This is a genomic window from Pseudomonas sp. RL_5y_Pfl2_73 (assembly GCF_963970515.1).
Classification (GTDB): domain Bacteria; phylum Pseudomonadota; class Gammaproteobacteria; order Pseudomonadales; family Pseudomonadaceae; genus Aquipseudomonas.
The window spans coordinates 1-95,880 of record NZ_CAXAPD010000025.1 but is presented as its reverse complement, the minus strand read 5'-3'; the positions used below and the strand labels follow the sequence as shown (position 1 = coordinate 95,880).

Genomic DNA, 95,880 nt, shown 5'->3' with positions numbered 1-95,880 from the left:
CCTTGCGGGCTTGCTCGCGGTCGTCTTTGGACTGAGCTTTTTCCGACTTCTGACCACTGATGAAGGCTTGTCGCCACGCCTTGATCTGCTCGGGGTAAAGGCCCTTTCGACGGCAGTACTCACCCAGCTCAATCTCGGATAAACCGCTGGCTTCAAGGACGACGGCAAACTTGGTTTCGGCGGTCCAGTTCTGGGCCGATGGGGTGTTTTCGGGCACTGCGTTTCCTTCAGAACTGACCTGCTTGCGCCAGTTGGACAAAGACATTTCGCTGACCCCTTCGCGCCGGGAAACCTCGGCCATCGATAGGTTGAGCGGGGGAAGCAGCATCTTGAGCAATGCGGCTTTGCGTTCCGGTGAATAGTACGGCACGAACAGTCTCTTTCCGCCCCCGATTAGTGTTTTTAGGAAAATTCGGAGAGGCGACAACTATCCTGACACCGGGGGCTAAACTCGTAAGTGTCGTCGCCGAAAAACATTACGTCGACACAGAGGTCTACACATTCCGTACGGGTGGAACAAATGGTCACTATTTTTCGGTGATGGTGACGCCTGGCGAGGTTTGGATCGACGTCAGTTTGGTTGATCCCGGTCGAGGAGGTAACGGTATCTACGCTGCGGTAGGCGCATTTGCAGCGAATACTAGGCGAGAATTTATTGGCGATCCTGAGGGGCTTTCAGACATTGCTGCGCGCCGACGGACTGACGCGATGCTTTCCTCAGCCCTAAAACAACGGACGACTAATCACATCAGGCCGCATCAACGCCAGATTGACGGTGATGAACGGCTAGGCATCCCGTCGATCAAATGGATAGACGATGATACTATCGGCAATATCCAACGTATGCTTGAGACAGCATATGAATCCTTAGCCTTCTACGTGCCGGAGGTACGAAATGCTTGCTACAACTTCGAAAGTAAAACCTTCCGCGACGTTGCGGGCGGACAGCTTCTGGATGAAGATTTGGCAGAGTGGAGTTTTGAGCATCCAGGAAGCCGAAAGGCGGGCGCTGGGCTCGCAACGTTTAAAAGAGGCTTACTCGTCGGTACCCTTCTACGCCAGGAAAGCGGCTCGAGATCCGCAATTTTGGAGCAAGTTTTACGCGAGCCGCGTGAATTCGTAGAGAACGGCAATCTCGCTGGGACTTTCTATTAGCGATACTGAAATCCCGCCCAATCCGTACGTATCCGTACCTAGTTGTGTTCGTCACCCCCATCCCACTTCCATGACATTTACCCATCGAAAGATGTAGGTGACGGCCTACGGCGTTGTAAGACGTACAGCTCGGATGCTTACGACGATGGCAACATCCTACATATGGTTGGGAATCCCCTTCCCTATCAATCCCTTGCGTATTTTTTGCTGAGGCGACTATAGTCTTGGCGTCGCCCAAATGGCGACCGGGTTTGGCGACCCGCAGTGGGATGCAAAAACGCTTGTTTTGTTGCAGGCGTTCTTGCATCTGTAAAGTTGTCGTTATGGCAGCTGTACGCGGGAGACCTCCGGGTCTGCCGGCTTCCACTCCGGTTCGCCAACCTGCGTACAGTTGCCACCTTTCGTTTGGCGACGATTAGGTGGTGAAACTTTCCCAGTGGAGCTTACTTATGAACCGATATATGGGCCTTACCAGCAACGCCGACGACCACCCCCTCTACGTCGATACCACCGCCCCGCTACACATCCTGCTCGACTCAGCCTCCTACCGAATCCGTGCCGCTACCCAGTTCCTGGAGAATTTGGCGATGCGCGATGGACAGACCATCGACCCCGCGACCTTGCAAGATCTGGCGCAGCTTTGCTGCATCCCACTGCGTGATGGGTGCGATGTGATGGATGTGATTGCGCGACGATTGGATGCGGCACCGGCAGGTTCCACTCTATAAGCCTGCCAACCGACAACCTGTGGCGAGGGAGCTTGCTCCCGCTGGGCTGCGCAGCAGCCCCTTTTGTGAGCGCTTCGCACTCAAGCGGGAGCAAGCTCCCTCGCCACGGTCCATCGTTTTTCTTGCGGGAGTAGCATTACGGTAGTCCCACTTTTGGTTTGCATACTAGCCTTCCAAAGGTCCGCACAAGGAAGTCAAAAAACCATGCCTGACCGCCAGCAACTCCACCAAGACGGCTACGCCCTGCTCCATCAAGCGATCCCGACCGAGTGGCTGGCCGACCTTCGTGCCGTGTTCGATGCAGGTGTGCGACCGTCGGACCAATGGCCAGTGCCACGCGGCATGGACTGGCGCTATTCGATGCTGGACGATGATTCGAAGATCCAGGCTGTATGTCGTCTACCCCAGCTACTGGCGGTGGCGGGAGAGTTGATCGGCGAGCGATTCTTCCTCTCCCAAGTGGAAGGACGCGAGCCTCTGGCCGGCAGCGGCCACCAACCATTACACCGCGACTTGTCGGCCCAACGGCCAGGCGACATCGCCATCGCCTTGGCGTTTTTCGACGATTACGGCCCCGAGAACGGCGCGACACGGATCGTCCCCGCCAGCCATCGCCTCGAGCCGGGCGCCCCACCCTTCGACTTCAATGACGAGTCACGCGCCGTACAGCTTTCAGGCTCTGCCGGTGACATCCTGGTGTTCGATGTCGATCTGGTACACGCCGGCAGCCTGAACGTGATCGGCGCACGCCGTCGTTCCATTCTGATCGGCTATTTCTCGGAGTCGCTCTACGCCTCACACCTGGAAACCGTGGCGCTGCGCAATATTCGTATGGACACCCGCGACCGATTCGCCCCCACGGACTTTGTTTTCAGGGGCTAGGATTTTTGCTCGATGAAAGTGATGCGCAGCGGTTCGAATCTGAGCTTTAATGCCCGTGCTTGTCGACAACCCCATTCGTCTGATCAAGGAAGAAACGACATTGAAAACAGCTTTCGGCGCCCTGTTGTTGGCTTGCCTGACGACCATCGCATTGGCTGACGAAAACCCCGTCGGTTTCCAATCCTCCACCCTGCCGGACTCACACAATGGCCGCGCACTGGAGATGGTTGTTTGGTACCCCAGCGCCACGACCGAAACCGCGCAACTGATCGCCGATAACGCGGTGTTTGTCGGCGCTTCGGCCGTTCGTAACGCGCCGCCCGCGGCCGGCGAACATCCATTGGTGGTGCTCTCCCACGGATACCGGGGCAACTGGAGCAACCAGATCTGGCTGGCCAGTTCTTTGGCCCAGAAGGGTTACATCGTCGCCGCCATCAACCATCCCGGCAGCACCACCCATGACCGCAGCCCGCAAGCAGCGGCGCGGCTATGGCAGCGGCCCGTTGACCTGCGCCGAGCCATCGATGCCGTCACGACCCAACCTGAAAAATTTGGCCGGGTCGCCAATGGCCGAATTGCCGCCGTGGGCCATTCACTCGGCGGCTGGACCGCCCTGGAGATCGCCGGCGCTCGCTTCGACCCAGAGCGCTTCGCCCAAGACTGTAAAACCCACCCGCAGCTAGCCAGCTGCACCGTTTACGAACAGATGAACCCTGCCAGCACCACTGAATCAAAGGCCGAACTGGCCGCCGATTGGCGCGATAAACGCGTTACTGCGGTGGTGACATTGGACCTGGGCCTTTCACGGGGCATGACCGATAAAAGCTTGGCCGCGCTGCCTGTCCCCGCCCTGGTGATCGCTGCCGGTGTACCGTCGCGAGAGCTTCCCGCCGAGTTGGAATCTGCCAACCTGGCCAAGCGCCTGCCCTCGGCGACAAGCCGCTATGTCGAGATCAAAGACGCAAGCCATTTCAGCTTCATGTCGATGTGCAAACCGGGAGCGGAGGGGATGCTCGAAGAGGACGTGCCGGGGGACGGGATCATTTGTCGAGATGGTGATGACGGTCGTGCTCGGGGGGTGATTCAGCAGCAAATAGCATCGCTGATAGCGGAGTTTCTCGCGCAAGCACCTGCAGACAAAAAAGGCAGTTTGTAACCGGTGGTACTGACTCGCTGCGGCTGAACGAAAATGCCGTGGCAGTCATTTGGCATTCATGGAGGATTCTGACTGATGGCACGCGTAGGATTGATACTGACACCCGGTTTTGCGGACTGGGAATATGCTTTCATCGCTGGAACTGCGTCCCCTTTTTACGGGATCGACGTCAGGTTTTTCGCACCTGCTACGGGGCAGTTCTGCTCACAGGGTGGATTGACCATAACGGTTGATAGCCGTTTGCAAGAATGCCTGGACTGGAAACCGGACGTTGTCGTCGTCATTGGTGGAATGGTCTGGGAACGTGCAGAAGCGCCCGATATTCGCGATTTTCTTCAGGCGAGTCGATCAAGTGGCGCGACTATTGCCGGGATCTGCGGAGGAACACTGGCACTGGCCAGGGCCGGGCTTCTCGACACGGTTCCTCATACCTCGAACAGCGCCGACTTCTTGCAAAAGAATGCCGTGGGTTATGAAGGCAATGAGTTTTATCGAAGCAGCCCAGTCGCGGTGGTCGCGGACCGCATCATCACTGCTCCAGGCCCTGCCCCCGTGAGCTTCACCTGCGCAGTGTTCGAAGCTGCCGGGTTATCTTCAGAGATCACTGCTCAGTTCAGGTCGATGTTGGCGGCGGAACATGGGTAAGCGCTTCGCCCTACGTGAGCGCCTGTCAAAGTCACGTGCCCGCCCAGGCCGGAAATGCGATGTTATCGACTTGATAAAGGAGGCTAGATGAGGGGCCCATCTGCCCAGCATTATCAGGATACTCAACAAGTAGGGGCTTGCGTGCAACGTGTCATGATTATCGGCCAGCCTGGATCAGGAAAAAGCACGTTGGCTCGGAAAATGGGCAAACACACCGGACTGCCAGTCATTCATATCGACACGATTCATTGGCAGCCTGGTTGGATCGAGCGAACCCCAGACGAAAAGACACGGCTTTGTCGCGAGGTCGAGGCGCGCGATCAATGGATTTTTGAAGGTGGTCATTCTGCCACTTGGAACAACCGTATTGCCCGAGCCGATCTTTTGGTATGGATTGATCGCTCATCGGCACTTCGGTTCTGGCGTGTGCTTCTCAGAACGTTGATCCAGCGAGGCCGCCCACGTCCCGATCTTCCAGAGGATTGCCCAGAGCAGCTAGGGAACCTCCCGCAGTTTTTCAGATTCATGTGGACTACCCGTAAATCAGCGCGTGCGAAGATGAAGCAGCTTGTAGCAACGGCCCCATCGACATGTCGCGTTATCTATCTGCGGTCCAACCGCCGGACCAAACTATTTCTGTCGAGTGTTGGAGAAGCGCCTAGCGTAGAACCGCCGCGAAAAATCGAAAAAGGGCACAGATTTGTTTTATGGAAGCAAAAGTAAATTTGTCCTCTTTCCCCTCTTCATTTTTTCATTTTGAAGCGCAGGAGAAACGATGACGAGTTCGCCAGAAGAGAACGGTCTATCCCCGGCCAGCACACACAGCGACCTAGACGCGGCGGATAACACGGGTTTCGCCGCCTGGGCTCGCGTCTGGGCGGAGCTTGGCGTTGTTTGCCCGTCACAAGAGGCGTACGAAGCACTCATTCGGCACTACTGCGAGCCGCACCGCGCCTACCACAACCTCCAGCATCTGAAGGAATGCCTTCACGTGCGCCGAGTCGTCAACACGGCCTGCCAGGCCTGCGCCGAAATCGACCTCGCGCTGTGGTTCCATGATGCGATCTACGACCCGCTTCGCAGCGACAACGAGCTACGCAGTGCGCAATGGTTGGACGACGTGGCACGTGATAGCGGCTTGGGCGATGAAACGCGACGCAGGCTTTACGACCTGGTGATGGTGACACGACACGACGGCGCCCCGGCGTCGGCAGACGAAGCGGTATTGGTGGACACGGATCTGGCGATCCTTGGAGCGTCGTTCGAACGGTTCGAGGAATACGACCAACAAATTCGCCGCGAGTACCCGTTTGTGCCTCTGCCGGTGTACCGCCAAAAGCGACGCCAGGTCCTTGAAGGCTTCCTGACGCGCGGGCGGATCTATACGACTGCAGCGTACTTCGACGCATTCGAGCAGCAGGCACGCGCAAATCTTGCACGCGCCATCGGCCGTCTCGACTGAGGACTGGATTCAAGCGGCGAAGGGATAACTTACTCCCCTGACTCCACTCGCTTCATGGCTTCGAGAAGCAGGCCCTCAAAGTACTCGCTCCTATCTCGTTCCTGCTCTTTTTAGCGGCCAATACAGTTACCGTCAGTTTGCCCGCGCCGAGAGTCGCATCGTGCAAGATCTACCCGGTTACCTGCACTTGAGCATCACGCTGCGTCAATGCCTGTTGCAACCGCCAAACCACCGCTACACCAGGACAATACGTTTGAGCTTGGCGTTCAGTGCGGCGAACGCCGCTTCGGTACTGGCCTTGTGGTTGGTGATGAGCACGTCGATGCGTTCTGGCGGGCAAAAAGCGACGCGGCTCTCCACGCCAATCTTGCTGTAATCGGCGAGGATGACTACGCCTTCGGCATTGTCGGCCATGGCGCGCGCCACTTCGGCTTCGCGGTGGTCGTAGTTGCTGGCACCGCGCTGGGCGTCGATGCCGACCGGCGACAACAGCGCCAGGTCGGCCCGATAGCGGGCAATTTCCGCCACCGTGGTGCTGCCGACCGTCGCCGGCGCACGATCGTCGAGTGAACCGCCCAGTACGAGCACCTCGTTGTGCCGACCGCCCGACGCGGCGGGGTTGCGCAGTTGCAGTGCCACGTTGAACGAGTTGGTAATCACGGTCAGCCCTCCCAGCTTGGCCAACTCTTCGGCAAGGATGACGGTGGTGGTGCCCGCGTCGATGAACACTGTCTGCCCATGTGACAGCAGACTGACCGCGGCGCGCGCGAGGTCACGCTTGAACTTGACGTTGCTTTGCGCCCGCTCGGCAATGGGTGCTTCGTCCTCAACGCGGATGGCGCCGCCGTGTATCCGCTTCAACTCTCCCTGTTCTTCCAGAGCGACCAGGTCGCGCCGCACTGTCTCGCGAGAAACATTCAGGTCCGTGACGATGCGGTCGGTGGTGACGCGCTGCAAGGTCGATAGCAGTGCGCGGATCCGCTGGTAACGCTCTTCTTGCCACATACCGTGTGTTCCTGCTGTTCGAGCACGCATTGTGGAGGGGCGTCAGTCGCTGTCAAGTTTGGCTCGGCCCCAGGATCATTGAGCTGACACGCTCTGCGCGGCATATTTGTGTAATATTGAGGCATTATTGTTTTTTTGTGCATTTGGAGCTAGCCTCGTGGCCGGACGGTCTCTTCCCCTCGTCCGTATTTCGAAACACGCTTTCGCCATCGCCTCGGTTGCAACCTCTCGTCTAGCAGTAGGAGCTATGCCATGCAGCGTCGCCAGTTTCTGAACACCCTCGCCATCGTTTCCATCGTCTCTCCGCTGTTGTTGTCATCCCGCATAACGCAAGCCGCCACGCCTGCGACCACACCGAGTGCACTGGACCCAGCGCGCTGGTCGCCGCTTAACCAAAAGCGTCTGCAAGCAGTGATCAATCAGCACGGCGTCAAAAGCGCGTCCTACCGTCCTGACCAGCGCCCATACGCGGTGTTCGACTGGGACAACACCTGCATCATGAACGACTGTGAAGAAGCGCTGCTGGTCTACCAGATCAATCATTTGCAGTACAAGCTGACGCCTGATGAGTTCGCTGCTGTGGTGCGTCAGGACGTGCCGAACGGCGCGTTCATGAAGGACTACACCACGGTGGACGGCAAGCCGGTCAAGATGGAAGACATCGCCAGCGATGTGGAAGCGGATTACCGCTGGTTGCACGCCAACTACAAGGGGCTCGCTGGCGACAAGAGCCTGGAGGAGATCCAGACCAGCGAGCAGTACAAGGATTTTCTCGCCAAGCTCTACTTCATGTACGACGCGATCTGCGAAAGTTACCCGGTGGAGATCGGCTACAAGTGGATTCTGTATTTCTACAAGAACATGACCACGGCTGAGTTGCAGGCGATGGCCGAGGCTTCCAACAACTACGCCATCGGCGACGCGCTGCGCAAGGTCAAGTACGAGAGTTCGCGCACATTACCGGGCAGGGCCGGGGTGGTGGCCGCTACCCACTTCCATGGCATTCGTATCCATGAGGAGATTCGTGGCCTGATGCACACGCTGCGCGCCAACGGCATCGACGTCTATATCAGCACCGCCTCGATCGACGATGTGGTACGCGTGTTCGCGGGCAATCCTCATTACGGATACGGCGTGCCGCCTGAGAACGTGATCGGCCTGCGCATGGCGATGGAAGGCGGCAAGTACACCACTCGTTATCAGCCTGACTGGCACTTCAATTACGGTCCGGGCAAGACCGTCGGCATCAAGAACGTGCTGGTTAAACAGAAGGGCTATGGCCCGGTGTTGGTGGCTGGCGACAGCGATGGCGATGCCTGGATGCTGCGCGACTTCAACGATACGGCGGTGGGGGTGATCGTCAACCGCATGAAGAAGGGCGAGATCGGCGCCGACAGCCAGCAGGCCGCTACCCAACTGGGCAAGCCGGACGCCCGCTTCGTCCTACAGGGGCGCGACGAGCACACCGGCCTGATGATTCCAGACGAGAAATCGCTCAAATACGGTAAAGACGAGCTTAAGCTGCTGGCTTGATGGCACGGGCTCGCGGGTGGCCGGCGGCCATCCGCGAGCAGCAGTGCAACTCACCTTGTATCTGCGGGGATGATGATTCTGCGTCGGAAAATCGCTACCACTGCCGGCCCGAGAGAGTCTGTAAGTAGTATCGAGTCAAAATGTGAGCTGCCCCGAGTTTTCGAGGCGCGCCCCACAGGCCGATTTCTGCCGATGCTGACCATCAGCTATAGATCGATAACGCCCCTTTACAGATGTCAGAAATCGATCAAAAAGCCGCTATCGATTTAAGGCCGCCCCCTCAGATAGCCGCTTTTTTATGTGGTTCAGTGCCCCGTAACCGCAGGCCTGCCAGCCGCACGCGGGCCCGATTTAAAGCCGTGAACCCGAGCGCTCCAGACAATTGCAAACCCCGCCCCCGCCAATAGCACCATTGCCCATGGAAAAGAGGCGACGCCCCACCTATCCAGCAACACCCCACCCACCACCCCACTCCCCGCAATCGCGCTATTCCAAGCCACCACATTCAACGACAACGCCACATCCGCCCCATCCCCCGCCGCATCCGCCAGTGCCGTTTGCAGCAACGTCGCCGCCCCACCGAAGCTCAACCCCCAAACCGCCACGCCGATGTAGATCACCTCAGGCACACGACCCAAAAAACCAAGCACCACGCAAACCGCCGCAAACGCTGCCAGGCTCACCAACACAGTCTTGCGCAACAAAGGCTCAACCAATTTGGCAGTCACCCAAATCCCCACCAACGCCGCAACACCAAACACCAACAGCACCAAATCCACTTGATCCTCCAAACCCGCCGGCGCCACGAACGGGGCGATGTAGGTGTAGAGAATGTTGTGTGCCAGCATCCAGCTGATCACCACCGCCAGTACAGGTCGCACGCCGGGCGTGGTCAGTACAGTGCATAACGACATGCGCTGGTGCGCGAGTTGGGGTGAGTAGTCAGGGACTTTCACCAGTACCCAGGCAATCAGCACCAAGGTCAGGCCCGACATGATGCCGAAGGCAGTGCGCCACCCCGCGAGGCCACCCAGCCAGGTGCCGAGAGGCACACCCAAAGACAGGGCAATCGGTGTGCCGACCATGGCCAGTGCCAGCGCCTTGCCCTGTTGATGGGGCGCGACCATGCGCCGGGCGTAGCCGGCCAGCAAGCTCCAGGCCAGCCCCGCCGCGACGCCGGCGAAGAAGCGCGCCACCAAGGTCAAGCCATAGTGGGATGACAGCGCGGTGATGGAGTTGAACAGCAAGAAACCGACTATGGTCAGCAGCAGCACGTTGCGACGGCGCCAGGCGCGGGTGGCAATGGTCATGGGGATGACCGCCAGCACCGAGCCCAGGGCGTAGGCAGTGACCATTTGCCCGGCCATGGAGGGGGAAATCGCCAGGCCTTGGCTGATCAGCGGCAACAAGCCGGCGGGCAGGGTTTCGGTGACGATGCAGATGAAGCCGGTCATGGCCAGGGCGAGCAAGGCGCCAATGGGCAAGCGCTCGGGCGCTGCCGATAAGGTAATTGAGGGTGTCACGGGAGATTCCTTGAGTGAGGACTTCGACTTAAATACTGATCGATATAAATGTTGAGGGCAGTCAGCGCACGTTGTCAACGACTTATGTATCGACTAGTATTTATCTCATCATCCACAGGAGCCGTGAAATGGCGCAAATGGGCCGCCCCCGCACCTTCGACCGCGACCACGCCGTGGAACAGGCCATGCACCTGTTCTGGCAACACGGTTACGACGCAACTTCCCTCGCTCAGTTGAAAGCCGGACTGGGTGGCGGGATTTCCGCACCGAGCTTTTACGCGGCGTTCGGCTCCAAGGAGGCCTTGTTTGATGAGTGTGTGCAGCGTTACCTGACGACCTTCGCTCAGGTCACCGAATGCCTGTGGGACGATAACCTGCCGCCACGCCAGGCCATCGAGACCGCGCTGCGCCAGTCGGCGCGCATGCAGTGTGAAGACGGCCATCCCAAGGGCTGCATGGTGGCCCTCGGGGTGATGAGCGCGCCCAACCCAGAGAGTGCGCGGGTGGTCGAAGCCCTGACCCAATCTCGCGCCCGCACTCGCGCGGGGATTTTGGCGTGTGTTGAGCGGGGGGTCAGCGCCGGTCAGTTGCCGGGCAATATTCACGCGCCCGCGATGGCTACGGTGTTCGACAGTTTCCTGCAGGGTATTTCCATCCTCGCTCGGGATAACACGCAACATGGGGTCATTGATGCCGCCATCACCCAGATAATGCTGACGTGGGACATTGCTACCTATACCGAGCCGAGCAGCTAAAAAGCAGACATCCTGTTACACCCCCTCTTGAGCAGCAGCTGCCTCTGCATGGAGCATCGAGGCAGCTATCCATACTTGCGACCTAAGCCTGGAACAGGTTGGAGATCTTGACGTCCGGATCTACCTCAGCCTCGTAGTCAACCCCTTCGATCCCGAAACCGAAGAGACGCAGAAACTCCGCTTTGTAACCGGCAAAGTCAGTCAGTTCGTAGAGGTTATCGTTGCTAACCTGATCCCAAAGTTGCTTGACGCGGTCCTGGACTTCGGGAGCCAGCTCCTTGTAGTCCGCGCGCAGGCGGCCCTCTTCATCCATCACTGGAGAATGGCTGTACAAGCTGTCTTTGTAGAGCGCATAGACCTGCTCGATACACCCCTCGTGTGTGCCCTGCGCTTTCATGACTTTGAACAACAATGACAGGTACAGCGGCATGATCGGGATAGCTGAACTTGCCTGAGTAACCACCGCTTTCAATACCGAGACCCGCGCATCGCCCCCCAGAACAGCCAACCGTTCACGGATACCAAGGACTTTCTGATCCAGGTCCTTCTTGGCCGCACCAATGGAGCCGTTCCAGTAGATGTCATGAGTCAGCTTTTCGCCCAGGTACGTGAACGCGGTCGTTTTCGCCCCATCCGCCAAAACACCCGCTTCGTGCAGGGCATCGATCCACATCTGCCAGTCTTCGCCGCCCATCACGGCCACCGTGCCATCGATTTCGCTTTGGGTCGCGGGTTGTAGCGTGGTGTCCTTGACCACTTCCTTATCAGTATCCAGGCCCCGCAACGTCACGGCCTTGTCGAGCGGCTTGAGGGTAGAACTGAACACTTCACCCGTCTTGGGGTGTGTCCGGCGCGGTGCGGCAAGACTGTAAACAACCAGGTCGACCTTGCCGAAGTCGCGTTTGATAACGTCGATAGTCTTCTGTTTGATCTCATCGGAAAAAGCATCGCCGTTGATGCTCTTGGCGTAGAGGCCGTCGGACTCGGCAAACGTATGAAAGGCCGCAGTGTTGTACCAGCCGGCAGTGCCGAGCTTACCCTCATCGCCTTCACGTTCGAAAAACACACCGAGAGTGCTGGCGCCACAACCAAAAGCTGCCGTTATCCGCGCAGCAAGTCCGTATCCAGTCGATGCACCGATCACGAGTACGTTCTTTGGCCCTCCGGTGATCAATCCTTTCGTAGTAACGTAATCGATCTGATTCTTGACGTTGGCTTCGCAACCAGTGGGATGGGTAGTCACACAGACAAAGCCGCGAACGCGCGGTTTAATGATCATAAAAGTTCTCCCTCTTCCAGAATGAGAGCCAACCTTGGCTACAACGTTATAGACGCCTGGAAAGCTGGAGCGTCACGATGAAAGATCGGCAGCGATTGATGCCTCGCCAAGCAATGCTTGAACAAATCCTTCCTGCTGGTCATATGGGCATTGGCCGACCTCGAGCCTGGCAAGAGACTGCGACGGTCTAACCTCGACCGTTGTAGTGGGTAGTCAGACGTCCGTCTGTTCCTCCCTTTCCAGGGCGTCATCGACCTCGATCCCCAGGTATCTGACGGTACATTCAAGCTTCGTACGGCCAAGCAGGAGTTGCACTGCTCTCAGGTTCTTCGTCCTGCGATAGGTTAGCGATACCTTGGTTCTCCGTAGCGTGTGGGTTACATGGTTGGTGTGTCCTGCATCGGCAACCTCTCTACGAAAGTCGTTAGGTTCAGCGGTTGTTACAGAGTGCCCATTGGTTCGCGCGAATGGACAGAATCCGTGTGTCAGTCCGCACTTGGCCGTTTCTGACTGTCGCATCGTTACAGCGAATGTCGCCTTAGGATCCGCGGAGCAGCCGCCTCTCCTGGATATCAGTCACGGCGCAAATGGCAGAGGGCCGGATATCTGCCAGGCATGGGATACTACGCACCCGATCGATCACGGTTCAATCAAGATGCTTCGTCTTCTTTCCCTGTCTGGCAGCCTACGCACTGCGTCGTCAAATACGCACACACTCATCGCGGCAGGCCTGTTGGTGCCGCCGGGCGTTGTAGTCGAACATTACGATGAGATTGGCGAACTACCCCACTTTAATCCGGACCTCGAAGTCAACCTTCCCCAGCGCATCGTTGATTTGCGCACTCGAGTGGGTCAGGCAGACGGCCTCCTGATTTCTTGCCCGGAATACGCTCGCGGGATACCAGGGTCCTTCAAGAACATGCTGGATTGGCTGGTAGGAAGCCTGGATTTTCCCGGAAAGCCAGTCGCACTTTTCAACACCTCGCCTAGAGCATCTGCTGCCCAAGCCGCTTTGAAGCTGGTCTTGGAAACGATGTCCGCAACGCTCGTCCACGATGCTTGCGTCACTCTGCAATTATTGGGCAAGCAGACCGATCCAGTCGCCATAGCGAATGATCCCGTTAGCGGCGAAATACTGCGGCAAGCGCTTCAGGCAATCGTCGAGCATCTCCATGTCGTGGCGGCACCCTCTTAAATCCTAGGGGCGGAGCAATGATGCACCACGTCATTTGTCACCTTTGATCGACGTCTTTGCATTTTCCATACCTACGAACGTCGGATAGAGCCTCGGTAGCGGGCTTCGCAAACCGGCCGCGAGGGACCGCTCCTGGCCGATTTTAGTCTGTCTCGAAGGGCAGCAGCCGACCCCTTACGGATTATCAGCGTCATCAATATCGTGATCTGTCCCCGATGGGCCTCCGATGGGCCTTATAAGTAGATCCCCTGTTTTTGTCCAATGTTCAAGTACTGCCTAGGTGCGTTCTTGATCCGGCGCCGAAATCAAAATGCCATCTCCAGCCTTCTTGCTTTCCTGGTTCTGAAACGCGTCACTAAAAGCCGCCGCTAATATGCCGGTTGGCATGGCGACCAACCCAATACCAGCCACCGCAGTAATACCGGCGAAAAAGCGACCGGCAGCAGTTATCGGAGTGACGTCTCCGTAACCAACCGTTGTCAGCGTGGCGACACTCCACCACAAGGCTCTCGGGATGCTGCCAAAGGCTTCCGGTTGCTCAGCAGCTTCAAGCACGTAGAGGAAGGTGCTGGAGACCAGAAGCAGCATCAATGCGGCCATGCCACTCAGCATCAATTCGTAACGGCGCTTGGAGATGGCTTGCCACAGAAGCGTCCAAGCTCTTGTGAAACGCCCAAGCTTCGACACCCTGAGAATTCGCAGCAGTCTGGCCAAGCGCAAGTAGAAGGTGGTGCCGTCGAATACAATCAGCAGCAAAGGTAGTAGAGCAATGAGGTCAATGATCGACCAGACACTGAAAATGTATTTGAGCCGGCCATATTTGCCCGAGAACAGGGGATTCATTGGAGCAACGTAGACCCTCAAGCAATACTCGATCAGAAAAATCCCAAACAACAACCACTCTACTGCCCTGAACATCTGATGGTAGGTTTCGGCTACAGACTGCTCGGTTTCCAATACCGCCACCAGCACCGCGCCGATAATCAATACGCAGATGAAGCGGTTGAAACCTGATATGCCATGGTTTCTGGCAGTTGCATCGACCTCAAGAAAAAGACGTTCCCTGATATTCATCGTGATGCTTCCCTGTGTTGGCGATATGCATGGCAATGGCTTCTGGCGGACTTTTCCCCAAATCCCCTAGCCACTCGACGCGACTATTTCGATGGATCATTGTGTGATTCCGTGCTCTATTGGCTTATCAGCAATGATGGCATTATGAGGTCTCCCCATGAAACGTTTGGCTATTGGTTTTACTCTGCTGTTTGCTTTCAACTTCCCTTCGCTGGCAGTCAGCTCCTCTAGCCACGGTATGTCACAGAACGGAGCGGAGATTCTCGAGCACGGAGGCGGATGCCGTAAAAGCTCACCGCCAGGGCAGTGTTGTCATATGGATAACAAGGTCGGGAGTGTTCACTGCCATTGAGACTGAAGGCCCAGCCGTCGGCTAATACTTGGAGCTCCTTTGAATGGCCGACTGCTGCCGGTCAGGACAGGACGGAGTCGACCCAAAGAAGCCTGCTGTATACATCCAGAAAAGCGGAATTCACCCACCCAATCAGCCTTCAAATCAACCGATCCACAACCCTCGCGTTCCACAATTCCCGATACCGCTCCCGCCAGCCCGGACTCCCCTTATCCAGCCACTCCAACGTCGCCTCGATACTCTCAGGGCTGATCATGAAGTGATTGATATGCTCCTCGATCCGCTCTTGCGATAAATGCAGCGAATCCAAGTAACCATTAAAAGAGTCCGCCAGCACCACGTACTCATCGCCCTGCTGACGACGCCCAGTCCAAGCGGGCAAGCCTGCCACCATCACCGCCACGTCCTGGCGCCCTTCCCGCAGGTCCAGCAGCAAGATACTCGCGCCGCCGTCGCGACCGATCGGCAGCAATCCCGTCTCGGGGAAGCCGGGCTGGGCCCGCAGTTGCTCCAGTTCGAAGGGGTTGGATTCATACGCTTTGTCCGGGTCCAGCCCGTACAGCGAAAAACTAAGCAGTTCCTCGTCGCCATTGGCCAGGGTCGCCAGCACATCGTATTCCACGTAGGCGCCGTTGCAGGTCTTGAGGAATTGGCGATAGTCGTCCGGCAAGCGAGCCCCCAGGCTGGCTTCCAGTTGCGTGATGGCACGCTCGGTGGCGCCTTCACGGGTGTCTTCGAGGATGAGGCCGCGGTAGTCAGTCATTGATGTCTCGAAAAGGTATTGGGTCCTGAAGGTCTTGAAACACGCCGCGCCGCACAATCAGTCCGACACGTCGATAACAAGTGCTCCGCTCACTTGCTGGCCAGATGTCTCTCGATCAGCCTCGCCGCCTCATCTGCGTGAGTAAAGCCCAGGCTGTGATCGGCACCAGAAAAAACGTGCAGTTCAGCGCGGGGCAACAGTTGGGCAAGGTACTGGCCGACGCGAACGGGGCTGATCGGATCAGCGTCGCCCCAGAGCAGCAGGACCGGCATGCGCAACTCGACCAAGCGGGACGTGAGGTCGGTGCGGTCGTCGAGAAACCAACTCGGCAGCGTCGAGTTGGCCGCCGCAAAATCCGGGCGCCAGTCCTGCGCGCCCAGCGCCGACATGTCCACCCCGCCCGAGGTGACGGTCAGCACCAAGTGGGTGATCAGTTCAGGACGTTCAAGCGCTGTAAGCACAGCGACGATACCGCCCATGGATTGCGCCACCAGCGCTGTGGGCCGGTCGATCTCGGCCAGCACACGCGCCACTAGGTCACTCATGCCGGTCACGCCAGGCACGGGCGGTGTGTCTCCAAAACCGGGCCAGCCGGTATGAACTTGCTGCGCCGGGTGGGCCAAGCGCTCAGCGACCGGATGCCAGAACTGGGTGTTGCCCGAGGCGCCGGGCAGGAAGATGAGTTTGACGGGGGATGCGGTCACGGGTTCGTCCTTGAGGGTGGATTTGAAAGGGTCAGCAAGAATGCAAAAGAGATACCGCCAGGTTCGATGAGCGCATCGAAACGAGAGCTGTCATCCATAGCTGCCCTTCGTGAAAGAGAGATCGTGGAAGACAGCAGCCATTGCGCCTTTCGTTTTGGTCAGTGAGGCCGAATCCTTCTATGCTCAGCCATTATGCGCAAGGAATTACCTTGATGGGTTACCTGATTCGAAACGCTATGGCTGCCGATGCCCCGGCCATCAGTCAAACGATCATCAATGCTCTGCGCCAGTCCAATGCCCAAGACTACTCATCCGAAATTATCGATCAAGTGGCGCAAAATTTTTCTCCCTTGGCAATTCTTCAATTGTTGGCTCAACGTCAGATACTCGTAGCAATAGTCGACAACCATATTGTTGCAACGGCGAGTCTTGATCAGGACGTTGTCCGAAGCGTGTTTGTCGAGCCGAGCTATCAAGGGCAGGGTCTCGGGAGACACCTGATGGAGAGGCTTCAATCGATCGCCATAAACGCAGGTCTGAACCTGCTACGGGTTCCCTCTTCAATCACCGCAGAAGGCTTTTATGCTTCGCTTGGCTTTATAAAAGTCAGGGATGAGTTTCACAAATCTGAGCGCACGATCATCATGACGAAAATCTTGGACCTGTAGCACTGCAGCGGCCTAGATATCGGTGTTAGGCCACTTCGGTGTGATGCTGATGCAATGATTACGCCCTTCTTTTTTGCACCACCACGAAAACTCCATGAAGAATTCGTCATCTGGGAAGAGCACCCCATTATCAACCGCACCGTATTACCCACACTGGGATCCACCCCCTATGCCCCTGATTTCAGCTACGGACGCCCTTAAGCAGAAGCTCAAGTGCCCCCAGGGCCTGCAACAGCCTGTCTGAACCTGGTTCAGCTTCTGCGATCCAGAATGCTGCTTCGCACAAGGCACCATGGATTAGCATCGCCAATGCTTCGGGATCGGTTTGTACAACCGTCTCTTGCAGCATCAGTTGCTCAAGCATCTTTTGTAGGGAGGCTGCACAGTGCCGATGCGCTTCTGGTGGGGAGCTACCCAGAACAGCGCGCGCATCCCGCAATACGATGCGCTGTATTTCAGGCTCCTGTGCCATTTCCAGGTACATGCGACAGCGATCCCGGAAAGCCTCCCATGCGTTGTCTGTACTGTCCGAAATCACTTGTAGCCGCGTGTCCATCTCCGCATCAATTTGAGCGACCACAGCCGTGAGTAAACCTTTCTTGTCGCCGAAATGATGGTAAAGCGCGCCCCGCGTCAGGCCAGCCATCGCTGTCAAATCATCCATGGACGTTTCGGCATAGCCATGTTCGCTGAAAACCTGGCGTGCGGTCTTCAGCAACGTGGTACGTGTTTCTTCCATATCAGCGCGTGTACGTCGAACCATGATAACTCCAGACCAATAAGCCATTTACATTCACTGCGTATGATTATAGGATTTTAATCATACGCATTGAATGTATATTTACAGTTCAGCGACGCCCCGACAAGCTGAACTCTTCGATAAGGAGTATCGAGCATGGCCAATCCGTACCGAATACTGTTCCAAGACCCTGGCACCAAGGGATTCTCCCTTGCAGGCCTCCTCGCCCGTCTACCACTCCCCATGACAGGTATCGGCATCATCACCATGCTTTCGCAGTTACGGGGCAGCTACGCACTGGCAGGCGCGATTTCTGCCACCTTCGTCCTGACGTATGCATTAATGTCACCGCAGGTTTCACGCATGGTGGATCGATACGGTCAGCGCAGGGTACTGCCCTTGTCTGCTGGCATCAGTGTTTTGGGTACTCTTCTACTGCTTGCCTGTACCTACTGGCATACACCCGATTGGACATTGTTCGTAGCCGCTGTGTTAGCGGGTTTCATGCCGAGCATGTCGGCCATGGTCCGCGCTCGCTGGACTGCGATCTATAGGGGCAAGCCGCACCTGCAAACAGCTTACTCACTCGAAACCGTGCTGGACGAAGTGACGTTTATCGCAGGCCCTCCGATTTCCGTTGGTTTGAGCGTGGCCGTCTTCCCCCAGGCAGGACCGTTAGCGGCAGTTGTACTGCTGGCGATTGGCGCACTTGCTTTGGCAGCGCAAGTATCCACCGAACCGCCTGTAGAATCGGCTGAAGAAATGAGCACGCGAACAGCCTCAATCTTTCGCTTGGCAGACGTCCGGCTATTAACATTGCTGATGGTCGCGATGGGCGTCATCGTCGGAACGGTCGATATCGTGAGTGTCGCGTTCGCGGAACAAATGGGCAGTCCGGCAGCGGCCAGTATCGTGTTGTCCTGTTACGCCATCGGCTCGTGCGCCACGGGCTTGTTGTTCGGTGCGCTAAAACTGAAAACGCCGCTGCACAAACTCTTGCTGGTGGGTGGCCTTGCAACTGCCGCAACGACACTGCCCTTGTTGATGGCTAGTAACATTACCAGCCTCTCAGGAGCAGTGTTGGTGGCAGGGTTATTCTTTGCGCCCACCATGATTGTGGCGATGTCCTTGGTGGAGCGAATTGTGCCGGAGCGACAATTGACCGAAGGCATGACCTGGTTACTGGCGGGCTTGAATGTGGGGGTGGCGATGGGGGCTGCAGCGTCGGGCCAACTGGTGGATATGGAAGGGGCTCGCTATGGGTTTAACGTTGCTCTGGCAGCCGGAGCAGCTGTATTACTGGTAACTATTTGGGGGTATCGACGGATGCGAGAGCACTCGCTTGCGACATCGTACTCGGTATGAAGGCCCTCTGTGACGCGCCCTGTTCAGAGTAATCTGCAAATAGAAAAAGCCGCTCCGGGATGATGTTCTTGCCCGCGGAAGATGTAGGTGGTGGCCCTGCTGATTTGTAAGACGTACAGCTCGGATGCTTACGATTATGGCAACGTCCTACATATGATTGGGAATCCCCTTCCCTATCAATCCCTTGCGTATTTTTTACGGTGGCGACTATAGTCTTGGCGTCGCCCAAATGGCGGCCGGGTTTGGCGACCCGATTGACACAATTCCAACAACACAGGCAATTGTCATGAACCAACACATGGGCCTGACCAGCAACGCCGACGACCAACCCCTCTACGTCGATACCACCGCGCCGCTACACATCCTGCTCGACTCAGCAGCCTACCGAATCCGTGCCGCTACCCAGTTCCTGGAAAATTTGGCGATGCGCGATGAACAGACGATCGACCCCGCGACCCTTCAGGATCTGGCACAACTTTGCTGCATCCCCCTGCGTGATGGGTGCGACGTGATGGATGTGATTGCACGACGATTGGATGCGGCCCCGGCAGGTTCCACTCTATAAGCCAGCCAGCCGACAACCTGTGGCGAGGGAGCTTGCTCCCGCTGGGCTGCGTAGCGGCCCTTTTTGTGAGCGCTTCGCACTCAAGCGGGAGCAAGCTCCTTCGCCACCCATTCATCGTTTCTTAAGTACGCGTTACAGAGCTGTAGGTAGAGAGCTTTCCAATGACCCAAACAGCTACTGATGGCGGCGCGACTCAAGTCCGAAAGCTTGCTAAAGCACGATGAAAGCTTCGTATCGGGGCGCTTTTGACAGCTCTTTCAATTTCTTTAATCGATTCCATGGGTGCTTCAACTCTCCTTGAATGCCCAATGCGACGATTACCACTAGAGCGAACAATGACACGCTTGAGCATCCGTTTCTAATCAATTACCGCGAAGCATCACACCACACTCGCCCGATGCAGACTGCTCATATGCCCAACGCCCGCCGCCTGCAAACGGCTCACCAGATCCTCCCGCGCCGCTCGCCCGCCCGAACGCACGTACTCCAGCTCCGGCGCGGTGATCAATACCACCGGCACCAATCTGACCGGGGACAAAGGCATGTCATCCAGTTGGGTAGGGAAATCCGGCTCCGGGGCGCCGAGCAGAACGCCGGTGGAGTCGTCATCGGTCACGAAGAGCTTGGGCAGTTGATCGCTCATGTGGTGCGATTGGCTGAGCCCGGGCAGTTCAAGGGATAGCGTCCCGTATTGGTCAAGTTGGTGGGTGATGCCGCCAGCGTCGGCCACCGTTTTGGCGACGTGCTCCAGCAGCTCGAAGGCCCAGCTGCCTTTGAAAGGATCGACCTCCCCCACTGGACCATAGGCGTGCTCGGGGATATCCGCGGTTTCGACGAACAATTCCATCTCGAAGCCGTTGCCCATTCCTTCCGTATCATCGAATGGATCGGACAGGCCTTCAGTGGCGAGGATGATCGTGTCGCCACGGCGAACCACGCGGTAGGCCTGGCGGGTCGAAGGCCAGTACGGGCCGCCGGAAAAGGTTGGGCTGATCAGGTAGGCCAGGACATCCCGCTCGACCGTGCCGACAGCGCTCCAATGACGATCCAGGCACGCTGCGCCGGCTTCCCGGACGGCCAGATTGGCGGCTTCAGCCTCGGTCAGGTCGCCAAGCTCGTGGGATTGCGGCGCAGGCTGGTCGTCTTGGGGTTCAGGGGCTTTCGATGAACCGAAGAGCTTCTTGAAGAAATTCATGGGCGTTCCTTGCTGGTTTTTCGCTCAACCTCGCCCGTGTCAGCACTCGCTGATCCGATGGCAGGCGTTGGGCGCATTGTGGCGTCTTGGCGTTGATATGAAAACGCGGGCAGGCACTTGCGGGCAGTTTCGACGAAAGGCGTGACAATCAGGCTATACACCGTCAGGTAACGTTGGTGGTCCTGTTCTCCGGTGCCGAAACGCAAGTGCTCAGGCTGCGTGCGGGTGACATAGAGCGTGCCGAACAGCCAGTCCCACAGCGACAGGTTGACGCCGAAATTGCGGTTGAAATGGCGCGGAGCATCGCTGTGGTGGATCTGGTGCTGAGCCGGACTGTTCAGCACATGTTCCAGCACCGGGCCAAAGGACAGCCAGACATGGGTGTGACGCAAGTTGGCCGCCAGGCTATTGAAAATGAACACCAGGTACGTCACGCCGAACAATGTGTAGCGGCTGATCTCACCACCACAGACATACCAGAAGCAGCCCGTGAAAAGGCCCAGGCAGGCGGTAATGCAGAGCTTCTCGACGATCTTCTCCACAAAATGCACCCGACTCGCGGTGGCCGGCACCAGCACGGGCGCCGAATGATGCACCTTGTGAAAAGCCCAGAGCCAGCGCGAATGAAACGCCCGGTGCGCCCAGTAGTGGACGAAATCCTTCACCAGAAACACCCCCAACCCATAGAGCAAGGCGAGCGAAAGGTTCTCCCCCAGACGCGGACGCGCGCCCCAGAGGTTGCTGAAAAAAGCCAGGTAATCCCCGGAGCGCAGGATGTACGGATCGACCAGATGAACAATGGGCAACACCAAGGCAATCTTGAGAATGGCCCGGACGAAGTAGTAGCGATAGTCCAGCAACGCCGAACGATGCAGGTACACCCCACGACCACCGATGAATTGCCAGAACGAACGAGCGTCAGTCAGGCCATGGTGCTTTCTGAAACGGAACAGGCCATAGGCGACACCGTAGGAGGCGCAGAGAAACAGGATGCCGAGGCGGCCGTTCAGGTTGAAAATGCCGAGGAACTGCTGGGTGACGGGTGCGATTACCCATGCGCTCAGGTGTTGATAGACAAGGGAAAACGCATCCACGAAAGGCCGGTCTCTGTCGAAGGAATGGCATTGTAAATCAGTCGCGTTGGGCTGGGCTTGGGTTTTCAGGCATTTTCTGGGGCGGTCGCTCAAAAGAATCTAGGGACGGCCCGATCTAACGCGACGCATATGGATAAGTGCGGTTCTACGCTTATCTGGAGAAACTCGCTCTTCGACAGCAAAGGGCAAAAAGCCCAGCTTTGGATAAAGCAGCAAGCCTGCCGTGTTTTCATTGAAACACGATACCTGCACCTCAGTGGCGTCATAGCGGTCGAACGCCAGGGCCGTCATCGTTTCCACGAGAAAACTGGCAACACCTTGACCTCGAGCCTCTCGGGCAACGATGACATTGCCGATACAGCAAACCCCACCGGTTTCAGCCCGATAGAAGTTAGCAAAACCAACGACACGGTTCCCAGCCTCGATGACCGTCGAATCGAATCGTTGAGCGATAGCGTCAGCCAACTGCGCCTCAGTTAGAGGGTATTGGGCTTTCGGGAACATATAGAACAGTTCCCGAGCGTCCTGCGCAAAGCTACAGAGAGTCTTGATGTCATCGGCCGTCACTGGCCTGCTTTGCAATTGCATTGGGCGTCCTTGAGATCTATGCACTTGGTGCGCGAAAAGTTATCAGGCTCGCTGGCCGTGGCTCAGGATCATCGAGAAATGATGCAAATCTCCATAGTCCTGTGGCGAGGGAGCTTGCTCCCGCTGGGTGGCGAAGCCGCCCCAAAACGTTCTTCCAGACAAACTGCATCAATCGGTCTACGACGGCTGCGCCGCCGAGCGGGAGCAAGCTCCCTCGCCACGGAGTGTGTATCTATTCAAACCATGTTGTAACTTGTTGCCGCCTTCGCGAGCAAGCTCGCTCCCACAGGAGATTGGCGGTGGGTACCCGTTCTGTGAAGCGCAGCCTGAACGCGTTAAGAGCTGCGAGCTAAGAGAAATCCGCAAACTGACTCAAATGAAGATTTTCTTGACGCACTGAATGTCCTGCAAATCCCTGCTCCAGGATTGAAACACCTACCGACTCAGCCTTGACTCATCGTCCCCGAAAAACTCGCCTCCACCGGCCCGATAAGAAAGACGGCCCCCACGCCATCCCATTGCACGGTCACACCCCCGCCATCACATTCAACCTCGACGGTGCTGTCCAACAAACCACGACGAATCCCATTAACAACCGCGCCACACGAGCAAGAACCTGAACCCAGTGCAATCCCTGCACCACGCTCCCAGATGCGCAGCCGAATATGCGTGCGATCAATGATCTGGACGAAATGAACGTTGGTCTTGAGCGGAAATAACGCGTTGGTTTCGATGGCCGGGGCAATCGTCGCGATATCAACGCTAGCCAGATCATCGACAAAATAGGTGCAGTGGGGATTTCCCATGCTGCACGCGGCAGGACTGTCGGTCAGTGGCAAGACAGCGGAGTCCAGCTCTTGCGCTAAAGGAATGTCCGACCAGCCGAAAAGCGGGACGCCCATGTCGACGGAAATGTCGCCGGTCGGAGTACGTTCGCAAGTCAGCAGACCACGGTGAGTGCGCAACGCAACCGAAGTCACATTTGCTTCGCGCATCAGCATATCCGCCGCCCCCCGCGTCGCACTGCCACAAACGTCCAGCGCGGAGCCATCCGCGTTCCAGAACATCACCCGCGCATCGGCATCGTCGCAATCGAGCAACACCGCGAGTTGGTTGAAGCCCACGCCCCGGTTCCGATCCCCCATTCGCTGGGCCATGGCACTCGTCACCGGGTTGGCCGAATTTCGCGAATCGACAATAACGAAGTCATCGCCATTGGCATGCATCTTTTGAAAGTTCAGCTGCATGCAAACGCCCTGCTGGAGATGGAAATGGAATGACCGTCGGGGTCTTTGGCGTTGGAAAAAGAATAACCATCCGCCCTGTGCGTAGCGCCAAACCTCAGGCCTTGGGCCAGGCACTTGGCCTTGAAACCCTCGACATCCTGGAGATCAAAGACAAGCTTTACAGTGCCCTGCCCGGTTTTAACGGCCTTCCCTGCCGGATGAAGCATCAGGATCGCACCACCGTTTGCAGGGCTCAATTCAGTGACGCGATCATCGACTGTTCTTTCGCTGGTAAAACCGAAATGACGCTCATAAAAGTCACAGGTCGCTTGAACGTCCCGGACATACAGCATGATTCGATTGAGTGACGGTTGCATGTGTTCTTCCTTGATCATTATTAGTGTTGCGTCTGCTCATACGCCTTAGTCATGACCTCCCAGGTCTTCGCGTCGGCAGGAATCAGATGCTCGATACGCAATGAGCTCATCGTGATGTCGAGCGGCATGCCGAAGGTGGTGAACGTTGACATGAACTTCAGCTCACCATGGGGAGACGTGACTCGCGTCAGCAACAACGGAGGCAGCTCGTTAACCCGCGCCGCAGAGCGGTGTGGGGCCGGCAGGCTCTTCAGAATCTCAGCCAACGCGGGATTACTCAAGGCTTCCCGAGAGGCCCGTTGCCAGGCCACTAATCTTATTTCCTCGGCGTTACTCAAATGATCGCCCAAGCCACCGGGTTGCAGCAGTGTCACCAAGAGGTTGAGCCCATCGGCTGCGTCTCTGGCAAGCCCCACCAGATCGAACAAAACTCCCGCGCTGGTGTTGGCTGCAAGGATGTCCCATTGAGCCCCCAGAACAATCGCCGGAGCGGGATTATTGGCGTGAAGGACATGATTAATGGCATCACGTACCACATCCATTGACGACGACGTGAGCGGTGTCGTTTCGTAGCGAGGGGCATAGCCACTGGCGAGGAAGATGTCGTTGCATCGTTCCAACGGAACATCCAAGGCCGTCAACAAGTTATGCAGAGTGCCCGGGCTTGGCTTGGCACGCCCTGTCTCGATGCAACTAAGGTGACGCTGAGATACCCCTGTTATCAATGCACAGTCCAGCTGACTCAGTCCGGCCTGTTGGCGCAAGTGACGCAGCTGCGCACCGGCTGAGGTTGGTGGCGTCGCTCGAGAAAAAGGTCGACTGGTCATCCGTTGACTCCGGCATTGCGGGCTCGTTCATCCATGACCTCAGAGGTCATTGAAACCATGACGGTCATATCACTAGCCTACCTCTACTGACCAATGAACGAGTCCAAGGAAGTAAAGTGAAAAGACCCTACGTTGCACTTGTCGTGCTGCTGCTTTTTTCAATGTACACGGCGAGTACTGTGTTTTTCGCCGAGCAATCACTCGTGGCGTTCGGCGTCAGGCTCATGTCTAGCCCAGACACCGCGCAGGTAGTCATCGATCTCTATCTGCTCGCTTGCATGGCGTGCGTTTGGATGTACAGGGACACTCGCTCGAAAGGCAGGTCGCTCATATCGTTGCTGCCCTACGTCCTGATCACGGTGATCTTTGTATCAATCGGTCCACTGTTGTACGTCGTCGTTAACGGATTTGGACGCCAATCGTCGGTGACGTCTACTCACCACCATTCACCTTTTTCTTAAGCCACGCCTCACGCGTCATCTCCCAGACCTCCTTGAGCAACGCCCCACAGACAAAATCCCCTTCCTGCGTCCCGATCAGGCGCATGCCTTCACGCTCCGATACCCTGCGCGAAGCCTGGTTGCCCACCGCTTTGGGTACTTGCATGACGGGGTGTTTCAGGGTTTCGAACCAGTAGGCATTGATCACTTCACAAGCCTCGCGCATGTAGCCCTGGCCCTGCCACTGCGGCGCCAGCCAGAACCCTCGGTTGTTGCCGGGCTGGTCGTACAGGCTGATGCTGCCGATGCTCTGTGCCGGCTCCTCGGCAAGGCGGATCATCCAGTGCCACTCGCGTCCGGCTGCAATAGCCGGGAGCGCATGGTCGCGCACGTATGTCAGCGCGCCGTCATCCGGGTAAGGCCAGGGCACGCGGCTGTCCAGGTAACGGACCACCTCCCAATGGGGAAATAGCTGTTGGATAGCCGGTGCATCCGTCAGTTCAAGGGGTGCGAGGATGAGACGGCGGGTTTGGAACGTGGGGCTGGGGCTCATGATGAAACGCCTTTTTCAACGTTATAGGGTCCTTGGAAAACCTCCACGCTAAAAGTTATCCGTCACCCTGCACAGTTTGCTGTCCTTCAAGAATGAACGGGGAAGCTGCGTCGTTGCCGCGGGCAGTTGCTTGAGCCTCACCTCACACTCAAAACGCCCCGCAGCGTCCAGTTGGTAATCCTCCCCTGCCTTAGGGACAAAGCTGAACATGTTGTAGCATCGATCACCGATGTAATGAAAAGAAATAGGCTCCCCGGCAGGCACCAGCAGCTCAGACATGACCGTGGAAGATGAGTATTTGTCGTCATCTGGCATGCCCAGGCTCTCGCCGTTGCGATTGGCGTAGCCATCGCGGAACGCCACCATGACGCCCGCGCCCGGCAGGCGGAAGTCCACACAATCGGACTGGGGTACGGCCCTGACCATGCCATCGCTGATCACTCGCAAGCGCGCGGTCTCACCACCGTCAGGCGTTGAATAGGGGTGCATCCGACAGCGCTCCGCAGCCGGTGAGCAGCGTCAGTAAGGTGAAGTTCCAGGCATGTCGCAGGACGCGGGACGTAGTACGCGGGTAAATGTCAGTCTGGGAGTTGAGAGGGCGAAGCGATTGGCTCACGATGACGCTCCATGCGGGTCAGATTTCCAGGGACAACGACGGTCGAGAGGAACGCGATGTCAGCGCGAGATTTTATAGAAGGTTCGGGGACTCGCTGCAATGGCCGGTGTGTCGGGGCGCACGCCTGATGATCCAGGCCCACTCAAACCTCATCGCCGGATTGGCCCTCGCAGTCGTCGCGACACTGAGCTGGGCGTTGAACTTCATAGCGCCCTACGTCACCGGCGCCTACACGATCTATGACTTGATGATCGTACGGTTCCTGATCGCCGGTGCCCTGGGCCTGGCTGTCGTGCTGCTCTATCGGGACCAACTGTGGCTCCTGCGTCGCGCTCAGGTGTTTCTGGCCGCAGGGCTGGGTGTGATCGGCTACCTCGGCTATAGCGCCTGCATCGCCGCCGGCATCATCTTCGGTGGGCCGGTGCTGACCCCGGCCTTTATTGGCATGGTGCCGGTCTTGCTGGCACTGCTGGGCAACGCCACGACCAAAACCCTCCAATGGCGCAAACTGGCAATCCCGCTGGGTTTTTTGACGGTTGGGCTTCTACTGTCGAACCTCGGCGCTGTCCATCAACCCGTTGCAAACGATGGCTCATGGCTGATGGGCTTGTTGTTTTCAATCGGTGCCGTGGTGTTATGGCTCACATTCAGCTGGTTGAACCAGCGTGCCTTGCTAACGCTGCCACCCCGCGCGTCAGGCGCGTGGACCGGCCTTATGATGGCTGGCGCCGGCATCGGCACCTTGTGCTTATTACCGGCGATACAAGCGCTCGACCTGCTCAAACTGCCGAGCCTGGGTTTTAGTGTTTCCGTTGCGGGGCCTTTGTATCTCTGGGGTTTCGTGATTGCGCTGATGTCATCCGTTGTCGGGGCCTGGGCCTGGAACGCCGCGTCCCGACGCCTGCCCATGGTGTTTTCCGGACAATTGATTGCCTTGGAGTCGCTGTTCGCGACGCTGCTTGGCTTGTGGTTTCATGGCCGGCTACCGACACTTTTGGAGACGTCAGGTCTTGCGGCTGTGCTTGTGGGGGTGATCATGGCGGTGCGTGTCATCCTGAACTCCCGTGGATCGACGACCGACCCTGCCCCCTGATCAGCAGACGACTGCCCTACCCCTTGTCCGACTCTTTGGCTGTCTTTCTGCGGCCCGTCGAAGTCACCACGTTGTATTCACCAGCACCAGTCTCCTCCACTGAATAGGCGGTCTGAGAGCCCTCTTGCAGAAGGTCATGAGCTGAAGTTTTACTGACGGGAAGAGGGACAGCTTCGACATGAGCCGTCACCTTTGATCAATTGCACAGGCGTGCAGGTCGCCTCAAAAGCGGCATTCGATTCGCGAAACTGGTCGCAGTTGCGCTGATAGGCCAGGATTTCGTCCTCGAGCTCAACGAGAATTTTCTCCTCCGTCTTGCTCAGTTCGCGCCCGTCGGTGAGCGCATCGAGCAGGTCGGTCGCACGTTCATAGTCGGCAGGGGTCTTGATGCCATGCACAAACTCACCGCGCAGGCGATCCAGTACCCCATGTAGCTCGCCAAGCGTTGCGATTACGGTTTGAAAGTCGTTGCGGGCTGCACTCATCGTCTTAACCCTTTGTTTCTTGCATACCAGACGTTGGCAACGTCGTAATCGGCATCCGTGTAGATGTGTTTGACGTAGAACGTCTGCCGATGTAGTTGACGCCACCGATCACCCTGAGATCATTGCCGCCTACGTCGATCACCACCCAATTCATTGCGGCTCTGGGTTTGAACAAGTCGCACCGTGCGTACCGAAAAGCTTTTGCAGGTCCGCGAACGCTTTCGGGCGCGCCATCCTCAAAATGCGCTGGCATCGATCAAGCCCGGCCTTGTCGTTCGGGTACAAAATCGCAGCGTCGTCAAAACGTGATGGCGTGAGTATATCCATGGGCGTCCTTGTCTTTGAGCCGATGGCACTCTGGTTGCGTTTTTTCACAACTACGGTTTTTTGGCAGCCGCGGGACTCATACGGTGGCAAGCAGGCGATTTGGCCGGCAGCATTGGGCCAAATGGGTTATCACCTACACATCCCGAGACAAAAACATGAACCCTGTCGACTCGAACCGCCTGAAAACCTGGCAAGCCCTTTCCTCGCTCTTCCTGGATACCGAGATCGACGACCTGACCTACAACTACATCGCTCGCGTCGTCCTTGAAACCCATTATTCGCCAAAGGAAATCCACAACATCCTGTGGAATGAAGTGTTCCCGGTGCTCGAAGCGAACCTCAGATCCGTTGCGGGTGAATGGGCGGGGTGGACGGATGAGTGGCTGCTGGAGCACCTCAGTGCAAGCGCTGAGCTGGAGCCCAGGAATGGCCGCGGCAGCATTGCCAAGGAGATTGCCAGGTGTTGGAGCCAGGTCGCGACGCGGCTTCCACCCGGATACGCTTGATACAACGGCATTGCCTCGTGACGAAGTAATGGCGGTAGATTCCAACGGCATACGCTGAGGATCAAATGTTTACGCCACATCGAGGTGTCGGGAATGAGGGTCGGGTTCGTTGTGGTCAAGCCTTTCAGCCATGAACTCTTGCTTGACCATTTGTATATAAGGCCCGGCGCGCAAGGATCAGGAATAGGCGCCGCTGTTCTCGATCATATTTTCAAGGAGGCGGATGCGGCCGCGCTCCCGCTCAGGGTGGGCGCCCTTAAGGAAGGCGCCTCGAATCGCTTTTACATCCGCCATGGCTTCCAATTCGTCGAAAGCAGCGGCGGGGGTTATGGTGTATCTGTGTAGGGGGTTCCGGTCACCGTGGGCCTAAAAAAGGCCCCCACACCTGGGCCGGGTGTGGGGGCCTGCTGAACATAAACGGCGTTACTCGTAACACGACGGGTCGCACCTTAGTTGAGAATTGGTCGTATTGGAGCCTATGGTATAATAAATTTGCACCAAACCAAAATTCATGCTAAAGGCAGAAAAATCAATGATCCATCAAATGACCCAGCAATTAACCTTCGACTTCGACACCGCTCCCGTCGAACACCCCGACCGCCCCATCCGCCTCCTGGCCACCCTGCCCTTTCCACCAGCCCCCACACCAGAACCTGAGCCGTTCTACGGGATCTTTTTGCCGCCTCGGATGCTCGACAAAAACGGCCATTACCGCCGATAAGGGGGTCCCTTAATCGTTGCTTTTTTGCACCACGATAGTGCAGCAGTCCCATGGTGGTCCCATGGGGCGATTTTTGGGACGCCAAAAACCACAAACCCCCGACTTTCTCTAGGAAAATCAGGGGTTTGTGCTTACAGAATGTGGCGGTGAAGGAGAGATTCGAACTCTCGATACAGTTTCCTGTATACACACTTTCCAGGCGTGCTCCTTAAGCCACTCGGACACTTCACCGTATCTCGACAAACTGTTCAGTCTGTCGAGGCGCGCTAATGTAGTCGAAAGCTTTTCCGATGGCAAAGGTTTTTTTCAGAATTTTCATGCGCTTAAGCATCGCCGAGCATTTCAAACGCGCCAGGGCATGGCAAACCGGCCAATCTTCGGCGCTATGCAGGCGCTGTTCTATAGATGAAGGCGAAGCGGGATGGGCGGGCCGGGCTGTTTGCAGGGCCTGGGGCTGACCGGTGAGTCAGTCACGGTGCTTTACCTGGCCTGCGGCGGTGGGTAACGTCTGAGACACTTCTCTTACAAGGAATAGCGTCATGAACGACTTGATTGCCTACCATCTCGAAGACGGTATCGCGACCCTGACCCTGAACAACGGCAAGGTCAATGCCATCTCGCCGGATGTGATTGCCGCGTTTAACGCTGCGCTGGACCAGGCGACGACGGATCGGGCGGTGGTGATCATTACCGGGCAACCGGGGATTCTGTCGGGGGGTTACGATCTGAAGGTGATGACCGCCGGTCCCAAGGAAGCGGTAAGCCTGGTCACAGCCGGCTCGACGCTGGCCCGTCGCCTGTTGTCCCACCCCTTCCCTGTCGTTGTCGCTTGCCCGGGGCATGCGGTGGCCAAGGGTGCGTTCCTGCTGCTCTCGGCGGACTATCGCATCGGGGTGGAAGGGCCGTTCAGCATCGGCCTGAACGAAGTGCAGATCGGCATGACCATGCACCACGCCGGTATCGAGCTGGCCCGTGATCGCCTGCGCAAGTCGGCGTTCCATCGCTCGGTAATCAATGCCGAGATGTTTAACCCACAGGGCGCGGTGGATGCCGGTTTCCTCGACAAGGTGGTGTCGGCCGAAGAACTGCAGGGCACGGCCCTGGAAGCGGCGCGTCAGTTGAAGAAGATCAACATGTCCGCCCACAAAAACACCAAGCTGAAAGTGCGCAAAGCCCTGCTGGAAACGCTGGACAGTGCGATTCTGCTGGATCAGGAGCATATGGGCTGACGCTTGTAGGAGCTGTCGAGCGGAGCGAGGCTGCGATCTTTTGATCCTTCGCTCCGGACTCAATTGGTAATGGAAAGATCGCAGCCTCGCTCCGCTCGACAGCTCCTACGAGCCAAGAGCGCGCGAGCCCTCCCCTAGAGCTGGGCTTTTTCCTACGCGCGTCGCTTAAAAGTCCGCAACCACTCTAGGCCACTTCTGTCGCGTCATTTGCAAACATGCGCTTAAACATCGTCCATCTCCTTCCTCTATAGTGGCAATTGCCGAAAACAGTGCACATCCGTACACTGCGCCACCTTTTGTCCCGATGGGGCCTGTAGATGCTGTTTGTATTGCGTATGTTATTGATGGGCCTGCATTTTGTACTGGCTGGTGTGCTTGGGGTGATTCTGGGCCTGTGCCGGCCATTCAACCCGGACAACAGTCGTTTATGTGCAAGGTTGTACGCGTTGCCAGCGATGTACATTTTGCGCCTGCGGGTCCGGACGCAGGTCGACACGCTGGTGAATAAGCCCAACGGCTGCGTCATCATCGCCAACCACCAGTCCAACTATGACCTGTTCATGTTCGGCAACGTGGTGCCACGCCGTACCGTGTGCATCGGCAAGAAGAGCCTGAAATGGGTGCCGCTGTTCGGGCAGTTGTTTTGGCTGGCGGGCAACGTATTGATCGACCGCGGCAACGCTATCAAGGCGCGACAGTCGATGCTGACCACCACCCATACGTTGCAGCATGAGGACACCTCGATCTGGGTTTTTCCGGAAGGCACGCGCAATCTGGGTGAGGACCTGTTGCCGTTCAAGAAAGGCGCCTTCCAGATGGCAATAGCCGCCGGGGTGCCGATTGTTCCGGTGTGCGTGAGCAGCTACATCAAGCACATGCGCCTCAATCGCTGGCGCAGTGGTGACATCCTCATACGTTCATTGCCGGCGATTCCTACAGCCGGGCTGAGCATGGATGACATGCCCCGGCTCATCGCCCAATGTCGCGAACAAATGCGCGAGTGCATCGCGACAATGGACCGGCAACTACAAGCCGCATGAATGAAAAACCCGCCCCTGTGCGGGTTTTCTTTTGCCGCCGAACTCCGCAGATTTTGCTGACTCTCAAGCTACAGGGCACGTTAAGCTGGACGCTGCCTGCCACTGCCATTTCCAATAAGAAGTGAACCACCATTATGGGTAGAGTCGTTGCTGCTGCGGTCTACAGCGCCGGTAAGAAAGTCACCAATATCACCCTCGACGAAGGCAGCGCCTGGGCTGCCAAACCTGGTCATTTTGTGTGGATCGGTCTCGAAGAGCCCAGTGCCCTGGAGCTGACCAACCTGCAGCGTCAATTCAACCTGCACGAATTGGCGATCGAAGACGCCATGGAGAAACACAGCCGTCCCAAGCTGGAGACCTTTGGCGATGCGCTGTTTATCGTCACGTATTCGCCGATACGCAAGGAAGGCAAGCTGCAGTTCATCGAAACCCATATCTTTGCTGGCAAGGGCTACATCATCACGGCCCGCAACGGCCACTCTGCGTCCTACGCCCATGTCCGGCAACGCTGTGAGGCACGTCCGCTTTTACTGAAACACGGGGAAGATTTCGTCCTCTATGCCATCCTTGATTTCGTGATTGAAAACTACCAGCCCATGGGGGAAGCCATTCACGCCGAAATCGATGAGCTGGAGCACAACGTCATGTGCAGTTCCCTGAACGAGCGTGACATCCAGAACCTGCACAGCTTGCGCCGCGACGTATTGCGCCTGCGCCGTTACGCGGCGCCCATGGTGGAGATCAGTGAAGAGTTGCAGAAACTCGACTTCCCCTTTATCGACAAGAACATGAGCCCGTATTTCCGCGACGTGCAGATTCATGTCACGCGGCAAATGGAAGACCTGACCACCCTGGCTGACATCGCCAGCCAGACCATCGAAGTCGGCGTGCTGCTCGAAGCGTCGCGCCAGAGCGTGGTACAGCGCAAGTTCGCGGCTTGGGCGGCGATCCTGGCGTTTCCCACGGCCGTGGCCGGGATTTATGGGATGAACTTCCAGGACATGCCGGAGTTGAGTTGGCAATACGGGTATTTCGCGGTGCTGGGGGTGATTGTGGTGGGCTGCTCGTCGCTGTGGTGGAGCTTCAAGCGATCGGGGTGGTTGTAAGCGATCGCTCTTCGCTCAACGCCAACTGTTCCACCGCTATCGCGAGCAAGCTCGCACACATGAGTGGTGATCTTTAGCCTTGGGTGGCTTCGGCCTGCGGCTTATGAGCGACGAAACGCATCATCCATTCCGCCACCGTGGTGCCGTGGTGCTCATGGGCCAGGCTCGCCACACCCTGGCTGTAGATCTGCTCGCCGAGGTGTTGCTGGCGAATCTCCAGCAAGGCCCGGGAATAATCGTGGATAAATTCCGGGTGCCCCTGGAAGCACAGCACCTGGTCGTTGATGTGATAGGCGGCGAACGGGCAGAAATCGCTGGAGGCGATGACCGTGGCGTTTTCAGGCAATTGGGTGACCTGGTCCTGATGACTGATGAGCAAGGTCAGATCTTCCATCACCGGGCTCATCCAAGGCGCCTTCGCGGCGAGCTTGTAGCGATGGGTGCCGACGCCCCAACCTTGGGTGGCGCGTTCGGTCTTGCCGCCCAGCAACAACGCCAACAGCTGGTGACCAAAGCACACACCGAGCAATTTATCGCCGCGCTGATAGCGCTCCAGCAGATAGGTCCTGAGGGTTTGAATCCACGGGTCGGTGCCGAAGGAGTCAGCCTTGCTACCGGTCACCAGATAGGCATCGAACGGCTCATCATCGCTGGGGTAGTGGCCTTCCATCACGTTGTACACCGTGAACTCAGCCGCGACAGGTTGCTGTGAAAACAGGCGCTGGAACATCTGCCCGTAACCCTGATATTGGTCGACCAGTTCCGGACGCAGGATATCGGTTTCCAGAATGCAGATGCGTAGCGACATAAAAAATACCTGACACGATGATGGGAATATTGCACATCCCAGAGCCTGCCCTGAAACACGGTCCCAAGGCAAGCCCCTTCCCGGCCCTGTCAGAACAGTTCGTGCCGAGCGGCTTTGTCCAACAACAAGGCCGGTGGCGAGAATCGCTCGCCGTATTGCTCGGCCAGATACTGAGCGCGACCGACAAAGTCCAGCAGGCCGTATTGATTGATGAACTGCAGCGCACCACCGGTCCAGGCGGCGAAGCCGATGCCGAAGATCGAACCGATGTTGGCGTCGGCCGTTGAGGTCAGCACCCCCTCCTCCACACAGCGCACGGTTTCCAGGGCCTGGATGAACAGCAGGCGATCCCGGATATCCTGCGGGGAAATCTGCCCGTCGGCTTTCTCGAAGCGGCTTTTGAGCGGCGGCCACAGGTACTTTTGCCCATTGGCCGGGTATTCATAGAAACCGGCGCCGGCGGCCTTGCCCGGTCGCTTGTATTCGTTGAGCAGCAAGTCAATCACAGCGAACGCCGGATGCTCAATCGGCGTTTTCCCTTCTGCGCGCAGGTCCTTGGTGGTTTGCTGGCGGATATGGCTCATCAGGCTGAGGGAAACTTCGTCAGCGATCGCCAGAGGTCCGACCGGCATCCCGGCCTTGCGCGCTTCGGTCTCGATCATCGGCGCGCTCACGCCCTCACCGAGCATGGCGATACCTTCATTGGTAAAGGTGCCGAACACCCGGGACGTAAAGAAGCCGCGACTGTCATTGACCACAATCGGCGTCTTGTTTATTTGCAGGACAAAATCGAAACCCCGGGCCAGGGTCGCGTCACTGGTACGCGCGCCCCTGATGATCTCCACCAGGGGCATTTTTTCCACCGGGCTGAAGAAGTGCAGGCCAATGAACTTCGTCGGGTCCGGCACGGCCATCGCCAGGCCGGTAATGGGTAAAGTCGAGGTGTTGGAAGCGATCACCGCATCATCTCCCACCACGGCCTGGGCGGCGGCCGACACACTGGCTTTCAGGGCGCGATCTTCAAACACAGCCTCGATGATCAGGTCGCAACCGGCCAGGTCTGCGTTGCTGTCAGTGGTGTGAATCCGCGCCAGCGCGGCTTCGCGTTGCTCGGCGGTGAGTTGGCTGCGGGCGACTTTTTTATCCAGCAACATCGCCAGACGGGCCTTGCCCTTCTCGGCCACCGCCAGATCGACATCCTTGAGTACCACTGCGATGCCGGCCATGGCACTGACATAGGCAATACCCGCCCCCATCATGCCCACGCCCAGCACGCCGACTTTTTTCGTCAGAAAAGGCGCAAAACCCTGTGGGCGAGAACCACCAGCCTTGATCTCGTTGAGCTGGAACCAGAAGGTGCCGATCAGGTTCTTCGCCACCTGACCGGTGGTCAGTTCGGTGAAGTAACGGGTTTCGATCAGGTGCGCGGTGTCGAAATCAACTTGGGCACCCTCCACCGCTGCGCAGAGGATTTTCTCCGGCGCCGGCAGACAACCCTGGGTCTTGTTCCGCAGGATCGACGGGGCGATTGCCAGCATTTGCGCCACGTTCGGGTCTGACGGCGTGCCGCCGGGCAGCCGATAACCCTTTGCATCCCAGGGTTGGATGACGCTGGGGTTGGCAAGAATCCAGGCCCGGGACCTGGCCAGCAGCTCGTCACGATCCTTCGCCAACTCATCGACCAAACCGACCAGCAGCGCTTGTTGTGGGTTGACCTTCTTGCCCTCGAGCAAATACGGCAAGGCCTTCTCCAAACCGAGCAGGCGCACCATCCGCACCACCCCGCCACCGCCGGGCAGCAGGCCGAGCGTGACCTCCGGCAGGCCGAGCGTGACCTCCGGCAGGTCCAGGGCCACACGATGATGGCAGGCCAGGCAGATCTCCCAACCACCGCCGAGGGCCGCGCCGTTGATGGCCGCCACCACGGGTTTGCCCAGGGTCTCCAAGGCTCGCAGTTGCGCTTTAAGCAGCAGGACCCTGTCGTAGAAAGCCTTGGCCTCGGGCTTACCGACCTTGACCAGTTCATTGAGGTCACCGCCCGCGAAAAAGGTGTGCTTGGCCGAGGTGATGATCACACCGGCAATCGAGTCCTTTTCAGCCTGCAAACGGGCGACACAGGCGGCCATGGCCTCACGGTACACCGCGTTCATGGTGTTGGCGCTCTGGCCCGGCAGGTCCAGGGTCAAGACGACGATCCGGTCCTGGCCGATTTCGTAACGGATGGCATCGGTCATGAAAAAGTATTCCTTGAAGTCGGGGCTCAGAGGCGCTCAATGACGGTGGCAATGCCCATGCCGCCGCCGACACAGAGGGTCGCCAGACCATAGCGCTGGCGACGCCCCTCCAATTCGTCGAGTAACGTGCCAAGAATTGCGCACCCCGTGGCGCCCAAGGGATGCCCCATGGCGATGGAGCCACCGTTGACGTTGACCTTGGCGGGGTCGATGGCCATGTCCTTGATGAACTTGAGCACCACCGAGGCGAAGGCTTCGTTGACTTCGAACAGATCGATGTCCTCCACCCGCAGCCCGGCCTTGGCCAGGGCCTTGCGGGTAGCCGGCGCCGGGCCGGTGAGCATGATGGTCGGGTCGGTACTGGTGACGGCGGTGGCGACGATCCGCGCCCGGGGTTGCAAGCCCATGGCACGCCCCTTGGCTTCGGAACCGATCAGCATCAGCGCCGCACCGTCGACGATGCCGGAACTGTTGCCCGGCGTGTGCACGTGATGGATGCGTTCGACATGGCTGTAGACCCGCAACGCCGTGCCGTCGAAACCCATCTGGCCCATGGCTTCGAAGCTTGGCTTGAGCTTGCCCAAGCCTTCGAGCGTGGAATCGGCGCGGATGAATTCGTCGTGGTCCAGCAGCACGATGCCATTCTGGTCCCGCACGGCGACCAGGGATTTAGCGAATGAGCCGTCGGCCCGGGCGCGTGCCGCTTTTTGCTGGGAGTGCAGCGCGTAGCGGTCAACGTCCTCGCGGTTGAAGCCTTCCAGGGTGGCGATCAGGTCGGCGCCAATGCCCTGGGGAACGAAATGACCGTGCAGGTTGGACTGCGGGTCCAGCGCCCACGCGCCGCCATCGCTGCCCATGGACACCCGGGACATGGACTCGACGCCGCCGGCCACCACCAAGTCTTCGAACCCGGAACGCACTTTCATGGCCGCCAGGTTCACCGCTTCCAGGCCCGAGGCGCAAAACCGATTGAGTTGCACGCCCGCCACGCTGACATCCCAATTGGCCACCAGCGCAGCGGTCTTGGCGATATCGGCCCCCTGTTCACCCACCGGGGTCACGCAACCAAGCACGATGTCATCGACCTGGCTGGTGTCCAGATCCATGCGCTGCTGCAAGGCGCTGAGCAGACCACCCATCAGGTTCACCGGCTTGACGCTGTGCAAGGCACCATCGACCTTGCCCTTGCCACGGGGCGTGCGTAATGCGTCGAAAATCAAAGCTTGGGTCATGAGGTCCTCGAAACCACGGGGGCAATGCGATGCCTTCAACCATAAGCCCAGCGGCGCCAGATTCAATGACCACAGCGCTCAATGACGTTGACGGCCACGCTCAGACGAACGGTAGCGAGCTATCGGGTTAATCAATTCAGGAGGGCAAGCTGTCTAGCAAAAGGGCGGACAGGAAGGTGGCAATAGGCCTCATAGCCCTTTCAGAGCGGTATGCACCAAGATGATACGAATTGGATCTAAGCCAAGGCAGCCGCGGCCCCTAATGTAATCCTTGTACAAGAATGTCGTCGGGTTTTGCCGAGACGCTTGTCGGACAGGAAGTACAATGCCAGCCGCCATGGATATGCAGGCTGGCTTTTAGGAAATAACAATAAAGGCGGGTCAGCCATGTTCAAACATTCGAAAGTTCGCCAAGCCGGACTCATTCTCTTTGCCACGACGCTGCTGTTGATTTTGCCGAATATCACCAAGGTGATCGGCTGAATCCTGCGCGAGGGCATCTGCATTATTCATTAGTTGTGTCGCCAAAAAATGTGACGGGTTCTCTGTTCGAGCCGCGATGGCTGTGCCAACCTTTGCGGCCCCCTCGACATGGAAGGCGATCGACTTGAAAGCTCTTATTGTGTTCGGGGCGTTGCTGCTCAGCACGCCCCTTTATGCCGCGCAACTGGTGCTGGAGTTGGGCGCGGGCACACGCACCTGGCAAACCGAAGAACTGCTCAAGCACCCGGACGCTCAAACGGTCCAGATCACTGATGACGTTTCCTACAAGAAACCCATGAGTTATCGAGCCGTTCCGCTGACGGCACTGTTGGTGGGCGTCCAAGCGGACGACCACCTGCAGGCCGTTGCCCTGGACGGCTTCGCTGCCGAAATGCCTGCGGCGCCGTTACTCAACAAGAGTGGGGCCCGAGCCTGGCTGGCGATCGAGGACCCGGCCAAGCCCTGGCCGCCACTGGGGGAAGGCAAGCACAGTGCCGGGCCTTTCTACCTGGTCTGGACCGATCCGCAGACTGGCCACATCAGCCCGGAACAGTGGCCCTACGCGGTGGCGACCATCAAGCGTCTGAAGGCCGTGGCCGAACGCTTCCCGGCTCTGTTGCCGGCGCCCAACCTGGCCAAGGACGATCCGATCAATAAAGGTTTCGAGCTGTTCCAGAAAAATTGCCTGGCGTGCCATCGGCTCAATGGCGCAGGCGACGCGCAGTTCGGCCCTGACCTGAACATTCCCTTCAATCCGACCGAATACTTCTCCGGGGATTTCCTCAAGCGCTACATTCGCGACCCACAAGCGCTGCGTCGCTGGCCCCAGGGCAAGATGCCCGGGTTCTCGGCTGCAGTGCTGCCGGATTCGGAGTTGGAGTTGCTGGTGGGTTATTTGAAGCATATGGCGGGACGCAAGCAGCCATTGGCCCCGTGAGATTGCTCTTGCTCCCGCTGGGCTATGCCCTGTAGGAGCTGGCGAAGCCTGCGATCTTTTGATCTTTTGATCTTTCGCTTGAGACTCAAGTGTCTGGGGAAAGATCGCAGCCTCGTTGCACTCGGCAGCTCCTACACAGCTCCTACAGAACCCAGCGGTAGCAAGCGTTCACTCGCCAGATAATTATTGTTGTTGCACCGTGATCACCGGTGCCGCAGGCACGACCAGCTTGGCATGCATCTGCTCGCAACCGCCGCCGCGGCGCATGCCACGCACCGGGCAGGCGTCCAGGTAATCCAGGCCCACAGCCAGCTTCAGGTGGCGCTCCGGGCGGGCCAGTTGGTTGGTCACGTCGAAGCTGTACCAGGCGTCGTCAAGCCAGGCTTCTGCCCAGGCATGGCTTGCCAGGTGCTCGCTTTCTTCGCTGAACAGATACCCCGAGACATACCGCGCCGGCACCCCCAGGCTACGGGCGCAGGCCAGGAAGGCGTGGGTGTGATCCTGGCACACCCCGCTACGACCGGCAAAAGCCTGGGCCGCACTGGTCTCCACCGCCGTGGTGCCAGGGGTGTAGATCATGTGCTGGTTCAGCCCGTGCATCAGGTCGATCAGCGCGGTGCGATCGCGACGCTGCTGGCATTGCTGCGCGGCGAAGGTTCGAAGGGCCTCGTCCGCCTCGGTCAGCCGGGTGAAGCGCAGGAACGGCAACGCCGACTGACTCTCGTGCTCGGCTTCGCGCAACGGATCGATATCCACCTGTCCGCGGGCGCCGATGATGACCGTTTCGTGAGGTTCGTCCAGGGTCAGTACGTGCAGGATGTTGCCGAACGGATCCAACTGCGCCCGCACCGGCCGGGGCAAATCCAGTTGCCAGCTCAGTACATGCTGACGTTCGCTGTCGTGGGGCGTCAGGCGCAGGTACTGGATGCTGGCGCGCACCTGATCTTCATAGTGGTAGGCCGTTTCGTGGCTGATCGAGAGTCTCATATGACCTCCAGGTAGGAACTGTGAATGGCATTGCCCAGTTCACGGACCCGTGGGATGAATTCGGTGAGCCAGGCATGCAGGCCCCCGTCGAGGATTTCGTTGATGCCGGTGTAGCGCAGGCGTGCGTCCATTTCAGCCGCCAGCCGTTGTGCCTGCCGGCCGTTGGTGCCCGGCAGGCTCGCCAGTATCTGGTTGATTTCTTCGGTGCAGGCACGCAGCGAACGCGGCACGTCGGCGCGCAACAGCAGTAACGCAGCCACATGGCGAGCACCCGGGGCGTCACGATAGATCTCGGTGTAGGCCTCGAAGGACGACAAGGCCCGCAACAAGGCGCTCCATTGGTAATACGCGTGGGCCGTGCCATCGCTGGCCGCGTCGGCCTGGTCACCGGCCATTTCGTAGCGGGCGTCGAGCAAGCGCAGGGTGTTGTCGGCCCGTTCGATAAAGGTCCCCAGGCGAATGAACCTGAACGCGTCGTTGCGCATGATGGTGCCGTAGGTTGCACCACGAAACAGGTGAGATCGCTCCTTGATCCACTCGCAGAAACGGCTCATGCCGTAGCGATTCAAGCCTTGCTCGGCGATACCGCGAATGTCCAGCCAGGTGGCGTTGATGTTCTCCCACATGTCGGCGGTGATTCTCCCACGTACCGCGTGGGCACTGGCTCGCGCGGCGCCAAGGCAACTGTAGATACTGGCCGGGTTGGCCGCTTCCAGGGCAAAGAAATGCAGCAGCCGCTCGGCGTGCAGCTCGCCGTGTCGCTCCCGGTAATCATCCAACGTGCCAGTGATCAGCAATGGCATGGCCAGCTCGTGCAGGCCGTCGCCACGCCCGTCCTGGGGCATCAGTGACAACGAATAGCTGACGTCGAGCATCCGTGCGAGGTTTTCCGCACGCTCCAGGTAGCGAGACATCCAGTACAGGTCCGAGGCGGTTCTACTGAGCATGGCAGTTCCTCAATCCTCGACTACCCAAGTGTCCTTGGTGCCACCGCCCTGGGATGAATTCACCACCAGGGAGCCTTCGCGCAACGCCACCCGTGTCAGCCCGCCAGGCACCACGCGGGTCTCGCGCCCCGACAGCACAAACGGCCGCAAGTCGATGTGACGCGGGGCGATGCCGTTTTCGACAAAGGTCGGGCAGGTCGAGAGCGACAGCGTCGGCTGGGCGATGTAGGCGTGCGGCTTGGCCTTGATCCGCTCGCGGAAGGCATCGATCTGCGCCGTCGTCGCGGCCGGCCCCACCAGCATTCCGTAACCGCCGGAACCCTGGGTTTCCTTGACAACCAAATCGGGAAGATTTGCCAGCACGTGGGAGAGCTCAGCAGGATTACGACATTGCCACGTAGGGACGTTCTTCAGGATCGGCTCTTCGTCCAGGTAAAAACGGATCATCTCGGTGACGAACGGGTACACCGACTTGTCGTCCGCCACACCCGTGCCGATGGCGTTGGCCAGCACCACGTTGCCGGAACGGTAGGAGGACAAAAGTCCCGGCACCCCGAGCATCGAGTCTGGATTGAAGGCCAGTGGATCAAGGAACGCGTCGTCGAGGCGACGGTAGATCACGTCCACCGCTTTCGGGCCATCGGTGGTGCGCATGAACACTTTGTCATCGCGTACGAACAGGTCGGCACCTTCCACCAGCTCCACGCCCATCTCCCGGGCCAGGAATGCGTGCTCGAAGAACGCGCTGTTGAAACGCCCCGGCGTGAGCACCACGACACTGGGATCGTCCAGCGGGCTGGAGCTTTTCAGGGTGTCGAGCAGCAGGTTCGGGTAATGGTCGATGGGGGCGATGCGCTGGGCGGCGAACAGTTCGGGGAACAGACGCATCATCATCTTGCGGTCTTCGAGCATGTAGCTGACGCCACTGGGCGTACGAAGATTGTCTTCGAGCACGTAGTACGTGCCGTCACCGTCGCGTACCAGATCGACACCGCAAATATGGGCATAGATGTCACGCTGCAGATCAAGCCCCTGCATCGCCAGTTGGTACTGCTCGTTAGCCAGCACCTGCTCGGCCGGAATGATCCCGGCCCGGATGATCCGCTGCCCGTGGTAGAGGTCGGCCAGGAACATGTTCAGCGCCTTGACCCGCTGGATGCAGCCGCGTTCGACCACCCGCCATTCACTGGCCGGGATGCTGCGCGGGATCGTATCGAAAGGGATCAGGCGCTCTGTCCCCTGCTCGTCCCCGTAGAGCGTGAACGTAATGCCGGCACGATGAAACAACAGGTCGGCTTCACGCCTGCGTTGCGCCAGCAGCTCATCAGGCGTTTCAGCCAGCCAGCGGGCAAACGCCTGGTAATGCGGGCGTACCTGGCCGTTGGTATCGTACATTTCGTCAAAACCGCTGCGGATCATGCCGTACTCCTTGTCACCCTGGCAGCAAGGCTTCGCAAGCCCCGTGCCATCGGCATAAACGCTTTATGATCAACGGGTTGGGTTCTCCTCTAACAGGCCGCGCACTTTTCCAGTGCAGCAGATGCCTCCACCCGCAGCCCCTGCTTCATTGCGATGCAGGGGCGTCGCCCTGCTGAGCATAGTCACGGAAAAACGACGCAGCTTGATCTGGATACAGTTAGGTACAAAATCTGGCGATTGCGGTGTTGACGGGGGCATGCTCACCTATTCCGCGTCCACCACAAATCCCTGTGGGAGCCAAGCTGGCTCGGCTCTCACAGGGATTCTCGGTTAGCTCACAGACATGAAAACGGCCGACACAAAGGTCAGCCGTTGCTGTGGTTGCGGTGAGTGACTGTCAGGCCTGCAGGCGCCGGATCTCTTGCTTGACACCCCAGCCCTCGATAACACCACCCAAGGGTTCGACGACGGCCTCAAAGTCTTGCTCGAAGTCGCCGATGTCATCGTAAGTGGCGTACATCACCCGGCTCAGTTCCAATGACCAAGCCCCGTCGTCCCGTGCACTGATCTGCGCGTTCAACGACTCTCCCCGAAAATGACCTGCCGCCCTGCGCGCCCGCTCCTCGTCCGGGAAAATGGCATAGAACTCAATGGGATGAAATCGGGAAAAATCGAAACCGCCTTCTTTCATGCGGCGCAATACGCTGGTGCTGATGTCTTCTTGATAGGCTGTGCTCATGAAACGTCCTCCTGAAACCAATGGATAGACTTTCCGTCTTCCCGTGCGTGAAGCCCTCAGGCTTCCAGCGGTACGGCATCACATGGCCGTCGGGACACAAGCATGTAGCTGACAAGACCGGACCTTGGCGATCCTTTCGCTGATCTCAATTGCAGAGTAGCCGTAAGTGGCAGCCACTGCCAAGCGAGACCAGGCACCGTTTCATGAAATCGGTGTAATGCTGATGATTTCGATACTGTGCTGGGACTTGAGGTTCTTGACGGTGGGATCCTCAATACGACCTTCCAGGTCGTTGAGGTCCAGTTGGGCGGGCACAGGCAGCAATTTTTCACGAATCAATTGTGCTGCCTGCTCCATCGTAGGCTCCTGGTCGCAGTCGAACCGCTCGGCGATGGCTTCGCCGTGATCATCCACGAAAGTGATTTTCCACTTTTGCATCGGTGTCTCCTTGATCAATTCAGGGCCTGGCTTACCTTTATCTCGACATTGAGGGCCGGACAATCGTTCCTCTGGGCGTCTGGACGGTACATATGAAAAGACCGCCTCTGGGGCGGTCTCTGGGTGTGAAGCCGTGGCCGATCAGTTTTCGGCGCGCTCCTTCAGGGCTTTCAAGGTGTTGAACGGCGCATCCACCACGAACTTGTTCGCCAGCCAGGACGGTACGTCACCCCCTGGTTCGGTGTGGACCTGGTAGGTCACTTCGATCTGGTCAGCGCCCTTTGGCGTGAACTTCCAGAAGCCGTCGATCTGGGTCACCCGCACGAAACCCTGCTCTTGAGGCAGGTAATTCGGCACGCCCTTGAGCTTGCGGGTCAGGCTGCCGTCGGCGCCCTCCTCCGTGGTGACTTCCAGCACCGAGTCCCGGGACGTCACCGGCCATGGCGTGTTGAACTGGGTGTACGTCCAGCTCTGATTGCCTTCGTGCTTGAGCAGTTTCTGGCTCTTGCACTCATGAATCCAGGCACAGGCACCGGGAACGTCTTCCTGCAGGGCCCGCAGCTTGGCCAACGTGGTTTTCATCACCGCCACGCCGCGGTAGGCCTTGTATTTTGAGCCCGCCACCTCACTGAGAGAAACCTTGATACCGTCCTTCTCCTTGGCAACCTGCCAGTCCTCTGCCTGAGCGGTGGCCGTTGCCAGCAACACGGTCAACCCACACAACACAGCCATACGATGCAGCGAACCCATAGTTCTTTTCCTTATTGTCCAAGTTCGTTCAGTTAGGATCCATTCATTGACTCATTACGCTGCCGTGATCTGTTCCCACCAACCGATCAACCGGATGGCCTCCTCACTGCTGCTGCCGCAAACCTCGATGTCGGCTGCGAACGCCGAGCAGACTGCCGGACGCTCCGGCTGGCCGAAGATCCGGCACAGGTTATCGATCGACAATTGCACGCAACGTTCTCCCGCTGGTTTGCCTTGGGGCATGCCAGGGATAGGTGAGCTGATGGAAGGGGCGATGCAACAGGCGCCACAGCCTTCACGGCATTTCATGACGACAACATCCTCACGATAGATAACGGTTGGTAACAGAACACAGAGTAACGGCTAAAACACTCGTTTTAAATTACCGTCTGTGTGTTTTTTTGCCCACGGCGAGATGACTGAACGGTCAGCGACGAGCTACAGGCCTGTCGAAGGTTATTGCTTGAATTCGAAGTCCAGCGCCGCACCCTCCACTTCATTGCGCTCCTGGTTGCGCAGTGGCAGCTGCATTTCATTGCTCAACAAACGGCCATTGAGCTGAAACGGCCCGGGTTTCTCGCCGAACATCGACGGCAAGAGGGGTTCACGCTTGGACTGCACCACCTTACCCGGTGGTTGCAATTGCTCGACCATCCCTTGGGGCAAGCTCAAATCCAGTTTGGCCGGCGGCAATGGGGTCTTGGCGACCTCGTGGGCGGATTTGCTCTTGGAGGCGATGGGCGCGCGTTTTTTCTTCGCGGGGGCTGCCTTCTTGGCGGAAGGTTTCTTGGCCACTGTGGTTTTTTTCGGCGCATCCTTCGTGGCACTGGCGGCCGGTTTTTCCTGCGCTGGGGCTGCCGCGACGACGCCTCCCATGTGGAAGGCGCTTAACAGGCCGATCAAAACCCACGTAGCAGGAATAATGCTTTTCATACACACAACGGCACTAACGACAGGGACGCCCATGCTCGCCTGATAATGAGGCGCTGACAAGCGCATCGAGCTAAGCCACTGGCGTCTAAAGAAATCCGTTGGCCGTCTCTTGGCACAATTGAGTGGCCAACATCCCGAGTGTCATCAAGGCCCGCTCCGCCTCACGGTTCCAGGGTGTGCCGCAGTTCAAGCGGATGCAGTGGTTGAACTGCTCGGTGTTACTGAAAATCAGCCCTGGCGCGATACTGATGCCTTGTTGCAACGCCCGCACATGCAACTCCTGGGTATTGACCCGCCCCGGCAGACTGACCCACAGGATGAATCCTCCAGTGGGACGGCTCATTTGCGTGCCTTCGGGGAAGTACTGTTGCACCGCCAGTTGAAAGGCGCTGAGGTTCTTGCGGTACTCCTGGCGGATATAGCGCAAGTGCCGGTCATAGCCGCCGTTTTCCAGGTACGCGGCAATGCCCATCTGCGTGACGCTGCACGCCGAGTGAGTGCTGAAGGTCTGGAGGCGCTGGATTTCCTGCTGGAATTTCCCCGCGATCATCCAACCGATGCGCACACCCGGCGACAACGTCTTGGAAAAACTCGAACAGTAGATGACCCGATCCAGTCGGTCGTAGGCCTTGAGGGCCTTAGTGCGCCCCTGCTCGAACATCAACTCGCCATAGATGTCGTCTTCGACGACCTGGATGTCGAAGTCCGAGGCCAGACGCAGCAGTTGCTTTTGCCGCTCTTCCGGCATGGTGCCGCCCAGAGGATTGCTCAGGCGCGTGGTCAGTACCAGCGCCTTGATCGACCACTGGTTGGCCGCCAGTTGCAAGGCCTCCAGGCTCATGCCGGTGACCGGGTCGCTGGGAATCTCGATGACCTTGAGGCCCAACAGATCCGCCAGTTGCAGTAAGCCGTAATAAGTCGGCGACTCGGCGGCGATCAAGTCTCCCGGCCGCGTCAGCACCCGCAAGGACATCTGCAGCGCATCGACGCAGCCGTGGGTGATCACCACCTCGGAAGGGTCCACCACGACGCCGGCGTCTCGCATGCGAATCGCCACCTGGCGACGCAATGGCTCGAAACCCGGGCTGAACATGTAGCTGAACGCCCGCGGGCTGTGGAAACGCGTGACCTTGGCCAATTGTTGATGCAAGGCCCGGACAGGCAGATAGTCGACGCTCGGCACCGCCGCCCCCAGGGGAAACACCCCTTCGCGGCGCGACTCGACCAATACTTGCTGGATGATGCTGCTGCGCGTCACCAGCCCCGGACGCTCGACCCGGGCAATGTCCGGCGTCGGTGCCGTCAAGGCCGGCGTCTGGTGCACGTAGTAGCCCGACTGCGGCCGTGCGCGGATCAGCCCCTGGTCTTCAAGGTTGGCGTAGGCCTGCAGCACCGTGGCATGGCTGACGTTGAGCTGCGAGCTCATCTTGCGCACCGATGGCACGCGCTCACCGGGCTGATACACACCGCGCCGGATGTCTTCAGCCAGCTGTTGAGCAATACGTTGATAGAGCAGAAGGTTGGTCATGACGCAGCACTCGATTTCACGGGCATTTTATTCTTGTCGGAAACGATACCGGAACAGTTTAGAAGTGTACTGGGACAGTTGCCAGATTACTCGACAGTACAGTGGAGTGACAGCTCTAACTGTACTCATCGTGCATCGATTGCAGGGCCAAAAAAACCCGGCGCCTTTTACAGGGGCCGGGTTTTCCAGTGACGCAGCCCTCAGCGGGCGGCGCCGAGCTGGCCTTTTTCGTCGGAGAACACAATTTCGACGCGACGGTTCTGTGCCCGGCCACGCTCGGAAGCGTTGACGTCCACCGGGTATTCATCGCCGTAGCCTTCGACCTGCATACGCTTTTCGTCTATCCCTAGGTCCACCAGTACATCCGCGACCGCTTGCGCGCGGTCGCGAGACAGCTTGAGGTTTTCCTGCTTGCCGCCGGTGCTGTCGGTGTAGCCCTCGATACGGACCACGCGCTTGGGGTTGAGCTGCAGGAACTGCACGATCTTGAGCACGACCCGGTTGGCCGAGTTCTTCAGTTCCGCTTCGCCGGTGTCGAACAGCACGTCACCCAGGGTCATCACCAGGCCGCGATCGGTTTGGGTGGTCGCCATCGCCATGATCTGTTCTTCAAGCCATTTGCCCTGCAACTGCACGCTCAGCAACTTGGATTCACGCAGGGCCAATTGCAGGCGCTGACGCTCCAGTTCGAGCTTCGCGGCGCGCTCTTCGTTGAGCACCTGGTTGCTGTGCTCCCGGGCGATCGCACTGTAGCGCTGGCTCAGGTAGGCGTAATGCTGCACATCTTCGCCGCTGCCCCAGTAGCTGGACAAACGATCGGCACGGGCCAGGGATTCGCCAGCGCGGATCACGTCCCGGGGTGCGGCACGCAACACGCTGGCGTCTTCCTTGACCTTCTGGAAGTCGGTGCCGGCCTGCTCCAGCGCCGCTTCGCTGCGCTGGCCGGCACAGCCATACAAGCTGGCCAGGCCGGCGAGGACCAGGCCGCCCAATACATAGGAGTGCTTCATTGGGCATCCTCCCTCAACTGTTTGCGCAAGCGCTGGATGCGGGTGTCGAGTACGTTCAGTTGCTCCTGGCTTTTGAGGGTCAGCACCTTCGCTTCGGCCAGGCGAGCGTCGAGTTCAGCCTGTTCGGCTCGCATGCGCGCCTTCTTGTAGGATTCGTCGGCCATGTTGGATTTGGCGCGGGCGAACTTTTCTTCAGCCAGTTTCAATTCAGGCACTTCGTCGGCCGTGGCGCCAATGGCCCGGGCTTGCTCCAGTGCCTGTTCGGTCAGGCGGATCTGTTCATTCGGCGCCGGATCGGCTGCGCAACCCGCCAGAGCCAGAACGGCCAGGGCAGCGAAAAGAGGTCGAATAGTCACTAATGTTCCCTACTGTTTTGGGGCACTGACAGATGGCTGCAACTGTGTATTCCAACGTTCGAGATTGCGTTGCAACACAGCCTCTGCCAGGCCGGACGCGGCCAATTCTGTCATCTTTTGCGCCAGCTGTCCGCGTAACCATGGGTCATTGCAGGCGGAGTTATGGGAAATCGCGAGGAACAGTCCGGGTTTGTCCACCGGTTGCGGTGCGGCTTGCAGATCGTTGGCCATTCCCAGTGTCTGCACCATTGCCAGGCCCGAGTAGCGACCCGCCAGGACATATTCCACCTCGCCCAGCAGCAGTTTCTGAAAGGCCTGGGTCAGGTCCGGCGTGCGCACCAGGGACAATTGCTGCTCGGAAAAGACGTCGAACCCCTGGGTCATGTGGGCCTTTTCCGACAAGGCCCCGGGATGACCGTAAAGGTCTGTGGGCTGGTTGATAACCAGCGTCGAGTCCTTGCGGGTCCAGACCAGGTAATCGTTTTCGAGCAAGGGCGGATGCACGTAATCCAGCACTTCAAGCCCGGTAACGGTCAGCGGAACGTCGGTGAACAGGTCCATGCGCCCACTGCGTACTTCGCCCAACGCCTGGGCGTGCTTGCCGGCATACAGCAGTTCGATCTTGACCCCCAGTTCCTGCGCGACCTGCGCCAGCAGGTCGGCACCGGCACCAATCAAGTGCTTGGGGTCCTGAGGGTCCTGCCAGAGATAGGGCGGCGCATCCGGGCTGCCGGTGGCGATCAGTCGTTCACATTTGCCGGCGGCGGCAGACAGGCCTGGCACGAGCGCCAACGTCCACAGCAACGACCAGCCAGCCAAACGGCGCAATTCCATGGCGATACGTTCCTCTGATAAATAAAAAGCCCGGCCAAAGGGCCGGGCTCTTTATAAGTGAAGACGCCGGATTAGACCAGCTTCTCCAGCTCAGGGATGGCGTCGAACAAGTCCGCGACCAGGCCATAGTCGGCCACCTGGAAGATCGGTGCTTCTTCGTCCTTGTTGATCGCAACGATCACCTTGGAGTCTTTCATGCCGGCCAAGTGCTGAATCGCGCCGGAGATACCGACGGCAATGTACAGCTGTGGCGCAACGATCTTGCCGGTCTGGCCGACCTGCATGTCGTTGGGTACGAAACCGGCGTCGACCGCGGCACGGGAGGCACCGACGGCGGCGCCCAGCTTGTCGGCCAGGGCGTACAGGTGCTTGAAGTTGTCACCGTTCTGCATGCCACGGCCGCCGGAAACGACGATCTTGGCGGCGGTCAGTTCAGGACGGTCGGACTTGGCCAGTTCTTCGTTGACGAAGCTGGAGATGCCGGCGTCATGGGCAGCGCCTACGGCTTCAACAGCAGCCGAGCCACCTTCAGCGGCAACCGGGTCGAAACCGGTGGCGCGGACTGTGATGACCTTGACCGCAGCGTTCGATTGCACGGTGGCAATGGCGTTGCCGGCGTAGATCGGACGCTTGAAGGTGTCGGCGCTTTCTACCGAGATGATTTCGGAGATCTGGTCGACGTCCAGTGCGGCGGCCACGCGCGGCAGGATGTTCTTGCCGTTGGAAGTCGCGGCAGCCAGGATGTGGCTGTAGCCGTTGCCCAGCTCGGCTACCAGCGGTGCAACGTTTTCCGGCAGTTGGTGCGCGTAGGCGGCGTTGTCGGCCGACAGCACTTTGGCCACGCCAGCGATTTTCGCAGCGGCTTCAGCCACGGCGCCAGCGCCCTGGCCAGCCACCAGCACGTGAATATCGCCACCGATTTTGGCAGCGGCAGCAACAGTGTTCAGCGTGGCCGGAGCCAGCGCCTTGTTATCGTGTTCGGCGATTACGAGGATAGTCATGATCAGATCACCTTCGCTTCGTTTTTCAGTTTCTCGACCAGTTCAGCCACCGACTTGACCTTGATGCCCGCGCTGCGTGCAGCCGGCGCTTCGACTTTGAGGGTCTTGTTGGTGGAGGCGGTGGAAACGCCCAAAGCGTCAGGCGTCAGCACTTCAAGCGGCTTCTTCTTGGCTTTCATGATGTTTGGCAGCGACGCATAGCGTGGCTCGTTCAAACGCAGGTCGGTGGTGACGATGGCCGGTAGTTTCAGGGAAACGGTCTGCGCGCCGCCGTCGATTTCGCGGGTCACGGCAACGCTGTCGCCGGACACTTCGACTTTCGAAGCAAAGGTGCCCTGGCCGTAGCCGCTCAATGCAGCGAGCATCTGGCCGGTCTGATTGTTGTCGCTGTCGATGGCCTGCTTGCCGAGGATCACCAGCGATGGCTGTTCCTTGTCGACAACGGCCTTGAGCAGCTTGGCCACGGCCAGGGAGGTCAGGTCTTCGGCGGATTCGACGAGGATGGCGCGATCAGCACCCAGTGCCAGCGCGGTGCGCAGTTGTTCCTGGGCGGTGGTCGGGCCGATGGAGACGACGACGATCTCAGTCGCCACGCCTTTTTCCTTCAAGCGCACGGCTTCTTCTACGGCGATTTCGCAGAAAGGGTTCATCGACATCTTGACGTTGGCGAGGTCGACGCCGGAGTTGTCCGCCTTGACGCGAACCTTGACGTTATAGTCGACCACTCGTTTGACAGCTACAAGAACCTTCATGGATTCCTCGTTACTCTCCGGTGAAAAAAAGTCGCCTAGGCGAACCTGGCGGTTGATGCTCATGGGCGCAAGGGCACCTCTAAAAACGCCGGCATGAACCACACATGACCCAGCTCACGGCAATGAAGACCATTCGTCAGTGATGACTGATGAGTCATTCATTATCTCGGCGTGTAAACTGCGCGTCAGAACCACGCAATGCGTCACGTTGTGCTGCCTTCGCCCTGTCTTTAGAGGTGCTCTTGAAACCAACAGTCAGCCTACGGCGAGCGCAAAACCGCCCGTATCTTGACCGGAACGCCTATTCCGGTCAATACGGCAAAATGGTCAGTCATAAGCCGTACGTCAGTGATTTATCTGGGCTGCGGCAATTTCAAACAAACGTTTGTATTGGACCCTGAGAGTGGTGTAGATATAATGCGCCGCTTAAGAGAGACACGCGTTTCATCCATTGTCGCTTTCGTCGCTTTTCGCGAGGGAAACAACGAATGCAACGCCAAACCTCCAATTAGAAAAAACTGTGAGCCTTGAGTAGGAGAGAGCCCTGTGGAACGCGAATACATGGAATTCGACGTGGTCATCGTCGGCGCCGGCCCCGCTGGCCTGTCTGCCGCTTGCCGACTGAAACAGAAGGCCGCCGAAGCCGGTAAGGAAATCAGCGTCTGCGTGGTCGAAAAAGGCTCCGAGGTTGGGGCACACATCCTCTCCGGTGCGGTGTTCGAACCCCGCGCCCTGAACGAGCTGTTCCCGGACTGGAAAGAACTCGGCGCCCCGTTGAACACGCCCGTCGTACGCGATGACATTTATGTCCTGAGAAACGCCGAGGCCGCGAGCAAAATCCCTGACTTCTTTGTGCCCAAGACCATGCACAACGAAGGCAACTATATTATTTCCCTGGGCAACCTGTGCCGCTGGCTGGCCCAGCAGGCCGAGAACCTGGGCGTGGAAATCTACCCGGGTTTCACCGCCCAGGAAGCGCTGTTCGACGAGAACGGCGTAGTGCGCGGGATCATTACCGGCGACCTGGGTGTCGACCGTGAAGGCAATCCGAAGGAAGGCCTTTACACCCCTGGCATGGAACTGCGCGGCAAATACACGCTGTTCGCCGAAGGCTGCCGTGGCCACATCGGCAAGCAACTGATCAAGCGCTTCGACCTGGACAGCGACGCCGACGCCCAGCACTACGGCATCGGCCTGAAGGAAATCTGGGAAATCGACCCGGCCAAGCACCAACCAGGCCTGGTGGTGCACACCGCCGGCTGGCCGCTGAACATCATGGGCACCGAGAATACCGGCGGTTCTTTCCTTTATCACCTGGAAAACAATCAAGTGGTGGTCGGCCTGATCGTCGACCTGTCCTACAGCAACACGTTCCTGTCGCCGTTCGACGAGTTCCAGCGCCTCAAGCATCACCCGGTGCTCAAGCAGTACCTCGAAGGTGGCAAGCGCATCAGCTACGGCGCCCGTGCACTGGCCAAGGGTGGTATCAATTCGCTGCCGAAAATGGTCTTCAAGGGTGGCGCATTGATCGGCTGCGACCTGGGTACCATGAACGTAGCCAAGATCAAGGGCAGCCATACTGCGATGAAATCCGGCATGCTCGCTGCCGAATCGGTGGCTGAAGCGTTGCTGTCAGGCGGCGAAGGCGGTGATGAATTGACCACCTACGTCGACCGTTTCAAAGCCAGCTGGCTCTATGAAGAGTTGTTCGCCAGCCGAAACTTCGGCCCAGCGATGCACAAGTTCGGGCCGATCCTCGGCGCCGGCTTCAACTGGTTCGACCAGAACATCCTCGGCGGCAAAATTCCGTTCACCTTGCACGACACCAAGCCCGACTACGCTTGCCTCAAGCTGGCAGCCGATTGCAAGAAAATCGACTACCCGAAACCGGACGGCAAGATCAGCTTCGACAAACTCAGCTCGGTGTTCATCTCCGGTACTAACCACGAAGAAGAACAGCCCTGCCACCTGAAGCTGACCGACCCGAGCATCCCGATCAGCAAGAACCTGCCGTTGTACGACGAACCGGCCCAGCGCTACTGCCCGGCGGGCGTGTACGAAGTGGTGACCAAGGAAGACGGCGAGAAGCGCTTCCAGATCAACGCCCAGAACTGTGTGCACTGCAAGACCTGTGACATCAAGGACCCTTCGCAGAACATCACCTGGGTGTCGCCGGAAGGCGCCGGTGGACCGACTTACCCGAACATGTAAGCCGTTGCACTGAACATCAAGGCTCCCGCAATGGGGGCCTTTTTGTTGCCTGTAATCCAACAAACACCGCCGTCCAAATGTGGGAGCAAGTCCGCTCCCACAAGGGATTTTCAGAGACTCAGGCGGCGCGCTCTTCCCCGGGGCTGCGTTCAAAGTAGCGCTTGTACTCCCGGCTGAACTGCGACGAGCTCTGATACCCCACCAGGTGCGCAACCTGGGCCACACCCATGCCCTCGGCGAGCAGCAGTCGCTGGGCCTTGAGCAGGCGTAAACGCTTGAGGTACTGCACGGGCGACAACAACGTGCTGCGCTTGAAATGCTCATGGAAGGTCGAGGCGCTCATGTTCGCGCAACTGGCCAATGTCTCGACGTTCAGCGGTTCAGTGAAGTGCGCGTGCAAATGGCTCAGGGCCGCGGCAATCCGGGCGAATTGGCCTTGCTGCTCCACCAGCGCCCGCAGCACATCGGCCTGGGGCCCGCGCAACGCGACGAACAGCAACTCCCGCAGCCGCGCCTGGCCCATGACCTGGCATTCCAATGGATCGTGCAGGCAGCGCAACAAGCGTTCGACACACCCACGCATGGCGTCATCGAGCACTGCACAGGTCATTGATTCCAGCGTCTGGGGCACCAGGCTCCGCCCCGGCACCAGCCCCATGGCCAGCACCAGTTCGCCCAACATCGCCCGGTCGATCGCAACGGAAACCCCCAGCAGCGGAGCATTGGGCATGGCGTAGGTTTCGCATTCGAACGGCACCGGCAAGGCCTGGATCAGATAGTGCCCGGCGCCATATTCCAGTGTGCGCGGCCCCAGGTACGCCAGTTTGCTGCCCTGGGCGATGATCACCAGGCTCGGCTCGTAGAGCTGCGGACCACGGGCGACGTCCTGGCTGGCGCGAAGCGCTTGCACGCCGGGCAGTCGCGTAGGGATGAAACCGTCGCGGGTCGCCAGGGGTTCTATCAGTGAAACCAGCGTGGCGTTGGCATCGAGATGACGGGTCAACAACATGGGCGAAAACTTCACGAAAAAAGGGACGAAACCATCATCGCAGGTCTGACGCCACTGAGGATCAAATCCTGGCCAAGACCGGAGGATTAGGCATGACAGACGGAGGAATCGCCATCGCCACCTGCCGCTGGTGCTCCCAGAATAGATCGCCTCACCGTTCACTGCTTAGCGAGGTCCATCATGTACACAGCCATCGGCTATGCCGCCCAATCGGCCACCACCCCCCTCGCCCCCATGAAGTTCGAGCGTCGCAGCCCACGAGCCGACGATGTGGCGATCGACATTCTCTACTGCGGCGTCTGCCATTCCGACATCCACCAAGCCCGCAATGAATGGGGTATTGCCGTTTACCCGCTGATGCCCGGCCATGAAATCATCGGCAAAGTCACCGCTGTCGGTGCGAATGTCACCCGCTATGAAGCAGGCGATTTGGTCGGCGTGGGCTGCATGGTCGACTCCTGCCGCGAGTGCGAAGCTTGCCGCGCCGACCTGGAGCAATACTGCCTGGAAGGCATGACTCAGACCTACGCCAGCCCGGACCGCGTGAGTGGCGGCCACACCATGGGCGGTTACTCCAACAGCATCGTGGTCAGTGAGCACTTTGTGCTGCGCATTCCGGCAGCACTCGACCCGGCCAGCGCCGCGCCACTTCTCTGCGCAGGCATCACCACCTACTCTCCCCTCAAGCACTATGGTGTGAAGGCTGGCGACAAGGTTGGCGTGCTGGGCATGGGCGGCCTGGGCCACATGGGCATCAAATTCGCCAAGGCCATGGGCGCAGAAGTGACATTATTCACCCGCTCGGCGAGCAAGGCTGAAGAAGCCCGTCGCCAGGGCGCCGACCATGTGATCGTGTCCACCGACGCCAAACAGATGGCCGCCGCAGCCGGACGATTCCACTTCCTGCTGGACACCATTCCGGTGCAGCACGACCTCAATCCCTACCTCGACACGCTGCGTTTCGACGGAGTGCACATCATCGTCGGCCTGGTCGAACCGGTCGATCCGCCGGTACACGCGGCAAAACTGATCATGGGTCGCCGCGTCCTGGCCGGTTCACTGATCGGCGGTGTCGCAGAAACCCAGGAGGTGCTGGATTTCTGCGCCGAACACCAGATCAGTTGCGACATTGAAATGCTCGACATCCGCCAGATCAACGAGGCCTACAGCCGCATGATCGCTGGGGATGTGAAATACCGCTTCGTCATCGACATGGCCACGCTCAAGGCCTGACGCTCGTCAAACCTTGGCGCCCAGTTCCGCCGACAGCCGGGCAGTGACCCCTTTGACCAGGGGAATCAGCTCGGCCATTTTTTCCAGCGGCATGTACGGCACGGTGCTGGCGATGCTGATGCCGGCGACGATGCGCTTGCCGGCGTCACGGATCGGTGCTGCCACGCACCGAATCGACGGTTCGTTGTCTTCCAGGTCGAAGGCGTAGCCCCCCGCCACATACTCCACCATCCGTTGCTGGAACTGTTCCCAGGATTGCTCCTGATGCTGGGGCCAGAATTGATTCTTCCCAGCGGCTGGCAGGCTGATTTCATACAGTCGCTTCCATTGTTCCTGCGAGTCATCAAGCATCAGCGCCTTGCCGATCCCGGTGCGCGCCAACGGCATGCGATGGCCTACGCGCGAGCGCATTTCCGGACCGTTGCGCCCCGGATTCTTCAGCAGGTACAAGACTTCGTCATCCTCGCGAATCGCCAAGTGAACGGTGTCCCCGGTGAGCGCCGACAGCTCATCCAGATACGGCCCCGCCAGGCTCACTAGTGGCAACTCTTCCCGGGCCTGAAAGCCCAGCTCGATCAATTTCGGCCCCAGCAGGTAACCCACTTGCGGCACCACGCGCAGGTAACGTTCGTCCACCAGGCAACTGGCCAGGCGATGAGTGGTGCTGCGGGTAGTGCCGATCAGCCGGGCGATTTCCTTCAAGTCACGCGCACCGCTGGCGACCGCCTGGACCACACCCAGGCCGCGCAACAATGTCTGCGTGCCTGTGGGCGCGGCGTCCTTGGTGATTTTTGGATCGTCTTGCTGCATAGCCGGCCTTCAACAGTGAGCGGGGAACGGCCGGCATTATGGTCGCCCGCCCCGTCGGACTACAACTCGATGCGCTCGACCTTCCCGACCAGCAGGATGTAGGACAGCGCCCCAGCCAATGCCAGAACAGCGATATAGGTGATGGCCGGGGCAAATGAATCGCCGCTGGCGAGAAAGCCAATGACGATCGGCGTGGCGATGGCCGCCAGGTTGCCGATGAGGTTGAACACCCCGCCCGTCAGCCCGAGCAACCGTGCCGGCGCCAAGGTGGAGACCAGCGACCAGGTGATCGACGCCAGGCCATTGCCGAAGAACGCCAAAGCCAGGAAACCGATCACCAGCGGCGTCGACTCAACAAAGTTGGCGCCGATGATCGAGGTCGAGATCAGCAACCCACCAATGATCGGCAGCTTGCGCGCAAACCCCACGGTGGCACCGCGCCGAATCAGCCAGTCGGAGAAAAAACCGGCGCACAGCACGCCGACAAACGCCGCGAGAAACGGCAACGACGCCAGCAGGCCGGACTTGATGAAGTCCATGCCGCGATATTTCACCAGGTAAGTCGGAAACCACGTCAGGAAAAACCACAGCGTGGAGTTGAGGCAAAACTGTCCCAGGTAAATGCCCCACAATTTGCGTTGGGTCAGGACAATCCCCAAATCAGTCCAGCTGAATTTCGCCTTGGCCTTGGCGGTATCGGCCTGGATATCCACCAACCCGCCGCCTTCGCGGATCAGTTCGATTTCGGCGGCATTGGCGCCTTTGAAATCCCGCGGCTCGCGATACACCGCGTACCAGATTGCCGCCCAGAGAATGCCCACCGCGCCCGTGGCGACAAACACCATGTGCCAACCGAAGGTGTGTTGCAGCCAGGCCAACACCGGGGTCAGGAAGGCCAGCCCAACAAACTGCCCGGAGGTGTAGAAACCGATGGCCGTGGCCCGCTCGCGCTCAGGAAACCAGGTGGTGACCACGCGGCTGTTGATCGGATAAGCCGGCGCTTCCAGGGCACCGACCGCCATGCGCAGCACGAACAGCGCGATGAAACTTGCGGCGAAACCCAGCATCACCGTGGCCAGCGACCATAACAGCAACGCCACGCTATACAGAATGCGCGGCGGCACTCGATCCACCAGCCAGCCACCGGGGATCTGCATGGCGGCGTAGGTCCAGCCGAACGCCGAGAAAATCAGCCCGACATGAATCGGATCGATGCCCAGGTCGCGGGTCAATGCGGGAGCGGCAATCGAGAGGTTGCTGCGGTCCAGGTAATTGATCACTACGGTGATGAACAGCAGGACCATGATGAAAAAACGCTTACGGCTGGGCGTCACCAACGACGCCTGCGCGCTCAGGGTGTGCGCTTGCATGTGAGGTGCCTCTTTTTATATTTGTCGAATACGGCAAGGATTGAGCAAGCCTTGCTCCCACAAGATTCCTCGGTTCCCGCGCAGTACTCAGGCGCAAATCACCACTCGGCAAAACTGCCATCGGCATGACGCCAGATCGGGTTGCGCCAGCGGTGACCGATGGCCGCGCGCTCAATGACGTATTCCTCGTTGATCTCAATGCCCAGGCCCGGGCCGTTGGGGATTTTCACGAAGCCCTTGTCGTAGTCGAACACCTGCGGATCCTTGATGTAATCCAGCAGGTCGTTGCTCTCGTTGTAGTGGATACCCAGGCTCTGCTCCTGGATGAACGCGTTGTAGCAGACCGCATCCAGTTGTAAGCACGCCGCCAAGGCGATGGGGCCCAGCGGGCAGTGCAGCGCCAGGGCCACGTCGTAGGCCTCGGCCATGTTGGCGATCTTGCGGGTTTCGGTGATACCGCCGGCGTGGGACGCATCCGGCTGGATGATGTCCACGTAGCCTTCGCTGAGTACACGCTTGAAGTCCCAGCGCGAGAACAACCGCTCGCCCAGGGCAATCGGGGTGCTGGTCAGCGGCGCCAATTCTTTGAGGGCTTCGTAGTTTTCGCTGAGCACCGGCTCTTCGATGAACATCAGCTTGTAGGGATCGAGTTCCTTCATCAGCACCTTGGCCATCGGCTTGTGCACCCGGCCGTGGAAGTCCACGCCAATGCCGACGTTCGGCCCTACCGCATCCCGCACCGCCGCCACGTTGGCCAGGGCCAGGTCGACTTTTTCATAAGTGTCGAGAAACTGCAGCTCCTCGGTGCCGTTCATCTTCACAGCGGTGAAGCCCCGCGCCACGGCTTCTTTCGCCGCGCGAGCGGTGTCCGCCGGTCGGTCGCCGCCGATCCACGAATACACACGGATCTTGTCGCGCACCTGGCCGCCCAGCAGGTCGCTGACCGACACACCCAAGGCCTTGCCCTTGATGTCCCACAACGCTTGGTCAATGCCGGCCAGGGCGCTCATGTGAATGGCCCCACCGCGGTAGAAGCCGCCGCGATACAGCACCGTCCAGATGTCTTCGATGTTGCGTGGGTCTTTGCCAATCAGGTAGTCAGACAATTCCTCGACAGCCGCCGCCACCGTGTGGGCACGGCCTTCGACCACGGGCTCGCCCCAACCGGTCACGCCCTCATCCGTCTCGATCTTGAGAAAGCACCAGCGCGGCGGAACGATAAACGTAGTCAGCTTGGTGATTTTCATCGTGTTGTCTCTCTTATCAGATGCAGCGCACGGGGCGCTGGAAAAGTCTTCAGTTCAAGGCGCTCCATGCGGCCACGTAGGCCTTGGCGCGCACTGCCACTTCGTCCGCTGTCAGGCCCGGCTTGAACAGCCCGGAACCGAGACCAAAACCCTTGACACCGGCTTCGACGAACACCGCCATGTTGTCTGGCGTAATCCCGCCCACCGGCACCAGCACGGTCCCGGCCGGCAGCACCGCGAGCCAGGCCTTGACCACCGCCGGGCCCATTTGCTCGGCGGGAAACATCTTCAGTACATGGGCGCCTTCGGCCAGTGCGGCGAAGGCTTCGGTGGGCGTGGCGACGCCTGGCGACAAATACAAACCCGCCGCTTTTGCGGCACGCAACACCTTCGGATCGCTGTGGGGCATGACGATCACTTGGCCACCGACGGCTTTCACTTGCTCGACCTGTTCCGGCATGAGCACGGTGCCGGCACCGATCAGGCAATCGGCGGGCAAGGTACTGCGCAGGATGCGGATGCTTTCGTACGGCTCGGGGGAATTGAGCGGCACTTCGATCACGCGAAATCCGGCGCTGTACAGGACTTCGCCGATGGCCGCCGCCTCTTCGGGACGCAGACCACGCAGGATCGCGATCAGCCCGTTGTGCGCCAGTGCTTGTGTGAGCATGTCAGACCTCCAATCAGGTTCAAGGGGCGGTGGAACCGAGCAACCCGGCCGCCACGGCCAGTTGCCACAAACCGCGTTCAGTGGCCTGTTCGGCCAAGACCACCCGGGCGAAGCCGCAAGCGTCGAGGGCCCGTTGATAACGGACACAGAGTTGGGAGTTGCCGATCAGCACCACCGTCGGCAGATGGAGGCTGTCGCGTCGTCGACGCTGCACCTCGGCCAGCGCCGTCAACTCATGGCCGATCAATAGGCCCGAGAGGTAATCCGCCTGGGCGCTGGCGGCCAGCTCGCCGGTCAAGCCCAGGCTGCGGGCGCTGAACACCGTGGACAACGGACCGATCTGGCCGTCCACCGACAACGCCACCTGCACGCCACGATCAAAGGCCACGCCATCGAAGGTCGTACTCCGTTGCTGGGTACGGCCGAGAATGCTGTGGTCACTGAGCACGGCGAAAATCTCGCCGGTCATGAAGGTGTCGAAATGCACGATGCAGCCATCGGCCACTTCCACCCATTTCGAATGACTGCCGGGCAGGCCGATCAGCACCGCTTCATCCGGCAAGCTGTGCAAGGCGCCGAGCACCTGGGTTTCTTCACCGCGCATGACATTGGGCAAGCGTGAACGCTGAATCACCCCCGGCACGATGTGCACATCGACACCGCGAAGGCTGCGAACGGCTTGTAGGGAATGTCCGAGATTGGCGACGTTGGCGGGTGTGTCGCAGTACGGCGCTTCACGCCAGCCCTGAGCACTGCCGACCATGCCGCAGGCAATCACAGGCAGGCCAGGCTGCGCATCGAGCCAGTCGCCACAGGCCTCGTCGAAGGCCAGTTCAAAACCGTCGATGCACACCCGTCCGGCCACGCTTCGCGGCCCGGACGGCAACTGCATGATTCCCGATGACAGCGAGCGCTGTTCGAGCACCTCGCCCCCGGCGGCGAGTTTGTAAGCCCGTAATGAGGTGGTCCCCCAATCGAGCGCAATCAATTGCGCCTGCATCCGTTTCACCTGTTTTGATTGTTGGCAGTGAGTGAGACGGACTATAAACCTTGGCGCGAAAAAAATCTCAATATATAAATATCAATCCCATATATAGGGAAAACATGAGTCAACCCAAAAGCCAATCGCCATCCGTCCAAGACCCTGCTACGTTTCTCACCGGACGCCAAACAACTCAGGGAAAAAGTGATGGGACAACTGCTGAAAATCCTCGGCCGCACTTCCTCGATCAACGTCAGAAAAGTGTTGTGGACCTGCCAGGAACTGGACATCGCCTACGAGCGCGAAGATTGGGGCATCGGCTTTGCCTCGACCCATGACCCGGCGTTCCTGGCCTTGAATCCCAACGCCCAGGTACCGGTGATCATCGATGAAAACGGCGTGTTCTGGGAGTCGAACACTATTTGCCGCTACTTGGTGGGCAAGCATGGGCCCAGCGATCTGCTGCCCGTCGAACCTGCCGCACGGGCGCGCGTCGAACAATGGATGGACTGGCAAGCCACAGAGCTCAACCCGTCATGGGGCGATGCGTTCTACGGACTGGTGCGCAAACACCCGGATTTCCAGGACCCACAGCTCATCGCCAAAGGCGTCAAAGGCTGGAACGAGAAGATGGGTTTGCTGGAGCAGCAATTGAACCGCACCGGCGCCTACGTGGCCGGTACGGCATTTTCCCTCGCGGACGTGCTCATTGGCCTGTCCGCCCACCGCTGGCGCCAGACGCCCATGGAACGCCCGGACTATCCAGCGGTGACCGCCTATTGCAAGCGGCTCGAACAGCGCCCGGGATTTGCCGAGTATGCATCCAGCGCCTACTCGTGAATTTCAATTGCCGTTAGCGAAATCCCGTAGCACCTTGCCGTCCATTCGGTAGCGCACCCACTCTTCCTGGGGTTGCGCGCCGAGGGATTTGTAGAACTCGATGGCCGGCGTGTTCCAGTCCAGCACGCTCCATTCGAAGCGTCCGCAATCGTTGTCACAGGCAACTTTAGCCAGATGGCGCAGCAACGTCTTGCCCGCCCCACCACCGCGCTGTTCAGGCGTGATGTACAGGTCTTCGAGGTACAGGCAGTTGCTGCCCAGCCAGGTGGAATAACTGAAGAAAAACACCGCGTAACCAATCGGCACGCCGTCACGCAGGCAGATCAGCCCATGGGCGGTTGCGCCCTCGCTGAACAGGCTGCGCTCGATGTCCGCCACACTGGCGATGACTTCGTGGCGGGCCTTTTCGTAATCAGCCAGCTCGGTGATGAAGGCAAGGATTTGAAGCGCATCGCTGGGTTGCGCGGGACGGATCTCGATCGACATGAACAGGCCTTGTAGCCAATTGAAAGCGCCATACTAAGCCGCCACGGGGCGCTCGTCACATATGAAAATGAACATCATCCACGAACCCTCGAAGTACTGACATACAAAGGATCTGTCATGACCGCTGCCGCCTTTGCACCTTTTCAAACCGTCGCGGCCCAATTGCTGCCTCATGCATTGGAGCCATCGGAGGATGGCGCTCACGATCTGTCACACCTGCAACGGGTCTGGCACAACGTACGCTTGCTTCATCGCCAGGAAGGCGGTGATCTGCTTATCCTGCTGGCGGCAACGTTGCTGCATGACTGTGTGGCGGTGGAAAAAAACTCACCGCTGCGCGCCGAGGCCTCTCGCCTGGCAGCGAAAAAGGCATCGACGCTGTTGTCGACACTGAACTGGTCAAACGAAAAAATCAGCGCCATTGCCCATGCCATCGAGGCTCACAGTTTTTCGGCCAATGTCGCAGCGATCACACTCGAAGCCAGAATTCTCCAGGACGCCGACCGCCTCGACTCATTGGGCCTGCTCGGTGTAGCCCGCACATTTTATGTGGCCGGACGCATGGGCAGCGCGCTCTATGACCCTCAGGATCCGCAGGCCAAGTCCCGGGATTACGATGACCGACGCTTCTGCCTTGATCATTTCCAGACCAAATTGTTGCACCTGGCCGACGGTTTCCAGACCGCCACCGGGCAACACATGGCGCTGATCCGTCACGAAAAACTGAAAAGCTTCATGGAGCAATTCATGGAAGAAGCCGGACTCGACGGCTAGACCATTCGTCGCACCCGAGGCACCAACCCAAATCCAGCGAGGCCCAAGATCGGGAAAGCATTCTAAAAAATGGAGGCGACACCCATGACCACTTCAAGGCTGACCGCATTCACCTTCGCCGCGCTGCTGTCCTCGATGGCCTTCGCAGCTTCCACCTCCGGCACCGGGCCTACCGATCCCGTGCAAGCGCCCAACTCCCCCGCCACGCAAGGCCTGCCCAAGTTGGACAACGACGGTACTGGCGACGGCCTGAACAATGGCCAGCCACCCGCCACTGGCACCGATCCGCGCGTGCAGGGTAATGACACGGGGCGCCAAGGCGGCATGAATACACCGGACTCGACTGCACCTGATAATGCCGAGACTGGAGTGGGCTCGAAAACCACGACCGGTGGTTCGGGCTCCGAAGGGGGCGCCGCCAGCCAATAGCCTCTGCTCAGGCATTTGAGGAGGAACATCCCATGACTCGTGGAAGCAAAGACAAATACACCGCCGAACAAAAACGCAAGGCCGCACACATTGAAAAAAGTTACGAGAAAAAAGGTGTGTCCGAAAACGAAGCCGAGGCACGCGCCTGGGCGACCGTGAACAAGCAGTCCGGTGGTGGCGAACGCTCCGGTGGTTCAGGCAAGGAAAAACCGGCAAGGGCCAAGAAAACCGACCGCAAGGAATCGGCCCGCCGCGCTGCCAAGACCCGCGAAGGCCAGCCGCGCACCAGCAAAACCTCCCGTGCGACCCAGGCCGTGGACAGCTTGATGACGGAAGCCCGGGCGAAAAACATTCCCGGGCGCTCGAAGATGCGTAAGCAGGAATTGATAGAGGCGTTGCGCAAGGCGGGGTGAGCGTCGGTGTCTGTATCTGGAGGAACGCCTTCGCGAGCAAGCCCGCTCCCACACATTGGACCTGCGCTGTGCCGGGGTGCTGCGCCCTGGCACAAAACCTGTGGGAGCGAGCCTGCTCGCGAAAGCGGCCGGCCCGGTTGCTGCAAGGTTCAGCGTTGCTTCAAGCGGTCGATCACCACCGCCAGCAGCAGGATCGAGCCGCGGATGACGTATTGGTAGAAGGTGTCGATGTTCTTCAGGTTCATCGCGTTTTCGATGATCGCCAAAATCAGCACGCCTGCAATGACGTGACGGATCATGCCGATGCCACCGCTCAACGACACCCCACCCAGCACGCAAGCCGAGATCACGGTCAGTTCGAAGCCTTGGCCGATCATCGGCTGGCCCGAGGTCATGCGCGACGCCAGGATCACCCCGGCCAAGGCGCCGATCAAGCCATGCACGGCAAAGATGATAATCTTGGTGCGATCAACGTTCACCCCCGCCAACAACGCCGCTTCCTGGTTGCCACCAATGGCCATGGTGTTGCGCCCATAGGTGGTGTAATTCAGCAGCCAGCCGAAAAACAGGAAGCAGGCGATGGTGATCAGGATCGGCACCGGCACGCCGAACAATTGGCCGTTGCCAAACACGAAGAACGATTCCTGCGACACACCCACTGCTTTGCCGCTGGCGAAGATGTAGGCCAGGCCACGGACGATCTGCATGGTCGCCAGGGTAGTGATCAACGCATTGACTCGCAGTTTGGCGATGACGATGCCGTTGACCAGACCGACGATCAAGCCCATCACCAGCGCCGCGCTGACGCCGAGGAACACGCTGTTGGTGTCGCGCATCACCACCGCCGCGACCACGCCGGCACAGGCAATCACCGAACCGACCGACAAATCAAAGTGCCCGGACGCCAGGCAATACAACATGGTGCAGGCCGCGATGCCGGTGGTGGAAATCGCCAGGCCCAGCCCGCGCATGTTCAGCGGCGACAGGAAGTTGTCGATCATCAGGGTGCAGAGCACGAAGATGCCGACGGCCGCCAGCAGCATGACCCAGTCATCCAGGAAGCGGCGCAGGTCCAGGGGTTTGCGTGCCGTTGGCAGTGCATTGTTTTGAATGGTCATGATTTACCTCTCAGTTCGCCGCGTCGGCAACGCGTTGGCGCGGCAGCGCCAGTTGCAGCAGGTTGGATTCGTTGGCCTGGTCACGCGGCAGCTCGCCGCGCATGGCCCCTTCGCAGAGCACCAGGATTCGGTCGGAAATGCCCATCACCTCCATCAGGTCGCTGGACACCACAATCACCGCGATGCCCTCGGCCGCCAGGTTGTGGATAATCTGGTAGATCTCCGCCTTGGCGCCGATGTCGATGCCGCGAGTGGGCTCGTCCAGCAACAGGACTTTCATCGGCATCGACAGCCAGCGACCAAGAATAGCCTTCTGCTGATTGCCGCCGGACAGGTACATGATTTTCTGGCTGGCCGCCGGCGTCTTCACTTTCAGCGATTTGATCTGCTTGTCGGCGTTGCCCCGTTCCCAGTCGCCACGCAACAGGCAGCCAAGCGCGGAATGAGCCGGGCGCGCACTGATGTTGATGTTCTCACCCACGCTGCCCAACGGGATGATGCCTTCCTTCTTGCGATCTTCCGGGCACAGCAGCACGCCAGCGGCGATGGCATCCCTTGGTGAACGCAGTTTCAGTTCCTTGCCATGCAGCACGAGACTTCCCTCGCGCTGGCGCTCCAAGCCACTGAGCAAGCGCAGCAGCTCGGTACGACCGGCACCGACCAGCCCGAACAAGCCGAGGATCTCGCCCTTGTGCACCTGGAAACTCACCGATTCGCGCAAGCCCGGCCCCAGCAGGTTCCTCACTTGCAGCGCCACATCGCCGCGCTCTCGAGGACGGTAGTCATAGATGTCCTGGATGTCGCGACCGACCATGCACGTGACGAGTTGATCATGGGTCAGCTCGCTCATGTTTTCGAAGGTCCGTACATAACGACCGTCCTTGAACACCGTCACCGCATTACAGATACGGAATACTTCTTCCATGCGATGGCTGACGTACAGCACCACTTTGCCCTCGTCTCGCAAGCGGGCAATGATCGCCATCAAACGGTCGATTTCCCGGGCCGACAGGCTACTGGTGGGTTCGTCGAAGGCAATGACATGGGCGCCACGAGACAAGGCCTTGGCGATTTCCACCAATTGACGCTGGCCGAGGGACAGGCGACCGACTTTTTCCTGCGGGTCGATTTCGTCGGCCAGGCCTTTGAGCAGCGTCAGTGCCTGCTGGCGCAGTACGCCACGATTGACCAGGCCGAAACGCGCCGGTAAATGGCCGAGAAACAGGTTTTCCGCGACGGTCATTTCCGGCACCAGATGCAGCTCCTGGTGAATCACCGCCACACCACTGGCGATGCTGTCAGCGGTGCCTTTGAACGCCATCGTCTGTTCGCCGATCTGCAAGTCGCCACTGCTCGGGATGTAGGCGCCCCCGAGGATCTTCAGCAACGTGGACTTGCCCGCGCCGTTCTCGCCCATCAAGGCATGCACCTGCCCCGGATGCGCGACAAAACTGATATTGGCCAGCGCCTGCACGCCGGGAAAGGATTTGCCGATCCCGTTGAACCGCAAGCTGGCGCCGATGTTGTGTTGCCGTGTCGCTGTTTGCGCTTGCATAACCACCTCGAACTTACAGAGATCAAGCGACCCCGCCACTCATGTGACCAGGGGCCGCTTCTGAATCAACCGACCGTCAGTTCCACAGGCCGATCTTTTCCAGCTCCTGCTTGAAGTTCTCCCGGGTGATCAGCGTTACCTCGTCCATGGCGGTGTACTTCGGCGGTTCCTTGTCGGTGGTGATCCACTCGTACATCATTTCAGCGGTCTTGTAGCCTTCGATGTGCGGACTTGGCAGCATCGAACCGAAGAAGCCGCTGTTAGGCTTTTTCAGTTCACCGATGGCGTCGGTGCCGTTGATGCCGATGCCAATAACATTGGCCGCCTTGAACCCGGCCGCTTCCGTGGCGCGCACGCCGCCCAGCACGGTGTTGTCGTTCATGCCGCCGATGATCAGGTTTTTCGCGGCGCTTGGCAGTTTAACCAAGGCCGAGTTGGTGGAGTCCATGCTGCCGGGTACGTCGAGGGTCTTCAGGGCGGCGAAGAGGATGTGGTCTTTTGGGATGCCGGCCTCCTCAAGGGACTTGACCGAACCGTCAGTGCGCTTCTTGCCAGTGTCCAGTTCGTTGTAGGTGTTGATGACCGCGTAGGTATCCTTCCAATCCCAGTTGCGCTTTTTCGCTTCAGCCACCATCGCGTCGCCCTGCTTCTGGCCCACCTCGAATGCCGCCATGCCCAGGTACGGCACGTCTTCCATGAACTTGCCGCTGGCGTCGACGAAACGGTCGTCCACAGCAATCACCTTGAGATTGTTGAGCTTGGCCTTGGCCACGATGGCCGGGCCAAGGGATACGTCCGGCGGGCAGATCACGAAGCCCTTGGCACCGTTGGCGGCCAGGCTGTCGATGGCCGAGAGGGTCTTCTCGCCATCAGGCACGGCGATCTTGATCAACTCAAAGCCTTTGTCCTTGCTCGCCTTCTCGGCGAACGCCCATTCGGTCTGGAACCAAGGTTCCTCGGCCTGCTTGACCAGGAAACCGATTTTTACGGGATCAGCCGCCAGCAAGTTGCTGCTAAGGCTGACCGCGGTAACCGCCAGGGCGGCGCGACACAGGGAACGGATCCCACGACGATGATTCATAGTTGACTCCTTGTTTTTTTTATTGAAAGCCAAACGTCCAGGGCTCTGCTCCACCGTCGGTGAAAATGCGCAGGCTGGGCGGTTACATCAAGTGGCTACACAGCATAGGCCTGAATAGTCATATCGTATGATGATTGGATTGCAGGCGAAGTTTCCGACTGCAATCCAGGAATATTCAGTCGTGGTACATGACCGAACGTCCTCCATCGATGGTGATGCATGAGGCATTGATAAACGGAGCTTCGTCACTGGCCAGGAACACAGCCGTCATTGCCACTTCGATCGGTTGCCCGACGCGCCGTGGCGGGTGCAAATCCAGCGCACGCTGGCGTTCGGCATGGGGGTCGGCAAAACCGTTCCAGTAGTCGACGTTCAGCTGGGTTTCGATATAACCCGGTGCGATGGCGTTGACGCGTAACCCTTTGGGTGCGTATTCGATGCCCAGGGCGCGAGTCAGACCGAGCAGGCCATGCTTGGCCACCGGGTAAGGAAAACAGCCGGGAATGATGTGGGACGAATGGACGGAGGCAATGTTGATGATGCTGCCCACGCCCTGCTCGATCATCTGTGGCAACACTGCCTTGCAACCGTACCAGGCGCCATCCAGGTCGATGGCGAAGCAACGGCGCCAGTCTTCTTCGGACATTTGCAGCGGGTCACGGAAGACATTGACGCCGGCGCAGTTGACCAACACATCGATACGGCCATGCAGCTCAACGGCGCGACGGGCCATGGCCTGCAAGTCCTGCGGCTTCGACACATCGGCCTGCAGCGCTTGCACATCGGCCCCGTGCTCACGCCAGTGGGCGGCCACCGCCTCGACCTTTTGCGCCTGGATGTCACTGATCACCAGCCGAGCCTGTTGCGACGCGAACGCCGCGACGATGGCCTCGCCAATGCCTTGGGCGGCACCGGTCAACAGCACGACCTTGTTTTTCAGGCGCTCGCCCTTCGGTGGCTCCGGCACGGGTGGCAAAACCAAGGGCTCAGCCATGGTTAAAACCTCCTGCGCACGGGCACGACAAAAACCGGGCATCCACGGATGACCGGCGCAAAGGCGCTTGAAAGAACAGTGGCCGGCATACGCCGCCGGGGCGTAAGGGGAAAGATCGCTGCATCACTTCACCTGTTTTGTTTTTTTAGTGTGAGTGTGTATTGCCGATGGAGCCGACTATAAACCCGACCGCCAAATAATCTCAATATATATATTTAGATCCCATATTTTGGGATATTACTTGCAAACCTTGTACACGCCACGCCAGGCACATCGACACGCATCGACAGCACAGCACCGTCCAGCGGATGACCCAATGGGCTCGCCGCACTGGTGATGTACAACGTCTTGAGGTCTTCGCCGCCGAACACACAACTGGTCGGGCGGCTGACGGGCAGTTCGATCACCCGATCAACCTCCCCGTCCGGGTTCAGCCGCAACAGGCAACTGCCGTCCCAGCGGGCATTCCAGATGTAGCCTCGGGCATCCATCGCCGAACCATCCGGGCCACCACGCGGGTGCGGGCCGAACCAGACTTCGGCAGGCGCTAGGGTGCCATCAGGGTAGATAAAGTGCCGATACAACGTGCCATCCAGGCTCTCACCGAAATACACCGTGGTGCCATCGGGGCTCCAGAGCAAGGTGTTCGGAATACCCAGCCCGCGCAACAAGGGCGTGACCCGGCCATCACCCGCGACGCGAAACAGCCCGCCGGAACGCCGCTTGATCGGCAAATCCTCGCCTTCGTCACCGATATTGTTCTGCATGGTGCCGAGCCAGAGTTGACCCAGGGCGTCGCAACGGGCCTCATTGGCGCGATTGCCAGGCTGGGGATCGGCCATGCACAGCAGCGTCAGGCGCGGCTCCAGGCCCGGAGAATCGAGATCGAGGCGGTAGACCCCACTGCTCAGGGTCACCAAGGCGTCGCCACTCTGGGTCGCAATGAAAGCGGACACATGCTCGGGCATCTGCCAGATCTGTACGTTGGCGCCGATCAGGCGCAGTGCCTGCTTGCCGACGATATCGACCCAATACAACGCCTGGGTCAGCTCGTCCCAGAAAGGTCCCTCGCCCAACTTTGCCCGGTGCTCCGTCACAGCCATCCACTTCATTGAAACCTCCCGTTCCCGGCTTGCCCGGCAGCGTCTGTTCGACCGGCCATGACATTGGGGTAAAAACGTTTGATGGCCAGGTCAGCGTTATCGATCAGGGTCATACAGGCCCAGACGCCACGCGCCGCGTCACGGGCGCCGATGGCGTCGGCGATGTCCTTGTGGATGGGCAAGGTGCGGCGCAGCTCATCCGGGTCGGCCGCCGATACTTCGAACGACACCGCCAGCAGCGCACCAAGGGCCGGGACCATTTGCTCGATGAACTGATTATGGCTGGCAGCGAGGATGCACTCATGGAAAAACTGGTCGGCGCGGTTGTAATCAGCACCGCTGTCCACCGCCCGTTCCAGCGCATGGTAGGCCAGGCGGATCGCCTGCACCTGATCGGCCGTGGCCCGCTCACAGGCCCAGCGCACCGCCATCGGCTCGATGGTGCGACGCAGGTCCAGCAAGTCATCGACAAAGTTTTCCGGCAGGCCGCTGCGTGACAGCCAGCCAACCACTTGGGGGTCGAACAGATTCCAGCGCCGCACCGGCAACACCCGCGTGCCGACTTTCGGCCCGACTTCCAGCATGCCTTTGGCTACCAGAGTCTTGATCGCCTCGCGAATCACCGTGCGACTGACGCCCAGTTGCTCGCCCAAGTCCGCCTCGACCTTGATGGTTTGCCCAGGCTTGACCTGGCCGGCGGCTATCCAGCCCCCCAGCCAATCGACGGTCGATGCATGAAAACTGCTGGACATGAAAACCCCGCGGGTCACTTTTATTGGAGGCCCACGCTAATCATCATATGATTGGGTGTCAATTTGAATTTTGCCTACCACTGTGGGAGCGAGCCTGCTCGCGATAGCGGTGGGTCAGTTGAGAAGAGGTTGGATGTGCCGGCGCCTTCGCGAGCAAGCCCGCTCCCACAGGGGTTATGGTTCCAGGCCGATGGGAAAAAATTCGCCGCCGCTCCACACGCCCAACCAGCGCTGCCCATCGATCTCGCGGCTGACCGCCAGCTCCACCAGTTGGTAGAACACGTTTCGATGGATCAGCGCTTCGAGATTGCTGCGCACATGCACGTAGGGCGCGGGCTCCTGGCTCTGGGGATCGATCACCACCCGCAGCGGATGCTCGGCACCGGCCTCGGTGGTTTCCTCGACATTGGTGGTGAAGCGCAATAACTGCCCTTCCCCCTGCCCTTCGACCTCAAGGGTCACGGCCACGAATGGCGCGTCATCAACCTTGATACCGACTTTTTCCACAGGGGTAATCAGAAAGTAATCATCGCCGTCGCGGCGGATGATGGTGGAGAACAGCTTGACCATCGGCTTTCGTCCGATGGGCGTACCCAGGTAGTACCAGGTGCCGTCCCGGGCGATGCGCATGTCGATGTGGCCGCAGAAGTCGGGATTCCACAAGTGGACCGGCGGCAGGCCTTTGGTCTTGGGGATCTGCCCCAGCAAATCATTGGCTTTTTGCGGTCCGCTCATGGTGACTCCTGATTATTTATTCGTCGCTCATCCCCAGCAGGCTGCGGGCATATTCACGCAAAGGCGTGGCGATGAGGTCCTGGGGCTGCTTGTCGTGCCACGTCAGTAAACCGCCGCGACTCTTGATACGTGCAGTATCAATCAAATACTGGGTGCTGGTCTCGATCAACATGATTTGAATGACGCTGGTATCGATACCCAAGCGATCCAAGGCTTCTTCATCCTGCCATTCGTCAGTGTTGCCGATGCGGTTGTCGGCCTTGGCGAAGCGGGTGTACAGCAAATAATGGGCCCCGGCGGAACGGGCTTCGCCCATGGCCTGATCGAGCCCTTCGGGGGTGCGGGCGCGACGGACCATGGGGAAATACTCGATGAAGCCATTGAAGGCTTCCTCGGCCACGACGTTGGGACGCGGATAGGCACTGCCTGGCGGAGCGAAAGCGCCCTGGGCGATGTAGATGAAGGAGTCGGGCTGAATACGCAGGTTGTTCACACGACGGCTGTCACTATGGTCCAGCAGGCCGGCGTCGCTCATGTGGTAACGAACACCTTCTCCCATGTCGCTGACATTCATGCAGCCACCAAGCGCCAAAACGGCCAGCAGCAAAACCAGGCTACGCATCCTACCCTCCAAAAACCGGTGTCGGAAAACCGGCGAATGGTCGTGGGATGCAGCTTTTGCGCCAGCTTGCAGGATGAGCGTGCGCGATAACCCGTAGGAGCTGCCGAAGGCTGCGATCTTTTGATCTTGATCTACTGGGCGTTCACTCACGACTCAATGGTTTGGGTAAAGATCGCAGCCTCGTTGCACTCGGCAGCTCCTACAGCAGAGGGCACTTGGTCGAGTCGGTCAACCGCCGATGATTTTCATGATGGTTGCGCCGCCGGAGAATGCCACTTCCTGCTTGTCCCCCAGCGCCTTGACCAACAAGCGCTGAAGCGCCGGCAATGCCTGGTGGCGCGGCTTGTCCAACAGGTCGCCGACGAAGTGACGGTTACTCGAAGACAGGCAGCCGTGCAGCCAGCCCGTGGAAGACAACCGCAGGCGCGAACAGGTACGGCAAAAAGGCACGCTTTCGTTGGCGATCACGCCAAAGTGCCCCTGCCCCGGTATCTCATAGCGCACCGCCGTAGCATCCACCGGCGCATCGGCTTGCAGATATTCGTACTGATCGCCGATCAGGCTGAGCAGTTGCTGGAGGCTGACGAACTGCTGCAGGAAGGCGTTGGAGTCGCTGGCCAGGTGTCCCATGCGCATCAACTCGATGAAACGTAACTCATAGCCACGTTCCAGGCAGTACTCGAGCAAAGGCATCACCTGGTCCAGGTTCTGCCCGCGCAACGGCACCATGTTGACCTTGATCTTCATCCCGGCGGCCCGGGCCTGTTCCATGCCGTCGAGCACGGTCGCCAGGTCGCCGCCACGGGCGATACTGCGAAACGCGGCGGGGTCCAGGGTGTCGAGGGAAACGTTGATGCGACGGATACCGGCATCTACCAGCAAGGGTAGTTTTTTCGCCAGCAACTGGCCATTGGTGGTCAGGCTGATGTCCTCCAGGCCCATCTGCCCCACCGCCATCATGAAACGCTCGAGCTTGGGGCTGACCAACGGTTCGCCGCCCGTGATACGCAGCCGCTCGATGCCGGCGGCTTCGATCAAATAGGCTACGCCACGCGCCATGGCCTCGGCCGACAGTTCATCCTGCGCAGCCACCAACCGCTTGCCGTCAGGCACGCAGTAGGTACAGGCGTAATTGCAGGCGGAGGTCAGGCTGATCCGCAGATTACGGAAACGCCTGCCTTGACGATCAACGATCATGGATCACTCCGGCACGAGAAAAATCGGACTTGCGAAAACTGACCTAGAAATCAAGATTTCGCAAGACCCAAGCCTGAGTATATTCCTGGGGCACTGCGCCATGTAAGCGGACATGGCGCAATAAGGCATCTGGATGTCAGTTGTTCGGGACGTCGGTATCGCGTTTGCGCTTGTTGCCCATGCGCACGCCAATGTCCATCAGGAACTGGAAGAAACCTTCCTGGTCTTCCAGCACGTTGCTCCAGAACGGCGAGTGATACAGCGCCACCGCGCCGTGCACCAGCGCCCAGGCAGCGCAGTAATGGAAATAAGGCGGCACGTCTTCGAGCTTGCCTTCGCTGATCCGGCCCTTGATCAGCAGGGTCAGGCGTTCGAAGTTCGAAGCACGGATCTTGTGCAACTCCTCGACCATCTCCGGCACCTGGTTGCCCTTCACCACCTTCTCTTCCAAGCGATCGAACAAGCGGTAGCGCTGCGGATCGCGCATGCGGAACTCGAAGTAGGCCCGGGACAGCGCCTCCTTGTCCTTGTCCACATCGGCCGAATGCAGCAGCTCGTTCAAATCACGCTCGTAGTCGAGCATCAGGCGCAGGTAGATCTCTGCCTTGGATTTGAAATGTTTGTAAATCGTGCCTTTGCCGATACCCACGGCATCCGCAATCATCTCGACGGTGACACTGTCTTCACCCTGGTCGAGGAACAACTTGAGCGCGATGTCGAGAATTTCCTGCTCGCGGCGGCGAAACTCACGGACCTTACGGGGTTCTTTGTGCATAAGAAAAAGGTCTGAAGGGTCAAAATTCGAAGCCGGGTATTATGCCTAACTTACGCAAAAATGCACGGATCATCCGTTCCCGGCCACTGTTCTTCACAAAACCGTACACACCCGGCTCGCCGTTTCTCACGCCAATGTGCCGCACCTGCAAGCTTTGGCGACAGTGAGAACTTATCCGAAGCAGGCGTATTCCAAATTTGTTTAAAAACCGCCCCGACCAGACTGGACGGGTTGGCATACTGATCAATACTTGAACTGTCGGCGCGACATCTCCCCCAAGTGACGCGACGATAAAGGTACCAACGGACCGCGTGCCTTTGTTTTACTCCTAATGGTCTTAACCCGGATTCACCCCCCAGAACCCGGGTTTTTTTTGCATGGAATTCAGGCTTGCACCGAACGCACGTGAGCCAGTGGAAACAATTGCTTAAAATTTTCCGTCGTCTGCTCGGCCAATCGCTCGTAGGACTCACCGCGCAGCATCGCCAGAAACTCTGCCACTTCCCGTACGTATTGCGGAAGGTTCGGCTTGCCACGATAGGGAATGGGCGCCAGGTAAGGCGAGTCGGTCTCCACCAACAACCGATCAGCCGGCACTTTGCTGGCAACGTCGCGCAATGCATCAGCATTGCGGAACGTGACAATCCCGGACAAGGAAATGTAATAACCCATGTCCAGGGCGGCCTTGGCCATGTCCCAGTCTTCGGTGAAGCAATGCAGCACCCCCGCCTGGGGCAGCGCGGCGTCACGCAGCAAGGCCAGGGTGTCGGCCCGGGCGCCACGAGTGTGGATGATCACCGGCTTGCCGGTTTTCCGGGCGGCCTCCAGGTGCAGCCGGAACGACGCCTGCTGCACGTCGGCGGCTTCCGGTTCGTAGTGATAGTCCAAGCCGGTTTCGCCGATGGCGACGACCCGTGGATGGTCCAGCTCACGCAGCAGCCAATCGAGCGCAGGCGCAGCGTCGGGTTGGACATCCAGCGGGTGGACACCGACCGAGCAATCGACATCGGCATAACGTTCGGCCAGAGCCTTGACGTCGGCGGCGTTGTCGACGCTGACGCCGATGCACAAGAAATGACCAACGCCCCGTTCACGGGCCGCGTCCAGCGCAGCATCCAGGGAACCGCCATGGGCAGCGAGGTCGAGACGGTCAAGGTGACAATGGGAATCTACAAGCATAAAAGGCCGGGCTACATCGTATGAGTGGAACGGTCGGACTGCAGGGAGCCGGCCAAGTGGGTTTCGATCTGATTGCGGGCTGAGTTGTCGCCGTCGCTGAATTGCACACCCACGCCGGCGGCCCGGTTGCCCTGGGCGCCTTTGGGCGTCATCCAGATCACCTTGCCGGCGACTGGAATCTTTTCCGCTTCATCCATCAGGCTCAAGAGCATGAACACTTCATCGCCCAAGCGATAATTCTTGTTGGTGGGAATGAATAGGCCGCCATTCTTGATGAAGGGCATGTAGGCGGCGTAAAGCACCGACTTGTCCTTGATAGTCAGGGACAGGATGCCGTTGCGGGGTCCGGGACTGACAGGTTCGTTCATACTGATCTCCGCTGCGATTGAGCTGAGTCTAGTCAGTTTCGACCAGGCAAACTCGCCCACTGCACCAACAGCGCCTCGAGCAACAACACCCGATTGAGGTTCGCTTTGCCCAGCACCTTCTGACGTTGGGCAAGAATCCAGTCCTGAATGTTCAAGATTTTATCCTGGCTGCTTTTTTGCGCCAGGTACTGGACCACCTTACGCATGTCCGCCAACCCCAGGCCGGCCTCGTCCTCGGTCAATTGGTAACGCAGGATCAGGCTCGACCAGTCGCAGAACCAGTCAAACAGCAAGAGCAACGGGATCGGGTTCCAACCCTCGGCCAGTTGCGTGGGGGATTGCTGCTGCTTGAGCAGTTTCTTGACCCCGTCCACCACCAAGGCCCGCTGCTCCCGCACGCCCTGGGCCTGCAGGCTGACAGCCGCCAGGGGCGAGCCGGCCGCCAGGGTCAGCAACTCGACACGCTCTTCATCGCTGCTGTCAGGTAAGGCCTGGGCCAGCCACTGCAGGCTCATCGCCTCGCTCGGCAGTGGGCAGGCCTGTTGCACGCAGCGACTCTTGATGGTCGGCAGCAAGCGACTGGGCTGGTGGCTGACCAGCAGCAGCACGGTATCGCCGGAAGGCTCTTCCAGACTTTTGAGCAAGGCGTTGGCGGCATTGATGTTCATCGACTCGACCGGCTCGATCAGCACCACCTTGCGCCCGCCCATCTGTGATGTCTGGACCACGAAGCTGACCAGGTCCCGAACCTGATCGACCTTGATCGCCTTGTCCGCCTCTTCCGGTTCCAGCACGTAATTGTCGGGATGGCTGCCCGCCTTGAGCAGCAGACAGGACTTGCACTCGCCGCAGGCATTCGAGACACCCGGACGCTGGCACAGCAGGCTGGCCATCAGGCGCTCGGCCAGTGCCCGCTTGCCGATGCCGGCCGGGCCATGCAACAGATAGGCATGGGCATGCTGGGCACGACCGGCCAGTTGCTGCCAGAGACCGTCCTGCCAGGGATAGGCTTCAGCCACGGACACGCTCCAGTAAACGCGGCAGCAAACCGTCCAGGGACTGTTGGACCTGGGTCAGCGGTTGCGCGGCATCGATCAGCAGGTAACGTGCCGGATCGGCCTTGGCGCGACTCAGGAAGGCACTGCGCACGGCGTTGAAGAAAGCCTGGCCCTCAAGCTCGAAACGATCGAGCCGACCACGGGCACTGGCGCGGGCCAGGCCGATTTCCACCGGCAGGTCGAACACCAGGGTCAAGTCTGGCCGCAGGTCACCCTGGACGAATGTTTCCAACGCGGCGATGCGCTCCACGGACAAGCCTCGGCCGCCACCCTGATAGGCATAGGTCGAATCGGTAAAGCGATCGCAGAGCACCACCGCGCCACGGGCCAGCGCCGGGCGAATCACCTCGGCCAGATGCTGTGCCCTGGCTGCGAACACCAGCAACAGCTCGGTGTCGGGGTTCATGACCTCGTCAATGGGCGCCAGCAGTACCTCGCGAATTCGCTCGGCCAGCGGTGTACCGCCCGGTTCGCGGGTCAACACCACCTCGATGCCGGCGGCCCGCAGGCGTTCGGCCAGGTATTCGCGGTTAGTGCTCTTGCCAGCACCCTCCGGGCCTTCCAGCGTTATAAACAAGCCAGTCACAGGCGATCCTTTATCAACGTTCATTGCGAGCTTGGCAGCTCGCTGGCATTCGGCTCGGGAGCAGATTGCTCGGGCGGCACCTGCTCGTCCGGCGTTGCCGGGGCCGGACTGGAGCGGTAATCGGCACGGCGCTTGAGTTGGAATTCGCGCACCGCGTGGTTGTGCGACTCCAAGTCATCGGAAAACACGTGGCTGCCATCACCGCGCGCGACGAAATAAAGGCTATTGCCCGACGCCGGGTTCAATGCCGCATGAATCGCTTCGCGTCCCACCATCGCAATCGGCGTCGGCGGCAAGCCCGGGATCAGGTAGGTGTTGTAGGGGTTTTCTTCTTTCAAATGGGCGCGGGTGAGTTTGCCGGTGTAGCGCTCGCCCAGACCATAGATCACCGTGGGATCGGTCTGCAGCAGCATGCCCAGGCGCATGCGCCGCACAAAGACGCCGGCAATCTGCGCCCGCTCCTGGGGCACACCGGTTTCCTTCTCCACCAACGACGCCATGATCAGCGCCTGATACGGCTGGGTGTAAGGCACCTCGGCGGCACGCTGTGCCCACTCCTTGGCGAGCACGTCTTCCAAGCGGTCGTAGGCTTTTTTCAGCAGGTCGACATCCGAGGTGCCGCGCACGAAGCGATAGGTGTCCGGGAAGAACCGGCCTTCGGGAAATATCCCGGAGTAACCAAGACGGTCCATGACCTGACTATCGCTCAGGCCAGTGAGGGTCTGCTGGAGTTTTTCATCCTTGGTCAGCGCGGCGCGCACCTGACGGAAATTCCAGCCCTCTACCAGCGTCACGCTGTACTGCACCACTTCTCCGCGTTTCCAGACGCCGATCAGGCCTTCCATGGTCATGCCCGGCACCATCCGATACTCACCGGAATGCAGTGGCTGACCGGCGAGATTCAAACGCCAATAGATCCGTAGCCAGAAGGCGTCCTTGATCAGGCCATCGGCTTCGAGGCGCTTGAAGGTTCCGGTCGGGGTGGTCCCGTTGGGCACGTCCAGCAATTCTTCCTGGGTGATGTTCAGCGGTTGTTGCAGCGCCGAATGAATCTTCCAGGCCGAAGCCCCCAACAACAGCCCTGCCAGAACCAGTCCAGTCTCCAGCAGCAGCAAAAATTTACGTCTCACGAATCAAACATCCAATAGCGCACGGGCAGGGGTTTGCAGTTTACGGGTGAGCGGGCCAACCGACCAGCGCGCAGAACCGCATCCACGTACCGGCCACACGCCATAAACGCTGTTGCAGACGAAGACTTCATCAGCCTGGTGCAACTGTTCGAGACTGATGTCCGTGATTTGCGTGGCGATGCCTTGGGACTTGGCTTGAAACAATAACTCTGCACGCATCACGCCGGCCACGCCGCAACGGCTCAGGTCCGCCGTGAACAACACGCCATCGCGCACCAGGAACAGGTTGCTGAACACACCTTCGATCACCCGCCCGGACGTATCCAGCATCAGGCCTTCGGCGTACTGCCCATCGCTCCACTCGGCACGAGCCAGCACTTGTTCCAGACGATTGAGGTGCTTGAGGCCGGCGAGCAAGGGCTGCTCGGACAACCGCACGCGGCAGGGAAACAGAAGAACGCCTTGTTCGGCATAGGCGTCGGGATAAGCAGCTGGTGGGTTCCCTTGCAGGATGCGTCGGGCCGGGGTCGAGGGATCTGCGGCATAACCGCGCAGACTGTCGCCACGGGTCACGATCAGCTTCAACACGCCGGCGCCCAGGCTCCGGGCATAGGCATTCAGCTCGCTGCTCAACGCGATCATGTCGACGTTGAGCGCCAACCGCCGGCAACCGGCTTCCAGGCGTTGCAGATGACGGTCCAGCAACACTGGCCCGCCATCGTGCACGGCGAGAGTCTCGAACAACCCATCGCCGTAAGCCAGGCCACGATCTTTCAGCGACAGGACGTCGGCCGGCAGACCGTCGACCCAGCTTTCCATCAACCGGCGAACCGGCGGAACACTAGCGAACCGTTGGTCCCGCCAAAGCCGAAGGAGTTGGACAGCACCACATCGATGTCCATGCTGCGGGCAGTGTGCGGCACGAAGTCCAAGTCGCAGCCTTCGTCCGGCTCATCGAGGTTGATGGTCGGCGGCGCTGTCTGGCTGTTGATCGCCAGGACACTGAAGATCGCTTCCACCGCCCCTGCCGCACCCAGCAGGTGACCGGTCATGGACTTGGTGGAACTGACCGCCAACTTGTACGCGTGCTCGCCGAACACGGTCTTGATTGCCTGGGCCTCGGCCAAGTCACCGGTCGGGGTCGAAGTTCCGTGGGCGTTGATGTACTGCACCTGCTCGCCGTTGAGTTTCGCATCACGCAAGGCGTTGGCGATGCAACGGGCAGCACCGGCGCCATCGGCCGGTGGCGACGTCATGTGGTACGCATCGCCACTGGTGCCAAAGCCGATCAGCTCGGCATAGATGGTCGCGCCACGCGCCTTGGCGTGCTCCAGTTCCTCGAGCACCAGCGCACCGGCACCGTCGGACAACACGAAGCCATCGCGGCCCTTGTCCCACGGCCGACTCGCGCGGGCGGGCTCGTCGTTGCGGGTCGACAGCGCACGGGAAGCGCCAAAGCCACCCATGCCCAGACCACAAGCCGCCATCTCGGCGCCACCGGCAATCATCACGTCAGCTTCGTCGTACATGATGTTGCGCGCGGCCATGCCGATGCAGTGGGTACCGGTGGTGCACGCCGTGGCAATCGCGTAGTTGGGGCCCTGGGCACCTAGGTGGATGGACAGGAAACCGGAAATCATGTTGATGATCGAGCCCGGCACAAAGAACGGAGAAATCCGTCGTGGCCCCGATTCGTGCAGCGTACGGCTGGTTTCTTCTATATTGGTCAAGCCGCCAATACCCGACCCCATGGCCACGCCGATGCGTTCACGGTTGGCGTCGGTGACCTCCAACCCGGCGTTGCGCACGGCCTGGAAACCGGCTGCCAGGCCGTATTGAATGAACAGGTCAAGCTTGCGAGCTTCCTTGACCGACAGGTATTCCTCGACATTGAAGCCCTTTACCGAGCCGCCAAAACGGGTGGAATAGGCAGAAAGGTCGGTGTGTTCGATCAGACCAATGCCACTGCGGCCAGCCAGAATGCCCTGCCAACTGCTTGGCACATCCGTGCCCAGTGGCGACAACATACCCATACCGGTGACTACGACGCGTCTACGCGACACAGCACTCTCCTTTTTCTAATGACGACGTTGTATCAGGCCTAAAGAAAAAACCGCACGCCGTGATGGCAGTGCGGTTTTTCCATGACAGCTAGCGACGACTAAAAACGATTACCCCTGGTGGCTGGTAACGTAGTCGATAGCAGCTTGTACAGTAGTGATCTTTTCAGCTTCTTCGTCAGGAATCTCGGTCTCGAATTCCTCTTCCAGAGCCATCACCAGCTCAACAGTGTCAAGGGAGTCGGCACCCAGGTCTTCAACGAAGGAAGCGCTGTTCACAACTTCTTCTTCTTTAACGCCCAGTTGCTCGGCAACGATTTTCTTGACGCGCTCTTCGATGGTGCTCATACCTTGTTTTCACTCCTAATGGACAAATTCAGGCAGCTGGCCGGTGGGTAAGTGTATAGAAGAACTTTTCGGTTTTTCAACCGAAAGCTTCACTCCTCAAACCCTGCGGCCCGCCGTCTATAAATTGATTGCAGCTTTATAACGGATTTTAGACAGCTCGTATGACATTTTTTTGAAGCAGTCCGTCACATTTAACTCATGTACATCCCGCCGTTTACCGGGATTGTAGCCCCGGTCACGTATGCCGCACCATCCGACGCAAGAAAAGCGACCACGGACGCGATTTCTTGAGCTTGCCCCAGACGACCCAGCGGAATCTGCGTCAACAAGGCTTCACGCTGTGCTTCTGGCAGTTCACGGGTCATGTCGGTGTCGATGAAACCCGGTGCAACCGAGTTTACCGTAATCGAGCGCGAACCCACTTCACGCGCCAGCGCACGACTGAAACCTTCCAGACCGGCCTTCGCCGCAGCATAGTTTACTTGGCCTGCGTTGCCCATGGCACCCACAACCGAACCGATACTGATAATTCGACCCCAGCGAGCCTTGGTCATGCCACGCAAAACGCCCTTGGACAGCCGGTACAGACTGTTCAGGTTGGTGTCGATCACGTCGAACCATTCGTCATCTTTCATGCGCATCATCAGGTTATCGCGGGTGATACCGGCATTATTGACCAGGATCGCCGGCGCACCGAACTGTTCCTGAATGTTTGCCAGTACCGCCGCAACGGATTCGTCGCTGGTGACATTCAGCTCAAGGCCGGTGCCTTGGATGCCGTTTTCCTTCAGGGTCGCAGCGATACGCTCGGCGCCCGAAGCGGAAGTCGCGGTGCCGATAACGATGGCGCCTTGACGACCCAGTTCCAGGGCGATGGCCTGGCCGATGCCACGGCTTGCACCGGTCACCAGTGCAACTTTACCTTGCAGACTCATGCAAGCTTCTCCTGTTCAGGCCTGCGCTGCACGGGCGGCAGCGAAGGCGTCTGGGGTGTTGAGGTTGGAAGTCGACACGCCTTCGGCGCAGCGTTTGTTCAGGCCTGCCAGCACTTTGCCAGGGCCGCATTCGACCAGCTCGGTCGCGCCCTTGGCCGCCAGGGTCTGCACCGATTCGACCCAGCGAACCGGCTTGTAGAGTTGCTCCAGCAGATCACGCTTGAGGGTCTCGAGGTCCGGCGCCACGTTGGCGCTGACGTTCTGCACCACGGGAATCTGCGGGACCTGCCAGTCGATGGCAGCGATGGACTCGGCAAAGCGCTCGGCAGCTGGACGCATCAGTTCGCAGTGCGACGGCACGCTGACCGGCAACGGCATGGCGCGCTTGGCGCCACGGGCCTTGCAACCCTCGATGGCGCGCTCGACAGCGGCCTTGGCACCGGCGATGACCACTTGGCCCGGGGAGTTGAAGTTCACCGCACTGACCACGTCGCCTTGCGCCGCCTCGGCACAGGCGGCCAGCACATCGGCATCTTCCAGGCCGAGGATCGCGGCCATGCCGCCCTGCCCGGCCGGAACCGCTTCCTGCATCAACTGGCCACGACGCTCCACCAGCTTTACCGCGTCGCCCAGGCTCAGGCTGCCAGCGGCTACGAGGGCGCTGTATTCGCCCAGGCTATGACCGGCGACGAATGCCGGACGCGCGCCGCCTTCAGCCAGCCACAGACGCCACAATGCGATCGAGGCAGTCAGGATCGCTGGCTGGGTTTTATCGGTTTGATTAAGGCGCTCTTCCGGCCCTTGCTGGGTCAGCGCCCAGAGGTCATAGCCGAGCGCATCGGAAGCTTCTTTGAATGTTTCGAGGATCAGCGGGTATTGCGCGCCCAGCTCGGCCAGCATGCCGAGGGACTGCGAGCCCTGTCCTGGAAAGACGAATGCGAGGGAAGCAGACATGAAAACAAAGCCCCTAATGATCTTGTCGTCAAAAATTGACGCCCCTGGGGGCGCTAGGAAACTGAGAATTGGATGGCGGGTTGAACCGACCGGTCACATTTAAGCATTCTCGGACGAAAACACCTAAGTTAACAAATCCTCGAGGCGACCGTGCAGGCGCTCCGGCAGGTTTTCCTGGATCTCGATCACTGCCCGGTTGATCGCGCTCTGGAAACCCTGCACGCCCGCCGAACCATGGCTCTTGATCACAATCCCCTGCAATCCGAGGAAACTCGCACCGTTGTGCCGCGCCGGCGCCAGATCGGCCTGCAACCGACGCATCAAAGGCAGCGCCAAGGCGCCGACTACCCGCGAGGCGAAGCTCTGCTTGAACAAGGTCTCGATACGCTGGCCGATCATGGTCGCCAGGCCTTCGCTAGACTTGAGCAGGATATTGCCAACAAAACCATCGCACACCACCACATCAGCCTCGCCACGGTACAAGCCATCGCCTTCAACGAAACCGATGTAGTTAATGCCCCGCGCGCCCTGCAGCAACGCAGCCGCCAGTTTGACCTGCTGGTTGCCCTTGATGTCTTCGGTGCCGATATTTAGCAACGCCACACGAGGGCGCGCGATGCCCAGGGTTTGCGCCGCGACCGAGCCCATCACCGCAAACTGCAGCAAATGTTCGGCACTGCAATCGACGTTGGCCCCCAGGTCGAGCAGCTGACAAAACCCACGCTGAGTCGGAATCGCCGCCACCATCGCTGGCCGATCGATACCCGGCAAGGTCTTGAGCATGTAGCGCGACAGCGCCATCAACGCACCGGTGTTGCCAGCACTGACGCATGCCTGGACCTTACCATCGCGCAACAGCTCAAGGGCTACCCGCATCGAGGCGTCAGGCTTGCCGCGCAGGGCCTGGGCAGGCTTATCGTCCATGGTGATGATTTCGGACGCCGGAGCAATGGTCAGGCGCGCACGATCCACAGCCGATTGGCCGCTGAGCATTTCTTCTAGGAGGGAGGGTTGACCGACGAGGGTCAGGTGCAGCGAGGGCGTAGCATTCAGACAAGCAAGGCTGGCCTGAACAATGCTGCGGGGACCGAAGTCCCCGCCCATTGCGTCAATCGCGATGACTTGAGCGGACAAGTGATTACTCGTCGGCGCCCTTGTCGATCACTTTACGGCCACGGTATACGCCTTCTGGCGATACGTGGTGACGCAGGTGAACTTCACCAGTGGTTTTTTCTACAGACAGGGTGCTAGCCTCGAGAGCGTCGTGCGAACGGCGCATGTCACGGGCAGAGCGGGATTTTTTGTTCTGCTGAACAGCCATAATTGATTAACTCCTAAACGTTTGGGTCACGCTTTAACTGCGCCAATACACTGAACGGGTTGGACCGCGTTACCTCGTCCTCGCTCGGTTCGGGCTCATCTGCTCCCGCCGGCTGCTGGCATTCTTCCGGATGATGAGCAGGCACAATGGGCAAGGCGAGCAGAAGCTCCTCCTCGATCAGTGACTGCAGATCCAATGGATCTTCGCCCAGTTCCAGCACGTCATAACCTTTCGGCAACGACTGGGTATTCGCACCCTCCTTCACCACGGCGTAACTGCATTCGCTGTGGATCGGCAGGGTGACCAGCTCAAGACAACGCTGGCAAACCATTTTGACTTCAGTGTCGATAAAGCTGTGGATAACCACAGATTTACGTTCATCTCGTTCAAAAACGAATTTGGCCTGGACCGTACCGACATCGTCGGAAAGCGGGTCGCAGAGTCTCTTCAAATCGGCCAGCAGCAGTTCACCTTGAAGGGTGGTGCCACGGTCAGCCAATTTGCGCGGGTCAACGTGAGGTGGAATCGGGTCATTCAACATAGGCGCAGCATTATAGGGATGCCCCCAGCCATGTCAAAGGAAATTCAGCCCTGTCCGTCACTTGCGCGCCTCGCTAGAATTCACCCCTACCTCTTGGAGCCGCCCATGCTGCCTTTATTACTTGCCTCAAGCTCGGTCTATCGCCGGGAATTGCTTGCCCGCCTGGGGCTGCCGTTCGCCTGCAGCTCACCCGACATCGACGAAAGCCATCGCCCCGGCGAGCCCGCCCACGAACTGGTCAAGCGCCTGGCCCGAGAAAAAGCCCTGGCACTGGCCGACAACTACCCGGCGCACCTGATCATCGGTTCAGACCAGGTCGCCGTGCTCGGCGAACGCATCCTGGGCAAGCCTCACACCCTCGAGAACGCGCGCAAACAACTGCTGGCTGCCAGCGGCACCAAGGTCACGTTCCTGACCGGCCTGGCACTGCTCAACAGCAAGACTGGCGACTACCAGGTCGACTGCATTCCATTTACCGTCACGATGCGCATCCTGACCTCAGAGCGCATCGAGCGCTACTTGCGCGCCGAGCAACCCTACGACTGCGCCGGCAGCTTCAAGGCCGAGGGGCTAGGCGTAAGCCTGTTCCAGAGCACCGAAGGGCCAGACGCCACCAGCCTGATCGGCCTGCCACTGATTCGCCTTGTGGATATGTTGCTGGACGAGGGCGTGCAGATACCCTAACTCTCGCCACAGAGAGCAGTGCCGGCCCTCCTACACGGAAGGCCTCAAGACAATCAGCGCAACGTCGGCCCCTGGAACCCCATCCACATCGCCAGATGCTTGGCGATGCTGGCGCCCAGTTTTTTCGAGAAACGATCGATCGGCGACTCTTCAATGGTGAAGTCCACCAACTCCTTCTCGCCAATCACGTCCCGAGCCACCGAACTGGCGCTACCCAGGCCATCGATCAAGCCCAGTGGCAACGCCTGCTCGCCCGACCAGACCAACCCGGAGAACAGCTCCGGATGCTCCTTGTCTTTCAGCCGCTCGCCCCGCCCTTTCTTGACGCTGGCGATGAACTGCTTATGGGTAGTGTCGAGCACGCCCTGCCAGAACACCGTCTCCTCGGGCTTTTGCGGCTGGAACGGATCAAGGAAGGATTTGTGCTCACCCGCGGTATAGACCCGCCGCTCCACCCCAAGCTTGCCCAACGTCTCAACGAAGCCATAACCGGCCGCCGTCACGCCAATGGACCCCACCAGGCTGGCCTTGTCGGCGTAGATCTGGTCCGCCGCACTGGCAATGTAATAGGCACCGGAGGCGCCGAGATCGGAAATCACCGCATAGACCTTGATATCCGGATGCGCCGCACGCAAGCGGACGATTTCGTCATAGACATAGCCGGCCTGCACCGGGCTGCCACCCGGACTGTTGATGCGCAGCACCACGCCCTTGACCTTCGAATCTTCGAATGCGGCCCGCAGACTGCCGATGATGTTGTCGGCGCTGGCCGCTTCCTTGTCGGCAATCATGCCCTCGACGTCGATAACCGCCGTATAAGCCTCACCACCTCCTGGCCCCTTCTTACCATCAAGCGCCTGGAAGATCATCGCCAAGCCGAAAAACAGATAGATAAAGACCAGGCACTTGAAGAAGATCCCCCAGCGGCGCGCACGACGCTGCTCCTCTACCCCGGCCAGCAGGGTCTTTTCCAGCAGTTTCCAGCTTTTATCGTCACCGCTGTCAGCGCTCGCTTTGGCCGGTGCCTTCCATTCATCGGTCATACATGCATCCTCAACAGACTTTAATCGGCGCGCTGGCTCAGCCAGGCGTGCAATTCAGGAAAATGATCAATCGCCAGTCGCGGCTCGAACGCCTTGAGCGCCTCGATAGACTGCGCACCATAGCTCACAGCCACCGACCCCATGCCGGCATTGCGCGCCATCTGCAAATCGAACGAGGAATCCCCCACCATCAATGCCTGCGCAGGCCGCATCTCACAATGAGCCAGTATCTGCTCAAGCATCAGCGGATGCGGCTTGCTGGCCGTCTCATCGGCGGCGCAGGTAATGTCGAAGTAATCGTCCCAACCATGGGCCCTCAATACCCGATCCAACCCGCGGCGAGCCTTGCCGGTCGCGACCGCCAAGCGATAACCCTCGCCCTTCAAGGTTTCAAGGGTATGAACCACGCCCTCGAACAACGGAGAAGGTTCGGCCTCTAGCGCAATGTAGTGATCAGCATAATGCTGGCGAAAACTCACCAACTCATCATCGTCAATCTCCGGGTACAAACTGCGAATCGCTTCCGGTAACCCCAGGCCGATAATGCCCTTCACCGCAAAATCATCGCACCGGGCAAAACCCGAGCGATCCGACGCGACATGCATCGACTCCACGATCCGACCAATGGAATTGGCAAGAGTGCCGTCCCAATCGAAGATCAGCAGCTTGTAATCAGGATGCACTCAACCGCTCCACGGTCTTGGCCCACATGTCATCCACTGGGGCTTGCAATTTCAGCTCACCACCATCGGGCAGCGGCACAGTCAGCATGTAAGCATGGAGAAACAGACGTTTGCCGCCCAGGTCGCGGATTTCCTTGGTGAAATCATCATCGCCGTATTTGCTGTCACCGGCAATGCAATGCCCGGCATGCAAGGTGTGGACACGGATCTGGTGAGTACGCCCGGTCACCGGCTTGGCCTCGACCAGCGTTGCAAAATCATCGAAACGACGCAGCACCTTGAATACCGTCAGCGCCTCCTTGCCCTCTTCGTTGACTTCGACCATGCGCTCGCCGGAACGCAGGTTGCTCTTGAGCAACGGCGCACGGACTTGCTTGATGGAGGTTTCCCAGCGGCCACGCACCAACGCCATGTAGCGTTTGTCAACGCCGTCGCCGCGCAACTGCTCATGCAGGTGACGCAACATACTGCGTTTCTTGGCGATCATCAGCAGGCCGGAGGTGTCACGATCGAGGCGATGGACCAGTTCCAGCTCCTTGGCGTCCGGACGCAATTGACGAAAGGCTTCGATCACACCGAAATTCAGGCCGCTGCCACCGTGAACTGCAATGCCCGCGGGCTTGTTGATCACGATCAAGGCCTTGTCTTCATAGACAATTGACGCTTCAAGGCGCTGCAGCAGCCCCTGGGCCAGAGGCACCGGCTCATCGCGCTCGGGCACGCGAACCGGTGGCACGCGCACGACATCACCGGCCTGCAGCTTGTACTCGGGCTTGATCCGACCTTTGTTCACCCGCACTTCGCCTTTGCGCACAATGCGGTAGATCAAGGTCTTGGGCACGCCTTTGAGCCGGGCCAGCAGGAAATTATCGATTCGTTGGCCGGCATATTCCGGCGAGACCTCGAGCAGTTGAACGCCAGGGGTCGAAGGGGCAGTAGTTGTCATGGCGGCGATCATAACAATTTTTTATGGAATTGAAGCACTTAATCATTGCTGCTATAGTCGCGAACGCCGCCAAAAGTGGCTGGACAGTGGACTAACGGTCAAAAACCGGCCCTGACCAACGCAATTCACGAGGACGAGAGGCCGTCCTACGGGGCTTTCGCTACGAACGGTAGAGTTTTCAGGTGTAACGAGCGCAGGTGACATGAGGCCTGAAATACGCCGCAAAGCAGAGTTTTGACTCGCCTTGCGCGCCACATTCACGGCCAGTTCACAAAGTGCAGTCAGCTGCGGACGACCCCGAGCGAATACTTCGGAAACAACGCCTAAATTAGCCATGATGCGTGACCTCCCCTTCCGGAGCTCACGGTAAATGCCAACCCGCTGCGGATTCTGCGCGCGGCAGCACCCGAATTATCAGGGATACGTGTAGGGTGGAGATGTACAACCGTCGGACTGTGTAGCACTAGGCTTATATATAGACGCTTCATCTCGTCCACAGGCGCCGGTTGATTCCTCCTCCTGACTGAGTGCTTGAGTACCAGCAAGCAGGACGCGTCCGTCGCGACTTCGCCATCATTGGGTCGAACTCGCTGGACACTGGAGTGGCCTTGCCATCTCCAGGACGCACCTGACACCGACCGTGAGAAGTCGTGTGTGCCGAACGCCGTTTCCGGCAGCCCGGAAACCGACGGTACTACATGAAAAGAATGCTGATTAACGCAACTCAACCCGAAGAGTTGCGTGTTGCACTGGTAGACGGCCAGCGCCTCTACGACCTGGATATCGAATCCGGTGCACGCGAGCAGAAGAAGGCCAACATCTATAAAGGCCGGATTACTCGCATCGAACCAAGCCTTGAGGCTGCCTTTGTCGATTTCGGCTCCGAGCGCCACGGCTTCCTGCCCCTCAAAGAAATCTCCCGCGAATACTTCAAGAAGGCCCCTGAAGGCCGCGTCAACATCAAGGACGTCCTGAGCGAAGGCCAGGAAGTCATCGTTCAGGTCGAAAAAGAAGAACGTGGCAACAAGGGCGCCGCCCTGACCACCTTCATCAGCCTGGCCGGCCGTTACCTGGTCCTGATGCCGAACAATCCGCGCGCCGGTGGCATTTCCCGCCGCATCGAAGGCGAAGAGCGCAACGAACTGCGTGAAGCCCTGAACGGCCTGGTTGCCCCGGCTGACATGGGCCTGATCGTGCGCACTGCCGGCCTGGGCCGCAGCAGCGAAGAAATGCAGTGGGACCTCGACTACCTGCTGCAACTGTGGACCGCCATCAAAGAAGCCTCGCTGGATCGCTCCGCGCCGTTCCTGATCTACCAGGAAAGCAACGTGATCATCCGCGCCATCCGCGATTACCTGCGCCAGGACATCGGCGAAGTGCTGATCGACAGCGTCGAAGCCCAGGACGAAGCCCTGACCTTCATTCGCCAGGTGATGCCGCAGTACGCCAGCAAGATCAAACTCTACGAAGACAGCGTTCCGCTGTTCAACCGTTTCCAGATCGAAAGCCAGATCGAGACCGCCTTCCAGCGCGTCGTCGAACTGCCGTCCGGCGGCTCCATCGTCATCGACCCGACCGAAGCCCTGGTGTCCATCGACATCAACTCGGCCCGCGCCACCAAAGGCAGCGACATCGAAGAAACCGCCTTGCAGACCAACCTGGAAGCGGCCGAGGAAATTGCCCGTCAGTTGCGCCTGCGCGACATTGGCGGCCTGATCGTCATCGACTTCATCGACATGACGCCGGCCAAGAACCAGCGCGCCGTGGAAGAAAAGGTCCGTGAATGCCTGGAAGCCGACCGCGCCCGCGTACAGGTCGGTCGCATCTCGCGCTTCGGCCTGCTGGAAATGTCCCGTCAGCGCCTGCGTCCGTCCCTGGGCGAAAGCAGCGGCATCGTTTGCCCGCGTTGCAACGGCACTGGCATCATCCGTGACGTCGAGTCGCTGTCCCTGGCGATCCTGCGCCTGATCGAAGAAGAAGCCCTGAAAGACCGCACCGCCGAAGTTCGCGCCCAGGTGCCGATCCCGGTGGCCGCATTCCTGCTCAACGAAAAACGCAACTCGATCACCAAGATCGAACTGCGCACCCGCGCCCGTATCGTCATCCTGCCGAACGATCACCTCGAGACACCGCACTTCGAAGTGCAGCGCCTGCGCGATGACAGCCCGGAAGCCCACACCAACCAGTCCAGCTACGAAATCGCTGCTGCCGCTGCCGAAGTGGAAGAAGTCCAGCCCGCCGCCGCCACTCGCACCCTGGTTCGCCAGGAAGCAGCGGTCAAGACCGCTCCGGCCCGCGCCAATGCTCCGGTTCCGACCGAAGTGGCCGCTCCGGTTGCCGCCCCGGCCGCTGCACCAGAACCAAGCCTGTTCAAAGGTCTGGTGAAGTCGCTGGTCAGCCTGTTCGCCACCAAGGAAGAACCCGAGGCCCCAGCCGCCGTCGCCAAGCCTGCCGCAACCGAGCGTCCGGCCCGCAACGAAGAACGCCGTAACGGTCGCCAGCAGACCCGCAACCGCAACGGTCGTCGCGACGAAGAACGCAAACCTCGCGAAGAACGTGCACCGCGTGAAGAGCGTGCGCCACGTGAGCCACGTGAAGAACGCCAGCCACGCGAAGCCCGTGAGGAAGCGCCAGCCGTAGCCCGCGAAGAACGCGCACCGCGTCCGCCGCGTGAAGAACGCCAGCCGCGCGCACCGCGTGAAGACCGCAAGCCACGTGGCGAGCGTGAAGAACGTGTTCGCGAACTGCGCGAGCCACTGGATGCCGCCCCGGCCGCTGCTGCCGCCACCGCTGAAGAGCGTCCGGCCCGCCCGCCTCGTGAAGAACGCGCACCACGTCCGCCACGTGAAGAGCGCCAGCCACGCGCCGAGCAGGCAGCCGCCGCTGCCAGCGAAGAAGAAGTGCTGAACGCCGAAGAGCAGTTGCAGGAAGACGGCCAGGACACCGCCGAAGGCGATCGTCCACGCCGCCGCTCCCGTGGCCAGCGTCGTCGCAGCAACCGTCGTGAGCGTCAGCGCGACGCCAACGGCAACGTGATCGAAGGTTCGGAAGAATCCGAGTCCACCGAGAACGCCGAAGCGCCAAGCGCTGCCGACCTCGCCGCCGGCCTGGCCGTGACTGCGGCCGTTGCCAGCAGCTCAATCAGCGCCCCGGCCGAAGCCCAGGCTCACGAACAGGCCGAACGCGCTACCTCTACGGTGGAAAGCGCGCCGGTTGCCGAAGCTCCGGTGGTCGAAGCCACTACCCCGGTAGAAGCCACTGCTTCGCCAGAAGTGGAAGTCGCCCCGACCCATGAAGCCCAGGCAGCTGAAACTGAAGTCGTCGCCGAGCCTGCACCGACCGTCGAGCAGCCAGTGGTAGCCGCTGAGCCGGCCTTCGAAGCATCGACCGAGGAAAAGGCAGCTGAGCCTGCTCGCGAGGAGCAGACTGCATTCAACTGGACCGCCGAGCCAGCCGCGCCAGCACCTGTTGTCGAGCCTGAGCCGACACCAGAGCCAGTGGCAACGGTCGAGCCAGAAGTGGTCGAGCCTGCTCCAGTGGTCGAAGTACCCGTGGTTGTCGAAGCACCTGCTTCGGTTGAAGCGCCTGCACCTGCCAGCGCCCTGACCGCGAACGGCCGCGCGCCGAACGATCCGCGTGAAGTGCGTCGTCGCAAGCGCGAAACCGAGCGTCTGCAGAAGGAAGCCGAACAAGCTGCCGCTCAAGCGCCTGCTGCCGAGCCCGCTCCCGTCGTGGAAGAAGTCGTCGAGGCAGCCCCTGCCCCGGTCGCTGAGACCCCGGCTGAATCGGCTCCGGCATTCGACGAACCTCAGCACACCGCTGAAGAAGTCGCGCCGCGTCACACTGAAGCCCTGGAAAAAGAGCACGAGCCTAAACCTCACGCCTGATTCCACCGCCCAGTAAAAAGCCCCGCCTGGTCATGCCAGGCGGGGCTTTTTTATGCCTTCATACTCATCCACAGCGGGTCTGGAATCGGGCACCAGACTTATATGTCGGGCTTGCTCGCGAAGGCGTCGGGCCAGCTTGCATCAGTGTTGAATGCCAGCTCCCACAAAGTTCTGCGCCACCTTCTATTTGAAGACCAGTGCCTCTGGCACATCGACATCCCACGTCACGCCTGGGTCATCCACCGACACTTCGACCACGTGCGCTCCGACAAACAATGCCTTGCCTCCCCGATCCCCGGTCAATGCCATCAGTTTCGGCCCAAACCCACGACCGAACCCCACCGGATGCCCGTACTCTCCTGCAAGCACCGGCACGCTGATGCCGTTCGCGCGGATCCCCGCCACCACCTGCTCGATGCTCGACGGCAGGATGAAGGGCATGTCGCCCAGCACTATCAACCAGCCATCAAGATCCGGGCAGGCCTCGACGCCAGCGGCGATGCTGTCGCCCAAACCGGGCGAGTCCAGTTCCACGAAATCGCAGCCGTAGGCCTGGGCCATGCGAACGGCTTGCGGCCGGTCCTTGCTCGTCACCAGCACACGCTTTTCCAGGGCGGTTGGCAGATTCACCAGCACCTGTTCGATCACCGACCGCACAGCACCGTCACGCCCGGTGCAATCAGCCAGCAGTTTATCCTTGTCCGGCCCTGCAATACGGCGGAAACGGCTGCCCGATCCGGCCGCCAGAATGATCACGCCAATCGACTCGCTCATACACCCTCCTTGCCCACGCCTTACAGCGGCTTTTTCTACCGCAGTTCAACGCCATTCTTGATGGCCACGATTTCGGCCAGCAGCGACAAGGCGATTTCCGCCGGGGTGTGGCTGCCGATGTGCAAGCCGATCGGTCCATGCAAGCGTTCAATAGCCTCTGCTGACAAGCCTAGCTGAACCAGGTTGTCCCGGCGCTTCTGGCTGTTGACCCGCGACCCCAGGGCACCGACATAAAAAGCCTTGGAGTCCAGGGCCGTAAGCAGCGCCATGTCATCCAGACGTGGGTCATGGGTCAAGGCCACAATCGCGGTGCGCTCATCGGTCTGGATGCTCAACACCGCTTCGTCGGGCATCCCCGAGACGAAGCGGCCATGCAGCTCTTCCCAACCATAGACAAACTCCTTGCGCGGATCGCAAATCAGCACTTCGAAGTCCAGCAACCGGGCCATTTGCGCCACGTAGCGCGACAGTTGCCCGGCGCCGATCAGCAGCAGCCGCCAACGCGGACCGTATATGGCCCGCAGGACCTGCCCATCGAACACCAGGGCGTCGGTCTTGCTGGCCGGGGTCAGGACCACGTTGCCGCTGGCGACTGTCAGCTCACGAGCAACAATCTCATGGGCCTCGCAGCGTTCCAGCAATTGCGCGACCCAGTGTGGGTCGCCCACCCGCTCTTCGGTCAGACGCAGGGTGCCGCCGCACGGCAGGCCGAAGCGCGCCGCCTCTTCGCGGGTGACGCCATAGGTGATCAGTTGCACCGACGGACCGTCCGCCGGAATGCGACCGTCGTGCAGCCGAGCGATCAGGTCATCCTCGACACAACCTCCCGACACCGAACCAATCACCACGCCATCTTCGCGCAGGGCCAGCATCGCCCCCGGCGGCCTTGGCGCGGTGCCCCAGGTCTGGACCACAGTGAACAGCACCACCCGCTGCCCGGCGCGGCGCCACTCAAGCACGCTGCGCAGGACGTTCAGATCAACGCTGTCCATCAGGCCTTCGCCTGCTGCCAGCCCTGCAGCTGATAGCGCACGGGCAGGCTACGAATACGCTTACCGGTGGCGGCGAAAATCGCGTTGCACAGCGCCGGCGCAATCGGCGGCACACCCGGCTCGCCAACACCGCCCAACGGCACCTCGCCTGGCGGCGTGACCAGATGCACCGCCACTTCCTTGGGCGCCAGGGACATGCGCGCCACTTCGTACATATGGAAATTGTCCTGCTGCACCTTGCCGTCCTTGAAGCTGATTTCACCGACCATGGCATTGCCCAGGCCCATGACACAGGCGCCCTCGAACTGGGAACGGATGCGTTCGGGATTGATCTGCGGACCGCAATCCACGGCGATGTCCGCCTTGTGCACGATCACCGTGCCGTCGTCCTTGACCTCCACCTCGATCACCGCCGCCACGTAAGTGACGAAGCTGTAGTGCACCGCCAACCCCAGGCCACGGCCCTTGGGCAGCTCCCGCCCCCAACCGGCGGCCTTCGCAGCGGTTTCCAGCACGGTGCGGATCCGTGCCGTATCAATCGGATAACGCTCGGGGGATTCGCCATAGTTCCACTCTTCGCTCAAGGTACGCGGATCGATCTTACGGTCCGGCCCGAGCAATTTGACTTGGTACTTCAGCGGATCCTGGCCGGCCTTGTGGGCCAGTTCATCGATGAAACTCTGGATCGCGAAACCATGGGGGATGTTCGACACCGAGCGATACCACCCCACCCGGGCATGGGCCACCGCTTCGGGATTCTCCAGGCGCAGATTGGGGATGGCGTAGGCCATGTTGGTCACGCCCATGCCTATTTCGAACGGCGCCTCATGGGTCATGCCCGGCGCAAACAGTGCGGTGATGCTCGGCGCTACGGTGCGGTGCAACCAGCCGGACGGCATACCGTCCTGGTTCAGGCCGGCCTTGAGGTATTCGGCCGACACGGTGTGGAAATACGAATGATGGATGTCGTCTTCACGGGTCCATTGCACCCGTATCGGCTGGCCTGGAAACTCCTTGGCGAGCACGGCCGCTTCGACGACAAAGTCGGGTTTGGACTTGCGTCCGAAACCGCCGCCCAGCAACGTGATGTTCACCGTGACCTTCTCGAAAGGAATGCCCAGGCGTTCAGCGACACGTTCACGGGTCACCTGCGGGGCCTGGCTCGGTGCCCAGGCCTCGCATTGGCCGTCCTTGAACCGGGCGACGGCAACCATCGGTTCCATCGGTGATTGGGACAGGTGCGGCAAGTAATACGCCGCTTCCAGGGTCGAGTCGGCCTTGGCCAGCGCATCGTCGAGGTCGCCGCTGCTGCGCACGACTTTTCCGGGCTTGAGGGCCGCCGCTTCCAGCTCCTTGCGATAGGCAATGGAGTCATAACCGGCATTCGGGCCATCGTCCCATTGGATTTTCAACGCTTCGCGGCCCTTGATCGCCGCCCAGGTGTTCTTCGCCACCACCGCCACGCCGCCCAACGGCTGGAATTCCGAGGGCAGCGGGCGCCCTTCGATCTGCACCACCTTGACCACGCCCGGTACTTTCAGCGCCGCGCTGCTGTCCACGCTCTTGACCTTGCCACCATAGACCGGGGGACGCGCGATGACCGCATAGAGCATGCCGTCGAAATGCACATCTGCACCAAACACGGCACGACCGTTGACGATGTCTGCGCCATCGATGGCCCGGCTCGCCTCCTTGCCGATGTAGCGGAACTCCGAAGGCGACTTGAGGCGCAAGCTGTCACGCCCCGGCACCGGCAAGGTACTGGCAGCAGCGGCCAACTCGCCATAGCCCAGTTCACGCCCCGAAGGCTGGTGCAGCACTTTGTGCAGTTGCGCACGGCATTCACTCACCGGCACCTTCCACTGCGCAGCGGCGGCCAGTTCCAGCAGGGTCCGCGCAGCGGCACCGCATCGGCGCATCGGCTCGTACCAATGACGCATGCTGCGCGAGCCGTCGGTGTCCTGGTTGCCGAAGCGCGCCTCATCGGCCGGCGCCTGTTGCACCTTCACACGCGCCCAGTCGGCCTCCAGCTCATCGGCCACGACCATGCTCAGGCTGGTGCGCACACCCTGGCCCATTTCCGAACGGTTGCAGATCACGGTCACGCTGCCATCGGCGGCAATGCTGACGTACACCTTCGGGTCGTCGACCGCGCCATGGGGCATGCCCTCGGCGCCGAATTTCTTTTCCTCGGCAAAGGCATCGGGCAGGCCCCACGTGGCCGCCAGCACCAGCACACCGGTGGCGCTCGCGCCCCTGAGGAAACCACGGCGGCTGAGGTTGCTCAGCACGAAATCATCGGGCAAGCGACTCATGCCTTGACCTCCGTCAGGTGAGTGGAGGCTTGGCGGATCGCGGTCTTGATCCGGTTGTACGTACCGCAGCGGCAGATGTTGCCGACCATGGCTTCTTCGATCTGCTCATCGCTCGGGTTGGGGTTGGTCTTGAGCAAAGCGGTGGCGGACATGATCTGCCCGCCCTGGCAGTAACCGCACTGGGCCACGGCGGTCTCGAGCCAGGCCTGCTGGACGATCTGCCCGACCGGGTCAGTGTGCAGCGCATCGATGGTGCTGATGTCCTGCCCTTTCACCGAGCCGATGGGCGTGATGCAACTGCGCGCCGGGGCGCCGTCGATGTGGATGGTGCAGGCGCCGCACAGGCCCATGCCGCAGCCGAATTTGGTGCCGTTGTAACCGGCCACATCCCGGATAGCCCACAGCAGCGGCATGTCCTCTGTCACATCCAGTTGATGGTCTTTTCCATTGAGTTTCAGGGTAATCATGGGCACGCCCGCATAGTGATCGAGTTATGGGGTCGAGCAATCTGCCGCCGGGTTGACGGTTCGGTTGTCGCAGACTGACTCAGGCTGATCGGACTCTCTTATGCCGGCGCACGCAGGCGTCTGCATCGGGCCTTTAGGAAGCGATGGTCGCATCGTTAGGAGGCTAAATTAACCCAGGATCACGCAAAACGCCCTGCACAATCCTGCACAAATGCTTGTGTGCAGAGTGTGCAGGGCGTTTTGATGCCGAGTTCTACCCCAAGCAAAATACCCTCACGACCCAATACCCCGTTCCCTCCCCCGCTTATTTCTGTAGGCAAATTAACTCCATGTGGGTCGTTTCCTAAGAAATTGCGCCCTTCCCCTATAGGAAGCGTCCCAAACGTCGCCGAACCCGATGCGAAAAGATGGAACCATCCTTTGAGCTGATTCACGCTGACCACCCTTGAAAAACCAATCCCTGCGCAAAGACGCAGGCAGCAAGGGAAGTCATGCCTGCCAACCGTTCTGAAAAACGCAAAGTCGATTTCAATCAAAACAACGCTGACAAGGTTTTGTCCCCCTCGCTGAAACAAGCGATGGGACACCGTTGGAGTGATCAGCATGCCTGACCAGCGCCCAACCTTCTTCGACCACAGCCGCCACACCCTCAGCGTCTACAACCTCAAGGCCCGTCTCGACGTCCTGGCCTTCGCCGGCGAAGAACACCTGAGCCGGCCCTACCATTACCGCATCGAATTCACCTGCACCGAGCGCGACCTGGCGGCCACCGACCTGCTCAACCAGGGCGCGCATTTCAGCCTGTACCCGCTGCCGCCACCGCCGACACCGAAGGGCTTCAAAC

Annotated in this window: 104 protein-coding genes, 1 tRNA gene and 2 pseudogenes; 31 read left to right on the top strand and 76 right to left on the bottom strand. The window is 59.5% G+C overall.

All coding sequences use genetic code 11. The features are described from left to right. On the bottom strand, nucleotides 1–370 hold a 370-nt coding region (locus tag AACY42_RS22125; RefSeq protein ID WP_339479443.1), incomplete at its 3' end, for a transposase. Between AACY42_RS22125 and AACY42_RS22120 the strand changes: the two genes are divergently transcribed. The 7 genes from AACY42_RS22120 to AACY42_RS22090 all read left to right on the top strand — a co-directional run bounded on the left by AACY42_RS22120 (nucleotide 355) and on the right by AACY42_RS22090 (nucleotide 6,028). After that, nucleotides 355–1,155 carry a hypothetical protein gene (locus AACY42_RS22120; RefSeq protein WP_339482307.1) on the top strand — a complete coding sequence of 267 codons (801 nt, stop codon included), beginning with the start codon at nucleotides 355–357 and terminating at the stop codon, nucleotides 1,153–1,155. The two genes, AACY42_RS22125 and AACY42_RS22120, sit on opposite strands and share 16 nt — an antisense overlap. 449 nt (nucleotides 1,156–1,604) lie before the next feature. Continuing rightward, nucleotides 1,605–1,883 (top strand): short-chain dehydrogenase, encoded by a 279-nt coding sequence (locus AACY42_RS22115; RefSeq protein WP_339482305.1) that lies wholly within the window; start codon nucleotides 1,605–1,607, stop codon nucleotides 1,881–1,883. A gap of 204 nt (nucleotides 1,884–2,087) precedes the next feature. Then, complete coding sequence (locus tag AACY42_RS22110; protein WP_339482304.1) at nucleotides 2,088–2,765, top strand: phytanoyl-CoA dioxygenase family protein; 678 nt, start codon at nucleotides 2,088–2,090, stop codon at nucleotides 2,763–2,765. Between the two features lie 100 nt (nucleotides 2,766–2,865). After that, entirely contained in the window at nucleotides 2,866–3,921 is a 1,056-nt protein-coding gene (locus AACY42_RS22105; RefSeq protein WP_339482308.1) for an alpha/beta hydrolase family protein, read from the top strand. A gap of 75 nt (nucleotides 3,922–3,996) precedes the next feature. Then, entirely contained in the window at nucleotides 3,997–4,566 is a 570-nt protein-coding gene (locus AACY42_RS22100; RefSeq protein ID WP_339482303.1) for a DJ-1/PfpI family protein, read from the top strand. A gap of 141 nt (nucleotides 4,567–4,707) precedes the next feature. After that, the gene (locus AACY42_RS22095) at nucleotides 4,708–5,289 is read left to right on the top strand and encodes an AAA family ATPase (RefSeq protein WP_339482301.1); all 582 of its coding nucleotides are present in this window, start codon (nucleotides 4,708–4,710) and stop codon (nucleotides 5,287–5,289) included. A gap of 52 nt (nucleotides 5,290–5,341) precedes the next feature. Then, nucleotides 5,342–6,028, top strand: coding sequence for an HD domain-containing protein (locus AACY42_RS22090; RefSeq protein WP_339482300.1), 687 nt, complete (start codon nucleotides 5,342–5,344; stop codon nucleotides 6,026–6,028). A gap of 234 nt (nucleotides 6,029–6,262) precedes the next feature. Here AACY42_RS22090 and AACY42_RS22085 read toward each other — a convergent pair whose 3' ends face one another. Continuing rightward, a complete protein-coding gene (locus AACY42_RS22085) occupies nucleotides 6,263–7,033 on the bottom strand; it encodes a DeoR/GlpR family DNA-binding transcription regulator (RefSeq protein WP_018613693.1) in 771 nt (256 codons plus the stop codon). 252 nt (nucleotides 7,034–7,285) lie between these two features. On the opposite strand from AACY42_RS22085, the gene AACY42_RS22080 reads away from it, so the two are divergent. Next, the gene (locus tag AACY42_RS22080; RefSeq protein ID WP_339482296.1) at nucleotides 7,286–8,566 is read left to right on the top strand and encodes an HAD family hydrolase; all 1,281 of its coding nucleotides are present in this window, start codon (nucleotides 7,286–7,288) and stop codon (nucleotides 8,564–8,566) included. A gap of 305 nt (nucleotides 8,567–8,871) precedes the next feature. Here AACY42_RS22080 and AACY42_RS22075 read toward each other — a convergent pair whose 3' ends face one another. Further along, complete coding sequence (locus AACY42_RS22075) at nucleotides 8,872–10,089, bottom strand: MFS transporter (RefSeq protein ID WP_339482294.1); 1,218 nt, start codon at nucleotides 10,087–10,089, stop codon at nucleotides 8,872–8,874. A gap of 128 nt (nucleotides 10,090–10,217) precedes the next feature. Between AACY42_RS22075 and AACY42_RS22070 the strand changes: the two genes are divergently transcribed. Then, on the top strand, nucleotides 10,218–10,844 hold the full coding sequence (locus tag AACY42_RS22070; protein ID WP_339482293.1) for a TetR/AcrR family transcriptional regulator: 627 nt from the start codon (nucleotides 10,218–10,220) through the stop codon (nucleotides 10,842–10,844). Between the two features lie 82 nt (nucleotides 10,845–10,926). Here AACY42_RS22070 and fabV read toward each other — a convergent pair whose 3' ends face one another. Beyond that, on the bottom strand, nucleotides 10,927–12,123 hold the full coding sequence (gene fabV, locus AACY42_RS22065) for an enoyl-ACP reductase FabV (RefSeq protein ID WP_053180817.1): 1,197 nt from the start codon (nucleotides 12,121–12,123) through the stop codon (nucleotides 10,927–10,929). A 213-nt stretch (nucleotides 12,124–12,336) separates the two neighbouring features. Continuing rightward, nucleotides 12,337–12,501, bottom strand: a pseudogene (locus tag AACY42_RS22060) (integrase); the annotation flags it as partial. A gap of 277 nt (nucleotides 12,502–12,778) precedes the next feature. Between AACY42_RS22060 and AACY42_RS22055 the strand changes: the two are divergent. Further along, a complete protein-coding gene (locus tag AACY42_RS22055) occupies nucleotides 12,779–13,318 on the top strand; it encodes an NADPH-dependent FMN reductase (RefSeq protein ID WP_339482292.1) in 540 nt (179 codons plus the stop codon). A 276-nt stretch (nucleotides 13,319–13,594) separates the two neighbouring features. On the opposite strand, the gene AACY42_RS22050 is transcribed toward AACY42_RS22055, so the two are convergent. From AACY42_RS22050 to AACY42_RS22040, 3 genes are all read right to left on the bottom strand, one after another. Next, nucleotides 13,595–14,392: a potassium channel family protein gene (locus AACY42_RS22050; RefSeq protein ID WP_339482291.1), complete on the bottom strand. Its 798-nt coding sequence runs from the start codon at nucleotides 14,390–14,392 to the stop codon at nucleotides 13,595–13,597. Nucleotides 14,393–14,883: 491 nt separating this feature from the next. Further along, the gene (locus tag AACY42_RS22045; RefSeq protein WP_339482290.1) at nucleotides 14,884–15,507 is read right to left on the bottom strand and encodes an SMI1/KNR4 family protein; all 624 of its coding nucleotides are present in this window, start codon (nucleotides 15,505–15,507) and stop codon (nucleotides 14,884–14,886) included. 89 nt (nucleotides 15,508–15,596) lie between these two features. Continuing rightward, on the bottom strand, nucleotides 15,597–16,211 hold the full coding sequence (locus AACY42_RS22040) for an alpha/beta fold hydrolase (protein ID WP_339482289.1): 615 nt from the start codon (nucleotides 16,209–16,211) through the stop codon (nucleotides 15,597–15,599). 212 nt (nucleotides 16,212–16,423) lie between these two features. On the opposite strand from AACY42_RS22040, the gene AACY42_RS22035 reads away from it, so the two are divergent. Beyond that, nucleotides 16,424–16,879 carry a GNAT family N-acetyltransferase gene (locus tag AACY42_RS22035; RefSeq protein WP_339482287.1) on the top strand — a complete coding sequence of 152 codons (456 nt, stop codon included), beginning with the start codon at nucleotides 16,424–16,426 and terminating at the stop codon, nucleotides 16,877–16,879. Between the two features lie 181 nt (nucleotides 16,880–17,060). On the opposite strand, the gene AACY42_RS22030 is transcribed toward AACY42_RS22035, so the two are convergent. Next, entirely contained in the window at nucleotides 17,061–17,642 is a 582-nt protein-coding gene (locus tag AACY42_RS22030) for a TetR/AcrR family transcriptional regulator (RefSeq protein WP_339482285.1), read from the bottom strand. Between the two features lie 132 nt (nucleotides 17,643–17,774). On the opposite strand from AACY42_RS22030, the gene AACY42_RS22025 reads away from it, so the two are divergent. Together AACY42_RS22025 and AACY42_RS22020 are read left to right on the top strand one after the other, a co-directional pair. Then, on the top strand, nucleotides 17,775–18,983 hold the full coding sequence (locus tag AACY42_RS22025) for an MFS transporter (protein WP_339482284.1): 1,209 nt from the start codon (nucleotides 17,775–17,777) through the stop codon (nucleotides 18,981–18,983). 286 nt (nucleotides 18,984–19,269) lie between these two features. Continuing rightward, nucleotides 19,270–19,548: a short-chain dehydrogenase gene (locus AACY42_RS22020; RefSeq protein WP_339482283.1), complete on the top strand. Its 279-nt coding sequence runs from the start codon at nucleotides 19,270–19,272 to the stop codon at nucleotides 19,546–19,548. Nucleotides 19,549–19,927: 379 nt separating this feature from the next. Here AACY42_RS22020 and AACY42_RS22015 read toward each other — a convergent pair whose 3' ends face one another. The 6 genes from AACY42_RS22015 to AACY42_RS21990 all read right to left on the bottom strand — a co-directional run bounded on the left by AACY42_RS22015 (nucleotide 19,928) and on the right by AACY42_RS21990 (nucleotide 24,855). After that, nucleotides 19,928–20,743: a suppressor of fused domain protein gene (locus AACY42_RS22015; protein WP_339482282.1), complete on the bottom strand. Its 816-nt coding sequence runs from the start codon at nucleotides 20,741–20,743 to the stop codon at nucleotides 19,928–19,930. Further along, nucleotides 20,740–21,837, bottom strand: coding sequence for a sterol desaturase family protein (locus tag AACY42_RS22010; protein ID WP_339482281.1), 1,098 nt, complete (start codon nucleotides 21,835–21,837; stop codon nucleotides 20,740–20,742). Before AACY42_RS22010 ends, AACY42_RS22015 begins: the two co-directional genes overlap by 4 nt. 99 nt (nucleotides 21,838–21,936) lie before the next feature. After that, nucleotides 21,937–22,425: a GNAT family N-acetyltransferase gene (locus AACY42_RS22005; RefSeq protein ID WP_339482279.1), complete on the bottom strand. Its 489-nt coding sequence runs from the start codon at nucleotides 22,423–22,425 to the stop codon at nucleotides 21,937–21,939. Between the two features lie 443 nt (nucleotides 22,426–22,868). Beyond that, a complete protein-coding gene (dapF, locus tag AACY42_RS22000; RefSeq protein WP_339482277.1) occupies nucleotides 22,869–23,672 on the bottom strand; it encodes a diaminopimelate epimerase in 804 nt (267 codons plus the stop codon). Then, a complete protein-coding gene (locus tag AACY42_RS21995) occupies nucleotides 23,663–24,028 on the bottom strand; it encodes a VOC family protein (protein ID WP_339482275.1) in 366 nt (121 codons plus the stop codon). Before AACY42_RS21995 ends, dapF begins: the two co-directional genes overlap by 10 nt. Nucleotides 24,029–24,048: 20 nt before the next feature. Then, the gene (locus AACY42_RS21990) at nucleotides 24,049–24,855 is read right to left on the bottom strand and encodes a helix-turn-helix domain-containing protein (RefSeq protein ID WP_339482273.1); all 807 of its coding nucleotides are present in this window, start codon (nucleotides 24,853–24,855) and stop codon (nucleotides 24,049–24,051) included. Nucleotides 24,856–24,971: 116 nt separating this feature from the next. On the opposite strand from AACY42_RS21990, the gene AACY42_RS21985 reads away from it, so the two are divergent. Beyond that, nucleotides 24,972–25,316, top strand: a complete 345-nt coding sequence (locus AACY42_RS21985; RefSeq protein WP_339482272.1) for a DUF2834 domain-containing protein — start codon at nucleotides 24,972–24,974, stop codon at nucleotides 25,314–25,316. Here the strand turns inward: AACY42_RS21985 and AACY42_RS21980 are convergent. Genes AACY42_RS21980 through AACY42_RS21970 form a run of 3 tightly spaced genes read right to left on the bottom strand, consistent with a single transcriptional unit; the run spans nucleotide 25,288 to nucleotide 26,464 of the window. After that, nucleotides 25,288–25,848, bottom strand: a complete 561-nt coding sequence (locus tag AACY42_RS21980) for a GNAT family N-acetyltransferase (RefSeq protein WP_339482271.1) — start codon at nucleotides 25,846–25,848, stop codon at nucleotides 25,288–25,290. The genes AACY42_RS21985 and AACY42_RS21980 overlap by 29 nt on opposite strands. 48 nt (nucleotides 25,849–25,896) lie before the next feature. After that, the gene (locus AACY42_RS21975; RefSeq protein ID WP_339482270.1) at nucleotides 25,897–26,337 is read right to left on the bottom strand and encodes a hypothetical protein; all 441 of its coding nucleotides are present in this window, start codon (nucleotides 26,335–26,337) and stop codon (nucleotides 25,897–25,899) included. Beyond that, nucleotides 26,315–26,464 carry a hypothetical protein gene (locus tag AACY42_RS21970; protein WP_339482268.1) on the bottom strand — a complete coding sequence of 50 codons (150 nt, stop codon included), beginning with the start codon at nucleotides 26,462–26,464 and terminating at the stop codon, nucleotides 26,315–26,317. Before AACY42_RS21970 ends, AACY42_RS21975 begins: the two co-directional genes overlap by 23 nt. A 127-nt stretch (nucleotides 26,465–26,591) precedes the next feature. Between AACY42_RS21970 and AACY42_RS21965 the strand changes: the two genes are divergently transcribed. Further along, entirely contained in the window at nucleotides 26,592–27,557 is a 966-nt protein-coding gene (locus AACY42_RS21965) for a DMT family transporter (protein ID WP_339482267.1), read from the top strand. Between the two features lie 149 nt (nucleotides 27,558–27,706). On the opposite strand, the gene AACY42_RS21960 is transcribed toward AACY42_RS21965, so the two are convergent. Beyond that, nucleotides 27,707–28,042 carry a hypothetical protein gene (locus AACY42_RS21960; protein WP_339482266.1) on the bottom strand — a complete coding sequence of 112 codons (336 nt, stop codon included), beginning with the start codon at nucleotides 28,040–28,042 and terminating at the stop codon, nucleotides 27,707–27,709. Nucleotides 28,043–28,192: 150 nt separating this feature from the next. Beyond that, the gene (locus tag AACY42_RS21955; RefSeq protein ID WP_339482265.1) at nucleotides 28,193–28,369 is read right to left on the bottom strand and encodes a hypothetical protein; all 177 of its coding nucleotides are present in this window, start codon (nucleotides 28,367–28,369) and stop codon (nucleotides 28,193–28,195) included. 155 nt (nucleotides 28,370–28,524) lie between these two features. Here AACY42_RS21955 and AACY42_RS21950 point away from each other — a divergent pair, with 155 nt between their 5' ends. From AACY42_RS21950 to AACY42_RS21940, 3 genes and pseudogenes are all read left to right on the top strand, one after another. Continuing rightward, a complete protein-coding gene (locus tag AACY42_RS21950; protein ID WP_339482264.1) occupies nucleotides 28,525–28,875 on the top strand; it encodes a DUF7079 family protein in 351 nt (116 codons plus the stop codon). Nucleotides 28,876–28,947: 72 nt separating this feature from the next. Continuing rightward, nucleotides 28,948–29,220: pseudogene (locus AACY42_RS21945) on the top strand (GNAT family N-acetyltransferase); the annotation flags it as partial. A gap of 199 nt (nucleotides 29,221–29,419) precedes the next feature. After that, nucleotides 29,420–29,596 carry a hypothetical protein gene (locus AACY42_RS21940; protein WP_339482263.1) on the top strand — a complete coding sequence of 59 codons (177 nt, stop codon included), beginning with the start codon at nucleotides 29,420–29,422 and terminating at the stop codon, nucleotides 29,594–29,596. A gap of 141 nt (nucleotides 29,597–29,737) precedes the next feature. On the opposite strand, the gene AACY42_RS21935 is transcribed toward AACY42_RS21940, so the two are convergent. After that, nucleotides 29,738–29,827, bottom strand: a tRNA-Ser gene (locus AACY42_RS21935). Nucleotides 29,828–30,135: 308 nt separating this feature from the next. Here AACY42_RS21935 and AACY42_RS21930 point away from each other — a divergent pair. The 3 genes from AACY42_RS21930 to AACY42_RS21920 all read left to right on the top strand — a co-directional run bounded on the left by AACY42_RS21930 (nucleotide 30,136) and on the right by AACY42_RS21920 (nucleotide 32,971). Then, complete coding sequence (locus AACY42_RS21930) at nucleotides 30,136–30,825, top strand: crotonase/enoyl-CoA hydratase family protein (protein ID WP_339482262.1); 690 nt, start codon at nucleotides 30,136–30,138, stop codon at nucleotides 30,823–30,825. A gap of 317 nt (nucleotides 30,826–31,142) precedes the next feature. Then, entirely contained in the window at nucleotides 31,143–31,865 is a 723-nt protein-coding gene (locus tag AACY42_RS21925) for a 1-acylglycerol-3-phosphate O-acyltransferase (RefSeq protein ID WP_339482260.1), read from the top strand. 134 nt (nucleotides 31,866–31,999) lie between these two features. Continuing rightward, a complete protein-coding gene (locus tag AACY42_RS21920; protein WP_339482258.1) occupies nucleotides 32,000–32,971 on the top strand; it encodes a magnesium and cobalt transport protein CorA in 972 nt (323 codons plus the stop codon). Between the two features lie 73 nt (nucleotides 32,972–33,044). Here the strand turns inward: AACY42_RS21920 and AACY42_RS21915 are convergent, their stop codons facing one another. The 3 genes from AACY42_RS21915 to AACY42_RS21905 form a co-directional block, all read right to left on the bottom strand. After that, the gene (locus AACY42_RS21915) at nucleotides 33,045–33,779 is read right to left on the bottom strand and encodes an amidotransferase (protein ID WP_339482256.1); all 735 of its coding nucleotides are present in this window, start codon (nucleotides 33,777–33,779) and stop codon (nucleotides 33,045–33,047) included. A gap of 89 nt (nucleotides 33,780–33,868) precedes the next feature. Continuing rightward, on the bottom strand, nucleotides 33,869–36,013 hold the full coding sequence (locus AACY42_RS21910; RefSeq protein ID WP_339482255.1) for a 3-hydroxyacyl-CoA dehydrogenase NAD-binding domain-containing protein: 2,145 nt from the start codon (nucleotides 36,011–36,013) through the stop codon (nucleotides 33,869–33,871). A gap of 26 nt (nucleotides 36,014–36,039) precedes the next feature. After that, on the bottom strand, nucleotides 36,040–37,245 hold the full coding sequence (locus AACY42_RS21905) for an acetyl-CoA C-acetyltransferase (RefSeq protein ID WP_339482254.1): 1,206 nt from the start codon (nucleotides 37,243–37,245) through the stop codon (nucleotides 36,040–36,042). 607 nt (nucleotides 37,246–37,852) lie between these two features. On the opposite strand from AACY42_RS21905, the gene AACY42_RS21900 reads away from it, so the two are divergent. Then, the gene (locus tag AACY42_RS21900; protein WP_339482252.1) at nucleotides 37,853–38,665 is read left to right on the top strand and encodes a c-type cytochrome; all 813 of its coding nucleotides are present in this window, start codon (nucleotides 37,853–37,855) and stop codon (nucleotides 38,663–38,665) included. A 183-nt stretch (nucleotides 38,666–38,848) separates the two neighbouring features. On the opposite strand, the gene AACY42_RS21895 is transcribed toward AACY42_RS21900, so the two are convergent. From AACY42_RS21895 to AACY42_RS21830, 14 genes are all read right to left on the bottom strand, one after another. After that, entirely contained in the window at nucleotides 38,849–39,652 is an 804-nt protein-coding gene (locus tag AACY42_RS21895) for a transglutaminase family protein (protein ID WP_339482250.1), read from the bottom strand. Next, nucleotides 39,649–40,599, bottom strand: coding sequence for an alpha-E domain-containing protein (locus AACY42_RS21890; protein ID WP_339482249.1), 951 nt, complete (start codon nucleotides 40,597–40,599; stop codon nucleotides 39,649–39,651). Before AACY42_RS21890 ends, AACY42_RS21895 begins: the two co-directional genes overlap by 4 nt. A 9-nt stretch (nucleotides 40,600–40,608) precedes the next feature. Further along, nucleotides 40,609–42,018 carry a circularly permuted type 2 ATP-grasp protein gene (locus tag AACY42_RS21885; protein WP_339482247.1) on the bottom strand — a complete coding sequence of 470 codons (1,410 nt, stop codon included), beginning with the start codon at nucleotides 42,016–42,018 and terminating at the stop codon, nucleotides 40,609–40,611. A gap of 397 nt (nucleotides 42,019–42,415) precedes the next feature. Next, the gene (locus tag AACY42_RS21880; RefSeq protein WP_003179463.1) at nucleotides 42,416–42,757 is read right to left on the bottom strand and encodes a ribonuclease E inhibitor RraB; all 342 of its coding nucleotides are present in this window, start codon (nucleotides 42,755–42,757) and stop codon (nucleotides 42,416–42,418) included. 201 nt (nucleotides 42,758–42,958) lie between these two features. Next, the gene (locus AACY42_RS21875) at nucleotides 42,959–43,195 is read right to left on the bottom strand and encodes a hypothetical protein (protein WP_339482245.1); all 237 of its coding nucleotides are present in this window, start codon (nucleotides 43,193–43,195) and stop codon (nucleotides 42,959–42,961) included. Between the two features lie 141 nt (nucleotides 43,196–43,336). After that, the gene (locus tag AACY42_RS21870; RefSeq protein WP_339482244.1) at nucleotides 43,337–43,945 is read right to left on the bottom strand and encodes an START domain-containing protein; all 609 of its coding nucleotides are present in this window, start codon (nucleotides 43,943–43,945) and stop codon (nucleotides 43,337–43,339) included. Between the two features lie 54 nt (nucleotides 43,946–43,999). Then, nucleotides 44,000–44,254 (bottom strand): YkgJ family cysteine cluster protein, encoded by a 255-nt coding sequence (locus AACY42_RS21865; protein ID WP_339482243.1) that lies wholly within the window; start codon nucleotides 44,252–44,254, stop codon nucleotides 44,000–44,002. A 147-nt stretch (nucleotides 44,255–44,401) separates the two neighbouring features. Next, the gene (locus AACY42_RS21860; protein WP_339482242.1) at nucleotides 44,402–44,878 is read right to left on the bottom strand and encodes a translation initiation factor 2; all 477 of its coding nucleotides are present in this window, start codon (nucleotides 44,876–44,878) and stop codon (nucleotides 44,402–44,404) included. 85 nt (nucleotides 44,879–44,963) lie between these two features. Then, nucleotides 44,964–46,406 carry an aminotransferase-like domain-containing protein gene (locus tag AACY42_RS21855; protein WP_339482241.1) on the bottom strand — a complete coding sequence of 481 codons (1,443 nt, stop codon included), beginning with the start codon at nucleotides 46,404–46,406 and terminating at the stop codon, nucleotides 44,964–44,966. Nucleotides 46,407–46,606: 200 nt separating this feature from the next. Then, a complete protein-coding gene (locus AACY42_RS21850) occupies nucleotides 46,607–47,416 on the bottom strand; it encodes an OmpA family protein (RefSeq protein WP_339482239.1) in 810 nt (269 codons plus the stop codon). Then, nucleotides 47,413–47,772: a DUF4398 domain-containing protein gene (locus AACY42_RS21845; protein WP_339482237.1), complete on the bottom strand. Its 360-nt coding sequence runs from the start codon at nucleotides 47,770–47,772 to the stop codon at nucleotides 47,413–47,415. Before AACY42_RS21845 ends, AACY42_RS21850 begins: the two co-directional genes overlap by 4 nt. 9 nt (nucleotides 47,773–47,781) lie before the next feature. Further along, complete coding sequence (locus tag AACY42_RS21840; protein ID WP_339482236.1) at nucleotides 47,782–48,606, bottom strand: substrate-binding periplasmic protein; 825 nt, start codon at nucleotides 48,604–48,606, stop codon at nucleotides 47,782–47,784. 71 nt (nucleotides 48,607–48,677) lie between these two features. Next, nucleotides 48,678–49,607, bottom strand: a complete 930-nt coding sequence (locus tag AACY42_RS21835; protein WP_339482234.1) for an electron transfer flavoprotein subunit alpha/FixB family protein — start codon at nucleotides 49,605–49,607, stop codon at nucleotides 48,678–48,680. Nucleotides 49,608–49,609: 2 nt separating this feature from the next. After that, entirely contained in the window at nucleotides 49,610–50,359 is a 750-nt protein-coding gene (locus AACY42_RS21830; protein ID WP_014339477.1) for an electron transfer flavoprotein subunit beta/FixA family protein, read from the bottom strand. Between the two features lie 546 nt (nucleotides 50,360–50,905). Between AACY42_RS21830 and AACY42_RS21825 the strand changes: the two genes are divergently transcribed. Continuing rightward, entirely contained in the window at nucleotides 50,906–52,570 is a 1,665-nt protein-coding gene (locus AACY42_RS21825) for an electron transfer flavoprotein-ubiquinone oxidoreductase (RefSeq protein WP_339482233.1), read from the top strand. 118 nt (nucleotides 52,571–52,688) lie between these two features. On the opposite strand, the gene AACY42_RS21820 is transcribed toward AACY42_RS21825, so the two are convergent. Then, nucleotides 52,689–53,579 carry an AraC family transcriptional regulator gene (locus tag AACY42_RS21820; protein ID WP_339482231.1) on the bottom strand — a complete coding sequence of 297 codons (891 nt, stop codon included), beginning with the start codon at nucleotides 53,577–53,579 and terminating at the stop codon, nucleotides 52,689–52,691. 180 nt (nucleotides 53,580–53,759) lie between these two features. Here AACY42_RS21820 and AACY42_RS21815 point away from each other — a divergent pair, with 180 nt between their 5' ends. Next, nucleotides 53,760–54,812, top strand: coding sequence for an NAD(P)-dependent alcohol dehydrogenase (locus tag AACY42_RS21815; RefSeq protein ID WP_339482229.1), 1,053 nt, complete (start codon nucleotides 53,760–53,762; stop codon nucleotides 54,810–54,812). Between the two features lie 6 nt (nucleotides 54,813–54,818). On the opposite strand, the gene AACY42_RS21810 is transcribed toward AACY42_RS21815, so the two are convergent. The 5 genes from AACY42_RS21810 to AACY42_RS21790 form a co-directional block, all read right to left on the bottom strand. Next, a complete protein-coding gene (locus AACY42_RS21810) occupies nucleotides 54,819–55,622 on the bottom strand; it encodes an IclR family transcriptional regulator (RefSeq protein ID WP_339482227.1) in 804 nt (267 codons plus the stop codon). Between the two features lie 59 nt (nucleotides 55,623–55,681). Continuing rightward, entirely contained in the window at nucleotides 55,682–56,992 is a 1,311-nt protein-coding gene (locus AACY42_RS21805; protein ID WP_339482225.1) for an MFS transporter, read from the bottom strand. Nucleotides 56,993–57,090: 98 nt separating this feature from the next. Next, nucleotides 57,091–58,239, bottom strand: a complete 1,149-nt coding sequence (gene dgoD / locus AACY42_RS21800; protein WP_339482224.1) for a galactonate dehydratase — start codon at nucleotides 58,237–58,239, stop codon at nucleotides 57,091–57,093. Nucleotides 58,240–58,288: 49 nt separating this feature from the next. Continuing rightward, complete coding sequence (locus AACY42_RS21795; protein WP_339482223.1) at nucleotides 58,289–58,909, bottom strand: 2-dehydro-3-deoxy-6-phosphogalactonate aldolase; 621 nt, start codon at nucleotides 58,907–58,909, stop codon at nucleotides 58,289–58,291. 19 nt (nucleotides 58,910–58,928) lie between these two features. Continuing rightward, nucleotides 58,929–59,909 (bottom strand): 2-dehydro-3-deoxygalactonokinase, encoded by a 981-nt coding sequence (locus AACY42_RS21790; protein WP_339482222.1) that lies wholly within the window; start codon nucleotides 59,907–59,909, stop codon nucleotides 58,929–58,931. Between the two features lie 189 nt (nucleotides 59,910–60,098). Between AACY42_RS21790 and AACY42_RS21785 the strand changes: the two genes are divergently transcribed. Then, a complete protein-coding gene (locus AACY42_RS21785; protein ID WP_339482221.1) occupies nucleotides 60,099–60,731 on the top strand; it encodes a glutathione S-transferase family protein in 633 nt (210 codons plus the stop codon). 3 nt (nucleotides 60,732–60,734) lie between these two features. Here AACY42_RS21785 and AACY42_RS21780 read toward each other — a convergent pair whose 3' ends face one another. Continuing rightward, nucleotides 60,735–61,217, bottom strand: coding sequence for a GNAT family N-acetyltransferase (locus tag AACY42_RS21780; RefSeq protein ID WP_339482220.1), 483 nt, complete (start codon nucleotides 61,215–61,217; stop codon nucleotides 60,735–60,737). 117 nt (nucleotides 61,218–61,334) lie between these two features. Here AACY42_RS21780 and AACY42_RS21775 point away from each other — a divergent pair, with 117 nt between their 5' ends. The 3 genes from AACY42_RS21775 to AACY42_RS21765 all read left to right on the top strand — a co-directional run bounded on the left by AACY42_RS21775 (nucleotide 61,335) and on the right by AACY42_RS21765 (nucleotide 62,833). Next, nucleotides 61,335–61,991 carry an HD domain-containing protein gene (locus AACY42_RS21775; protein WP_339482219.1) on the top strand — a complete coding sequence of 219 codons (657 nt, stop codon included), beginning with the start codon at nucleotides 61,335–61,337 and terminating at the stop codon, nucleotides 61,989–61,991. An 84-nt stretch (nucleotides 61,992–62,075) separates the two neighbouring features. Beyond that, nucleotides 62,076–62,420, top strand: coding sequence for a hypothetical protein (locus tag AACY42_RS21770; RefSeq protein WP_339482218.1), 345 nt, complete (start codon nucleotides 62,076–62,078; stop codon nucleotides 62,418–62,420). A gap of 32 nt (nucleotides 62,421–62,452) precedes the next feature. Then, the gene (locus AACY42_RS21765; RefSeq protein WP_339482217.1) at nucleotides 62,453–62,833 is read left to right on the top strand and encodes a Rho termination factor N-terminal domain-containing protein; all 381 of its coding nucleotides are present in this window, start codon (nucleotides 62,453–62,455) and stop codon (nucleotides 62,831–62,833) included. Nucleotides 62,834–62,982: 149 nt separating this feature from the next. Here AACY42_RS21765 and araH read toward each other — a convergent pair whose 3' ends face one another. From araH to AACY42_RS21650, 23 genes are all read right to left on the bottom strand, one after another. Next, nucleotides 62,983–63,951, bottom strand: coding sequence for an L-arabinose ABC transporter permease AraH (gene araH, locus AACY42_RS21760; RefSeq protein WP_339482216.1), 969 nt, complete (start codon nucleotides 63,949–63,951; stop codon nucleotides 62,983–62,985). Nucleotides 63,952–63,961: 10 nt separating this feature from the next. Further along, complete coding sequence (gene araG, locus AACY42_RS21755) at nucleotides 63,962–65,506, bottom strand: L-arabinose ABC transporter ATP-binding protein AraG (RefSeq protein WP_339482215.1); 1,545 nt, start codon at nucleotides 65,504–65,506, stop codon at nucleotides 63,962–63,964. Between the two features lie 76 nt (nucleotides 65,507–65,582). After that, on the bottom strand, nucleotides 65,583–66,587 hold the full coding sequence (locus tag AACY42_RS21750) for a substrate-binding domain-containing protein (RefSeq protein ID WP_339482214.1): 1,005 nt from the start codon (nucleotides 66,585–66,587) through the stop codon (nucleotides 65,583–65,585). A gap of 175 nt (nucleotides 66,588–66,762) precedes the next feature. Continuing rightward, on the bottom strand, nucleotides 66,763–67,581 hold the full coding sequence (locus tag AACY42_RS21745; protein WP_339482213.1) for an SDR family oxidoreductase: 819 nt from the start codon (nucleotides 67,579–67,581) through the stop codon (nucleotides 66,763–66,765). 215 nt (nucleotides 67,582–67,796) lie between these two features. Next, nucleotides 67,797–68,693: an SMP-30/gluconolactonase/LRE family protein gene (locus AACY42_RS21740; RefSeq protein ID WP_339482211.1), complete on the bottom strand. Its 897-nt coding sequence runs from the start codon at nucleotides 68,691–68,693 to the stop codon at nucleotides 67,797–67,799. Continuing rightward, nucleotides 68,690–69,436 (bottom strand): FadR/GntR family transcriptional regulator, encoded by a 747-nt coding sequence (locus tag AACY42_RS21735; protein WP_339482210.1) that lies wholly within the window; start codon nucleotides 69,434–69,436, stop codon nucleotides 68,690–68,692. The genes AACY42_RS21740 and AACY42_RS21735 overlap by 4 nt, the downstream gene beginning before the upstream one ends. A gap of 174 nt (nucleotides 69,437–69,610) precedes the next feature. Then, a complete protein-coding gene (locus AACY42_RS21730) occupies nucleotides 69,611–70,171 on the bottom strand; it encodes a DUF1285 domain-containing protein (protein WP_339482208.1) in 561 nt (186 codons plus the stop codon). Nucleotides 70,172–70,187: 16 nt separating this feature from the next. After that, nucleotides 70,188–70,793, bottom strand: a complete 606-nt coding sequence (locus AACY42_RS21725; RefSeq protein ID WP_339482206.1) for a DUF4823 domain-containing protein — start codon at nucleotides 70,791–70,793, stop codon at nucleotides 70,188–70,190. A gap of 228 nt (nucleotides 70,794–71,021) precedes the next feature. Next, on the bottom strand, nucleotides 71,022–71,990 hold the full coding sequence (locus tag AACY42_RS21720) for a GTP 3',8-cyclase MoaA (RefSeq protein WP_339482205.1): 969 nt from the start codon (nucleotides 71,988–71,990) through the stop codon (nucleotides 71,022–71,024). 136 nt (nucleotides 71,991–72,126) lie between these two features. Then, nucleotides 72,127–72,765 (bottom strand): TetR/AcrR family transcriptional regulator, encoded by a 639-nt coding sequence (locus tag AACY42_RS21715; protein ID WP_339482204.1) that lies wholly within the window; start codon nucleotides 72,763–72,765, stop codon nucleotides 72,127–72,129. Between the two features lie 384 nt (nucleotides 72,766–73,149). Further along, nucleotides 73,150–73,944, bottom strand: a complete 795-nt coding sequence (locus AACY42_RS21710; RefSeq protein ID WP_339482203.1) for a TatD family hydrolase — start codon at nucleotides 73,942–73,944, stop codon at nucleotides 73,150–73,152. Nucleotides 73,945–73,955: 11 nt separating this feature from the next. Continuing rightward, entirely contained in the window at nucleotides 73,956–74,312 is a 357-nt protein-coding gene (locus AACY42_RS21705; protein ID WP_339482202.1) for a PilZ domain-containing protein, read from the bottom strand. 32 nt (nucleotides 74,313–74,344) lie between these two features. Further along, nucleotides 74,345–75,331 (bottom strand): DNA polymerase III subunit delta', encoded by a 987-nt coding sequence (locus AACY42_RS21700; RefSeq protein WP_339482200.1) that lies wholly within the window; start codon nucleotides 75,329–75,331, stop codon nucleotides 74,345–74,347. Then, nucleotides 75,324–75,956 carry a dTMP kinase gene (gene tmk / locus AACY42_RS21695; RefSeq protein WP_339482199.1) on the bottom strand — a complete coding sequence of 211 codons (633 nt, stop codon included), beginning with the start codon at nucleotides 75,954–75,956 and terminating at the stop codon, nucleotides 75,324–75,326. The genes AACY42_RS21700 and tmk overlap by 8 nt, the downstream gene beginning before the upstream one ends. 20 nt (nucleotides 75,957–75,976) lie before the next feature. After that, nucleotides 75,977–77,086 (bottom strand): endolytic transglycosylase MltG, encoded by a 1,110-nt coding sequence (mltG, locus tag AACY42_RS21690; protein ID WP_339482198.1) that lies wholly within the window; start codon nucleotides 77,084–77,086, stop codon nucleotides 75,977–75,979. A gap of 3 nt (nucleotides 77,087–77,089) precedes the next feature. After that, nucleotides 77,090–77,905, bottom strand: a complete 816-nt coding sequence (gene pabC, locus AACY42_RS21685; RefSeq protein WP_339482197.1) for an aminodeoxychorismate lyase — start codon at nucleotides 77,903–77,905, stop codon at nucleotides 77,090–77,092. Beyond that, the gene (fabF, locus tag AACY42_RS21680) at nucleotides 77,905–79,149 is read right to left on the bottom strand and encodes a beta-ketoacyl-ACP synthase II (RefSeq protein ID WP_339482196.1); all 1,245 of its coding nucleotides are present in this window, start codon (nucleotides 79,147–79,149) and stop codon (nucleotides 77,905–77,907) included. The genes pabC and fabF overlap by 1 nt, the downstream gene beginning before the upstream one ends. Nucleotides 79,150–79,257: 108 nt before the next feature. Next, on the bottom strand, nucleotides 79,258–79,494 hold the full coding sequence (gene acpP / locus AACY42_RS21675) for an acyl carrier protein (RefSeq protein ID WP_339482194.1): 237 nt from the start codon (nucleotides 79,492–79,494) through the stop codon (nucleotides 79,258–79,260). Between the two features lie 191 nt (nucleotides 79,495–79,685). Beyond that, complete coding sequence (gene fabG / locus AACY42_RS21670; RefSeq protein WP_339482193.1) at nucleotides 79,686–80,429, bottom strand: 3-oxoacyl-ACP reductase FabG; 744 nt, start codon at nucleotides 80,427–80,429, stop codon at nucleotides 79,686–79,688. 15 nt (nucleotides 80,430–80,444) lie between these two features. Then, complete coding sequence (gene fabD / locus AACY42_RS21665) at nucleotides 80,445–81,383, bottom strand: ACP S-malonyltransferase (RefSeq protein ID WP_339482191.1); 939 nt, start codon at nucleotides 81,381–81,383, stop codon at nucleotides 80,445–80,447. Between the two features lie 123 nt (nucleotides 81,384–81,506). Next, on the bottom strand, nucleotides 81,507–82,517 hold the full coding sequence (gene plsX, locus AACY42_RS21660; RefSeq protein WP_339482189.1) for a phosphate acyltransferase PlsX: 1,011 nt from the start codon (nucleotides 82,515–82,517) through the stop codon (nucleotides 81,507–81,509). 4 nt (nucleotides 82,518–82,521) lie between these two features. Beyond that, nucleotides 82,522–82,704 (bottom strand): 50S ribosomal protein L32, encoded by a 183-nt coding sequence (gene rpmF, locus AACY42_RS21655; RefSeq protein ID WP_003179396.1) that lies wholly within the window; start codon nucleotides 82,702–82,704, stop codon nucleotides 82,522–82,524. 13 nt (nucleotides 82,705–82,717) lie between these two features. After that, complete coding sequence (locus AACY42_RS21650; RefSeq protein ID WP_003204262.1) at nucleotides 82,718–83,245, bottom strand: YceD family protein; 528 nt, start codon at nucleotides 83,243–83,245, stop codon at nucleotides 82,718–82,720. Between the two features lie 105 nt (nucleotides 83,246–83,350). On the opposite strand from AACY42_RS21650, the gene AACY42_RS21645 reads away from it, so the two are divergent. Beyond that, nucleotides 83,351–83,929, top strand: a complete 579-nt coding sequence (locus AACY42_RS21645) for a Maf family protein (protein WP_339482188.1) — start codon at nucleotides 83,351–83,353, stop codon at nucleotides 83,927–83,929. Between the two features lie 53 nt (nucleotides 83,930–83,982). Here the strand turns inward: AACY42_RS21645 and AACY42_RS21640 are convergent, their stop codons facing one another. From AACY42_RS21640 to rluC, 3 genes are read right to left on the bottom strand one after another with little or no spacing between them, the layout of a single operon-like run. Beyond that, nucleotides 83,983–84,972, bottom strand: a complete 990-nt coding sequence (locus AACY42_RS21640; RefSeq protein ID WP_339482187.1) for a S49 family peptidase — start codon at nucleotides 84,970–84,972, stop codon at nucleotides 83,983–83,985. 20 nt (nucleotides 84,973–84,992) lie between these two features. Continuing rightward, entirely contained in the window at nucleotides 84,993–85,655 is a 663-nt protein-coding gene (locus tag AACY42_RS21635) for an HAD-IIIA family hydrolase (protein ID WP_339482185.1), read from the bottom strand. Then, nucleotides 85,645–86,601 carry a 23S rRNA pseudouridine(955/2504/2580) synthase RluC gene (gene rluC / locus AACY42_RS21630; RefSeq protein WP_339482184.1) on the bottom strand — a complete coding sequence of 319 codons (957 nt, stop codon included), beginning with the start codon at nucleotides 86,599–86,601 and terminating at the stop codon, nucleotides 85,645–85,647. Before rluC ends, AACY42_RS21635 begins: the two co-directional genes overlap by 11 nt. 698 nt (nucleotides 86,602–87,299) lie before the next feature. Here rluC and rne point away from each other — a divergent pair. Beyond that, on the top strand, nucleotides 87,300–90,488 hold the full coding sequence (gene rne, locus AACY42_RS21625; protein ID WP_339482183.1) for a ribonuclease E: 3,189 nt from the start codon (nucleotides 87,300–87,302) through the stop codon (nucleotides 90,486–90,488). 183 nt (nucleotides 90,489–90,671) lie between these two features. On the opposite strand, the gene AACY42_RS21620 is transcribed toward rne, so the two are convergent. The 5 genes from AACY42_RS21620 to AACY42_RS21600 all read right to left on the bottom strand — a co-directional run bounded on the left by AACY42_RS21620 (nucleotide 90,672) and on the right by AACY42_RS21600 (nucleotide 95,641). Then, nucleotides 90,672–91,262 carry a nucleotidyltransferase family protein gene (locus AACY42_RS21620; RefSeq protein WP_339482181.1) on the bottom strand — a complete coding sequence of 197 codons (591 nt, stop codon included), beginning with the start codon at nucleotides 91,260–91,262 and terminating at the stop codon, nucleotides 90,672–90,674. A 35-nt stretch (nucleotides 91,263–91,297) separates the two neighbouring features. Beyond that, a complete protein-coding gene (locus AACY42_RS21615; protein WP_339482179.1) occupies nucleotides 91,298–92,254 on the bottom strand; it encodes an XdhC family protein in 957 nt (318 codons plus the stop codon). Further along, nucleotides 92,254–94,569, bottom strand: a complete 2,316-nt coding sequence (locus AACY42_RS21610; protein WP_339482177.1) for a xanthine dehydrogenase family protein molybdopterin-binding subunit — start codon at nucleotides 94,567–94,569, stop codon at nucleotides 92,254–92,256. The genes AACY42_RS21615 and AACY42_RS21610 overlap by 1 nt, the downstream gene beginning before the upstream one ends. Beyond that, nucleotides 94,566–95,036: a (2Fe-2S)-binding protein gene (locus AACY42_RS21605; protein WP_339482175.1), complete on the bottom strand. Its 471-nt coding sequence runs from the start codon at nucleotides 95,034–95,036 to the stop codon at nucleotides 94,566–94,568. Before AACY42_RS21605 ends, AACY42_RS21610 begins: the two co-directional genes overlap by 4 nt. A 179-nt stretch (nucleotides 95,037–95,215) precedes the next feature. Further along, a complete protein-coding gene (locus tag AACY42_RS21600; protein WP_339482174.1) occupies nucleotides 95,216–95,641 on the bottom strand; it encodes a hypothetical protein in 426 nt (141 codons plus the stop codon). Between AACY42_RS21600 and AACY42_RS21595 the strand changes: the two genes are divergently transcribed. After that, nucleotides 95,640–95,880: hypothetical protein (locus tag AACY42_RS21595; protein WP_339482172.1), on the top strand; the 241-nt coding region annotated here is incomplete at its 3' end. The genes AACY42_RS21600 and AACY42_RS21595 overlap by 2 nt on opposite strands.

Excerpts from the sequence above, each read along its gene's own strand:
- AACY42_RS22115 (WP_339482305.1), top strand. The coding sequence starts at position 1,605 with ATGAACCGATATATGGGCCTTACCAGCAACGCCGACGACCACCCCCTC.
- AACY42_RS22110 (WP_339482304.1), top strand. The coding sequence starts at position 2,088 with ATGCCTGACCGCCAGCAACTCCACCAAGACGGCTACGCCCTGCTCCAT.
- AACY42_RS22100 (WP_339482303.1), top strand. The coding sequence starts at position 3,997 with ATGGCACGCGTAGGATTGATACTGACACCCGGTTTTGCGGACTGGGAA.
- AACY42_RS22090 (WP_339482300.1), top strand. The coding sequence starts at position 5,342 with ATGACGAGTTCGCCAGAAGAGAACGGTCTATCCCCGGCCAGCACACAC.
- AACY42_RS22085 (WP_018613693.1), bottom strand. The coding sequence starts at position 7,033 with ATGTGGCAAGAAGAGCGTTACCAGCGGATCCGCGCACTGCTATCGACC.
- AACY42_RS22080 (WP_339482296.1), top strand. The coding sequence starts at position 7,286 with ATGCAGCGTCGCCAGTTTCTGAACACCCTCGCCATCGTTTCCATCGTC.
- AACY42_RS22070 (WP_339482293.1), top strand. The coding sequence starts at position 10,218 with ATGGCGCAAATGGGCCGCCCCCGCACCTTCGACCGCGACCACGCCGTG.
- fabV (WP_053180817.1), bottom strand. The coding sequence starts at position 12,123 with ATGATCATTAAACCGCGCGTTCGCGGCTTTGTCTGTGTGACTACCCAT.
- AACY42_RS22055 (WP_339482292.1), top strand. The coding sequence starts at position 12,779 with ATGCTTCGTCTTCTTTCCCTGTCTGGCAGCCTACGCACTGCGTCGTCA.
- AACY42_RS22050 (WP_339482291.1), bottom strand. The coding sequence starts at position 14,392 with ATGAATATCAGGGAACGTCTTTTTCTTGAGGTCGATGCAACTGCCAGA.
- AACY42_RS22045 (WP_339482290.1), bottom strand. The coding sequence starts at position 15,507 with ATGACTGACTACCGCGGCCTCATCCTCGAAGACACCCGTGAAGGCGCC.
- AACY42_RS22035 (WP_339482287.1), top strand. The coding sequence starts at position 16,424 with ATGGGTTACCTGATTCGAAACGCTATGGCTGCCGATGCCCCGGCCATC.
- AACY42_RS22030 (WP_339482285.1), bottom strand. The coding sequence starts at position 17,642 with ATGGTTCGACGTACACGCGCTGATATGGAAGAAACACGTACCACGTTG.
- AACY42_RS22025 (WP_339482284.1), top strand. The coding sequence starts at position 17,775 with ATGGCCAATCCGTACCGAATACTGTTCCAAGACCCTGGCACCAAGGGA.
- AACY42_RS22020 (WP_339482283.1), top strand. The coding sequence starts at position 19,270 with ATGAACCAACACATGGGCCTGACCAGCAACGCCGACGACCAACCCCTC.
- AACY42_RS22015 (WP_339482282.1), bottom strand. The coding sequence starts at position 20,743 with ATGAATTTCTTCAAGAAGCTCTTCGGTTCATCGAAAGCCCCTGAACCC.
- AACY42_RS22005 (WP_339482279.1), bottom strand. The coding sequence starts at position 22,425 with ATGCAATTGCAAAGCAGGCCAGTGACGGCCGATGACATCAAGACTCTC.
- dapF (WP_339482277.1), bottom strand. The coding sequence starts at position 23,672 with ATGCAGCTGAACTTTCAAAAGATGCATGCCAATGGCGATGACTTCGTT.
- AACY42_RS21995 (WP_339482275.1), bottom strand. The coding sequence starts at position 24,028 with ATGCAACCGTCACTCAATCGAATCATGCTGTATGTCCGGGACGTTCAA.
- AACY42_RS21990 (WP_339482273.1), bottom strand. The coding sequence starts at position 24,855 with ATGACCAGTCGACCTTTTTCTCGAGCGACGCCACCAACCTCAGCCGGT.
- AACY42_RS21980 (WP_339482271.1), bottom strand. The coding sequence starts at position 25,848 with ATGAGCCCCAGCCCCACGTTCCAAACCCGCCGTCTCATCCTCGCACCC.
- AACY42_RS21975 (WP_339482270.1), bottom strand. The coding sequence starts at position 26,337 with ATGCACCCCTATTCAACGCCTGACGGTGGTGAGACCGCGCGCTTGCGA.
- AACY42_RS21965 (WP_339482267.1), top strand. The coding sequence starts at position 26,592 with ATGATCCAGGCCCACTCAAACCTCATCGCCGGATTGGCCCTCGCAGTC.
- AACY42_RS21960 (WP_339482266.1), bottom strand. The coding sequence starts at position 28,042 with ATGAGTGCAGCCCGCAACGACTTTCAAACCGTAATCGCAACGCTTGGC.
- AACY42_RS21955 (WP_339482265.1), bottom strand. The coding sequence starts at position 28,369 with ATGGATATACTCACGCCATCACGTTTTGACGACGCTGCGATTTTGTAC.
- AACY42_RS21950 (WP_339482264.1), top strand. The coding sequence starts at position 28,525 with ATGAACCCTGTCGACTCGAACCGCCTGAAAACCTGGCAAGCCCTTTCC.
- AACY42_RS21940 (WP_339482263.1), top strand. The coding sequence starts at position 29,420 with ATGACCCAGCAATTAACCTTCGACTTCGACACCGCTCCCGTCGAACAC.
- AACY42_RS21930 (WP_339482262.1), top strand. The coding sequence starts at position 30,136 with ATGAACGACTTGATTGCCTACCATCTCGAAGACGGTATCGCGACCCTG.
- AACY42_RS21925 (WP_339482260.1), top strand. The coding sequence starts at position 31,143 with ATGCTGTTTGTATTGCGTATGTTATTGATGGGCCTGCATTTTGTACTG.
- AACY42_RS21920 (WP_339482258.1), top strand. The coding sequence starts at position 32,000 with ATGGGTAGAGTCGTTGCTGCTGCGGTCTACAGCGCCGGTAAGAAAGTC.
- AACY42_RS21915 (WP_339482256.1), bottom strand. The coding sequence starts at position 33,779 with ATGTCGCTACGCATCTGCATTCTGGAAACCGATATCCTGCGTCCGGAA.
- AACY42_RS21910 (WP_339482255.1), bottom strand. The coding sequence starts at position 36,013 with ATGACCGATGCCATCCGTTACGAAATCGGCCAGGACCGGATCGTCGTC.
- AACY42_RS21905 (WP_339482254.1), bottom strand. The coding sequence starts at position 37,245 with ATGACCCAAGCTTTGATTTTCGACGCATTACGCACGCCCCGTGGCAAG.
- AACY42_RS21895 (WP_339482250.1), bottom strand. The coding sequence starts at position 39,652 with ATGAGACTCTCGATCAGCCACGAAACGGCCTACCACTATGAAGATCAG.
- AACY42_RS21890 (WP_339482249.1), bottom strand. The coding sequence starts at position 40,599 with ATGCTCAGTAGAACCGCCTCGGACCTGTACTGGATGTCTCGCTACCTG.
- AACY42_RS21885 (WP_339482247.1), bottom strand. The coding sequence starts at position 42,018 with ATGATCCGCAGCGGTTTTGACGAAATGTACGATACCAACGGCCAGGTA.
- AACY42_RS21880 (WP_003179463.1), bottom strand. The coding sequence starts at position 42,757 with ATGAGCACAGCCTATCAAGAAGACATCAGCACCAGCGTATTGCGCCGC.
- AACY42_RS21875 (WP_339482245.1), bottom strand. The coding sequence starts at position 43,195 with ATGCAAAAGTGGAAAATCACTTTCGTGGATGATCACGGCGAAGCCATC.
- AACY42_RS21870 (WP_339482244.1), bottom strand. The coding sequence starts at position 43,945 with ATGGGTTCGCTGCATCGTATGGCTGTGTTGTGTGGGTTGACCGTGTTG.
- AACY42_RS21865 (WP_339482243.1), bottom strand. The coding sequence starts at position 44,254 with ATGAAATGCCGTGAAGGCTGTGGCGCCTGTTGCATCGCCCCTTCCATC.
- AACY42_RS21860 (WP_339482242.1), bottom strand. The coding sequence starts at position 44,878 with ATGAAAAGCATTATTCCTGCTACGTGGGTTTTGATCGGCCTGTTAAGC.
- AACY42_RS21855 (WP_339482241.1), bottom strand. The coding sequence starts at position 46,406 with ATGACCAACCTTCTGCTCTATCAACGTATTGCTCAACAGCTGGCTGAA.
- AACY42_RS21850 (WP_339482239.1), bottom strand. The coding sequence starts at position 47,416 with ATGAAGCACTCCTATGTATTGGGCGGCCTGGTCCTCGCCGGCCTGGCC.
- AACY42_RS21840 (WP_339482236.1), bottom strand. The coding sequence starts at position 48,606 with ATGGAATTGCGCCGTTTGGCTGGCTGGTCGTTGCTGTGGACGTTGGCG.
- AACY42_RS21835 (WP_339482234.1), bottom strand. The coding sequence starts at position 49,607 with ATGACTATCCTCGTAATCGCCGAACACGATAACAAGGCGCTGGCTCCG.
- AACY42_RS21830 (WP_014339477.1), bottom strand. The coding sequence starts at position 50,359 with ATGAAGGTTCTTGTAGCTGTCAAACGAGTGGTCGACTATAACGTCAAG.
- AACY42_RS21820 (WP_339482231.1), bottom strand. The coding sequence starts at position 53,579 with ATGTTGTTGACCCGTCATCTCGATGCCAACGCCACGCTGGTTTCACTG.
- AACY42_RS21815 (WP_339482229.1), top strand. The coding sequence starts at position 53,760 with ATGTACACAGCCATCGGCTATGCCGCCCAATCGGCCACCACCCCCCTC.
- AACY42_RS21810 (WP_339482227.1), bottom strand. The coding sequence starts at position 55,622 with ATGCAGCAAGACGATCCAAAAATCACCAAGGACGCCGCGCCCACAGGC.
- AACY42_RS21805 (WP_339482225.1), bottom strand. The coding sequence starts at position 56,992 with ATGCAAGCGCACACCCTGAGCGCGCAGGCGTCGTTGGTGACGCCCAGC.
- dgoD (WP_339482224.1), bottom strand. The coding sequence starts at position 58,239 with ATGAAAATCACCAAGCTGACTACGTTTATCGTTCCGCCGCGCTGGTGC.
- AACY42_RS21795 (WP_339482223.1), bottom strand. The coding sequence starts at position 58,909 with ATGCTCACACAAGCACTGGCGCACAACGGGCTGATCGCGATCCTGCGT.
- AACY42_RS21790 (WP_339482222.1), bottom strand. The coding sequence starts at position 59,909 with ATGCAGGCGCAATTGATTGCGCTCGATTGGGGGACCACCTCATTACGG.
- AACY42_RS21785 (WP_339482221.1), top strand. The coding sequence starts at position 60,099 with ATGGGACAACTGCTGAAAATCCTCGGCCGCACTTCCTCGATCAACGTC.
- AACY42_RS21780 (WP_339482220.1), bottom strand. The coding sequence starts at position 61,217 with ATGTCGATCGAGATCCGTCCCGCGCAACCCAGCGATGCGCTTCAAATC.
- AACY42_RS21775 (WP_339482219.1), top strand. The coding sequence starts at position 61,335 with ATGACCGCTGCCGCCTTTGCACCTTTTCAAACCGTCGCGGCCCAATTG.
- AACY42_RS21770 (WP_339482218.1), top strand. The coding sequence starts at position 62,076 with ATGACCACTTCAAGGCTGACCGCATTCACCTTCGCCGCGCTGCTGTCC.
- AACY42_RS21765 (WP_339482217.1), top strand. The coding sequence starts at position 62,453 with ATGACTCGTGGAAGCAAAGACAAATACACCGCCGAACAAAAACGCAAG.
- araH (WP_339482216.1), bottom strand. The coding sequence starts at position 63,951 with ATGACCATTCAAAACAATGCACTGCCAACGGCACGCAAACCCCTGGAC.
- araG (WP_339482215.1), bottom strand. The coding sequence starts at position 65,506 with ATGCAAGCGCAAACAGCGACACGGCAACACAACATCGGCGCCAGCTTG.
- AACY42_RS21750 (WP_339482214.1), bottom strand. The coding sequence starts at position 66,587 with ATGAATCATCGTCGTGGGATCCGTTCCCTGTGTCGCGCCGCCCTGGCG.
- AACY42_RS21745 (WP_339482213.1), bottom strand. The coding sequence starts at position 67,581 with ATGGCTGAGCCCTTGGTTTTGCCACCCGTGCCGGAGCCACCGAAGGGC.
- AACY42_RS21740 (WP_339482211.1), bottom strand. The coding sequence starts at position 68,693 with ATGAAGTGGATGGCTGTGACGGAGCACCGGGCAAAGTTGGGCGAGGGA.
- AACY42_RS21735 (WP_339482210.1), bottom strand. The coding sequence starts at position 69,436 with ATGTCCAGCAGTTTTCATGCATCGACCGTCGATTGGCTGGGGGGCTGG.
- AACY42_RS21730 (WP_339482208.1), bottom strand. The coding sequence starts at position 70,171 with ATGAGCGGACCGCAAAAAGCCAATGATTTGCTGGGGCAGATCCCCAAG.
- AACY42_RS21725 (WP_339482206.1), bottom strand. The coding sequence starts at position 70,793 with ATGCGTAGCCTGGTTTTGCTGCTGGCCGTTTTGGCGCTTGGTGGCTGC.
- AACY42_RS21720 (WP_339482205.1), bottom strand. The coding sequence starts at position 71,990 with ATGATCGTTGATCGTCAAGGCAGGCGTTTCCGTAATCTGCGGATCAGC.
- AACY42_RS21715 (WP_339482204.1), bottom strand. The coding sequence starts at position 72,765 with ATGCACAAAGAACCCCGTAAGGTCCGTGAGTTTCGCCGCCGCGAGCAG.
- AACY42_RS21710 (WP_339482203.1), bottom strand. The coding sequence starts at position 73,944 with ATGCTTGTAGATTCCCATTGTCACCTTGACCGTCTCGACCTCGCTGCC.
- AACY42_RS21705 (WP_339482202.1), bottom strand. The coding sequence starts at position 74,312 with ATGAACGAACCTGTCAGTCCCGGACCCCGCAACGGCATCCTGTCCCTG.
- pabC (WP_339482197.1), bottom strand. The coding sequence starts at position 77,905 with ATGGAAAGCTGGGTCGACGGTCTGCCGGCCGACGTCCTGTCGCTGAAA.
- acpP (WP_339482194.1), bottom strand. The coding sequence starts at position 79,494 with ATGAGCACCATCGAAGAGCGCGTCAAGAAAATCGTTGCCGAGCAACTG.
- fabG (WP_339482193.1), bottom strand. The coding sequence starts at position 80,429 with ATGAGTCTGCAAGGTAAAGTTGCACTGGTGACCGGTGCAAGCCGTGGC.
- fabD (WP_339482191.1), bottom strand. The coding sequence starts at position 81,383 with ATGTCTGCTTCCCTCGCATTCGTCTTTCCAGGACAGGGCTCGCAGTCC.
- rpmF (WP_003179396.1), bottom strand. The coding sequence starts at position 82,704 with ATGGCTGTTCAGCAGAACAAAAAATCCCGCTCTGCCCGTGACATGCGC.
- AACY42_RS21650 (WP_003204262.1), bottom strand. The coding sequence starts at position 83,245 with ATGTTGAATGACCCGATTCCACCTCACGTTGACCCGCGCAAATTGGCT.
- AACY42_RS21645 (WP_339482188.1), top strand. The coding sequence starts at position 83,351 with ATGCTGCCTTTATTACTTGCCTCAAGCTCGGTCTATCGCCGGGAATTG.
- AACY42_RS21640 (WP_339482187.1), bottom strand. The coding sequence starts at position 84,972 with ATGACCGATGAATGGAAGGCACCGGCCAAAGCGAGCGCTGACAGCGGT.
- rluC (WP_339482184.1), bottom strand. The coding sequence starts at position 86,601 with ATGACAACTACTGCCCCTTCGACCCCTGGCGTTCAACTGCTCGAGGTC.
- rne (WP_339482183.1), top strand. The coding sequence starts at position 87,300 with ATGAAAAGAATGCTGATTAACGCAACTCAACCCGAAGAGTTGCGTGTT.
- AACY42_RS21620 (WP_339482181.1), bottom strand. The coding sequence starts at position 91,262 with ATGAGCGAGTCGATTGGCGTGATCATTCTGGCGGCCGGATCGGGCAGC.
- AACY42_RS21615 (WP_339482179.1), bottom strand. The coding sequence starts at position 92,254 with ATGGACAGCGTTGATCTGAACGTCCTGCGCAGCGTGCTTGAGTGGCGC.
- AACY42_RS21610 (WP_339482177.1), bottom strand. The coding sequence starts at position 94,569 with ATGAGTCGCTTGCCCGATGATTTCGTGCTGAGCAACCTCAGCCGCCGT.
- AACY42_RS21605 (WP_339482175.1), bottom strand. The coding sequence starts at position 95,036 with ATGATTACCCTGAAACTCAATGGAAAAGACCATCAACTGGATGTGACA.
- AACY42_RS21600 (WP_339482174.1), bottom strand. The coding sequence starts at position 95,641 with ATGCTGATCACTCCAACGGTGTCCCATCGCTTGTTTCAGCGAGGGGGA.